The sequence below is a fragment of the Paenibacillus paridis genome (assembly GCF_006345825.1).
GTDB lineage: Bacteria > Bacillota > Bacilli > Paenibacillales > Paenibacillaceae > Pristimantibacillus > Pristimantibacillus paridis.
In genome coordinates this window covers 57672-173014 of sequence record NZ_VCIX01000090.1, presented here as the reverse complement: position 1 = coordinate 173014, position 115343 = coordinate 57672, and the positions used below count along the sequence as shown (strand labels likewise).

Sequence of the window (115343 nt, the reverse complement as noted above, 5' to 3'; positions counted from 1 at the left end):
GTGTTTTCTCAACTCATCTTTCATCGCTTGTATGGTTTCTAAGTCCCGAATTGGATTAACAAATTGCACAGAGAATCCCTCCGAATAATGTTACTTAACTTAAGGTTAACAGATATTAAGTAACATAACAATTAAAAATCACTTTGTTTTATAAAAAAATATAAACGGAAAGTATATCTAAAAATCAAACCCCACATAAAGAACTTTTCAATTGAACATGATACCCAGTCAGATAAGAACCTAATCAACAAGCTGTGGTACTCTTTAATATTCTAGAGTCAATTTGTATCCTCAGGGGAAGCTCACCCATTAAAAGAACTCATAAAACAGCAAAAATCCACTACCTCATGCGGTAGTGGATTGAGATGATGGAGGCGATGGGGATCGTCCCCCTTTATATACAGATTTTTTTCTCAGTACATTATCCATACAAAACCTTCTTCTTAAAGACTCTTTTTTTCCTCCTTTGATAAGCGTTACTGAGCAAGTTCCCCTTATGTATCTAATTATAGCAACAGTTTCAGAATTGCTACTTTTCCTGTCTTTATTAAGCGCATCCATTCCACTTCAATTAATTGGCAGTAATTCTCTAGTAAATGATCATTTTTTATTTCGCTCTATGTTATTCAGATCAGCTTCTTCCAATATTCACGGCTTTGGGCATCCATCTGCTCCGGATCGGACAGCTCGAAGCGACGTCCTTCATTGTCCGTTACTATCCAGCGGCTGTCCGCTACAGGTTGGATATTTTCATGGAGGGTATCCATGACTAATGCTGCCGGGCCATAGTTCGTATCGACCTGCAAATGCCACTCGCTGCCTCTTTTTCTAACGGCCAGAATTTGTGTAATGTTCGGGATCATATAATATCGGTCAAGCTCCTCTCGTACCGCCTGAAAGCTATCTTCCGCGAGATGCTTCACATCCTGTATCATTGCAACTTCATGCCCTTCCGCAGAGCGAACCGAGATGAACCTATCGGGCATTGAATATGGAAAACTGCGAATAAGCGTTACGCGGACAAAACCCTTACCTTCCTGCTCCAAATGCAAACTACCGTCAGAAGCTCGGAACAAACGGATTTTACTCAGCTCCGAATGGCTTAAAAAGAACAACGGGTTCATCTTATACGACCTCCGATGGTATTTTCGCCGTTTGTTTTTGCGATTCTACCAAACGATAATAATGTGTTTGTTTCGCGTAAAGCTCTTCATGCGTCCCCATTTCAACAATGCGGCCTTGGTCGAGGACTACAAGCCTGTCTGCATGGCGTAGAGTGGATAGGCGATGGGCAATCGCGATGGTGGTTCTTCCCCGGATTAAGCGAGTTAAAGCTTCTTGAATTAGCCGCTCTGTCTCCGTATCAACAGATGCCGTCGCTTCGTCTAAGATCAAAATCTCCGGATCCAGCAGAAGCGCTCTCGCAATTGCGATACGCTGTTTCTCCCCGCCCGATAAGCGGTGTCCGCGTTCCCCAACGCGCGTGTCGTAGCCTTCCGGCAGACGACAAATAAAATCGTGTGCATTCGCGGCGTGGGCAGCTGCGATAATGGTCTCCGGTAGACTATCCGGACGGCCGTAGGCTATGTTCTCGGCAATCGTACCGTCGAACAAAAACGTTTCCTGAAGCACGACGCCAATATGCTTCCGTAGACTCTCCTGCCGGATATCTCTCAGGTCGTGTCCGTCAAGCGCAACGCTTCCAGCATTCGGGTCATAAAACCGGCATATCATGTTTATGAGAGTCGTTTTCCCTGCACCGGAGCGGCCAACCAGCCCAATCATTTCACCGGAACGTATGGTGAGGTTAATATCTTTTAGCACCGGTCGTTCTACCTCATACCCGTACCGTACATCATGAAAGCGGATCTCGCCAAAAACGGAAGAAAGCTCCACCGCGTCCTGCTTATCAGGGACATCAACCTTTGCATCGATGATTTCGAGAATCCGTTCAGCCGAGCCAAGCGAGCGGTTAAGCCAGCTTAATAGCTGCCCGGAAGCTTGAACAGGCCCGAAGAACATGAGCAAATAGGTCGTAAAAGCAGTCAATGTTCCAATAGACATGGTGCCAGACATGACCGATCGTCCTCCCAAATACCACACAGCGATACCGAACACAGCCGTCAGTACCGTAAAAATTGGAGAAACGCCAAGCCACAGGTTACCAAAGGAAATCGTACGATTGATCCAATGATCATTCACCTTGTCAAAGCGGTTTTTCTCGGCATTTTCCTGCGCAAAGGCTTTGATGACCCGAATGCCTTGCAGCGCTTCGCCAATTACATTGTTGACATGCAAAGCGGATTGCCATTGCGAATACCAAAGCGAGCTCAACCTCTTCCACAGCCAATAAAATCCGGCAAACAAGAATGGGGTCGGAATCAGAATCATCGCTGCCAACTGCCCATTCAGATGGAATAGCATAAACAGGATGCCTACGGCGAGCAGCATCTGCGTCACTAGATATACCATGCCGTTCGTCAAAAATTCTTTCAATTCATCGGTATCCTCCTGGATGCGGCCGATAAATTGAGAAACCTGGCGGTGATCGAAGAAGCGCATCGAAAGCTTCATTAAAGCGCCAAACATATCCCGGCGGATCGCCCCTACCAGTTTCCCTCCTATTCGAACGCCAAGGTAGCTTCGAACGACATGCATCGCTGCAGATAATACCTGCACAAGGGCCAAACCGCTCGCCAAGGCAAAAAGCATGTTCAAGCTTCCTGACGGTTTGGCCACTTCATCCACAATCATTTTGATTAAATAGGGGGGGATTACTTCAATAAATACCGATAAAACAAGCAGCAGCGCGCTTACCAGCATGGGGCTTCGGTAGGGGGTACAGTACGCCGCCAGCCTGCGCAGCATAGTCCATTTACTGCTTCTGCAGTTTAAGCATCTGCTTGTACCGGGAGAGGCGGGTTTGTGGCATTTTGAGCATCTATTCGATTCCGTGCTTTCTTCTATAGCTTGGAAGGTGTGACCTCCAGCTTCATCCCTTTCCGCCAGCCAGTCCCTAATCGTGGGAACCGCCTGTCGGAAAGACTCGATGTACGGAAGCGAGAATCTCGCAGCTTCTATCTCGCCTTCACCGGTTATAATAAAAAACGATGCTCCGCCGAAAGCCTCGCGAACGGATACATCGATTATCTTTTTCTTATGGAAGGTCATGATGGTTTTCCCGTGCCCGTCCACCATTTCCATAGTCAACTTTTTAAAAACAACCTCATATTGCCAAAATCTTCGTAGGGTGAAATCCACATCCGCCCTTAAACGGAGCCATGAATTGTCCGTATCCTGTCGCTTGACTGCGACGCCGTTAACAGGTTTACCAGCTTCCTGCTTCGCGTTCTCCGTTTTCAATTTAAAATACTCCTTTGTCAATATCACTCTCCGGCAGTTACATGTAATGCTCGTTTCTTTCTGCGCACCATCGAATCACTTTGTGCCATTTCGGTACACGCAAAGCCAGTGCGGCAAGCAGCCTGGATTTCCAGTGATTCGCAGCTTGAAAACGGCTGTTGCGGCGAACGCCTGACCATCGTCCCAGAATGTTTGTGAACGGTACGGGATCATCAGTCTCAAAGCATGTATCTCCCTTGAAGATAAATAATTCCTTTAAGCCGTCCAGCTTTACGGTGTACAGTCGATGTCCAATTAAAGTACCTTGGTCTGTAACAAATAAACAAATATCACCAAGCTTCAATTCTTCCCGTTGCACGGATTGGAATGTGCTTACGCTACCTTCCTTTATTAAAGGATACATGCTAATACCCGCTGAGGGCAGCTCGATCTTTCCGGTACGCTGGATTACTGCTGACATGACTGTTGCCAAATCATGCATGTATGAGCAGTCCGGCCTCAATTAACGTCTCAACAAACGCCTGAATGTCATCAAGGACAACTTCTATCTCAACTCCATAAACAGTATGTACTTTTTCGGCCAACTCAGTGATAGTTGGATATTCAGGAAGAATCGACCATATGAAGCCTCCAAGCTCGTTCACTTTCGTGATGGCGTGGGTATCAATGTTCAGCAGCAGCCACTCGCCATCGAGCTCAGCAGTCTCAATATTTTCCCGTCTCAGCAATGTTTGACCTGCCAGTATCGTCATGATATCACTCCCCAAAAGGTATCGTTTTTCTGAAAATACAGCTCGTAAGCCGGTACGCCTTCTACCGCCTGCTTGCAAAGCGCAATCATTTTTGCCGTTTCCAGCTTGTTATGCTCCCAATAAAAAACTTTATCCAGCAACGAAATCATTGCGTCGCCTTTGCGGATACCTACTCGTTTTACATCCTGCGATTGAATTAGAAAATGAATGCCTGCCAAAGGGCTGCTTGGAAACTCGCAAGCTTCTTCCATTTCGCTTCGAAATGGAGAATCATGGATGGTGATTGAACCATTCGGTTCAAACAACAGGAACGTTGCCTCATCGGAAAGAATGGGACGGGGAACGGAAAGAGCAGCTACCGTCGATTTGCCTGCTCCCGAAGGACCGGCGAACATCCAAGCGCGTTCACCCTCCACCACGCATGACGAATGGATGAGAAGTCCTGCGCACCGATGGATCAGCCAGGCGCTGTAGAGATTAATTAAGGCGTGCTTAAGTGCAAGGTCATCGTGAACAAAAATTTTTGCTTGGCTGTAATTTGGTGTTGTGACCAGCTTATAGTCCGCACGGAGATATACATATTCGCCGCCGTTCTCTTGAATCACAACCGGACCATCGTCAAAAGGCTTACCGTAAAAGTCATAAACCTCTACTTGAATGTCAGGTGCTTCAAGATTTCCTCTTGCTTCAAAGGAACGAAAACGCGCGGACAATTCATCATATAAAAAAGTCGTTTGAATTTGAAAAGCGATCGAACTCCTGCCGACCTGTGTATGCAATGTGTACATCATTATGCACCGCCCGTTCTTCAGAAGTTATTCCTGAGAAGAAAAAGGGAGCAAACACAATCGTTAGCTCCGCTTCCCAGATAAGACCTATCATTATTTTCTAGTTAGCCACCGATATAATGCCTGCAAAACATAGGTTTGAAATTACGTTTTTGGCACCATTCGTAGCCGCCGACTTTATCGCTTGGTCTAGCTGTTCCAAATTCGACAGTATGCTGTGTAAGCACTTTAGGAGCTTCATATTTTTTCATTTCATTCACCTCCTTTTAAGGAATTTATGCCATATTATAGCGGCAGTCAATGATACTTATAAAATTTAGTAAAATAATACTATGAAAAACTATATTTATACCTGCTTTTTAATACATAACATAAGAATATTCGGTTTAATTCTTCTTTTGTTTGGCACGAATGGTTCTTATCCATAATTGAAGTCTTCTTTTATAGATTTTGGCATAAATTTTGCTCATCGGCTCATTCGAATCCGGGACGTCTGATCTATTCACATACTTTAATAGGTCCAAGGCATAATCTCTTGGCGGCAACAGTAAATAACGCAGATGTGCCCACTGTTGTTTAACCGAATCGTAGGCGACAAAGGCAGAAAACAGATGAAAGCCATAAAATCGCCAGTTTCTGATCCCGAATTGGGCATTTCGCATCAGTTCAATATTCCAAAACGGCCAGCGTCTCCGTATGTTCAGCGGCTTGGTTTCATGCAGCTCGGGAAATAAGTCATAGACAATGGTCAGCGCAATTAGTACTTTGGCATAGTTCCCATCGCTCTTTGCCTGAGCAAAGAGCTGGCCGTAGTCTATTTCTGCGCAGCAGCATCTCAGGACATGCACAATATCGATAACATACTTCAGTGATAGCATATTATGGTTATAGCCATGAAGACATAGGTAATAAAAGGTGTCCTTAGCCGAAAGCTCCTTCACCAACTGATAGGGAGAAATCAGTTCTGCATCCATCCAAAAGCTGCTCATGTCCGTATCCGAGACATGCTCGCGCAATATATTCCAATGCAGTTCCACTCCGAGCAGCGGGAAATCCTCATTCGCATAAAATTTATTCAACAGCATATGGAAATGGTCTGCATCGTCTTCGATATACCGGATAAACTCATGGCCCTCCAATAGGGCAACCGCCTTATCCAAATCTTCTAGGCGTACAAGCAAATCGATATCGGATGTTCCCCTGCCCGAAAAATGTCCAAAAAAACGTTCAGACAAACGAATACCCTTCAGCACGATCACTTGAATTCCTGAACGCTCAAACGCGTCGAGAAGCTTGTACATCTCGGAGCGAATCAGCATATTTTGAAACAAGACAGCATCCACGCCAGATTTAAGCCTGCTTCGGTACTCGGAAGGCAAGGCTTCCAATAAACTGCCGCTCTTCAATAAATAATAAACTTGGGGAGCGACTTGAAAAATATCGATATCGTCAATTGCTGCTTTAGCCATCTCCTCAGAATCAAATAACGGATGTTGGCTTTGATAGATCCGGCTTATAAGCGTTACCGCTTTCGAGTGATTCATGAGCCGCTCCCTTCACTTTCGTTATAAAATAGTTTCGAAATTATCATGTCGTTTGTGGGGGTAAGCGCATGAAGCTACTTGTGAAATTTTTCTAATCCTCGAAGACAATCTGCTATCTGGTGCAAAGATAAATCTCCTGTCGTCACCGCGCAGTAATAGCATTTCACCATCTGTTTTTGAATAAAAAATAAGTATTATCAATGTATGATCAATTAAGGCGCAATCGCAGGCTGCTGATGCTTGTCCGGAGAAGGAGATCATCTGGATCATTGAGGAATATTCGCCTACTTTGCAGGATTGGCAGCGTGATATTCTGTCGATGCTGCGGGATGAAATGCTTTACTTCTGGCCGCAAATCGAGACTAAAATCATGTATGAGGGCTGGGCTTCGTATCGCCAAAGTGCTTAGGTTTCGGGGCACAAAAAATAACCGGTCGAGAGTATGTCTCGCCGGCTAATTGTGTTTGTTATTATAGACTGAATAGCGTATTCATAGGCACTTGTAAATCTTTAAAATTCTTAGAACAAACAACCGTGAGATCAGGTTGAGTGACATGATCGGGTGATTGATAAGTATTACCCAATTATTAGCAGTGTTTCACCTATCTCAAAAATTCTGATAGTGAGTTCAATAATGACAAACTAGGATATGAGGAAATTGAAACTTCGGGAAAACTTTCAATAAATGGACAATTCTATCTACTATCGTTTATTGCTCATAATCAGGCATAAAATTCACATTGATATTAATTAAAAAATCACTTTCAACCTTATAAATCTGACCATTATGGTCTATTGGAAGCAAGGCAACAATAGATTGAAAAACTAAACGACATGAAGGCAGCCGATTGATGATGGCTGCCTCCATGTCGTTATTGCACATATCCTTTAGGTTGTGTTAATTATTTTTAAATTGCTCCATCCAATTCTGCATGGCATCAATAACCTTCTCCAACTGGTCATCTTCTCCGATTTGAGGATCACGATCTCCCTTTTGCGGGCCGTAGGATCCGAATTGTCCGTGATTCCCGCCATCGATTGAAACATATTCCGTTAACTCGGGAAGATTGGCTTTTGAACTTTCCCATACCTCAAGATTGAGCACCGCGTCAGAAGTACCTGTAATTTGCAGCGCCGCAAGGTCAGTATCGGCAAGGCTTCCGCTCTCATCGGCATACGAAGCTAAGAAGTAGATGCCTGCCAGTTGATCGCTGTGTTCTGAAGCATATCTAGCCGCAAACGCGCCTCCAAGCGAGTGACCACCGATGACAAAGGATTCGCCCGGATGCTCCTTCACGAAGGAATCGGCTTTGCTTTGCCCGAAAATAGCCAGATTAAGCGGCATTTTTGCAATGTATACACGGTGACCTAACTTAGCAAGCTCGCTTGCAAACGGCGAATAACTGCCCGGCTCAACTAAGCCGCCAGGATAAAAAATAATATTGGGCTGCATGATGCTTCCATCCGCAGGCTCGAATGTATACCCGTCTTTCCCCTCTGTTACGTTTACCTCGCTGTTGCTTTGCAATGCCGACTCCGCTTTAGTGCTTGGTGCGTATGTTTGAGATTTTAGATACAGGAATGATCCGGCGGCAACAAGCGCGATGAGGACGAAGCCCGCGAGCAGGATGCGCAGCCATATACGTTTTCGTTTTGTCTTTGTCACTGAGCAGCTCTCCTTTGAATAACTTTTATTATTTTTCAGTTGTTGTAGGCTTGGAAAGCCTCCATGTCAGATAACTCATGTAGGCAAGCATGCCAAATAGTACAGCAATAGTGGTCATATGGGCTAGTACAACGAACATGTATAATTCCGGACGGTTAAGCGTATACAGCATGCCTACGCCAGTAAGAACTTGGAACAAAATGAGACCAACAGCAAACTGGGCTTGCATCATCAATTCCCGATTGCTCTTGTAATACTTGTAAATCCAATACCACAATATGACAACCAGCAAAACCAGCAGCATACCGGCGATCCGGTGAGTCAATTCAATCGTTATCCCTCCTGCCAATTCCGGCAGCCGACTGCCTGTGCAAAACAATCCGGTACAGGAACCTGCCGAATCGGTATGACTAACAAATGCGCCGGTATAGACTACCAGATACGAATATACGGTCAAGCACCATACAAAATAGCGAAATGCCTTGCTTGTCCTCGGCATTTTCTCGAATTTCGCAAGTCCCCGTGCTTTCTGTTCTTGTCTCGAGCCAAGACTCGTCATTAAAGAGCTTGCTAAAGCGATAAAGGCGAAGCCCAAATGGAGCGCCATCACGGGGGGAGATTGTGAAAATACGACTGCTAATGCCCCCATTGCGCCTTGAATAATGACAAAAACCAGTGTTAATGCTGCAAAAAATTGCAAATCTTTTCGCTGCTTTAAATACACTAAAAAAGTTAGGAGAGTAGCCACGGCCAAAATGCCTGCTGTCGTACTCACCAGCCTATGCGTGTATTCGATGACGGAAGCTAGCGTATGAGCGGGAACAAATTTCCCATGACACATTGGCCATTCCGTGCCGCATCCCAGACCGGACTCTGTTCTGGTGACGATGCCACCTCCAAATGTCGCGAAAAACATAAACAGCGTTGTTGCGTAACTAAGCCATTTCAACCGAGTAATCGTTGCCAATATTTTTCACCTGCCTATTCTTGATGCAACCATAACCATTTTCATCGAGGAGATACTTTGATCTCATTAATTATATTTACCGGTAGGTAAATTATCAAGATGCTTTTGATTAAAATGATGAATTGTCATAAAATATTCATGGAGGTAGTTATGATAAAAAAACACTCGCAACGTGCGCCAGGTAGACCCAAACATGCAAAAGATGATCCTTCCATACGGGAAATGATTATTAAGACTGCATCCAAACGTTTTATGGAGTATGGGTACGAGTCTGTGTCGCTGCTGCAAATCGCCGAAGAATGCCAAGTGTCCAAGCCTGCTATTTATTATCATTTCACTAGCAAACCGGAATTATTTAAAGTGGCAGTTACAACCGTCTTAAATCAAGTCCATAGACATATATCTCGTATTCTACAGGAGGCCGAACACCTCGAAGACGGATTGGTTACAGTAGCCGAAGCGCGGTTAACCAATCCCCATGCCGAAATCGAAACGATGCTGAGAGAAGCCGAGCCCTTTTTAAATGAGGAACAACTAATGGAAATAAGACAATCCGAACATAGCATCTACCAGTTATTAGCGGAACATTTTCAAACGGCAATGGACAACCATGTGCTTAGAGTCAACGATCCTATGCTTCTGGCACAAACCTTCTCCGCGATGATGCTGCTGGGGAATCAAAAAGACACCCTTCTAAAATACGAATCCAATAGGGCATTGGCAAAAGAAGTGGTTGGAATCTTTCTGCGAGGCACATCCAATACGGGTAACAAAAATTGATCGGATCCAATTATGGAGCCTGTATTTGTAATTAGAGCTAGGATGAATGAAATAAAACAGCAGTTCCCTCCATATGAAGGGGCAAAGGGATTTCCATAACTAATTTTGAGGTTATACTGTACGTGTTTACGTCTGCAATAGTTATAACATGTAGAGCTTTTCTTAATCCACCGCGATAATATCAAACGAGCGCCGTAGCCCTTACGGCGCTTTATTAGTTTCAGTCGTTTATGATCCCAACCTATCATTCAGATACTTTGAACCAAATGCTATCAACCGCCAAAAGTACAAAAAAAAATCACATGTCGGACTCACATGTGGTTGTAACGCTAGATATTTTTTTCTTTTCTTTGGGATATTTTCGAACACTTAATTGAGTTTTATCCTCTACTCTCCACCACAGTCCATCATCATAATAAATTTGATTTGCCCAGAATTCGCAAGTTTCATGATAAATCATATCCTCACTACTTGATAAATCTAAACCTTCCCAAAACTGACTGATCCGACCTATCGCCTCATCTTCAGAAATTTGGAACTGCTCGACCATAAGCTGCGCTATCATTAGACTAAATATTTCTGATTCTAAGCTTGTCTTAAAATTAAAATTCCCCTTCGTGACAATCACTCCTTAGATTATTTTAATAACTCCCTTTTTCAACATACCCTTTACTAATTTCATCGGACAATTCCTGATTATGAATACAGCTACCTGATCTACAATCGTTTATAAAATTACTCAATTCAAATAAATCAATAAGATTCCTACCATTGTAATCTGCAGTTTGGTTAAATAAAATTCTTTCGATTTAGTTAGTGCCCCTATTCAATAACTCTGTACTTTCAGAGAAAAATCATCTAATAATTGATAAAACCTATCAAATGCTTCTTCATCATTAAGAGAGAAAGAGATAATAATATCTGCCCAACTATGAGTTGTATATAAATTAAAACGCCTTTGAATATATTCTTGAAATTCAGCAAGAAAAAAACAATTAGGTTCTTTATTTATTTCATTATGATAGGCTATATAACCATTCAGATATGCATGAAGTAGAAGTAAAGATTTTTTCCCTATATACATTCCTGGTCTTTGTCTCATCTGCTGTATTTTTTTATAGAGTATATCCATGTTCTTCCTCCCAATTTGTACTTAATCTAGTTATGGTCCTGTTACCGACAACATGAAAATCGCTTAACCAATTTTGTTCAACTCCCTAAGAGTCATGATATAATTCATGATCCTATATTTATCCTCTTCCATCAGGCAGAACATGCTATAATTCCAAAGAGAGGTGATATCATTGAGTGGTTTCTTAATCGTTGTTATAATTTTCGCGGTGCTATTAGGTGTATTCAAAAAGAAAAAGCGGTAAAATTTCGATGCGCGGTGGTGTCTATACATCACCACAAGTTCCTCAATATTCAATATGTTGTATCGTTTTACTTCGATTTACGCTTTGCAACGTTGAATCTTTCCCTGACGGCAACCCAAACTGCTTGGTTTTGGGGTGAAGCTTAACATATGAAAGATGGAGACAATGTACGCTTACGAGGATATCCTAGAAATTCAAAAATAGGTAAAGTCCAGAAAGTATTATGGTTACTTATTATAATGTATATTTTAGATTAACTAATATTAAGTTAATAAGCCGCTACATGGAATATTGAGACAATATCTCACTAATCTGCCAACGGATCAATGAACGGATTTGGTACATATTCCACTAAAGATACCTTTTCCTTTTCCTTGTTCTTGATCGAAAGATACTCACGCAAGCTCATATCTCCTTGCTCTTTCAAAAACTTAATCAGATGAAAATCAGCTGGATAAGCGAACTCCGTCAATACTTGCAGCGAGATATCATTACTGGTTTTAAGGGCTTTATAATCATCTGTATTGGCTAATGATACTTCGACTATTCTTATGAGACATTCATCAATCATTGCGTCGGCACCTGGTTTCATTCCAAGAATTAAAGAATGTGAAGATGATATTCACATTTACGAAGAAACCGGCGAGTTTCCAAAACGCCTGCCCCGAATGATGCAAAATGCGCTTGATTGTTGATCTGTATGCAAAAAAACTCCGGCTACTAACCTTTACATGAGTTTTTACATTTCAGTACAACCGTTTTGTCATCTGGATTCCTTATTCATCGGCAATCGGTACATATTCTTGTCATCCGACAATGATTTAGCATACCTATAATCGTCTCATTCGAGGTCTCCTTTAACTTCCATGTTAATTCTCTTCATTAAGCTAACGAGCGAGCATGTTTGCTCAATGGTATAATTCTTCTTAAGCAGTTGGGGCATAATACCTCAGAATACAAAACTCTAATACAAGGAGACCATTATGAATCTAGTTATTTTGGACACACAGTTCTCTGTTGTGAAATTGTCACCAACAGAAGCAATCCCTTCCTGGGCGGGAAAAGGAGAATTTTTTTCAATTACACGTACAAATGAAGAACTTTCTATTGTATGTCCTACCTCAAATGTTTCCGATGAACTACTAAAAAATGTTGAACATGATTGGAAATGCATAAAAGTAGTGGGAGTATTAGATTTTGCATTAACAGGTATATTATCTTCTCTGGCCAATCCGTTGGCGGAAAATAATATAAGCATTTTTGCTATGTCAACTTTTAATACTGACTATTTGTTGATTAAAGTTGATTCCACAGGTAAAGCAAAATCAGTATTAGAAAATGCTGGTCATACATTTCTCTAGAGTAGAGGTTACTCAACTAACGTAAGAACGATAACTCAGTCATCTTAAACCAACCGTCTTGAAAAGGCGGTTTTTTCTGTTAATTGATAACAAACAACGAGAAACGAGATTAATGAGAAACTCAATTTATATTACTGCTTATTGAAATCGTTGGTATCTTTTGTTCCATGTATATAACCATTCATATATGCCGATTTCAAAGAAATTTGAAGAACTCGAATGTCACTATCGGTTAAAGTCTCAACCATAAACGTTATAAATTTCATTTCTTTATCAGCACATTCAGCTGCTGCTACTTCCATTTTCATATTTACCCTTCACGCTCCCATGTACGACTTGGTATTCAATATGTTACTTAACTTTATAGCGTCATCACGCGATGGTAAATCCACATCATTCAAATGCAATTAGCCATTGAAAAGTTTCAGTCAGGTATGAATACAACCTAAAAATAAAAAAATAAGGAGCACCCCCCGACAGGTTCTCCTTACGTTGCTTACTTTTGCCCTTTTGCCTACTACATTCTATCAAATCTATTTTTCTAAAAACGAACCGTGATGGAAGACCCGGAAATTTGTTGTAATCTTCTCTAGCATGCGAATGTCTGTAATCACAATATCAGGCTTTACCTTCTGATAATGCTCCCATGCCTCCGTGCCATTTACCACGTCTCCAGCTACATATGTGCCCAGTTTTTGCCAATTGGTAGAATTATTTAAAAGCTGTCACAGACAATTAGAAGTGAAGTATTCCGTTAAGATAGATCATTTGCTCATCTTCAATCAACTACAAAAGAAATCAAAATAAACAATCCAAAATTTCGCTTTATTATATACTAAGCATTAACGGACATATGCTTGGCGCAGAGCGGCTCCTCAATAGGTAGACTCTAGTATCTGCCTGCTTTACGAAAAATCCTTTTCATAACTTTTAGTATCGTTTTATAAAAACCTTGAAAGAAGTCATTTAAATATTTTTGGACCAGGAAACGTACCAGGCTATAGAATAGTGAAATAACGATTATAAATACTGCTAGTTTTAAACCTATTTCAATATATGCCATTTAGATAAAATCCTCCTATTCAATGATTACAGTCACTTAAATTCTATCGAAAAACGGATGCCTTTTGGTTAAAATCAAAAATATTTTTAAAGCAAGCTGTAACGTTTACCGTTATTTTCGGATATATAGCGTGAGGAGGTGAACAGATGCAGGACACCGAGGAATTATACAGGGAATATTCGACCCAAGTATATAAATTCGTCTTTAGTTTTTGCCATAATCATTTATTGGCTGAGGAAATAACCCAAGAAACCTTTTATAGAGCCATAAAGTCCATACATCGATACGATGGTACCTGCAAAGTATACGTGTGGCTTTGCCAAATTGCCAAGCATGTCTGGTACAAGGAGCTGGACAAGCAGAACAAGAGGCAGCACGACAATATAGAAGATACCGCCTTGGTGGACTCTGATTCCACGGAATCACAATTTATTTTAGCTCAGGATAAAATGGATTTGTTCAAAAGGCTTCATTTGCTTGATCCCCATACGAAAGAAGTCATGTATCTGCGCATGACCGGTGAATTCAGCTTTAAGGAAATTGGCGAAATTCTTGGCAAGGATGAGACATGGGCAAGAGTAACCTTTTACAGGGGAAAACAAAAATTAATGAAAGGAAGATCATTATGAAATGCGATATTGTACGGGATTTATTGCCTTCTTATATTGAAAAGCTAACTTCCAATCATAGTAACGAAGAAATCGAAAAGCATCTGCAAACCTGTGAAGAGTGTCACCAGTTTTATAAGGAAATGATTGAAACCACTGGTCTTACCCTACCCGTCGTTGATAACGAAGAAGTGGAGAAACTAAATTACTTAAAGAAGGTTAAGAAAAAGAACACCAAGGCGATTGTAATTTCCATCGCTGCGGTACTCGTATTGGCTGCTTCCATACTTGGGCTCTTTGTCATTGGTTTCCCAGTGTCGTCTAAAGATGTAAACATCGTTTACGAGAAGAACAACGGAATTCTGGAAATAAATTTGACTTTGAAGAAGAAAAGCCAAGATCTGGTGTTCTCGAGTAAAAGTGAATTTATCAAAGATAAGGAAGGCAATGTCATCGGTTACGTAAGTCGCTACACGCCTAGAGGCTTGCTTCATAACCCTTTGGATAACGTAGGAAATGAGGTTATGGTAGGTACTCACTTGAATAACGAGATGGAGAGCCCCAACACCTTTATCATTGAATTTAAAGACAAAACGATGACGTTCGTTAACGGGATTCTGATGGAATAGAGCATTGTAGTGAATCCTACCTAGATAAAAGGGTGTCCCGAAAGCCATATGCTTCCGGGACACCCTCTTAGGTTAACTGCTCTCTTTTAAATTTTCACTTATTGCTCCAGCAATTTATCCAACAAACGAATGATCATCGCAACTGACTCCGCACGGGATGCAGATTCATTCGGTTTGAACGATCCATTGCCTTTGCCGCTTACGATGCCTGCATTTGCGAATGCGTTGATTTGTTCAGAAGCCCAGTTCGTAACTACATCCGAGAAGAGATTGGATGCGCTAGGAACATAGTTCGTCAATCGAGCAAGCATAGCCACAATCTCAGCACGGGAAATAGCTTGATTGGGATGGAAAGTACCATCGCTATAACCTGTGATTATCCCGTTAGCCTGCAATGCTGCAATCGCTTCTGATGCCCAATGCCCTTGTGCATCAGAGAAAGCGGAACTGCTTGAACCCTTTAGACCAAAAGCTTTGGCAAGCATTGTAGCGAACTCAGCGCGAGTGACCTGCTCATTGGGATGGTAAGAGCCGTCACTATAACCCGTTACAATTCCCATCTTAGCAGCGCGTTCCACTACCGAAGCACTCCATGAAGACGCTGGAACATCCTTAAAGCTAACGGCAGGAGCAGATTTCTCTTTTTCCACAATGGCCTTAACTACGTCCATATCTACCTTATCATTGAAGACAGGCTTCGAAAGCGTCGGTGTTGTTGTTGGCGCCGGTGTCACCGTCGCTGTAGGCGTTGGTGTTGGTGTTGGTGATGCTGTCGGCTTCGGTGTTGTCGGTGTTGTCGGCGTTGTCGGCATCGGCGACGTTGTTGGTGTCGGCGACGTTGTTGGTGTCGGTGACGTTGTTGGTGTCGGTGACGGCGTTGCTGTCGGTGTTGGTGTTGGTGTAGGCTCAATTTCGGTAGTTTTCACGACAGTAAACTCATCGATCTTATTTCCTGCACTCGTGCGTGCTTCCACATGGATTCCGTCCTCAGAAATTTCAATAGCGGAATATACCGGCACGTCTTCATCAAAAATATAATTCAAATAATTATACTGAGTACCATCGTAGAATTTCCAGCCCGAAGCACCGCCATCTAGATATACGGTGCCTTCATTTGTAGCCTTATTGGGCTTTCCATTTTGCATTGGATAGGTACGCGCATACACATGGTCATGGCCAACGAGAACCAAATCCACTTTCTTCTCTTCTAAAATTGGCGCAAAATACGTTTGCGTATACTCCACCAGCGTTTCTCGACCATTTTCTGTATGGTAGGCAGGACGGTGGAACATAGCGATCGTCCATTTTTTATCATTTTTATCTAAATCGTCTCTGAGCCATGCTGCTTGCTCAATCATTTGTTCCTCTGTACCCTCTGAGTTTAATACGACAAAATGGGTATCATCGACCTCATAAGAGTAAGCATATTGAAGCTGAGATTCTGGCCCGTTCGTTGGAAAATTTGCTCCCTTGGTGAATACTTCCTTCCCCTCACTCTTCACATCATGATTACCTAATGTTAGAGCAGTTGGAATTTTTGTTGCATAGACCGAAGAGGCTTCCCAGAACTTTTCCCATTCTTCAAATGCGCCGCCAACATCAACCATATCCCCGCCATGCATAACAAACTGTGTGGATGGATGTTGTTTCAATGCACTCGTCATAAGTTCTTGATACGCTTTAATTCCTTGCGATTGATTCGTATGAGAATCGGTAACATACAAGAATGAGGTCGGTGTTGTTTTATCTTGGTCAATTGTCGAATATTCATGCCACTCCGACCAATTGCCCTCATAGCCTACGCGATATTTGTATGCAGTATTTGCTTTCAAGCCTTCGATTAAGGCATTATGAAACCGAATTTCGCCCTTCGTTCCATTTTCCTTCATGCTAAGCACTTGAAGCTCACTCTCAGCTTCATGCTGTTTGACATGATCGATATCAGGGTTAACACCCGTTCCCCACTCGCTAGCTTCAATGTATTGAAGATAAGTAATGGTTTGGTCTGGCTTTGTTTGCCAAGCAGCGCTTAGCTCGGAAGACAGATCTTCTGCCACGTAAGTTTGAACATTTTGAGGTGTATCTGTACCGTACTGCTCTACGACTTCATAATTGACAACCTTACTGTTCTTATCACCGTTGACTGCTTGAACCTGATAGGTTCCAAGTGCCAATGTCGTTAGGTCTGTCGTTAATTGTCCTTTAGCATCTGTTTTACCTAGGCTGCCGTTCAATAGCTGCTTGCTAACGTCTGATTCAGAGATATAACCTGTGGTTTTGCCATCTGCAAAAATAATCTCAAACAATCCGTCCTCAGCTTCTGCTGAAGCATAGTAACGTTCACCCGCCTTTGCAACCATAACTACAGGAGAAGACGTATCGTCATCCTCATATACGTTAGACGTTACGGTATTAACCGTAACTACAGAGCTTTGCTTTAACAATCCAATGAAAACAATATCGGCGCCTTCATAAGGCTTGCCCTCATGGTCTACTACTGTAAAAGTAGAAGGCGTGCCTAAACCGACTCCCGCCATTTCCACCTGGTATGGAAATGCGATTGTATAGTGAATAGGAGCAGCTAATGGCGAGCTAGTCTGAATTCCGCCAGCTGTAAGATTTGTATTGCTCATGGTTACGGATTTGTAATATTCACCGCGCTCTAACGCAGCATGAGGGCTCACTCTGAAGTTAACCGTCACGACCTCCTGTGCTGCTGCCGTTACGTTATGAAGTGCTACCTGAACAACTCCGTGCACATTATCAACCTCTGAGGTTAGAACAACTCCGGTTGCCTGAGTAATGCTTTCAACTTGAAGCGTACTCGCGTCATAATTTAATGCGAATTCAGCCTGGTCTGCATTCAAGTAATCTTTGATACCGACTTTAACAGAATAAATTTCATTACTTACAGCTTCTTTGGCAGCATTCATGTACAAACGTTCTCCGGCATTCACTGTGAAGGCGTATGTTTTTCCTGCCGGATTCCCCGCTTTATCCTTCACTTCAATAGCTAGCTCATGATAACCGCCGTCTACATTTTTTCCAGGATAAGTTAATAAATGCGTTCCTTCAGAATATTGCACATGATCCGTAATATCCGCTCCATCCAAAAGAACCGATAATGAATCCAAATCCAAACCTGATCCGTTATCGTCTAGCTCAACCTTTAATTCGTCAAGCGGAGTGCTCAATACTTCATTTGGGATAGGCGATATAGGTTTAATGGTGGGAACATCTTTATCCTCATCAACCTCTTGATAGATAAAGGTAATATCATCTACCCAAATAGAGCCCTTATTTTTCTTGCTCATATTCGATTGTTTCAATTGGAAAAACAATTCAAGGACAATCGGACCTGGCTTGCCTTGCGGAACAGCCGCCTCGATATATTTCCATCCAGACCAGTCTATGCCCATTTGATTCTGATCATAAAATTCTGCTTGGAATGAAGATCCGCCACCATCTCTGAATTTCGTCGTTAGCAAATGTCCTTCATTGTTCCCGTAAACCCACATGCCTACTTTAGTAGGGTAACCGGTTACTAGAATATTTCCCGTTTTGTACCCTACTTCAATTTGAGAGGGGTTATCTACGATGCCAATCATATCGTAATCAATTCTAGCTGAATATTGTCCATTCCTTACAAGCTTCTTGTTATCTTCCAGATGCAGCGTAGCATTATACATGCGTTTAGGGTTAAATTTTACATCTGAGATTCCATCTTCAAAATCTTCAACGATAGCGGATGGCGTAGAACCATCTACGGCGTAGACATGATTATTGGGACCAAATCCAGTTTGTAACCCTCCACCTAGCAATGACATTATTGACGCGATTACGATTGTTTTACGAAATACTTTTGCTTTCATTATTTTTCCTGCTCCCCGTAGTGAAATTATTATTCTATGATTACTATATCAGCGCATTGTAAAATTAAATCTCTTTAAGTATTAAGAAATTATATTTTATTCATTTAAATTGCAATCGAGTTTATTTCCTGTAATTGGAAATTAAATTATATGAATTAGAGCATTCTATGAGCATACGTGGTTCTTACTTAAGCTAAGAAATGCAAAAAAAACCGTAACCTGTTATGGTTGCGGATTAATTAGTTAGGCATTCCGTTTTACCCCTCGATTTCTTTTGGCCAAAAGGTACGTAAATATGGAACAAGCCCGTTTCTATTTTTCATATAAATGCAATCATTTGAAAATTTGCTTATTCTTATTTGTGTGCTATTCGTTACTTTTGAGAAACAAATAAATATTTTCTCACGTTCAACCTCCTGCTTAGTTCAAGCATATATGATCATGTAGTTCAAAAGCTATTTCAGAGGCCCCTCTACAGGAATAACTATTTTGCTTTTGACAAACACATGGGCGAGATATTTTGAGTTATCCTCTACTTGTACATATCCTGGTGCTAAAGAGAATTTCATTAATTCATTATCTATGATGACCAAAACACTATTCATATCCCTGTATCTCGATTCGCTGCTTAACACTGTAATTTCTTTACTTTGGTAACTAATCAAAAATGTATCCACAAAAAGATTTCCAAATTCTACTGCTGTAACCACTCCTAAAAAAAGTGAAAACAAATACAATCCAATTAAAATTATTTTATTTATTTTTTTCAAAGTAGACTTAATCTCGTACCACGCAATATATTGAAATTCATAAAACAGTATATAGCAGACCAAAAAACTCGTTGTGATTTTGAAACTCAGAATTCTTTGTTCATACATATCGTATTTTAAAATGATGATACTGATCATGATCATAATAATAGTAAAAACGACGGGCAGCGTCCGTTTCATGCTTATTTTTTTCATATGTTCCTCGCTTTAAACGATATTACGCTAGAGGCAAGAGAGCGCAAGCGCGATCATCATTATTATTGAAGTTTGAATCGTATTGTTTCAAATGACCCTCAATAATTATACCTCATTTCCATTTCCTCACTCCTATTAAAATAAAAATAAGCACCGCCCCAAAAGCATGACTAGCATGCTTTTGGGGAACGGTGCTTCAGTGTGCTTTTGGTATCTATTGTACTAATTGCTATTTATTCCGTTGATACCAGCTTGAGAAGTCGAACGATCAAAACAACCGATTCTTCTCTAGAAGCGTTAGCATTTGGAATAAATTCATGCTCTGTTTTGCCATTGATAATACCGGCATTGCCTAAAGCGTTAATTTGATCTTTCGCCCAGCTGCCATTAATATCCTCAAATTTAGCGTTTGTATCTAACTGTGCTAAATCAAGCACTCTAGCCAATAATGCCGCGATTTCAGCTCGTGTAATGACACGATTAGGTTCAAAGCTTCCATCCGCATAACCTGTCATAATCCCCTTCTCTAAAAGGGCTCTAATGGCATTTTCAGCAAAATGGCCCGTTGCATCTGTAACCACTTGAGTTCCTGTAGCTGTAAATCCAAGTGCTTTTACAAGCATTTGAGCAAATTCCCCACGAGTGACTTTCGCCTCACCGCGGAATGTCCCGTTTGCATATCCCTTTACAATTCCAGCACGAGTAGCGAAGTCAATGTCGTCATAACTCCATGAATTCATTTTCACATCTGCAAAGGTTGTTGAACTTGCTAATTCAGCCTTTAGCTTAATTTCAGCAACTGCTTTTTTATCCACTTTGTCATTGTAAATCGGTTTGTTTACAACAGGCGTTGGGGTTGGCGTTAGTGTCGGTCCTGTTGGTGCCGTCGGTGTTGGCACTAGTGGTGCTGCTTCCACTGTCACGGTATAAGTGGTTGCCGTTGTTGCATTCTGCGCAGTAACAATGACCTTGTTGCCTGTCGCTAATGTAGTCGCTATCTCTACTCCGTTCGCCTCATAGACTTCAAAAGTCGCATGGGCTGCTGGGGTGATCGCTGCCTTAAACGCAGCTAACGTAGTTCCATAAGGAATATTCGTTATCGTTTCATTCCCTGTTGCGCCGGTGCTTACTGTGCCGATGGTCGAAGTCAATGTAGACGCCGTGCTTCTTGGCTTGATGTCCGCTAGACCAACGATTAATGCTTGTTCAACAGATGCCATATGATCTAATGTAGCTGCTGTACGGACGGTGATCGTATCTCCTTCTTCTACACCAATGTTATCTACAAAATTGGCACCCGTTGCTACGGCAATGTAATTCCCGTTATTTACTTTGTACTCCATTACATCTGTAACCTCATTCAAACGCGTAGTATCAACGTTAGTTCCTGGTGTCAGTTGCCCCGCTGGAGGACCTGCTTGCACCGCTATGGTGTAGATAGTTTTCGTAATTTCATCCTGCGCTGTAACAATGACCTTGCTACCTGTAGCTAATGTAGCCGCTTGGTCTATCCCGTTGGCCTCATAGACTTCAAACGTCGCATATACTGCTGGGGTGATCGCTGCCTTAAACGCAGCTAACGTTGTTCCGTAAGGAATATTCGTTATCGTTTCATTCCCTGTTGCGCCGGTGCTTACTGTTCCAATCGTCGAGGTCAATATAGATGCTGTGCTTTTCGGATGAATGTCCGCTAGTCCAACCGTTAAAAGCTGTGCAAAAGACTCCATATGATCTAGTGTAGCTGCTGTACGGACGGTGATCGTATCTCCCTCTTCTACACTAATGTTATCCACAAAAGTGGCTCCCATTGCTACGGCAATGTAATTGCCGTTATTGACTTTGTACTCCATTGCATCCGTAACATTACTCAAACGCGTAGTATCCACGTTTGTTCCTGGAGCTAAACTCCCCGCAGGAGGACCCGCTTGAACCGTTAAGGTGTAAGTAGTCACTGTTGTTGCATCCTGCGCTGTCACAATAACCTTGTTGCCTGTTGCTAAAGTAGTAGCTTGGTCTATTCCATTAGCCTCATAAACTTCAAATGTGGCATGAGCTGCTGGTGTGATTGCTGCCTTCAACGCTGCTAACGTTGTTCCATATGGAATTTTCGTTATGGTTTCATTCTCTGTGTCGCCTGTGCTTACTGTTCCAATCGTCGAGGTTAACGTTGACTCTGTGCTTTTTGGCTTGATATCCTCTAAACTAACGATTAATACTTGTTCAACAGATGCCATATGATCTAAAGTAGCTGCTGTACGGACGGTAATCGAATCTTCATCTTGTACGCTTATGTTATCTACAGTAGTAGCCCCCGTTGTAACTGCAACGTAATTCCCGTTATTGACTTTGTACTCCATCACATCCGTAACGCCATTTAAGCTTGTGGTGTCAGCATCTGTTCCTTGTGACAAATAACCTGCTGGAGAACCTTCTTGCATGGTTACTGCGTATGTGGTCTTCATTGTTGGATCCTGTGCTGTAACAATGACCTTATTGCCCGTTGCTAATGATGTTGCCTCATTTATTCCATTCGCCTCATAGACTTTAAAAGTCGCGCCCGCTGCCGGTGTAATTGCATCCTTAAACACAGCTAACGTTGTTTCATACGGAATGTCCTTGATCGTTTCATTCACCGTTCCGCCTGTGCTAACGGTTCCAATCGTCGAGATTAACGTTGACACCGTGCTTTTGGGATGAATGTCTGCTTGACCAACCGTTAATACTTGCGCATCAGTTGCTGGATAACCAGATCCTGCTGCTGTACGGACGGATATTGTATCTCCAACTTGTACGCTAATGTTATCTACAGAAGTAGCACCTGCTGCAACAGCAACGTAACTGCCATGATTAACTTTGTATTCCATCGCATCCGTTACACCGTGTAATTGTGTGGTGTCTACATTGGTTCCTGGCACTAAACTGCCTGTTGTTGGCGCTGCTGCTCTTCCTGTTACTGTGTAGCTTTCAACCATTGCTTCGTTATAAACCGTTCCCTTAACCGCAATAGCTTTAATGGTCATATCATCCGTTACCACGATAGGCGAATGGTAAAGTGTACTGTTCAACGTGGGCTCATCGCCGTTTGTCGTATAATAGATAGCTGCGCCTATCGTCTCGCTGCTAAGCTCTATCTCTGAATTCCACACAACAGAGCCGCCTTCAATATCTGCTGTAGGCGTTTCTGCTAAGAAAACTTGCAGCTCTGGATAGTGGCCTTCTTTTATAAACCACTCATTGTCGAAATCCCAGCCCAAGAATGTAGATTGTGTCTTCATTTCAGCAGTTGACTTCGGAGCTCCCTTTCCGGAATTATCCGTTTGCCCTGAAACCTCGCGATCATAAAAAGTATTAACGTGTACGCTAACATTTTCACCAAAATACGTGCCTCCTGCAAATCCGCCTAGGTTATAGTTACCTGTAACGTTACCTGCAGCATAACTATTTGTGCTTGAACTTTTATATTCAAGTCCGATTACACCACCGACATTACTTGCTGTCGAGGTAACATTAGCAGTTGAATAGCTGTTTAGAATTTTGCCATTATCTTGGTATCCAACTATGCCTCCTGTATAATCGGTTCCTTTAACCTTACCCGTCACATAGCTGTTGGATATCGTTGAAGATGACCTTTGAGTACCTGCAATAGCACCCGTAAAATACGTAGCATTTACTACATCCACATTTACAAACCCAATATTTCTAATAATTGAGCTTGACATTAGTTCTCCAATGAAACCGAGAAAGGTTACATTCCTGTTTATTTTCAATCCCTTAACCACATAACCATCACCATCGAGTGTGCCACTAAATGAATAAATAGGCGCCCAATATTGCCCGCCATTATACCCAGCACCCGCTACCGAGAGGTAATCCGTTAAATCAATATTTCCTCCGAGCTTGAAATGGCTACCCGAATAATTACGAATTCTATTTAACTGATCAGGAGTCGTAATAATGTAAGGATTGCCTATCACTCCGCTTCCTCCACTAAAATCTGACGCCGCAAACACTTGAGAAGGATTCGTCGTAGGACCAAATAATGAAATTATTATTACGAAACACAGTAATCCTATTAGACTAGCCTTTCCCCTTTTCTTATCTGTTCCTGTTCTCTGTACCATACCATTCTTTCACTCCCGCTTAATGATTTTTCAAAGCACTGCCCAAAGACCTAATCATAGGCTTAAGGTTTAAAGAAATATACTAACTAAAGTTAGCATTCCGCAAATAAAGTCGAAAAAGCCGATATTAGCACGCTTTAGGGCGTTAATATTGGCTTTTTCGACTATCTATTCAATACGATTAATCTACGAGTTGAAGTTCTCTTGCTCGCACAATTGCATGCGCACGACGTTTCACCCCTAGCTTTCCATATACTCGAAAAACATAACTTTTTACCGTTCCTTCTGTTAAACCAAATCGATAGGCGATTTCCTTATTGGACAAACCATCCGTCAGCGCGTAAAGAATCTCTGCTTCACGTTTCGTCAGTTGCTCTGGCAATTGCTCTGTCTGTTGCTCTGGCTGTTGCTCCCGTTGCTCGTTAGGAACAGTTTCAAGATTAAGCTCTGCAACACTTACCGTACTTATCTGTCCCTTGGATTCCTCTAGAGATTTTAGGTAGACCATCTGGCTAATCATTAGGCCTAGCATATCCACTACCTCTTCGGTAAACACGCCGGAGATGAGGTTGTTTTCCAAATAAAGAACGGATAGCAACGTTCCGCCTGGTATAAGAATTGGCATACAAAGAACAGATTTCGACTCATTTCGACGAATATAAGGATCTGCGGCGTAGGAGCTGCGCGAAGCATCTGCAAGCACAATCGACTCGCCAGTTTTGATCACATAACGAGCTATAGGCCCTGCGTATACCAAGGACTCTTCAGCATTTGCCACTTCACCTGAGTGATCGATAATAGAAAAACGATCTTCATCACTATTCAGTACATATCCCTTTTCTGCGCCAGAATATCGAAGAGCGGTTTCAAGAAAACGATTTACTACCGTTTGGCTTCCCTCACTACGGGACCAAACAGAAATTTGCTGTAAGAGCGACCTCTCGTCACCGAATAAGGGCATTGTTTTCCGCCCCATTTCATACGCTTCAACATCAATCTTCTCTAGCGTCCTATGTGGTGCCTGCGGTTCAACAGGTTCCGATCGCAGCCCGGGGTATGTCTCTCTCAGCTTCCTGACCTTGGCAACAGCCCCCCACTTTAAATAGGCAGCGCAGGCATCCGCCATAAGCGTATCTGCCCCGATCGCACTACCCGCTTCTCTATAGAAAAACGAAGCCCGCTCTAAAGCGATCCCCTCCATTAATGGTTGGCACTCTAGTCGTGCAACACGAATCGCATCCTCATATCCTTTTGTTGCTGCTAATAGATTCCCATCGATATGCATTAACTCTGCTCTGATGAGCAGATAAGCCGAAGATGCCTGTCCGAAATAGCCGGTCCATTTTTTCATGGCATACAATTGTTTGCTAAGCTTAAGACGAATGCCCCTACGCTCCCCTTTCGACGAATCCCTATACATAGCAGCAAGCGTTAAAGAGTGATAAATATGCTGCTTGCGAACTTGCATCCGTGTTTGCCTAAACGTGTTAAAACGGCCTTTCTCTACCCAGTCAAGCGCGTCGCGATACCGCTTCTCCAAATACGCAATTTCGATTTGGCCCGTACAAATATAATAGACTTCATGATTCAGCGTCTCCTCTGAGCGCACGCTCTGTAAAGGTAAAGCAACTTCATCACTTTCCTTGTCCTCGCCCTGCAGTCTCGTTACATAATCTCTTGCGATCCGGAATATGTTGTGCGTTACCTGATCTACAAGCATCTGAGAGATTTTTTCATAATCTGAAATACGCGCAGACAACGCATATAAATCACCCGTATGGGTTGTCGTGCTTGTCAGCATAGCAATACTCACATAAGTTAAATTGGCGGATTCCATCCCATAACGAATCGATTTTTCAAAATGCTCGACGCCTTCTTCCGGATTTTGTTGAAGCCTAGCAAGTCCCCTGATATAGTTCAGTCGGCATTGCAAGTCTGCGCTTTCAAATGAGGCAGAGAGAAGGATTGCCGTATCGATATAGTATAGCCCGGTATGGAACAAAGATATTTTATTTCTAAGAATGACCAAGCCGTAGCCAGCCAGTAAATAGGCAAATGATTCATTGTTTCCGTGCTTCAGACCATAGCGAATGAATTTTGAAAACAAAACGGCAGTCAATTCCAAGCTCAACGTAAATACTGACGTCGATATAGCCATTACGAGATCAGACAACGCTTTATAATGAGGGTCACGATTTATGGGTAAACGCGCAAGCTCCTTACGTTTGTTATGCAGCGCGATTTGTACCAGCATTAATTCCTTGGCGATCACTGCTTTAGAAGGTTTCAGCGGTAGCTTCCACCCGAATTCCTCAAGCGCCCGCCGCCCAATAGTTACGGCTATATCATCTCTTTTTAAATAACTATTCATGCCAATCCATATCATATAAATACGAGAGCGCTCAACCACATCTGTTGTACGCAGCATTAACCGCTCTAGCAGTTCTTCCGCAACACCCGCGCGGCCGCACATATATTCACACTCGGGCATCTCCAGCATCAACCGATAAGTAAGTGAATGCGTTCCCTTGCCGTCATCTTGAACCAAGCGCATGCCCATATTAAAATAATGCAGAGCAGCCGCAAATGCAGTCGTAGCCTTCGATTTCAACCCTGCCTGAAGATTGTATTCGGCTAGTTCGCTTCTCTCCGCCTCATCCGCTATCTCATGGCTTCCCAAATTCAAATGATAAACCATATCGAAAATCGTTTGTTCCAGCTGATTAGGTGAATAGATCCGCAGCACTCGTCCAATCTTGAGATGCAGGCCCGCTTTCGCTGGTTCAGGAACTAACTTATAAGCTGCCTGCTGTACCTTGTCGTGTAAAAAAGTATAATAACCGTCATCCGTTCCATTAGCGTCATACTCTTGATACAATAAACCTTCTGCCTCGACAGAATGTAATAAGTTTTTTGTATGGCTGACGTGGCAATCGCTTACTAGTGCAATCATAGAAGGACGAAATCGATGTCCGATAGCCGCCGCAATGGCAAGCAACTCCATCATTTCTGCTCCGAGATTCCGAATACGATCATCTATTAAATGAAGGATACCGGGATCTTCAGGCATCTGTGTCACAATAGTTGCTTCCCAAGCCCACATCGATGCTTCCTCATCGAAATAGAGCTTGCGCTCCCTATATTGGCTGTCTAGAAGATGGTGCAAATATAAGGGATTACCACCCGTTCGATGGTAAAGCGACTCCGCAAGCAAACGGACCCTAGCCGTATTTTCGTTTAGAATTTTCGATACAAAATGTCTCACATCGATATAGGATAATAGGGGCAATGCGATATGATGGAAGGATATCGGAGTTTCGTCCACATTCAAGGACAGGGAGTGTTCCATCCAAAATGCTGCAGCAGTATGAGTCTCCCCATCGCTTCTCTCTTCTGACATCGCTTCCTCACGGAAAGCGCCTATTAGGAGCAATCCATGCAGCAGCTTATCCTGCAAAAAGGTACGAAGAAGTTCCACGGTAGCCGAATCCGCCCATTGGAGATCATCTAGAAATAAAACAAGCGGATGTTCTTTGTCTACAAAGGCTTTGATGAAAATAGGAAGCAGGCGGCGGAGTCGTATGGAGGCTTCAGCAGGTGGAAGTGCTTCTACAGAAGGAATTTCACCAAAAAGCGTTTCCGCCTCCGGCAGTAGAGCTGTAATAACGCCAGCTCCTTGCCCTAATTCTTCCGCTAATCTAGACTTCACCAAGTTCAACCTTGCTGGTGCTTCGCTCATGGTTTGTTTAGTTAGCCAACGAAGCGCCTGAAGAATGGGTGACAGTGGGATATCCCGATTCTTCAGTTCACATTTTCCGGCTGCGAACTTACCGCCTATCTTTGTAACAGACACTTCAAATTGCCGGATGAGTGCAGTTTTACCGCTTCCCGCCTGACCGCTAACGATAACGAATGCAGATTCGCCAGAACGAACCTGTTCGTAAGCCTCACGAAGCAGCTCGTCTTCCGCCTCACGCCCAAATAGTGTTCCCGGCAAGCGGAAACGGCTTGCCTCATCTGCATGAGCAATGTCAAAGGATACGATATGACCTTTATCTACTAATGAAGAAATACATCTTTTCAAATCGACTAGCAGCCCATATGCACTCTGATAACGTTCCCCTGGCGACTTCGACAGCAGCTTCATAATAATAGCCCCCAGCGTTTCAGAAAGCTCAGGGCGAAGCTCGATCAAGGGGGTGGGAATAATAGCTAGATGAGCATGTAACCATTCCTCCGTACTATCAGCTTGAAACGGTATTTTCCCTGCAAGCATGTCATAATAGATTATGCCCAGCACATATAAATCGCTGCGCTCATCAGGCGAACGGTTAAGTCTTCCGGTTTGTTCTGGTGAGATATAGACGTAATCCGTTTCACGCTTACTTTCAATCACAGCCAAATGGGTTTCCGAATCAATCCGAATATGAGCAGGATTTAAATCACCTAGGATACTGCCCTGCTTATGTGCCATATGAACCTGTTCCGTAATGGATATAGCTATATGTAAAAAGGCCATAACTTCTATCGGAGTCCCTTTTAGCCATTCTTTTAGCTTAATTCCCTCTTCTTGCGGCAACGTTCCCAATCCTCCATTAACCTTTCAAACTACTAAAAAACGAACAGCGCCATAGTTCATCTTATTCTAACATTAACTTTTAAAGTAAAATATACAAATCTCGACAAGAATATACTCGGTAAAGTATAATGCCAACCAAATAAAATAAAACCTTAAAGGGCATTAAGCCAATCAAGGTTAATGAAGTTTTTGCTCTCTTAAATAATGATACTTGCACGTTTAAAATTAATTAAGTCAGGATCTACTTTCACTAGCATATCCTCGAATTCTTCCCATCCATTTTGCTTTATGAAATTCGCTTCGTTATAAGTTATTGGTATTAGCCACGCCTGAATAATCGATACATCACCAACGCAATTAAATGCATGAAATGAATCCAGAAAATAAGTGCCCCCTATTTCTTCCACTTCTTACAACTCGGATATTCTAATCTTGTGTTTTTGATCATTATTTATTGATTTTTTATATGATTTTCCCAAGTATTTTCTTGTTAGTCTATGCTAGAGTATGATCAATAACCAGACTCTATTTTGTCCAGAATGGGAAGTCACATTCAGTTTTTCTTACAAGTTGAGCATAGTTCACTCCCGTTTGGTTTTGGTATTTGAAGAATTGTTTCTTCGTGTAGAATATGACAACCCCCACCAAATAAGAAACTTTGAAAGGCACGAAGCCAATAAAGGTTCTAGAATTTAACTAATACTATGTATTGTTACTGATACCATCCCATCGCCTTTATTATTTATTAAAGCAACTTCAAAATTAGAAATCCACCTAAGTTCCCCTAAATGCTTAGCATATGCAAATTCGTGCGGAAGTTCTGTTATGACTTTTTCCAAAAGCAATTCCTTTCCATCTTGTTGAATAATAGATATGAAAATATCCATTGTTTCAACAAAGTGATGGCATATTACTTTAGCTTTGAAAATCTTATTGGGGCTTTTTATGGTTTTCTTCCAAATCCATTCATTTATATAGGATGATTCCTCTATTATATTTGACACTGCTCTAAATGGTGTACAATCCCAATTTTCATGTTCACATATTCTTGCTATACCTTTCATCAACAGTTTGAGAGTAATTTTTCTTTTCGTAGTTTCATTTGCTGAATTAAAATATAACAAATCAAATTTAACTTGTACTGTTGCTATCCCAGAATAATTAATAATTCTTTCATCAGCAATGTTTTCTACACATTCCACGAGAATCTTCCTAATTTTTTCTGTCTTAAATTTATTAAACAAGCGTTCAAACATTGCAGTAATACAACGAGTCTCTAGTGTAAAAGAACGTCTCTTTCCAGCCCAATTTAATTCATAATCAGATTTACTTGCGTCATAAAAATCAATATTTCTCTCATCCACCATTACTTTTATCTTTTCATTATTAATAACATAGGGCAAGTCTAACTCGAAATACTTTAAATACATAACCAATCTCACCTTATTTCTCCCACTGCCGTGGTGTTATACAACTATTCTAACGTCAACCTACTATCCCGATCTACAGCGATTGAAAAAGCAAATAGCTTTGGGGTTGCTCATTTTTTATAAAAGGCCTTTACCCCCATTTTACTTTCATATTTTTCATTTCGCATGTGGCTTTTTGCCGCCCTCCGGTGTCTAATGAAATGTAAGGTCAAGAGGAGGTTCTTACCATGTCAGGAGCTCATGACAAACTCCCTGTTTATCCGGATAAACAGGGACAAATCAAAAACTTTGAAATCACCTATAATCAGTATCGCCATCGAATTTGCAAATATCTTTCATTGAAAGTAAATCCGCTGGCTGCGGAAGACTTAACCCAGCAAGTTTTCTTAAAGGCTATCGAAAATATTCATTCCTTTAAAGAAAATGCCAGCGTATTCACTTGGATTTTCAAGATCGCTCAAAATATCGCGAAAAATGAATATCGAAGCGCATCACGAAAAAAAGAACTTGCCTACGATTATACAAGTTACGAATCACAGTCTGTGTCTCTTGATTTTGCGAAATATGTTGAAATCCGTATTGATATTAGCGCAGCATTAAAAAAACTAAATGAGCTCGATCAACAGATCATAGCACTGCGTTTCTTTGTGGACTGCACCTTGTCGGACATTTCCAAGATCGTCGGAATGCGTGAGAGCGCGGTCAAAAACCGCTTGTACCGAGCATTGGAGAAATTACGAAGTGAATTAAAAGAATGGGGTGACATTGCCATTATGTCTATACTGGATAGGATATCCATCGTAAACAAAAGCGACGCCAATGACACGAATGAACGGCTGCAGAAGGTTCAACAAGACTTGTTTAATGAGCTCAAGCAGCATGTAGAGAAGATTTCATTGAAATATAATCACCAGCCCTCCAAAAAAATTATCATCGAAATTTATCGTGATCTACCAACCTTTCATCAGGCTGTCGGAGAACAAAATGCTCCCAACTGGTTCATGGGTACGTTTGAGGACAATATTTTAAAGATTGTGTCCCCTTTGAATCCCGGACCGGAGCATACGTACCAGTCCATCCTTACCTCCACCATCCACCTGTTCACGATGTGGCTCATTACAGACATTAATCCGCTTGCTCCTAAATGGATCCGTCAGGGCATTGGAGGATATGAGTCGAGAGGAATGAGTGAGGAATTCATCAAGCATAGCACTTTAGATATCATTGATCAGCTTGTTATCCCGTCCTTCCATGAGCTCAATAATGATACTTGGGATTTTGAAACGATGAAAGGCTTTCAATTTTCTTATTTAATCGTCGAGTTCGTCATTGAAAAATTTGGCTTGGGTGCCTTAAATCAAGTGATTCGAAATCCCACTAGCTTTAAAGGGATTTTCCAATGCTCTGAGCAAGAGCTGCATGCGCAGTGGGTGGATTATATTAAGAACAAATCCTAAACGTTCCAGCTAAAAAAATGATGCCCCAAAAGCCATTGGCTCATGGGGCATCTTCTAATACCTTCTTAATCGCCTGCCTTGCTTAACGCACGGCTTGAGTCAAATGATAAACCATCTGAGCCGCCTCTGCGCGAGTCGCTTGGCTAAGCGGGGCCAGCGTTGTGTCGCTTGTCCCTTTGATCAGACCAAGTTCAACAATCTCATTCAAGGCTTGGCGTGCCCAGCTATGAATCTGCGGCTCATCGCTAAAGCTGCCTAGTTTATCCGCTTGGGAAGATTCATGCTTCGTCTTCCATTGATATGCGCGGTAGAGCATTACTGCCATTTCCTCGCGAGTAATCGTGCTATGCGGAACAAATGCCTGCTCGCTCATCCCGCGAACAAGACCGGTATGGAAAGCTGCCGCAACCGGTGCATAATACCAGCTATCCGCTGGCACATCCCGGAATGGAAGCTCCGCTCCATTGTCAGTCAAACCAAGTGAACGAACCAGCAGTGCCGCAAATTCCGCACGTGTAATTTGGCGATTCGGTGAATATACCTCGTCGCTTGTGCCCACTACAACATGCTGGGCTGACAGTACCTCTATAGCCCGATGAGCCCAGTGGTTCTTTTGTACGTCCTTGAATGCTTTCGTAAACGAAAGCACGCCATAAGCGCTGAAATGCGCTAGGTCGGCCTGAATCATGCCGCTTGCAGCATCGTAAGTGCCGCCAATAAACGCCAGCTTATTATCTGAAGTCAAGTGGTATATGCCAGTTAGCTCATAATCGGCATTAGCGTCTGCCTTCAGGCTTACTCGTACAGCCTTCGTGAATGGTACGTTTAATGGACGTGCTGTTCCATTCTTCATAACGGCGGTTAACTGGAAATCCACGAGTTTGCCTGCGGATGCCCATTGTCCAGTCCACTGCGAACTGGCCTGCTTCAACCATGCAGACTGATCAGCCTGAGACAACTGGTCAACTTTCCAAGCCAGCTCCTTCAGCTGCTCCAAGCCTACTGATTCGCTTAGCTGCTTCAGCGTTTCATAAGGGATCTCCAGCTTGCTGTTATCCCCAGCTTTTAGCTCAAGACCCGTTTGCGCTGCCAATGCCTTCTGGATATCGGCAATGCCCACGACGCCAACATTCGACTCATTCGCCGGCGGCGTAACTACGCCTCCGTTGCTAGGGTTTTCGGTAACAGGTCCGCCATCGCCAGAAGAAACGGTATACGTCAATCTGCTAAGCTCGAAGCTGCGATCCAGGACAGCCGATGTCAGAACAGCCTCATATGTCCCTGCTGTCATAGCTTGCGGTACAATAAATGTGCCAGTGAAGCCCTGGGCTCCCTTCGTTGATTCCTCCGTTTGATAGCTATAAAGCTTCTCCCCGCTAGTCTTGTTGTAGAAGTCCACCGTAACCGGCAGCTTCAGTACCGGATGTTGATCCTTCACATAGGCGGAGGCTGGAATTTCATTTGCATAAGCTGCAAGCGCATCGGTGCTGAGCAATTCATAGGTCAGCTCCGTTGTTTCCCCAACAGCCTCCACCTTAACCTTGCCGCTCAATACGTCATTGCCCACGCTCGCCGAACGGAAATGAGTGCTATGCTGAGCAAAGGACAGGTCAATCGATTTGGTATAAAATGCGCTGTCATGCGCACCATCGCGCACCTCAGCATAATGCGGAACTCCCGCATTCATCAAATATTTGTGCAGCGTATTGACTGGAAGGTCAAAGCTGTACACATCCAGATTGCCCGAGTCAAAATAAATCGAATAACTCTTCAACGCTTCTACCGGATAATCGGTTACGATTTTTACCGGGAACTGGCCTGTATTCGTCATACTTAGCGCACCCATATGGCTGGCCACACTCGAGAACTGGTCCGGATACTGGAATCCGATTACGAAAGCGCCGAAACCACCCATTGATACTCCTGTCGTGCCTCTGTAACGGGCATCGTCAATCGTGCGATATTGGGTATCGACAAGCGGCACCAAATCCTTGGTCACCATATCCTGCCATTTCACGCCATTCGCTCCGGCGCCGTTAACCCAGAAGCTGGTGCCGCTGGAGTCAGGGATGACAACGATCATATCCTTTATCGAGCCTTGCTGTATGCCTTTGTCCAAAATTTGATCAATCTTGTCAATTTCAAACGACTCGCTGTCGCTATTGAACTGGTGGAGCAAATAAACGGACGGGTAACGTTTGCTTGGCTGATCTAGATAGCTAGGCGGCAAATATACACGGTATTTGACCATCCGGTTAGCGCTCTCGGAGAAAAACTCCGTGACATAGAACAGCTTTTGATCGCCGGTTTCCTTCACTGCGCCATTCTCGTACTTGTAATACTGCGAGACAGCCGCTTGCTTAATCGTTACCGTCTCATCCTGATCGTTTTTGCCTGTAAGCGTCACGTTGGCGGTATATAAATATTTGCCATCAAGCTCAAATACATAAGCCCCTTCAACCTGCGCTTTTACATTGGTGTATCCCTTAACAAGCTGGGTTATTTGATCGATGCGCTGCAGCTTGTCATACCCCTTCTCGAAATAGCCAGCCGACAGCGTATTTCGATACGCCTGCATCTCTTGGCTGCTAATGGCATTCAACTGCTTCACAGCCAGCGCTTTAACGTCGGCAACAACGCTTTCGCTAGGCACTTTAGAAGGAAGCTTATTCACTTTTTGAAGCGCTGCTTTCGTGTAAATGCCAATGGGCCCGGAATACCAGCCGCCGCCGCCGTTCTGGTTGTACAAACGAACCGCGATTGTATTGGTCTCGCCGCGTTTCAGGAGGCCTGAAGGCACGCTGTACGATCTGGAGGCTGCCCAGAATGAGCTTGTATACTCTCCATTATCATTAAAGCCTGTTTTGCCAACTAGCTGTCCATTAATATAGGTTTGGTCAGCGTCATCAATTTTGCCTGCAAGCAAAGTTAAATCCTGATCCGGGAAATCATCCGGGACTGTAAACTCCCTGTAATACCAAGCGGCGCCGTAATAATTATTGAGTCCGCTGTAGCCTCCGAAGCCATCTGTCCACCAGTCCAAGCCTGGCTGTACTGTGCGCCAATCTCCGTTCTGAAGATCAGGAGTCAGGCCATTCACCGAGCTGCTGGGGAAAGTGTCCTTCGTGAAGAACCAATCGCCAAGCAAGTCAATTTGAACATCCTCAGCCGCAGTCCCCATTGGTGTTACCTGAATAAGAGGTTTAGTTCCGAGCGCATAGGTCATCCCTAGCAAACGTGCGCTAAGTGTGACATTATAGCTTTTATCCTGGCCAAGAGCTGTTACCGGAATCGTAAAGCTTCCCGTAAAGCTGCCCTGCGCAGATCCCGTGATCACATCGCCGAGATCAACAGAATCACTATACAGCGCCACTCCGCTTACATCGGTGACCTGGACAAGGGTATTCAAATGAAAATTGCTGCTGGTCGTTTGATTCAGTACATAATTTGCGGCGCTAGCTCGGTCCAGATTGACTGTAAAATCAACCTTCACCGTCTGCTGGCCTACGTTAATGGCCTGCGGGGCTGCCGTGAAGCTTCCTTTCACTAGGCTGCTTCCGAAATTGTTGCTGTGCATCATAAACGAACGATCCAAATAACGCAGATAGTAATCTGCCGTATGGCCGCCTGGCCTCATTTGGTATTCATGAGCGACCTTCGCCCCGCGGAAATAGGCATGGATATCATTGGTAGAACCGTCCGCATACGTACTCGGATCTTCCGTTCCGCCATCCAAATAGTATTTATATGCCTTCTGGTTCGCTGCGCTTATCGCTTTAATCATCTCAAGCGGCTGCAGTCCCTCTACCTTCTTGTCGAGCGCTCCCATGTGGCTGCCAATCGAGCTGAACAGCTCGGGGTGCTTGAGGCCAAGCACAAAAGCGCCATAGCCGCCCATCGAAACACCGCTAATGCCTCGAAATTTTGCCAGCGGAATCGTTCTATAAGTGTCGTCGACATGCGGAATGAGATCGCTTACAAGCATATCCTCCCAAGGAGCGTCTGCCTTGTTAACGAACCAGCTGTCTCCGCTTGTATCCGGCATAACGACGATCATTTTCTGCATCAGCCCTTGGGCCATCCACTCATCCAGCTTCTTGTCTACAGCCGCATCGGCGAACTGCTGGCTTGAGCTGTCCTCTTGGTGCAGCAAATAGACAACCGGGTAACGCTGCTCATTATCCGCATACCCCTCCGGCAAATAAATGCGGTAAGTCATTTCCTTATCCATACTTTCTGATGGATACGATTCTACAATAAAACGGGCATTGGCAACCTCTTCTGCCGCCTTAACGGATAATGCGGGCAATCCTGCCATCATGACTAGGACTGCCAGCATTATGGTGTACACCCGCTTGGCAATCGGCCTGTTCCAACTTTTCAATTGTATTTCCTCCCCTGCTTGGTCTATCTTTCCTCCCAAACTATAGCACTTGCCTAGCAGCAGGTTAATGGAATAAGTGCGGCATTTTGGTATTATCCGCGCTTTATCGGGAAGAGTCCAACCAATAAATTCCATAACAAGAAAAACGATCACCCCTCCCAAAATGCAGGAAAAGTGATCGTCTAAAGAATGGACTTATAGGCTAAGTCCTTAAATCATTCTATTGTCTTCACAAAGCCGCTTCCGCCGTCTCAAACTGGCTATTGTACAATTCGGCATAGAAGCCGTTCTCCGCAAGCAGCTCGTAATGATTGCCGCTCTCGATAATATCGCCGTCCTTCATAACAAGGATAATATCGGCATTCTTAATCGTAGACAACCTGTGCGCGATAACAAAAGATGTTCGTCCCGCCATTAAGCGGTCCATCGCTTCCTGTATGAGAAGCTCCGTTCTCGTATCGACGGAGCTTGTCGCTTCGTCGAGGATGAGCAGCGGGGCGTTCGCAATGAGCGCTCTTGCAATGGTGATCAGTTGTTTCTGGCCTGCAGAAAGGTTCACCTGCTCGTTCAATACCGTGTCGTAGCCATTCGTTAACGTGCGGATAAAATGATCAATGCCGACAGCCTTGCAGACTTCCTTCACGTCGGCATCGGTAACGCCTTGCTTATTAAAGACGATATTTTCTTTGATCGTCCCTTCGAATAGCCACGTATCCTGAAGCACCATACAAAACTGCTCATGCACATTTTCCCGAGGAAGCTCATGGATAGGAACGCCATCGATTGTAATTTCCCCGCCGTTCAGCTCATAGAATCGCATCAACAAATTGACAATCGTCGTTTTCCCCGCACCTGTCGGCCCAACGATGGCGATCTTCTGGCCGGGCAAGGCGCGGGCTGAGAAGTCATTAATAATAAGCTTATTCGGATCATAGCCGAAGGTAACATTGCGGAATTCCACCTGCCCCTTAACATCCTTAAGCACCTTCGATTTATGCTTCTCGTCCTCAAGCTCTTTCTCCTCCAAAAATTCAAAAACGCGCGCGGCTGCGGCTGCAGTCGATTGCAAGCTTGTCGCGGCTTGCGCGATTTGCCCTAGCGGCTGCGTGAACAGGCGGACATAGAGCATGAATGCAACGATAACGCCAAACGAAATTTGGCCATCCATCGCCAATGCCCCGCCGACAATACATACCGCTACATATCCAAAGTTTCCGACAAACATCATGAGCGGCATCGTCAAGCCGGATAAAAATTGCGACTTCCAGGAGCTTTCATATAATTTATCGTTTATTTCATTAAACGTTTCCTTCGCCTTCCGCTCGCCATTATAAACCTTAACGACATCGTAGCCAGAAAATATTTCCTCGACATGGCCATTCATCGCACCAAGGTTTGCCTGCTGGTGAACGAAATGCGTTTGCGATTTTTTGATCATCACCGTCATGAAGCCAAATCCTAAAAAAGTGGAAATGATCGCCGTCAACGTCATCCACACGTTGGTATAGAACATCATGACCAATGAACCGACCAGCATGGTGACGGATGTAACAAGCATCCCGACACTCTGATTCATCGTTTGACCAATCGTATCGATGTCGTTCGTAACACGGCTCAGCACGTCGCCATTGCTCGTGGAATCGAAATACTTTAGCGGAAGCTTGTTAATCTTCTTGGAGATGCGGGTGCGCAAGCTTCTCGACACCTTCTGCGTTACAGTAGCCATAATATAGCCTTGGAAAAACGAGAAGATGACACTTAATCCATATAGGACGGCAAGCAGTATGCCGATGCTGGTGACCGCGTCCATGTCGATTTCGCCCATTAGTCCCTCAGTAATGTAATCCGTCATGTCTTTCAGCTTACCTGGCCCGATAATCGTAAAGATCGTGCCCACGACGGATAGCAGCAAAGCAATGATAATAAGAGGAAGGTACGGCTTGCAATAAGCGACGAGCTTGCCCATTGTTCCTTTGAAATCGATGTTTTGCTTAGTTGCGACCTGTTGTTTAGCCAATTTCAAGCTCCTCCTTCGATAACTGAGAGTTCGCGATCTGACGATATACTTCGCAGGTCTGAAGCAGCTCTTGATGCGTGCCTCTTCCTACAATTTTGCCTTCGTCGAGAACGAGGATGAGATCGGCTTCCTTGATCGTTCCGATGCGCTGCCCCACAATGAGGTTGGTAGCGCCCGCTGTTTCTTGATTCAGCATGGAACGCAGCTGACGGTCAGTCTTATAATCAAGCGCAGAGAAGGAATCGTCGAAAATATAAATATCAGGCTTGCGGTAGATCGCCCTGGCAATGGATAACCTTTGCTTCTGGCCGCCGGACAAGTTCGAGCCTCCTTGCGAGACGCTGCCCTCATATCCGCCTTCCAGCTTCTCAACAAACTCTTGGCCTTTGGCGATCGCTACCGCTTTCTTCACATCGTCCGCCGAGCCTGCCGCTCGGCCATTATCGCCATAGGCAACGTTGGATGTCACGGTTCCGCTGAATAGAACGGTTTTCTGAGGGACGTAACCTAGCTTGTTATGGAGATCCCTCAGCTCGTAATCTTTTACGTTTAACCCTTGGACAAGCACCTCGCCCTCCGACACGTCATAAAATCTCGGAATTAAGTTAAGCAGCGTACTCTTGCCGCTGCCCGTGGAGCCGATGAATGCTACGGTCTCGCCCCTGCGTGCAACAAAGCTGATATCCCTCAGTACATATTCATCCGAATCCGCATACTTAAAGCTGACATTTCGGAATTCAATTTCGCCTGTTTTTGCGGTATTCGTCGATTTGGAACGGCCATCCTTGATGCTTGGTTCTGTATTTAATACTTCCATGACACGCTTGGCTGCGACTGACGCCCGCGGCAGCATGAAGAAAACCATCGACAGCATCATAAAGGCCATAACAATTTGCATCGCATAGGAAGAGAAAATGACCATGTCGCTGAACAAGCCGAGACGAGCCACGGTATCCGCTCCGTTAATCAGATAGGCGCCGATCCAATAAATCGCCAAACTGAGTCCGCTCATGATCAGACTCATGACCGGCATCATCAATGCCATCAATCGGCTTGTGAACAGATTCGCATCGGTCAAATCCCGATTCGCGTGATCGAACTTCGCCTCTTGGCTTGGTCCCGCATTATAAGCTCGAATGACTCGCAGGCCATGCAGCCCTTCTCTCGTAACTCGGTTTAACTGGTCCGTCAGCCCTTGAATCAATCTGAACTTTGGCATAGCGAACAAAATAACGATTGCGATCATGAGAAGAAGCAGCGCAACCGAAACGCCGGATGAAAGCGTCCATTGCCAGCTCTTGCTGGAGATTTTCACAATGGCCCAGCCTGCCAGAATTGGCGCTTTAATCATCACTTGCAGCCCCATCGCCACAATCGTTTGCACTTGCGTAATATCATTCGTGGAACGCGTAATGAGGCTCGCCGTCGAGAATTGGTTCATTTCGGCCATGGAAAATGATTCAACCTTATCGAAGAGCAAGCCCCTAAGCCGCTTAGCCAGCGATGCGGCGCTCTTCGCGACCAAATAGACTACGATAAAGGATGCAATTAAACTTCCGATAGCACACAGCATCATATAGGCGCCTGGCTCCCATACCTCGCTTAAGGAGCTGCCTTCCGTTTGCACCAGCTTGGTGATTTCCGCCAAATAATCAGGAAGCTTGAGGTCTAGCCATACCTGGAACACGATAAATGCGGTACTGATGACGATAAACCAAACATTTTTGGGATTAAAATACTTCAAAATCTTAAGCATTTATCAAACGCTCCTTCGCCATGTTGTTAGCCATAGAACTGTAAGCCTACTAACTATATTACAATATTAAAAGCCGCTAAAACAACTTAGGCGACTGCTACTCCAAATTGCTTTTGATTTTATCCAAGACGTTAAAAAAATTGTCCAGTTCCTCTTGCGATAACCCCTTTTTTAATTCCCGTTCAATCTGGGCATATTTACTAATAATAGCCTCATAGTACTCGTGCGCAGTTGGCGTAAGGATGATTTGCTTTAACCTGGCATCATAGGGAACCGATTGCCTGATAATAAGGTTATTCTTCTCCATTAATTGCAAAATCTTGCTTGCCGTCGAACGCCGGATGGTGAATTTGTTCTCGAAATCGCGTTGAAAAATCTCCTTGTCCTGGTTATCGACAAAGTACTTCAGCACCCATCCATGCATGCCGGTTAATTGATCGCCATATTTTTGATTCATAAATCCGTCCACTTGTCTTTGCAGCATATTTCTTAGCGTTCTAAGTTCTAGCGCAATCGATCGATCTGATTTCATTTCACCTTCCCCTTTTCAGTATTCATTTTCAGGTATTTTCTCATTTTATCACAAAACTTGTTAGTCTACTAACATAATTACGACTATTGAACTAGCACTTTTCCGACTTTTGAATAAAAAAAATAATCTTTGATGTTATACGCCACAAATTCGTAACAACTTGCTCATTGTGCATTATTGCCCATTGGGCAATAATATAGATAAGGAATTATATTTGAAGATACTGCCATTCTATCTAAAAGAGAGGTGAACGCTTAAGCGTTACATGATGAACAAACCAAACCTACGCGATATGAAAAGGGAAGCAACCGGGAATGCGCTTGCCGATGCAGCGTTCGCTCTTGCTATGGAGAAGGGAATGGACGGATTCGTTGTGGAGGATGTCGTGCAGCGCGCCGGATACTCCAGAAGAACGTTTGCTAACCATTACTCTTGCAAAGAGGAAGCGATAGCTTCCTCAGCACTCATCTTCAAAGGCGCCGATGAAATTGCAAATTGGATTGCTGGTCTACATGAAGATATTCCTCCTCTTGAGATTTTGTACCATTTAATGAAGATGCAGCTTACAGCAGAGCATTTTGTGAAATTGCAGCAGCTTGTATCGCTCTCGAAGCAGTACCCATCACTTGAGCCGTACATCCTGAGCGGATTGCACCGTTTGCAAATAACCGCCCAGGAAACGTTAAGCAAATTATCTCATGGACGTTATCCTGAAGGATATATCTACCTTCTTGTCGGAGCTGTTTACGGGGCTGTCCTTCCATTGCTTGACGGCAGCCTAAACGTACTGCTTCCAGGACAAAAAGCAGCAGAAACCCCGGAGACTATTACGCTCGATCAATATTTAGATAAAATGTTTGGTTATTTACGAAACGGTTTCTAGCCCATATCCACAAGTTATTCCCACATACAAAGGAGAATTATGAACGCATGTCAACTTTTCTGTACAGATTAGGCAAATCGGCTTATACCAAACCATGGTATTTCATTGTCAGTTGGATCGCGATTCTCGGAATTGTTCTCACCATTCTAGGGATCAACGGCATCCATGTTACTTCCGATATGAAAATCGAGGGCACGGAATCGCAAAAGGTATTAGATCAACTGACGGCAGAGCTCCCCGAAGCTTCGGGCGGACAAGCCAGCATCGTGTTCACGGCACCAAAGGGCGAGAGTCTGGATACGCCGGAGCGTTTGGCCTCAATTAGCGAAGCTGTTAACGAGGTATATCAACTTGAGTATGTGATTAATCCGATTGAACTCGCCGCACAAGCCGGAGCATCGATGAGCGACGCCGCTGCTGCGCAAGGCAACCAGTCAGCACAAGGCGAAGCAGCTACTGGGTCTACGCAAGAAGCGGCTGGCGAATTGCCGCCTTACGGCCCGATGATGGTGGACGGCATGCCTGTTCCGGGCGTTATGATCGCTTCGGACAGCAGCGTCGCCTTGTTCCAATTTCAATTCACGGTTCAGCAAATGTCCTTGCCCGAGTGGGTCCCAGATTCGGTAATTGATGCAGCTATGACTGTCGAGAAGACCGGAATTACGGCCTTGCCGAGCGACTCGCTATCTACTAAGCCTGCAATTGGCTCGACGGAAGCCATCGGCATTGCCGTCGCCGCCGTTGTGCTCTTCATGACACTCGGTTCAGTTGTTGCTGCAGGCTTGCCGCTTCTGACCGCGCTTATCGGAGTAGGAGTAAGCGTAGGAGGTGCTTTTGCCTTCTCGAACGTGTTCCATATGACCGATCTCACGCCTGTTCTTGCGCTTATGGTCGGGCTAGCCGTCGGTATTGACTACTCCCTGTTTATCGTCAACCGCCAGCGCCGCATGATTCTCGAACAGGGACTTAGCGCTCGGGAAGCCGCGAGCAGAGCTGTGGGTACCGCTGGCAGTGCTGTATTTTTTGCCGGCTTGACCGTTATTATTGCATTATGCGGCATGGTCGTTATCGGTATTGGCTTCTTGTCCGCAATGGCGCTTGTTGCCGCTGTAGCCGTTCTTGCCAATGTGCTGGTCGCGCTGACGCTGCTGCCGGCTTTACTCGGTCTCGTCGGTGAACGCATTTGTTCAGCCAAAGCTCGCACGAAGAGCAGCAGCCAAACCAACAACAATTCAAATGGGTTCGCGCATCGCTGGGTAACGGGAGTCGTAAAAGGCCGCTGGGTTATCGTAGTTGCCGTCATCGTTATTCTCGGAGCAGCTGCGATCCCGGCTGCAAAGATGGAAATGGGCATCCCGTCGGGTGCGACAGCCAACTTTGATACAACAGCAAGACAGAGCTACGACGCGATTTCTAACGGTTTCGGCGAGGGCTTCAACGGTCCGCTGCTCCTAGTCGCCGAGCCCCAAGGCTCCTCAGGCGCCATTACAATGGAGACGCTGGGCGGACTAGTTCAGGAGCTTCAGCAGCATGACAACGTTTCAGTAGTAACGCCTATGGGCGTTAACAAAACCGGTGATATGGCTATTATTAGCCTCATCCCAAAGACAGGGCCAACGGACAAAGAGACGAAAGACTTGGTTCAAGAGCTTCGCGCCAACGACTCCAGCATGGCGCAGTCGCATGACGTTAAGATTGGCGTTACCGGATTTACCGCCATCAATATCGATATGTCGTCAAAGCTGGCTGAGGTGTTCCCGCTATACGTCGTCATTATCGTCATTCTTTCGATCATTATTTTGCTGCTCGTATTCCGTTCGATCATCGTACCCGTCAAAGCGACGGTTGGTTTCCTTCTCAGCATACTTGCCACATTTGGGATAACAACAGCCGTATTCCAATGGGGATGGGTACATGACCTATTCGGCTTCGACACGGGTGGCCCGCTGCTCAGCTTCATGCCGATTATGGTTACCGGCATCCTCTACGGGCTCGCGATGGATTATCAAGTGTTCCTTGTCAGCTCGATGCGCGAGTCTTATGTTCATGGTCATCATGGCAAGGAAAGCGTTATTCACGGCTACGATCAAGCTAGCCGCGTCGTCGTAGCCGCAGCGATTATTATGGTTTCGGTGTTCGCCGGCTTTATCTTTGCTCATGATATTATGATCAAGCAGATTGGCTTTGCGCTGGCGATCGGCATCCTGATTGACGCCTTCTTCGTCCGTATGGCGCTCGTCCCAGCAGTCATGGCCATCTTTGGAGACAAAGCATGGTGGCTGCCAAAATGGTTAGACCGCCTGCTGCCGAACCTGGATGTCGAAGGCGATAAGCTTCTTGCACAGCTGAAGGCACAGGAAGGTGCAGTGGACATCAAGACTAACCCTCGTAAAGCTCACTAATTTAATTTCTCAAAAACTTGGATATTCATAACAAGCAAAGGCCAACCCGATCATCATCTGGTTGGCCTTTGCTTTACTTTTATTCAAGAGGGCATGGTCGCAGCCGATTATCTCACGCTTCTGAACGGCAGCTCCCGATCGCCTCATGGCTCAGCATCGCATCCGCAATCGTCAGAAAGTCCTCCCGTTCAATCTCAAAATGACCGTAACGGAAGGAATAGCCCCAATTTCGCTTCCCGCGCGTGAAGCTAAGCTGTTCCAGCAAATATCTAATCTTAGCTTCCCGACATGGGAGATAGCTAATATTTCTGCGGAACGGCACAAATGATTCAGACATCCGATATTCGTAAACTTGATCATCGATCACTTCCCCGATCGCAGTGAATGCCTGTAGCGGTGACCCTACTGACATATCTGTGCGTGGGGAATAGTATATCAACCAATCGCCTGCGCGCATCTTTCGTAAATGTGCTGACTTGCCGTGACAGAGCTGTGCGAATCCTCCCTGTTCTCCGATCTTCACATGTGATTCGGACACGACTCCAATCCAAAAGCGGCTTTGCTCGCTTATTTCATCCAGCTTCATCCTTTGTTTCCCCCTTTTTGTTTATCCAAAAAACTACGGTGCTTAGCGAACCGATTCTTGCTTTAACTGCTCCATTAGTTTCCGTTTTATCTAACTATACAAAAACGCTACTGACACCATCATGTCAGTAGCGTTTTAACATTTTTTCCGCTTCGTTTCTAATCCTTTGCCGAAAGGCTTCCGGTTCGAGCACCACCACTCCGCCTCCCCAGCCGAGCACCCATTGCAGCAGCTCCTCAGGCTGCCGAACGCGCAAGGTCACCAGCAGCCCTTCCGGATGATCCTCTATGATTTCTGTGTAAAAGTTATTCGACTCCCTTACCTTATCGGCAATGTCAGGTTGAACCGATAGGCGCACAAGAACGTTGCGATCATCTGGTGGCTGGTACTCCTCCAATTGAAAATTTGGCGGCAGCTTAAATGGCTCCTCCAGATCGATTAGCTCTGTCATCCGGGATAGCCGGAAATGGCGGATATCCTGCCGCAAGTCACACCTTGCGATCAGTACCCATGACCCTTGATGGAGCACAAGACCATAAGGAGCAACCGTACGGATACTTTGCCGGTTTCCATCAGCCTCGGCGATTCTTTTGGAATATCGGAATCTTATTTTCCTTTCCTCTAATATCGCGCGACGAACCACTTCCATGAAGGCTTTCTCTTGTATCCGCGTCACGTCTCCAGCGGAAGCAAGCAGACGAAAGCTCTCTCGAATCCGGGAAGCCTCCTTGCACACTGGTTCCGGAAGAATGGCTTCAATTTTCCCCCGTGAAGCTTGAGCCTTCCTGCCATAACGGTCATCAAACCACTGCTCGACAAATTGTGTCCCAATAAGTAAAGCCACCGCTTCTTCCACCGTAAAGCTAACTGGAGGAAGGAAATACCCTTCCATTAAGGAGTACCCTTGCCCTGGCGCCCCGACCACGGGTACGCCTGCTTCGCTCAAAGCCTGAATATCCCTGTAAATGGTTCTCACACTTGTTTCAAAAGCAGCTGCCAGATCCTCTGCTCGCAGCATCTTGTTCCGCTGGAGCTCAAGCACTATGGCTAACATACGATCTGTTTTGTTCATGAAGCAGAACCCTTCCCTGAGCAATTGTTTTATATCAGAATAGCGGTTATCCATCTTTTATGAAAGAGAAAAATAGAGCATGCAGCGTTCAACTTGAGCGACAGGCTAATTTCGAAAATGAACGTTGATATGTTAAACTATGTTGAACAATAAAGCATTTCTAGGCATCTGTCCCTCACGCGAAAGGAGCCCGATTATGTTTCAGCCAGAACGCTACAAAGGATCCCCAGAGCAAAATTATGAGTTAGTCATCCGCCAGCTTGAAGCATTGCTCGCAGGAGAGTCTGACGTGATCGCAAACCTTTCCAATGCTTCAGCGCTGCTGAATCAATTTTTAGACGATGTTAACTGGGTTGGGTTTTACTTGTACAAAAACGAAGAACTTGTGTTAGGGCCGTTTCAAGGCCTCCCGGCTTGCGTCCGTATCCCTCTGCACCGAGGCATATGCGGTAAAGCTGCTACCGAAAGAAAGACGGTCAGAGTGGATCATGTCCATAAATTTCCGGAGCATATTGCTTGCGACTCCGCGTCGCGATCAGAAATCGTTATCCCCATCCTCATGAACGGCGATTTGTTCGGCGTCCTCGATATTGATAGTCCATCGCTAGATCGGTTTGACAAGATTGACCAGCACTACTTGGAGCAATTCGTTAATCAATTAATAACTCACCTGTAACGATAAAGACCGCCTTTTAATAGGGCGGTCTTTATCGTTGGTTGCTGAACTTCATGAAGCTTAAATTCGTCTAAGCACTGTTTCATCTCGCATTCTTAAATCATTCTAAAAACCAACCCAATCAAACATCCAGCTAATCCATAGATTAGGGTTGAAGTGATGCTCCTTCATAATGTCGATCCAAATGATTAATGAGAAAAGAGAGAGCACCACAAAGACGATTACATCCTTGATTGTTTTTTTTCGATGAATAAAAAATACAATAACACCTGCAAAAGCAAGTGAAAAAAGGAGAATAAATCTAATCATGGCGATGCCTCCTTCCCCTTTCGCGTGCGCTGTCGAATCCAAGATAAAACAAGGAGCAGCAAGGGCAAAACGATACCAAACAAACAGGAATACGCGAAAATATATTTTCGGTCCCAGTCAATGTTCTCAACTACGTTATCATTTAACGATATCGCGATACCGGAGATAAGAAGAACAAGCGGAATAGCGATCCACGTTCTCTCCTTCATTTGAAACAGCTGGCGAATGCCCTCCACTGCGCAATAATAGGCAATGCAAAGCTTGAGAAAAATCCAAATCAACCAAACGATAACGATCGTAGATTCCAAATGTTCAATGAATTCCGCGATCCGAAGCTCCTCTACAATGGTATACAGAGGATACAGAAGATGCGAGCTGCGTGCTGCGCCTAGCACACCAATAGTCACAAAAACAATTCCGCTTAATAATAGCGTTGCCGTGGCGAGACCTAGCAGCAAGCTTGACTTGAGTCTTGTTTTGACATACGGGGCAAGCATCATGATGGTTACCGTCTCCAGATAGGGAAAACCGATGACCGGCGCTGAGTCTTTGATCAATTTCATAAACGAGGCCTGAAACATAGGCTCAAATCGTTCCCAGTTCCATTCATTAAGTGCAGAAATATAAATCACAAATAAGACAAGCAGCACAAATGGCGTAAGAAACTCACTCGTTCTTGCTATCGTCTCGACTCCTCTGATGACAGCATAACAAGCAATGACCAAAAACATGATATGAAATACCGATATGGGCGTATTTGGCATGAGAATGGTCTTCATAAAATCACCAAGATTGCGGGTCACCCAGCTTGCCGTTTGTATAAAATACCAAATGTAAACGATCGCGATCAACCCGCCGATCGGCTTGCCTGCAGCAGCTAGAGCGATTTGTACGATACTTAATTCCGGATTTGCATTAGACAATAGCAACCATAAACAAGCAATCACAATGGCAAAAGCACCCGCAACCAATGGAATGATCCATCCGTCTTGTTTGGTTGAGGAAATCACGCTGCCCGGCCGTATAAAAAAGGCAGTTCCTAAGGCATAGTTCACCGTTAACAAATAAAATTGCCATCCACTAATGTGCTCTTTAACCATCGACATCACCTGATTTATAAGGATCTAACGTATTGCCGAAGGTTTGGATGACAAAATGTACAGATACGGCAAGCTCAGTTTGTTCCCATTTCCCCTTGCCCTCCATGGGCTTCTTCCGGGTGCTCCCGCGCTTGCGGCTTATCATCTCCTCAATGCCCATAATATCCCAATGCTTTGCTTTCGTTTTCTCATACAATTGATTGGATCTTTCTACGACCTGTTTGCTGAGCTGAGTTATAATCAGATCTAAGTTATCAGCTGTTAATTTCGTCTCTTGCGTATTGCCATCGATATGGACTTTAGCTTTGATTTGAATGTTGATAACCGGATGACCGGATTTTTGAACTAAATTCTTTTTGACTAAAATATCCTTCAGCCAAAGATCAACATGTCCCTCATTTAAATGGACGATTTGATGAAGCATCTTTATTTCACCGTTCAGCAAGTTGTAAAATGGCATTTCGTAGGCGGATAATTTCCCAATCATAGCCCCCTGTTTAATTAGGGCCCCCCCTCTTAGTATAAAGCTTCCTTCATTAGCGTCCATATGCTCATATCTTTGAGTAGTCGAACTCTCGCGTGAGCCGGAGACGCTAACAAGCGGCAATACGATCAATGTATTGGTATCTAGATTTTCAACCACATCTTTTATTCGCGAGCGGTAGCTCGCTTCTCCGGATTCCATGGACTGATTTTCAATAATGGTACGCACATTATTGCCTGGCAATCTTTCAAGCGTGGTGTAGATTTGCATAAAATCGGATAAGGGTGAATCCGTAACTAGCATATTGATGGTAGATTGCCGATCCCGCTGCTTCTCCATAAAATTCAGCTGATCCACGATTCCTTTTCTCGCTGCTCTTTCCGTTACCACCATCGCTTCGGAATGGTCGAAAAACGGCCGCTTCGGAATGCTGTCGAGCAGCTTTGACGGAACCTCTGTGGCAAGCTTTGAGCTGACGCGGAACGTATAGACAGGCGCATTGATCCCGGAAGTTTTTTGCGCGGCAATTCCCGAAGGATTTACGATGTGGTAATAAAACGTACTTCCCCCCTCTTCCGGATTAATGTCCATTCCGATAAAATTTACGATAGCCATCTGATTAACCTCCACTAAATCCCAGCATGCGGTTAAGCAGAAGCACATAACCAAACTGCAGCATACTTTCATTTTCCACGCCTGCTGATTACCCTTCATGAGAGCCACCCTTCGTGTTCTCGTTTAAAATCTATTTTTCCGTTTCGTCCTGTTCATCCTTGGATACGTCTTAAGCTTGGAACGGGGCACCCGCATCAGTATATCCTTCCAATCCGAGATGACCGTAGGTGCCAATGGGGCGAAAAACGGAATGCCAAAGGATCTTAAGGAAGCGAAATGTACGATCGTAAACAAAGCTCCGCACAATATGCCGAACAAGCCTAAGAAGCTGGCTAGAACCATGTAGGAATACTGCAGGAACCTTTGCGATAAGCCGAAATTATAATTAGGCGCAACGAAGCTCGCAATTGCAGTCACAGCAACGACAATAACCATAGCTGCAGATACTAAGCCTGCCTGAACGGCCGCTTCGCCTAGAACAAGCGCACCGACAATCGATATCGCTTGTCCAGCAATCCGTGGCATGCGTAAGCCAGCCTCCCGCAAAACCTCGAAAATGCCGGCCATTAAAAAAGCTTCCACATAGGATGGAAAAGGCACGCCTTCACGCTGAGCCGCAATGCTCACCAATAGGGAAGGAGGCAGCAGACCTTGCTGGTAGGTCGTAACGGCTATGTAGAGCGCAGGAACAAAAATGGCCAATAAAAAGGAAAAAAACCTAATCCAAAGCATAAAGGTAGCGATGTCCGGTCTTTGGTAATAGTCCTCAGGCGATGAAAAAAACTGAAAAAAAGTAACAGGCCCAATCAGCGCCAGCGGGCTGCAATCCACCAAAACGACAACTCGCCCTTCTAAGAGATGAGATGCCGTAACATCGGGTCTTTCGGATTTCATCATCAAAGGGATCGGAAAGTAGGTTTTGTCCCCAATCAAATCCTCCACATAGGATGTGTCTAATATGCTATCGGTGTCTATCGCCTTAATTCTACTGCGGAACTGTCCAATGACATCATCAGGCGCAAGATCATGCAGATATACAATAACGACCCTTGTTTCCGTTTTTGTGCCAACAATAAATTGTTCAAATCGCAAATCGGTAGTGCGGATTCTTTTGCGCAATAGTCCAATACTCGTGGCCAAATCTTCATTATAAGCCTCATGAGGACCTCGAACGGTCGCTTCCGTCTCGGGCTTATCAATGGAACGGTGATAGGACATAGCTACATCCAGCTGAAGAATCTCGTTGCAATGATCAATGATTAATAAGCATCTTCCATCCAAAAGAGCCTCCAAGCAGGCATGCAGATCTGAAATGCTTGAAGTCGAAGCAATAGGAATTTTGTATCTCAAATACTCAACGGTGTCCATCCCTATTTGCAGCGATCCAATACCTTCCGAAATAAACCTCAGAATGGTATCTTCGATTTTATTTTTGTCCACAAGGGTTTCAATAAACAGGCAATGCCCTTTAATATCAGGGTTATTCGCAAAATGGTGATGAATGAGATCGGGCGGATTGCCTAACGCGGCTACAATGTCCTCTATGGAAAAATCCTCTTGCAGGATTCTCCCTTCCTGGCTCGTTGTATCCTTCCTCATGGTTGCTCCCCCTGACATTCGTTTGTTTCAATTATCCCCATTCCTTGCCAAAGCAATACAAAAAATTTCCATGCTTCGGCTTCCAGCGTATAGACTTATCTCCGCTTTTCTCAGTCTCCTATAAGATAACGATTCTAGCTTTTTAAATTCATACATGGGCAAAAAAAAAAAAAAAAAAGAGACTAGAGCTTCTCTCTCCTCAGTCCCTTATAGATGCTATTTATTTTTCTCTTTCCTATCCTATAATCTATTTTAAAAAAGCAAATTTATTCAATGTTCTTGGAGAGTCAGCCTGAACTAGGCTAACTTCTCAATGACGATAGAAGCACTAATGGTTGGCGTACCCCCGCCAATGTCATTTTGCAACGTCTGTGCACCTGTGTTATCGATGCGATTTAATGTCAAAATACCGCCAGCAGATAATTGGGCCACAACTTGGCCTTGGTAAGGGTTGTTCCCTGCTCCCGAACCGTAATTGCTGCATGGAACCAGCGCTGCAGGCGCTGCACCCGCCGGATCAAAGAACAATCCAAATGCACTATTGCCAGCTGTAGGGAATACTTCCCAGCTAATATTGTAAATACCAGCCGTATTAATCACAATATTGGATGGAGGAGCGAACGAAAGAGCTGTTGCATTGATAAGAGAGTTATTAAACGTTACCGCCCCACCTTGGCCGCCTGGAGCTGGTGCTGCTTCAATGGTTTGCTCTTCGTCGCTGCAGAGGAAAGCAAAATCGGCTATGCCTCCCGCAGGTCCTTGTGCTCCTGTTGCTCCTTGCGGTCCTACTGGACCTTGTGGTCCTGCTACTCCTTGAGCGCCTACTGTTCCTTGAGGCCCTACTGCCCCTTGAGGTCCTGCTACTCCTTGAGGCCCTACTACTCCTTGAAGACCCGTTGGTCCTTGTGCGCCTTGTGGACCCGCAGGCCCTGGCACCGGTGTGACCTTAACAACGGGACGCGGGCAGGTTACCTTTACGATTTTCTTTTTTATAATCACATTTTTCTTTTGATGGTGATCTTTCTTTTTAATACAATCTTTCTTTTTAATACTCTTAGGTTTACATACGACTACCACTTTTTTATGGCATCTTTTCTTATGCTTATTTGCTAAACAATTCAACACAGCACCTCCTTGGGATTTGATTCATCCTACGCTGAGATGCTTATTGTTGAACGGACGTATACCTAGCAACCTAGTAGACTACTAACCATTTAATAAAAAAGAGGTTAATGCGGAGCGGCATTCATATAGAAAAACATTACTCTTTGAAAATCAACACAATCATTTAACAAAAATTTTCATAGAATAATAGATTATGCTTGCAGCTTTTTTTCAGTTTTGGATAAGAAATTGTCCAATGCATCCGCGATATCGATATTCATGCGTTCTGACAAAATAATTAACCACCATACACATTCGCCGAGCTTATGCTCTAATTCGGGCATGGTCTCTCCCTTCATCGTCCAGCGCCCTTGTTGAGACATCGTCAAACGACCAACCAAACCGGCATCCGTAAGAAAAGCCAGAGCATCCTCTTCTACCGTCCATTCTTTTTCGTGATGCTTCCGTTCCAATTGATGGTACAGCTCTCTAATTTGAACGGACCGATCAACCGCTTCATTAAAGCTTATATCTTTCATCGTATACCTCTTCTTTTATCAAAATGTAAAAACAACTTCTCCTCTACGCCTATATCCTTAGCTATAAGATCCAGTAGTATTCTCACTATATAACGCTATACTGGACAGCATCATGTCCTATTATTAAAGTTTGCCATGCCTGTAACAAATTAAACTCATCAATTTGTCGTCATAAACGGATATGAAGTTATCTTAGGCACTTTTCCGAGGTGTTTACGGAGGTGTTTGTAGAGGTTTCTGTAGAGGAATTTGAGGGACTTTCGTATGCTTATCTTACTTAGATGGAATTTCTCCTATTAAAATAACATGATTCGTTGGGTACATGCATTAGATGGAAATAGTCCCGTTAATCAAAGTGTTACAAAAGATTCTCGGACGTTTTTCAGGAAATAGAAGGAATAATTCAAGCTAATCGTCAATAAAAGCTGAAATCCTTTAGAATAGAGGGAGAAATTCCCGCTAATTCATACGGTTGGAGGTAATCAAAATTTGCGTGGTCACGCTAGCTTCTCCGCCAGTTGCTGCTGCGTCATCTGATTTATCCATACAGCAAATATCCCCCGTAACATGAAGCGTTACAGGGGGACTCTACCCGTAGTCAGTGAGTAAAGAGCAGTTCTACGGAATGCTTTCCAGTACATCAGGCCAAGGCAGCATTGGATATAGAAAATTGCCTCTTGCGCATTCGCCTAACGGTCCCGGTTAACGATATAACTCAATAAGTGGGTTAGAAATGTAGTACGGCGCGGCATCGCTTTCAGCGTTTCCATGGCGATGCAATAGTGCTCCCACATGGCTTTGCTTGCGCCTTCCTTCCCGAGGATGGATACAAAGGTAGAGGTATTGTTTGCCGCGTCCTTGCCCACGGGCTTGCCAAGCAAACGCTCATCCCCCTCCAAATCTAGCAAATCATCCTTAATCTGAAAAGCAATGCCTGCATGGTATGCGTAGGTTTTCAAAACGGCGATTTCCTTATCGCCAACCTCGGCTAGTATGGCTGGCATAACCAAAGCAGCCTCAAACGCGATTCCCGTTTTGTAGAAGCAGATCGTATTCAATTGCTCTAATGTCAATGCTAATCCTTTGGAATTCAAATCCATCGCTTGCCCCATACACATATCCTCTGCCTTTTCGGCTGAATATTTTATCAAGGCCAGCACGGTTTTGGCATTGAACGGTTCTAGTGACGCTTGTTCCTGAATTGCCTTCTGTATCAACAATAAGCCCGTTATTTCCGCAGTCGCGCTATTATGCACCTGATGGAGCGTAGGGCGGCCTCTCCTCTTAGCAGCATTATCCTGGGACGGCAAGTCATCGAAAATCAGGGAGGCCGTATGCATATACTCCAAGGATCTCAATAAAGGGACGATCGCCGTGGCTTGCAGTCCGTATTCCTGCACGCCCATGACCCAAGTCAGGATGGGACGCAGACGTTTCCCATCCCCTTCAAGACTGTAATTTGCCGCATCGATCAAGGCCTCTTTCATCGGCGGCATTCCTTCTGTCTTGGCAATCCGCAGCGTATTATTAATTTGCTCACGGGCTGTTTTAATGGTCTCCAAGAAATTTTCTTTCTCTTTTCGTTCTTCTTTAAGAAAAGTGACCAGTTGGTCCCGAAACAGCTTATCCAAGAAATCCACGTCATCGGCTTTTTGAACCAGATATTGAATTAGCCGATTAAACTCTGGTCCTCCGCAAGCAAATATATTCATAATCCCGTCGTATTTTTCAACGCCAAGACGTTCTTTGCAACGCTTTAAACCGTTGATCGCACGATTCAGAATCACCTCGCGAGCCTTGGCATCGGAATGATATACGTGATGGATTAGATAAAAGATAACCGTCCAGTATAGTTCAAAGGGATTAATGAGATCCGGACGCTGCTCGCGGTAAGCGAGATAATAGGTGTACGGAGTAACCGCCCCGTCATTCCTATCGTCAAACATATCCGAAAAATCGTCGGCCAGCTGATTGTATATGCCATAATAGAACGTTCGACTCTCAAAGTCCTCGTCCATAGAAGCATGAAGCACGGAACGCGCGATCAACCTAGATGAGGCAGACTTTAAAATAATTGGAATGTACAACTCTTCGTTTGTGTACCCGGCATAGCTAAGCTCCTTGGCCCGGTCCAATTCCTGCGAATGAAAAAAAACATAAGTCTGCTCGAAAAACAGCTGCTCTGTCTCCAGCCCCTGATAAGACTTAATGTAAACAAAAGCCTCTACAAGCTCAGCGTGAATGAATTGAATCAGGACCTGATTGGATCCCGTCCACTCTCCCAATTCCGGCACCGATCCGGTAAGCAGCGCAGCTCGAATAATCGTTGAATACTGTGATTTCTCTTGTTGGGTTAGAACTCTCGCATCCAGTAGATCATCAATGAACGGATAGGTCAGGCCATAGGAATAACCGAGCCTGATGGCTTCATCAAGCCTTCGGGCACGTTCCGAAGGCAATCGTACATCTGTCATTTCTTCGATCGCATGCAAAACCACGCCAATAATGATCTTAATCAGTTTCCTTTGCGCATGCTCGGCATTCATTTCCTTCGGAAGATGTACCGATACTTCCTTGAGCTTATTGATTACCCATATGACTGCCGTTTCAACGCCTTCCGTCTGCGCCCACCGATACAATCCTGCTAAACTCATAAACTCTGGCTGCTCTTTTCCATTTGCAGTGGATGGGTTTAAACGATGCTTGATGTCCGCAGCCACACGCTGAATCCTTGCTTGCGTATCGGGAGAGTCCATGGCCTTGCCCAGGTCTCTCATGTAGATATAGGAGACGCTTCGGTCCAAATAGTCGTCCAATTTGCCTGTATGGCTCAGCCACTGAATATAACGATGATAGTCCCCAGCAGCGACGCTTTGCTTTCCTCGCGAGAGAAAAGACAGCCATGACCGGCGATGAATATGGTTTCGTTTCCACTCGCGGAAATCCTCGGACAGGGCAGGCACATACCGCTTTTCTTTCATTTGCTCAAATAACGCAGCAAAGTAGCGAGTGGCCTTCTGCTCAGCCAGCCGATAACAGGTATCGGCATGAATTATAAATTCGTCATTCATACGGTATATGACCTCAACTTCTATTGTGGTTTTTGGAATAGATTTTATGGGAGGATGAGGTTTCTCCATTAGCTGTTAAGAATTCATCAGAACCATTTTATATCATAAATACGGGAAAGGGTTTTATCGGTTGCGAATTCATTTTACAAGCACAAGAACCCCGACCTGCTCCGGTCGGGGTTTGTCACGCTCAGTTCCATCCTGTGCGCGATTCCAAACAATTTCATTCCATCATTTATCTAGTACTTACTAAATTATATCAAATTCATATAACCAAATCCGTAAACGGAGCCGAGCGCCATCGCAATCGTCCATAACGCAAGACTGACCGCCATCCATTGAATGACCCGCGTTCTTGATGAACCGAATGTCAACGCCAGCAAAGCGGCGATATCCGTACCGACAATAACGGGAGCAAGCAGCGCAAGTCCGGGAAGGCCATAGCGGTCCCACACTTGCCTGGCCCTGGTCTCTTTCTTCGATGGAGCGGTAATGCCCTTCTTTAGCCTACGTTTCTCTCTCCAGCTAGTGAATTGATTAAAGAAGACACCCAGAAGCAATATCATTAGAAAGTTTCCTGCAAAACCAGTTATAGCTACGGCAACAGGAGACATTCCCGCAACGATGCCGAGCGGCACGACAAGAAAAACATCCAGCCACGGCGCTGCCGCGAGTAAAAATAAGACGATATACTGCCAGATCCCTTCTGATTGCTGAATCCATTCAAACATAATTAATCCCCCGTTCATCATGTCTCTCTTTCGTTTAGCCTTCGTGCCTAATCCAGTCTATCCGAAACGACCATAGAGACCCATGACTCCATTGTATCAGAAACGCCTTAACTGTAATGAAACCTTTTATTAACGCTTCCTTACTTAAATAGCAGGCCGTCCGAAACGAATTAAGCTTCCGTTAAGGCAAGCTGCATTTCATATGCAAAAAACCGGCCGAGCCTAGGGCTCGCCGGTTTTTTGCTTCTTAATCGAAAACCTCTATGAAATGGATAGTTCAACACGCGGTTAGGATAGGATGGAGCCTTCATCGACTACGTGGGTCTGGGTTGCTGTACTCTCACCCGCAGACCGTTTGAGTGTGGTCGCCAGCAGCACCCCTACCGCAGCCAGCACCGCTAGCAATAGATAGGTATTATGAAAGGCATGCGTCATCGCGTCCGGTACCGGAGCCTCGCCTTTACTTACAAAATGGCTTGTGCGGCTGACAAGAAACGTCGTAAGCCCGGCTACCGCGAATGAAGTGACTACCTGCTGAGCCGCGCTGGTTAAGGAAGTGACTCGCCCGACAAGGTCTCTTGGCGCCGTTTGAATCAAATGGGTATTCAATGAGAGCATCGACAAGCCCATTCCCATGCCAAGCAGGACACGCGGCACGAAAAATAACCAAGGGGTATTGCTCGGATCAATGAAAGAGATAAGAAAAGCGCCGATAGCGACAAAGGTTAATCCTAAAATCACTAATGGCCTTGCGCCGATACGGTCGAATAAACGACCTCCGAGCGGCATCATAATTCCGGCGGCAACCGCTTGAGGTAGCGTCCATAAGCCTGCTTCGAATGCGCTCATCCCCATCAATTGCTGCATGAAATACGGTACGGTGAAGATTACGCCAAACATGGCAAATTGCAAAATCCACTGCACCAGAATGCCTCGGGTAAACTGAGCCGAGCGGAACACCCGAAGCTCCAGCAATGGCTCATTTTTGCGAGTGAGCTCAACGATAATAAACAAGATCAGGGCAACAACGCCAATGGCAATTCCGATGATCGTTTTGGCAGAAGTCCAACTGGTGCCTCCTTCGCTAAGCCCATAGGAGAGGCCTCCAAACGCAAGCGGCGCCAGCATAATTCCCCAAAAATCCAAGGAAGCGGAAACCTTCTTCGCAAAATTCGGCAGCACAATCAAGCACATTACGACGCCGATAATGCCAATGGGAACATTAATCAGAAAAATCCATTGCCAGCTCACATAGTCAACCAAATAACCGGATACGATCGGTCCTAGCGCAGGGGCGAGCAACACGGGCACGCCCATGAAGCCCATAATCATGCCTACTTTTTCTGGAGGGCTGAGCCGGTACGTCATGGCAAAGGCAATGGGCATCACCATGCCGCCGCCTAGCCCTTGCAGCACTCTGAAGAAAATAAGCTGCTCCGCCGTCGTAGCAAAGGCACACAAAATCGAGCCCACGGTGAACAAAATAATCGAAATGATAAACACGCGTTTCGCTCCAACCCGGTCTGACATCCATCCAGCCAAGGGAATAACTGCCGCCTGAGCAAGAGCATAGGCGGTAATCGTCCACTGGACAACGCTTAGCGAGCTGTTGAAGTCGGCTGTAAGCACAGGAATGGCTACATTTACGGCCGTGGTATCTAAAATAACCATGAACAATCCGATAATAATGGCAATCAACGGGGCAACAAGCGCACGTAAAGAGGTCGTCGGATTGGCCTCAGTTAATCCTGTATTTGTACTCATAGCTGGCTCCTTCAAATTCATTTTTTGCTTTCCTGAAATGAAGATAGCATAATAATTAAACGAAGTAAACTAAAAAGATTAAAAAAGTTTACTTTGTATAGTTTGGTTTAATTAAATCTTAAATTGCGTTATACTAAATCATGCAGGCAGGAGGCGTAGCTGTATGATGGATTGTGAAACGGACCAGATGTCAGAGAAAAGAAAATCAACCAAAACGAAACTTATACTTAAAATACTACCGTTTGTTCAAAAACATGGCTTCAGCGCGATTAAAATGGACGATGCGGCCAAATATATGGATATCAGCAAGGCAACCATGTATAAATACTTTTCATCCAAAGATGACATTATAGAATGTTTAGTTGAGAAATGCGTAAACTATACCGAATCGCTTATGTTCGAGGTAGATCCATATAACCTAATACCCGCCAACGAAACGCTCCCGTCCCATGAGGCTTTGAAGCTTTACGGCGAGTCGTTTGCGAAAGTATTCAAGCAATCGTTCAAAATGGCCTTTTATTTGAGCGACATTCTCCTGCAAGACCTAAACACCGCTTATCCCGATTTATCGGCAGCGCTGTCTCAGGCGGTAGAGCGTTGTCAGATGAGGCTAGTCGCCTATATGAACAGAGGGATGGAGCTTGGCGTATTCCACCAAATGAATTCTGAGATCATCCTGATCCAGATGGATGTCGTATTAAGAAGGCTATTAGATCCCAAATTGCTATTGCAGCATAATATGACTTTGAAGCAAGCGCTGCTGGATTTCTATCAAGCAATGAGGCTCCAGCTGTTTGAAGAAAAATGGCTGCACGAAGAGCAAAATTTAATTGAACCCTTTATAGGTGAAATGATTATTAAAAAGCTTTCTTACGAATAGTATATCCTCTTAGAAAACAAAGAACGCAATGGCTTCTGCATAAGCAGAAAGCATTGCGTTCTTTGTTTAAAGCTATTTGATTGATTTATAATATTCGGCAAATACATCCGCAAAAGCTTCTGCGGTTTGAAGGTTTTCTTGCAGCGTATTGTTGATGCCTCCGAATTCGAGCAGCAAGCTTCCATTAGAGACGGATTGGTTGTATTCGGCGTTCCCTTGATGGGCGCTTTTGGTCAGAACGCCTCTCGATATGCCTGGATACTTCTTATTCAGCAGCTCATTCAAAGCATCGGCAAACTTTTTGTTTTCCTTGTACGTAGGATTGGCGTCGCCAATCACGAACATAATTCGCGCATACGTTTTCCCGTTTATGGTAACCGTTGTTTTGCTGCGCGGAACATCCGCATCGCGGTGGATATCGAAGAAATAAGACAAGGAAGCATGGGATTTCATCGCTTTATCGACCGCTTTGCGCGATTCGTTATAAGCTTGCGTATAGCTTAATTTCTGCTCATTCAGCCTTGCGGTAAAGTCCGTTTCCTCCACCATCGTGGGGATTCCCTTCTTCTGAAGGCTTTGCGCAAGCTGCTTGCCGACCAGCGTAATGTTTACCTTCGGATCATCCACCGAAGAGCCCTTTGAGCTGCTGGATACATTTTTCCAAGACTCGCGATTATGCGTATGGTAAATGTATACCTTGCTTCCGCTTTGGCTGGCGACCCCTGTATTTACGACCCAATTCGCAACGTAAGCGGTTCCTCCGCTTGGCAGTGATACTTGATACCAGTCACCTTTAATGGAAACGACCGGAAACGATTCGCCTGCCCTCGCTTTGGTAACAATCTCATAATCCAGCCCTGGTCCTTTGCGCAAATTAGTGGTGTCCACAATGTTTACGATGACTTCCTTATCCTGATTGCTGCCGGGCGGTTTGCCGCTGTCCGGCTTTTGGCCATTATTCGTTGAGGTTTGGCCACCGCTCGCTCCAACCGTTTCCACAACCCAATTCGCAACATAGGCCGTTCCGCCCCCGGAGAGAGTGACTTGATACCAGTCCCCTTTGGAGCTGACTATGGGGAAGGAATCCCCTGCCTTCGCCCTGGCGACAATATCATAATCCAGCCCCGGCCCTTTGCGTAAATTCGTAATATCTACAATATTGGCAACAGCTGATTTGCTTTGTGCGTATGGTTGAGCCCCTGCTTTACTGGCAGTCAGGTTCTGGATTGAGGCATATGCAGCATCTGCGCCTCCGGATAATAAGGCCAATGCGACGGTTCCACCGATTAGTTGATTTCGTAATCTCAAAGCTGACTTTCCTCCATTTCAGAAACTTGTTCTACGAAATTTCGACAGCAATGGAGGAAAATCCTTCAAAAAGGGAATGAAACATGCGAAATTGAGAGTAAAGTCTCAGTATCGGGAAAGAAGAAATACTTTCCTGCTTGAACATTTTTCTTTACCCATTAGACCCAATTTGTCACTTACCCTTTCACTGAGCCAGCCGCAATCCCTTCAACGATGCGGTTGCTGAGAAACAGAAACGTAATCAAGATCGGGAGAATGCTGATCATGAGAGTGGCTCCGATTGCTCCCCAATCCGTTGTATATTGACCAATAAAATTTTGCACGCCGACAGTCAATGTTTTATAAGCATCGGAGCTGATAAACGTGTTTACGAAAATAAATTCATTCCAGTTGTAAATCATGTTAATGATCGCCGTTGTAGCAAGCACGGAGCTTGTCATCGGGAACACAATCTGGAAGAACATACGGTTAACCGAGCAGCCGTCAATAATCGCAGCTTCCTCAACCTCGCGCGGCAGCGCATAGTAGAACCCGAGCAAAATCATGATCGTTATCGGCATATTGAAAGCGACATAAGCTAAAATCAGCGACAAAGGATGATCCGTCAGCCCCACTTTATTGAACAGGCTGAACAGCGGGATTAACGTGGAATGAACCGGAATCATCATGGCTACCATAAATAAGCCGAGCACCAGCGAGCTGCCCTTCCATTTCATTCTAGTGACGGCATAAGTGACTAGACTGCCCAATATCACGGTTATAGCGGTTGCCGCAACGGTAATCCATACACTGTTAAAAAAATAAACATCGATGTTCCCGGCACTCCAAACTTTCTCGTAGTTTTCCCATCGAGGGTTCATCGGCAGCGACAAGGGAGGGAGATTAAATACCTCCTGATTGTTTTTAAGAGAGAAAAACAAAAGCCAGACAAGAGGAAAAAGCTGCAGCGCCGCGACCACTATCAAAACGGCATACAATAAACCGTAACCTAGCTTGGAGCTGATCCCCAGTCTTGCTTCCGACAGATCATTCCGAATTTTCACATTTCCAGTAACCATGAAGTGTTCCTCCTTACGAGTATTGGATCGTATCCTTTGAGGCCGTTAATTTGCGAATGACCCAAGTGACAGCCAGACAAATAACCAGCAGGAAAAAGCCGATTGCGCTGCCATATCCAAAATCGTAGGCTCGAAACGCTTCATGATACATATACGACGCCATAACTTCACTTGCCCCATTAGGACCGCCATCTGTCATAACGAAGATTAAATCAAAATATTTTAATGAGCCCACAACAGCCAGTACAATCGTGACTTTAATGACTTCCATCACAAGCGGCAGCTTGATCTTCCAAGCAATCTGAAGGGCATTCGCCCCGTCAATCTTGGCCGCTTCCTCGAGTGACGCCGGGATGTTCTTCAGGGCCGCATAATAAATCAAAATATAAAAACCCGCATACTGCCACAAAATCGGAATAAACAAAGCAAATAATACTAGAGATGACTCCGCGAGCCATGCGGGAGGGTTGGCAAAACCAAGTGATTCCAGCACGCTGTTTAGCACGCCGTTAGTTGGGTGATAGATTTTGAGCCAAAGCTGAGCAATCGCTACCGATGATAGAAGCATAGGAATGAGATAGATTTTGCGAAATAGATTAGCTCCTTTAATCCGCGCGGCTAACACCATTGCAACGATAAGGTAGAGCACGAGGCTTATTCCCGAGAAAACGGCAAGCAGCAGAGAATGCCATGCGCTGTTCCAAAAAGTTGTATCCTTAAACAAAGCGAGATAGTTATCCAGCCCAACGAAAGTCATCGCACCAATGCCGTTCCATTCATTCAAGCCGTAATAGGCGGTCAGTACAATCGGTATATAAACAATCGCTAATATCAATAACAGAGACGGCAGCACGTATAAAGCAATGATTTTTTTGTTCGAAAGCACTTTGTCCAAATGGGCCGACTCCTTCCTTCATAATGAATGGGCGGAAGACCTATGCGGGCATTGCCCGCATCTATGTCCTCCACCGTTCAAGCTCATGAGCAATTACTTTCCTTCGGAAACGGCTTTATCATGCTCCTCCGAGAATTTCTCAGGCGTCGCTGCCTTTCCAAACAGAGCTTGAATCATATTCAGGTGAGTTTCGGCTGCACTGGCTTGCATTTGAACATCTGCAAATAAGGTAATGCTGCTTGCTTGATTCATTTCATTAAACAAATCGATATAAAGCTGCGGCAGCTCCATGCTCGATGTATCCACTTTAGTCGCTGGAATTACACCCGCCCCAGTTACCGCTTGCTCTCCCCACTGGGTGACAAAGTATTCGACGAATGCTTTCGCTTCCGCTTTTACCGCGGAATTTTCGGCTACGAATAGCCCAACGCCTGGACCGCCAACCCAGCTGTTAATGTCTCCTTTTCCGCCCTCAACTGTCGGGAATTTAAAGAAGCCAACGCTGTCTCGAAATTCTTTCGGGATATCTTCATTGGTCGTGAAGTTCGGCAGCTCCCAGGTGCCCATCATATACATCGCGGCTTTGCCGTTCAAAAACTCCGACTTCGCTTCTTCATTGGACAATCCATTGAAACCCTTCACGAATGCATTGCTGTCTACCAGCGTCTGCACTTCAGTTGCTGCTTTCAGCAATCCTTCGTCCATAAAGGAGCCATCGCCGTTAATCGCACCGGATAACGTCTGCTGCCCTGCAATCCGGTCAGCTAAATACATATACCAGAGCGAGCCCGTCCAACGGTCCTTGTTGCCAAGCGCAATCGGCGCGATTCCATTCTCGGACAAAGTTTTTGCAACAGCTTTTAATTGCTCGTAGGTTTGCGGGATTTCAAGGTTGTATTTCTCAAAAAGGGCTTTGTTATAGTAAACAGGAGCGATGTTGAATTCGAGTGGAAGCGCATACGTTTTACCGTCAATCGCATAGGCCTCTGTCGTACCGGATACGAACTTGCCGTTCAATTCGCCGCTAAGCAAGTCATCTACAGGTGTAAACAGCTTTCCTTCCACGTACGGCTGCAAAAATCCGGCGGCCCACGTGACTCCCACATCCGGCAGCTTATTGGATGCCGAAAGCACCTTCAGCTTGTTTTTATATTGCTCATTATCGAGCACCTCTTGCTTAATTGTCACATTCGGATGCTCAGCCTGATAGGCTTTTATAATTTGGTTCACGATTTTGTTCTGCCCTGCAGACACGCCCTCTGGCCATAAATGCATAAAGTTAACGGTAACCTTTTCTCCGCTTACGCCTGCGTTTTCTTTACTGCCGCTGTTGCCTTCATTGTTGTTTTTACCACAGCCAGCTGCTACCAGAACCAGACAGATCGCCAATAAGAGCATTAATCCTTTTTTGTTGAACACGTTTACATCCCCTTTGATTCTAATGTAAGCGTACTGAAACCGCTTTAATTAGATTGTAGCAACATCGTTCGCAAGTCGTAAGGACATAAGCATTGGGAGTAATACCATAATTATTGGATGCTTTTTTCTGAATCAGAGACGTTTTGACGATATTGTCCCGGACTAGTGCCTTCTATGGAACGGAACACTTTGACAAAATATTTGGCTGTCTGGTAGCCCACCTGCTCTGAAATTTCCGCGATGGAATCTCTCGTATTAACCAGCAATTCCTTAGCCCGCTGCACTCGCCTGCGGCTCAAATAGTCGCTGAAGGTGAGGCCCGTCTGTTCTTTAAACAAAACGCTGAAGTAGCTCGCATTCATATGCAATAGATCCGCAACCGCACGCATGGAGACCTGCTCGCTCAGATGGTCATCAATGTGGCGGAGCGCTTCACGCACCTGGACGCTGTACTGCTTCTCCTCTTGCACCGTCTCAAGAAGTTTGGGGTCAAAGAGCTTCTCCATTCTGACCAGCCGGCTTATCTCTTCTTCCCTTTTCAACGCCAGCTCGACTGCTTGCACTAATTTTTCCTTGACCAGCGGCTTAAGCAAATAAGAGACGACCCCAAGCTGGAGCGCTTTCTGCGCATAGTCGAATTCAGGATGCCCGGAAATGACAATCACAACCGGGGGCGGTGACATAGCGCTTAACCGTTCGACCAGCTCCAGTCCTCCTACCTCAGGCATTCTAATATCGGTTACGAGCAGATGAGCTTCATTTTGCTGCAACCAAGCTAACGCTTCCACTCCGCTGGATGCCATTTCGATCCGATGCCGGCCGTAGGACCATGCCTCCAGCGTTTTGCGAATCCCCTGCCTTGTTCTAGGTTCATCATCCACGATTAAGATGGTCTTCATTGCCGCCATTCCCTTCAAGTCTATTCGGTATTTCAAAGGTAACGAAAGTTCCGCGACCTAGCTCGCTTTGAATATTCAGCCCGCTTCCTGCCGCATGATAATAAAGCCTCAATCTGCGCTCCACATTCGACACGCCAACGCCCGTACCTTTGGAGCCGCCCACGTAACCTTCTTTCATGAAGGCTTGGAGCGCCTCGACTGCGTCGGCATCCATGCCTGGTCCATCGTCGATAATCATCACTCTTGTAAATCCTGCCCGGCTTGATGGCTCGGCGCGCAGGACAACCTTCCCCGGCCCGACCCGCTGCTCAATGCCATGCAATATGGCGTTTTCAACGAGCGGTTGAATTAATAATTTGGGCACCGGTACAGCCCTGCACGCCTCCGTAGCTTCTATTTGCCATGACAGCCTGTCCACCATCCGCATCTCCATGATTTTCAAATAACGTTCCGCATGATCCAATTCATCCCCGATCGTAACCCACTCATCATCCTCGGTCCGGTTGATCACATAACGGAACAAGCCTGACATGGCGACTACGATTTGGGCCAGCTCCTCTTCTCCTTTATCATCAAGCTCCCAATAAAACGCTTCCAAGGTGTTAAACAGAAAGTGAGGATTAATTTGGGCTTGCAGCGCTTTAAGCTCCGTTCGGCTCTGTATGATTTCCTTCTGGTAGACAACCTCGATTAGCTCATTCAAGGAATCGACCATTTGGTTGTACGTATTGTTAAGCTCATTGATTTCCATGGTCGAGGAGGTATTGGGGTTCGCTTTCAACGTGCCAAATCGAGCACCGCGCATCGCTTTGATCAAATTTAATATCGGTCTAGTAATCATCGTCGACAAAATAAAGGTCAATACCAGAAACAGCAAGCCACCGACCGCGCCGGAAACTAAAATAGCAGTACGCAGCACTGAAATTCCCGCCGTTGCATAATTGACTGGCGTCAATATCGTCAGCTTCCACCCGGTTTCCTTCGATTGCTGCTCTATTGCAATATACGATTCATTGCCGACCGTAATGGCTTCTCCGGCATGGTCAAGAAAATTTTCCTCGCTAGCATCCATCGTTAAATCAGAAAAAATTTCTTGGCCCGCTCCATCATAAAGAGCCATATGCTCCCGCGTTTCATTGTTATTTTCCGCCATGGCATCGGTTAGCTCAAAATAACTTTTCTCAATATGCACGACCAAATAGCCTGCATGGATGAACGAACGGTCTACTAACCGAATATGGCGAATCGCGATGACAACGTTTGCATCCTGCGGGTCAAAGCCAAGCCAAACCAATCGTCCTTTGCCGCTATCGGCTTGGTCAATCCAATCCTTCGGCACCCGGCTTTCCAGACTGATATCATCTAACGGAAACAGCCTTTTATAATCGCTGCTGTACATTTCAAGCGCCCGAATCCCTGTGACATACGCCTCATATTTACGTGCTTCTTGCTGCAGCGACTGGCGCTCCTCAAAGCGAATCGGCTTGCCATCAATTTCCTGCGTCAATAATCGCTGGATAGACGCGTTCGTAGCCACCTGCGCGGTCAGCGTATCGATTTGTCCCAGGAGCACATCAAGCTTGCCCATCGCTTGAACGGCGGTCTGTTGAATATGCTTCTCTGCGCTGTTCCGCAGGAGCACGGATACCTGGCCATACGTAAAGTAGCCGACCGATGCCAGCACAATAACCATAACAAGCATAAACCCAATTAATATCTGGTTGCGCAGCGTATTCAACTGCCCTAGCTTCTTCAAGAGCTACAATCCTTTCTATCGTTCCTTTATCGAAACTACTATACACAATAGTCAGGAATAAAAGAAAGCCTAATTTAAACGTGGTTGATGGAATGAGGGTCGTTAGAGTGCTTCCATCCGATTTTGGACCATAGCTGTAGTTTGTGCTCATGATTAACTGGAATTTCTCACGATAAACTAGCGGAATAAGCTGAAGATATGAAATAAAGGGATTTCCTCCCGTTAATTCAACTGTTTTCTGCCATTCGATGCGTATGATCTGGGATTAGAGGGGGAAATTCCTTCTAAATGCCTGAAAATCTCAAAACAAGCTAATATAGCAGGAGGAATTCCTTTTAAAACCAATGTAGAAAGAGCATAAACAAACGGAAAGAGATACTACCTATCATGCCATTGCAGCCGTTAGTTCTTCACATTCATCCTTTATGCGCATTGTGGTTATAGGGTAACATTCCTAAATCCCAGTTTGTCAAGCATCAGCCTTAACGATTACGCAAATACGGTTAGCGATTGAAATTGGAAAGGAGTCATACGAAATAGCCTCTTCAATGCTTCCTATTTGCTTCATGAGGTGAAACCAAAAAAGGATGAGCTCCTGTATACAGAGCTCATCCTTTTTCTATTGGCTATTCATCGGAATTTATCGTTTTGCAACATAACAGCTCAAGATGCTGATTCAGAATCCGTTCCACCTCGGCTACGGTAAGCCTTCCCGGCTGCATAAGCTGGTGGATCGCCAGCCCGTCGACCAGCGCGTACAGCTTCTCGCTTTCCAGCCGCGCGTCTATTTTTGGCTCGGCCAGCTTGTGCTCAATTAGCGTTCCAATTACGAATTGCGAGGCTTTGAACAAGCCGTCCTGCATTTCTTCGCTCAGTCTCTTAAGCTCCGGATAAATTAATGCCTTGGCGTTAAAGGAAAACCATACCTCCATTTCCATCATTCTCTCATTATCCACTGGCAGAAATAACAGCAGCAGGCGCTTCATGTCGTGCAATACCGGCCCCTCCGGCACAAACGCCGCTACGCGCTTCTCAATACGGTGCACGAACAAATTCATACAAAAGGCAAATAACTCGGCCTGCGAAGAAAAGTAATGGCGCATGGAGCCGACCGATAAGCCGGCCTCTTCCGCAATATTTCGCACGGTTGCATGCTCTAGTCCCGACCTTCCAATTACCCGCATGGCTGCTTCGGCGACAAGCTTTCTTTGTTTTTCGTGGTCTACGATTTTTGGCATGGCTCTATTATACCCGCTTCTCTTTTTATAGTACACCGTGCTATAATGATTTTTATTAATACAGTGTATTAAAAAAGAGATGGAGATTGACCATCACGAGAGGAAGTTGACCCCTATGCGCAAGATTGCTAATTCCCCCGAAAGAGCCAAGAGGAGCGTCTGGAAACGAATGCTGCTGTTTGGGCTAAGCGCCATTATTTTGTTGATCGGATCAGGCTTTATTTACGAATGGCTTGCTTCAAAGCAAGCCATTAAGCACTATCCGGCACCTGGCGAAATGGTTGATATTGGCGGGTACAAGCTGCACATCAATAAAATAGGCAGCGGAGCTCCCACCATTTTGCTGGAAGCCGGCAGCGGTGAAACAAGCTTATCATGGCGCGATATTCCCGCGCAGCTCGCAGAACACGCGACAGTCGTCAGCTATGACCGCGCTGGTTATGCATGGAGCGAGGAAGCGGACGAAGAACGAACAGGAGCGAACATTGTCAAGGAGCTGCACAGCGCGCTAGAGAAGGAAGCTATAGCGGGTCCGTACCTTGTCGTCGGCCATTCCCTGGGCGGCATGTATGCTAGGCTGTTCACCCAAACGTATCCCCAGGAGGTATCCGGGCTGGTGCTAATCGACGCAAGGCCTGAAAACGATGAGCGCGATACCAAACCGATTCTGGAGCAGGAAAACTTCAGTGGAAATCCGCCAGCCTCAGCGCTCAAGCTGCTAAAAAACTCAGGTCTGTTCCGGTTATTCGAGGATTTCTTGCTTGAAGGGCTTGTTGAGGAGCAGGATCGCGGGCAGTTCATAAATGTAATCGCCAAACCCAGTTATTTTGATGCCAAGGAAAAAGAAGGCGTGCTTGCCTACACGACGGAGGACGCCATCCGCGGACAGCATTTGGGGGCACTGCCGGTACGAATTATTGCGCGGGGGCTGCCGCAGAACTATGCACAGGCCGGCCTCTCGGCGGATAGCGGAAGAAAGCTAGAAGCGATTTGGCAAGCGGGCCAGCGCGGCATGCTGGACATCTCCACTGACAGCGAGCTTATTATCGCAGAAAATAGCGGTCATATGGTCATTCACGACCAGCCTGAGCTTGTCGTCGAGACGATTTTGAATTTGTTCAAGCAAAAACGCCTTCAGCGTACTTTAGACGCTGAAGTAGCTTTGACGGTGAAATATAAGCCTTATATAAACTAACAAACTTATAAATTCTTATATTTCAAGGTGAAACGGCTGTCGCCGGCCTTTGGCGGCGCAGCGCGTTTCATTCCGAGAAATGTAGAGAAGGGATAGCCAAAAGATATCCTTTCCTATATTTCAAGCAAACGCATAGCTAGGGGCGGGGAATCAGGAGCTGCCTGATTCCCCGCCCTATAGGATTACAGCAGAGAAGCGATGCCACTCTTCCCTGCATCCACTGCGCTTTCGATTTCGCTCAAGGTCGGCATGCCTGCTTGCGCGCCGAATCGCCCTACCGATATCGAGGCTGCCGTTACAGCTAGGCGAAGAGACTTTAAGGCATCCCACCCAGAAGCCAAGCCAAAGCCAAAAGCCGCGTTCAAGCAGTCTCCTGCTCCGGTCGTGTCTACCACCTCGACGGGCGGAGCCTGCACGGTATGCAATTGCCCGTTTAGCATCATGGCTGCCCCCTGCTTGCCTCGCGTCAACACAACCTTCTGGCCATACGTCTTCTCCCAGGCCGCTAGTGCAGCGATCCAAGCATCCTCTCCAGCCGCTTCCGCATACTCCGCCAGCTGAGCAAACTCCGTTTCATTCGGGGTTATATAATCGGCTAGCTGTAATATAGCGGTTGGCAGCTGCTGCGCAGGCGCCGGATTAAGAACCGTCGTCACCCCCGCTTCCCGCGCCAGCTGCAGCGCCTCCTTCACAGCATTCAGCGGAATCTCCAGCTGTACCAGAAGCAGGTCCGCCTGCTCTATTACAGATCGGTGCTGCCTCACCCGCTCCGAGGTCAGCTCGGCATTTGCCCCAGGCACAATAATGATTGAATTATCGTCTAACGTCCGGGTGATTGCGGCGATGCCTGTCGCCTTATTGTCCAGTATGGCAACGGCATCGGTGTTTGCGCCGCTTTGGCTCATTTCGCGAAGAATACGCTGCCCGAAGGCATCGTTTCCGACAGCTCCAATCATCTGCACATCCGCTCCAAGCCTAGCGCAGCCAATCGCTTGATTAGCCCCCTTCCCCCCGGCAACATAATGAATGGAGCTTCCGGAAATTGTCTCTCCTATTCGAGGCATTCGCTCTGCGCTCACGACCAAATCCATATTCAGGCTGCCGACAATGGCGATACGCGGCGACCTTCTCCGTCTTATCTGCTCCATCAGTGACGGGCACTTTCCTGAATTTTACGGAACAGATCCCGGAAGACGTCATCCCGCCGGATAAAATGGACGCAGCGGATAAAATGGCGGTTCGTATCCACGCTCCAACGGAAATCATCGGATAAGCGCGGACTGTGAACCAGCGTGCTCCAGCACCATTCAGGGTTGTTCAGCCAAGCGATAACCGCGATATCCCAAATGACTCTCGAATAGCCAAAATGGTCGGAGGAGCAATTCTCGTACGTCTCATACAGATAGTCGCCGATCTCGCCTTGCCCCTTCACATAATCCCGAAGCTCGGAGAGCGAGGTTTGCAGATGTGTGGCTACGCCAACACACGGCATTAAGATGAGCGGCACGCCGCTATCGAACATCAGACGCGAGGCATGAATGTCCTGCTGCAAATTAAATTCCCTTGTATCGGGCCAGTGCAGCGCATTGCCCCCAAGCCATACGACGACAATCCGTTCGATAATGGCCGGTTCTAGGAGCAGGGCAGCCGCGACATTCGTAATGGCTGCAATACCGACCACATACAGCGGATCGGATGGATCGCTCGCCATCGCACGCTTCACCAAATCCCGTGCCGCTTCGCTGTCAACAGGCTCATCGGCAGCGGGCTGAAAGGAGGTCGCACCGCGAAATACCGGTACATCCTCTCTTCCCAATATGCGCCTGATCTTCAGAATCTCTTGGTAGCTTTTCTCCATGCCATCGGCTGGGCCGGTAGACAGCTCATTAAAAAATGGCGCCGCATAAAAGGCTTCCACAATCAGGTTGTCTGCGGACAGCAGCGCATACGTGACGGCGAATTGATCATCGATTTCGTTAAAGGTGTCCGTATCCAGCACCATTCTGCTTTGTCTACCGGGATGCGCCAGGCGCTTAACCATCTCTTCGGGAGAAATTACCGGGAATGTTGTCATGTATAACCCTCCTAAATCTCATCATTATTCTGTTATTTATCCGTAAGCAACTTCATCATACCAAGGCAGATCCTTCGATAATGCCGCCCTGCGATAAAATGCCTCGGCTTGTTTCTCATCCAAACCGTTCATCAGTGCCAAAGCAAATGCTCCGGCCAGTGCCTCCGCATGCTCGTGCTCACCAAACGTAATGACCCGATTAGCCGCCATATTTACGCTGCTCTCCGGTAAGATGAGAATGTCCGCTTGCGAACCCGCTATGGCATATTTATTCAGGTCGGGCTTCATGTAGACGAGCACAGTTGTCGCGCCGGCTTCCTTGGCATAGCTTAACGCCTTTCTCAGTAACGGCTCCGGCAGGTTTGTTTCCATAAACAACGAATCTCCAGGCATCAGCCGGTGATATAAACGCTGTAGCCTGCGTTCCGTTATCGGGCCTTGTTCCCATGCTTCGCAAAGAAATACATGATTATGGGCAAGCTTGCTTACCAGCGCTTGGTCAGCGATGCCGATATAATTAGCATCCGCCTTCATCCTTGCCGCAGCTATCGCGATTCCCGGCGATTGAAGCACATAGGTTCTAGACATGGCCGTTCCTCCTCATGACTGTTCCTCTACTTGAATCTCCGTATAATAGATTCTATACGTCCATAAAAAACCTTGATCCATGAGTTCGGAGACCGTGACAGCCACTTGAGGCACTCTGCCCTGCGGCTGCCAGCCGAACGCGTCTTTGATTAGACCTGCGTTATGATTGCGGGGAAAACCCGTATCTCCTTGATCGATGTTGTACAGGACCTGCCAGCCGCCTTCATTCCGCTCAAAGTTTTGTCTAGAAATTACACAAACCTGAGAATAGGAGGAGATAAAGCCAGGAACGCGCTCGCGGTCGAAGGGCGTACCTTCCCTCGTCAAATAGTACAGATCCTGCTGCCGGTCCCACATGAGCGACGGGTTAAATACGGCTACCGCACCTTCCTTATCCTTGTTCGTTATCCCTCCCTCATGCATCGCTACTTCCTCCGTTATGATTGGATGGTCCGCATCCGAGAGGTCAAAGTCTCGCCAAAAAGTTCTCGTTCCGATCAGGCGCCTCTCGTACTCATGTACGGATTGCGTATACAGCATGCGGAATTTCCCTTTGCCATCCAGCGATATTACGCAAGGCTGCCCCGCACCCCAATGAAATACCTCTTCATAGTTCACGATGGGGTTGCCATCATATTTGACATAAGGCCCTTGGATCTCCTTGGCAAAAGCGATCCCGATTTGGTTATGGTAGCTGTAATGGATATCGCAGCCTAAGAAAACCATCATCCATGGATAGGTTTCACCTTGATACCGAAATTCCCCTTGGATGACATCGGGATCGCATACATGGATGTTATCCCATCCCAGCCGAGAAGGCTCAAGCACGCGGAACTTGTCCCCAAATTGCCACGTACCGTCCACAAGCTTGCCTTTTCGCGCATAAATGTCATCAATAACAAGGCCTGGCCACGTATTGGCACAAAAGAAAATGTACATCGTTTCTTCATCGGTACACACGGGCGAAGGGCAGTAATTATAGATGCCCTCCTCCTCGTCAAACATTTGATAAACCCCAGCTTTAGGCATCGATTTCCCTCCAATGTTCCATTTGAGTTATCCTTTAAGCGACCCGACCATAAAGCCCGTAACGAAATATCGCTGCAAAAAAGGATAGACGCATAAAATCGGTACGGTGCTCACCATGATAGCTGCCATCCGAATCGTTTGTACGCTGATCTTGCGCTGTACCTGCGGAGGGATATATTGGCTGTTCGATATGACGTCCGCTTCCCGGATCATTTTCATCAACAAAAGCTGCAGCGGCATTAAATCCCTTTTGGTCGTAAAGATCATCGCATCAAAGAACGAGTTCCAATGATACACCGCATTCCACAGCCCGACAGTGGCCAGCACGGGCACAGAAAGCGGAATAAACATAGACAGAAAAATGCGAAACTCATTGGCCCCGTCAACGGTTGCCGACTCATGCAGCTCCTCCGGAATCTCTCGGAAAAACGAGTTGAAAATAATCATGTTAAACACAGAAAACATAGACGGAATAATATACACCCAAAAGGAGTTAATCAGCGCTAGGTTTTTTAATACAAGAAAGTAAGGAATGAGTCCCCCGCCAAAAAACAAGGTGATCAGATGGAGCCAATAATAAGGGCTGCGCCAAATTAAATTTTTCCGTGACATGGCATAGGACACCATCGCGGTAAACAGGATGCTCGTTAAGGTGCCGATGACGGTGCGAAGGATGCTGACCTTAAGCCCCACGTACAACCTCTCGTCCTGCAGCACAACGCCGTAGTTAGCAAGGCTGAATTCCCGCGGAAACAAAAATACCCCGCCCCGCATATAGTCGCTTCCTTCGTTAAAAGATCCAATAAGCACAAAATAAATCGGATAGATGGTAATGACGCAAAAGAGTGCCAGAAAGGTGTAATTCAACACAATAAACCAGTCGAACCGTTTGGTAACCATTTGTTCCCCTCCTAAAAAATACCGCGGCCGGCAATGCGTTTGCTAAGAAGATGCCCGGCCACCAGCAGCACCAGCGCTACCAGGGACTTGAACAGCCCTACCGCTGTCGTATAGGAATAACGCATCTGGGTGATCCCCATTTTGTACACAAAGGTATCGATAACTTCGCTGCGTTCCAGATTCAACGGATTTTGGAATACCCAAATATGATCGAAGGACGAATTAAGTAGATTGCTGACGGACAGCAGGAAAAAAACGATGATCGTTCCCGATATGGATGGAAGCGTAATATGCCAAATCCGTCTAAACCTTCCCGCTCCGTCAATCGTTGCTGCCTCGTACAAAGTGGGATCTATAGACGTAATTGCTGCCAAATAGATGATCGAGCCCCAGCCCAACCCCTTAATAATAGAGGTGATGATGATTAACCCCCAGAAGGCCGTTGCCTCCCCCAGTATCGCGACTGGCTCGTCAATGAAACCAAGCTTCATTAGAATCGGAACGACAACGCCAGACTCTACGGACAGCATGTTAATGACGATGCCGCCAAAGACAATCCAGGAAATAAAATGCGGAAAATAGGTGATTGATTGCACGAATTTTTTGTAGCGCTTGTGGACGATCTCGCTAATCAAAATGGCAAAAATAATTGGTGCCGGAAAATTGATTAACAGCTGCAGCAAATTCAGTCCAATCGTATTAAACAAAATATCTCTAAATTGATAATCGTTAATAAATTCCTTAAAATAAGAGAATCCCACCCATGGTGCCTCCACTACGCTCTTCATGAGATTGACCGAGTAATCCGCTTTCTTAAACGCTATGACAATGCCGAACATCGGCAAATAATTAAAGATCAGTATAAAAACGATGCCGCAAAGCGCCATGAACTGGATTTGCCACTGCTTCCATAAACGTCTGGGCAAACTGGGCTGCGGTCGAAGCTTGGTCAAAGCGGTTTCTTGCTGCATGAGAAGTGCCTCCTCCTGTCCCCATTAGCGCCCGTGCGCCTAAATCCGGCAGACGCACAGGCCTATGTTATCGGTTGTTATTTGTATAGCGGCCAGGAGTGCTTGATACCGAGTGCTTCTTTTGCATTTTGGAACAGCTCATTCGTGTATGCATCATATTCGGACCTGCCCATTTCATCGAGCTTCGCAAGCGTATCCTCATATATGCTGCGTGCCTTCTCCTCCGATTCAGCCATGATAATCCGCGGCAGCTCTCTGCCCCAAAATAAGGAGAGCCGGTTGCCCGTTTCCAGCATCTTGTCGCGGCCTGGATGATCCGGGATCGGTTTGCCGCCGGAAGCGCTCGTATCGTAGCTGTATGGAATTAACGGTTTCTTCATGTTCGACTCGGCCAGGTAGCTGTCCACTGGTTTATCCGGCTGCGGGAACAAATCTCTTACCGAATACCAGTCCATCAGCAGGTTGAAGCCCATTCCCCATTTTTTCTCCGACCCGTCTCCCTTGGCGAGTGTCTCCGTATACTCCTCCGTCCATGCAATCGTGCCATCCGCATTATATGTATACGTTTCGCCCTCCCAGCCAAAATGGACGATATGCTGGCCTTCCTTGCTGTTCAAAAACTGCATGAGCTTAATAATCCGTTCATGCGCCTTGGATTCCTTGCCCACCATCGTAACGAGCCAGCCGAAGCCGCGGATATCCGTCAGAACCGGATCCTCGCCTGCATAATTCCGCAAAGCAAATGCTTCAAATTGCGCGGCATCGTCATTGTTATACAGCGTACGCATGGAATCGGTAAAATCCTGTGGCGAAGTCAAGCTAGAAAACACTCTGCCGCTCGCGATTTTCTCATTAATTTGGTCCCGCTTATCTGTAAAATTATCTTTGGAAATGAGTCCTCTGTTATAAGCATCATTTAAGAAACGCAGCGTATCCCAATACTTTGCATCATACCTGCGGTTATTGTAGGTTCCGTCTTCCTTCTCATATGGAATCGCAAAATTTTCGACCAGCCAGTCGAGCGAGCTATTCCCGTTTGAAGTAAACTCATAGAGCTGAAGCGGAATGACCGGCTTGCCGTCATACGTTTTCACTTCATTTTTCACTCGTTCCAATACATCCAGAAACTTATCTGCTGTAGAAATATCCGGACGCCCCAGCTGCTCGTAAATATCGCTTCTTAGCGTAAAGGCGCTGTTCGATTCAAGCTGCTCGCCGGGCTTTAACGCATAGCTGGAATAAGCAAAGTTAGGCAAGACGTACGTATTGCCGTCCGATTCCTTATACCAATTGAAAATATCCTCATATGGCTTAAAGTCTGGGGCATATTTCTCGATCAGCTCGTTTAAAGAGATCAAATAGCCGCCCTTCGCTAGGCTTGTTTTGTAATCCATCCAAGACTCCACCGTGATGATATCCGGAATTTGCCCGGTAGCGATCATGGCTGACATTTGCTCCGAGCCATCTCCGGCCGGCGTAATGAAATTAATATTAAGACCGAATTTGTCGCGAATCAGCTGCGAGAATTTATCCTTGCCATAATCGCCGCTATATTTCCACCAGGACAAATTCACGTACCAATCGATATCCAATACTTCCTGTGCTGGCGGATTCGTTCCGTTCGTGTTTCCTTCTTGTTGTTCCTCGTTGCGATCGTTTCCGGTGCAAGCCGGCAAAACCGTCATGGCCGCGAATAGGAATAGAAGCATGGTCAACATCCATTTCTTGCTTCTCATTGCGTAACCCCCTAATATGCTCATTGCTGTTTTTGATTGGCTAGGCCTATAACCGTAGCTCCATTGTATGGGGAAACCCAATGAGCCATCTACTTTGATATTGTTACCTGATGGACTATCTTTCGTTTACCTGCAGCTGTTCGCGGTACTCCTGCGGGGTCATCTGGGTAGCCTTCTTGAAGAAGCGGTAAAAATAATGCTCGGACAAAAAACCGACCGCTTTGGAGACATCGCCGATTCGGTACTGCGGCTCCGCAAGCAGCTCCTTGGCTCTTGCCAGCTTCAACTCGTTAATCGTCTCTGATAATGCCTTTCCTGCCTTCTGCTTGTACAATCGCGACAAATAGGAAGGATTATGGCCAATGGCAAAGGCCATCGTCTTCAGGGATAAATCGCCGCCTAAATGGCTACTCAGGTAAGCATGAATGCTTTGCACGACGCGATTTTCCTCATGTTCTTCCGCAGGCAGGCACTGCTCCAAGATGTATCTTGCCAATCGCTGCAGCTGCTCCATCTGCCAATCCCAGTTGCTCGCTAAGCCGGTTTCAAGGCTGGCTTGCAGCTCCGAAATCCACACCGGCATTTCTGCAAGGTTAAGCTTCTCCAAATAGGCAAGCAGCAAAGCATAGATTGAGCTGGATATTTGCAAACAGACGATCGTATGCCGACCATGGAAAGCCTGCTCTCCAATATGAAGCAAGAGCTCCAATACCCGATGAAACTCCTCTTTGTTTTTGTGCTCCAGACAATAGGCTAAATGCTCATAATGCTTAAAGATCTCTAAGCGATCCGGAAAGCTTCTGCTCTCCCCCGCTTGATCCGAACGCTGCCGCTCATCCAGTACAAGCTGCTGCTTCTTAATCGAAGAGGTCATGTTATTTTTCAATTGGTCGAGATGCTCGCCTAGCTGCGGCCATTCAAACGGATGGCCGCCAATGGCAAATGACATCGACAGATTAAGCAAATCCCGGCAAGAGGATTGAATGCATTCAAAGGTGCCATAGACAAAATGGGACGTCATATTCATCGTGCTGGCAATTTGCGTATGATCGATCCAAGGCTCGGCTTTGGATTGCATCAGCCATATGATTTTCGAACGGTCGTAAATAAAGGAGTAATGAATCATCGATAGCGATAAATATTCATTGGCAATGTTTTGAACCGCGTAGAGCAGCAAGGAGCGATCGTACTGCGAATAAGGCTGCTCCCATTCATCCACTTTAGCGATTACCGCGAACAGTTGCTTCTCTGGCAGCAATGGGATCTGCAGCTCGTCAAGCTGCTGAGGCAAAGATTTATAGGCCACTTTATCGCCAAGGAGCAAACTTTCAAAAAACTCCCTTTGCAGTGCCCCAAGCGCCTGCTTCACTTGTTTTTTTGCATCTTCCAGTAGGGTTTTGGCTTCCTGTTCTCCTTGAACAAGCTTAATCGCCGCATAAACCGCCGCTACAATGACCTCATCCTCTTCCGTCTTCAAAATATAATTAACGGAGCCCTGCCGAATGGCCTCCTGCGCATAATTAAAATCGTCGTAGCCCGATAGAAAAATAACCTTGCAATACGGCCATCGGGCAACCATAATTTTTTGCAATTCCAATCCGTTCATGCCTGGCATCCGTATATCGGTAATTACAATATCCATTTGGGTCGTCATGAGCACATTCAAGGCTTCCGCCGCTGAATAAGCGCCTGCGACCTCGATTTCCGGGTGCCGGGCTGGATTAAACAGCTCCACCAAGCCATTCACGACATATTCTTCGTTGTCTACAATCAATAACCGGTACATGTTCGGCTTCCTCCTTAAGTTAGCTGGAATGAATCGGCAATCGCAGCATGACATGCAGCCCGCCGTCCTTGCTCCGACCAATCGTCAATCCATAGGCTTGTCCAAACTTCAACTGGACTCTCCGATGGATATTCAAAATGCCTGTGGTCTCAATGTCTCTGCCCTGGGACAATAACAGCTGCTGCAAGCTCTCAACCGTCGCTTCTGTCAAGCCGATGCCATTATCCTCGATGTGAATGAGCAGCTCTTCCTCCGCCAGCTCAAACCAAATGTGCAAAATTCCCTGCTCGTGATGATCCTCTAGCCCGTATTCAAAAGCGTTTTCTACGATGGGCTGCAAAATCAGCCTCGGTACGATAAGCTGTTCTGCTGCTGCCGGAAGCAGATCGATTTGAACGGCCAGCTTGCTTCCGAAGCGCAGGCTCTGAATGCCAATGTAAGCTTCAATATGCGACATTTCTTCTTTGAGCAGAGCCTCATCTTCCTTGTTGCGCGTAATAAACCGGAAAAATTGGCCTAAGTATTTGGTCAGCCGCTTGGCGTTTTCGATATCATCAAGCTGGATGATCCGATTCAGCAGAAAAAAGATGTTATACAGGAAATGCGGGTTAATTTGAGCCTGCAGCTGCTTTAATTCGGCCCGGTTCAGCCTCAGCTCATGCTCATATACGTCATTGATCAATCCTTCCAATCTGCCGGACATTTTATTGAACTGCTGATATAAATAGTTGAATTCATCCTTGCGGTCCGATTCGAGCAGCGTATTGAACACCCCCTTCTCCAATCGCCGGAAAGCTCCTGTCAGCCGAATCATCGGCTTATGAATGAGACTGTAAATCCAGGTGGAGAAGAAAATAATAACCAATAGCGATGTCGCCGCCAAAATGAAATAAATCCTTTTGTACCATTTGATAGGGCCCAGAAAGCTATTCTCCGGTACGTAAGCGACAAGCGTTGCACCCAGCAAGGAGGATGATTCATAAGCAAAAACGTAAGCGCTGCCATCAATCATAAACCTTCCGATTCCGCTGGCGTCTTCCTCCGCTTTGCCCAGCTGCAGCAGCCTAAGCAGCTCCTCATTATTCATCCCCTCCTGGGGCAGCGAGCCAAGCAGCCATTTGCCCTCCCGGTCAACAATTAACGCTTCGCCGCCATTATAGGTCGCAACTTCCCGCAAGGAGCGTTCCATGTTTGTTTTGGACAAAATGATCTCCAGCCATATTTTCGGAGTACCCTCCTGCATCTCTTTCTTGGGATAATGCTCGCCCATGATGAGCTCGCCTTGATTGGAGGCGATGTGCTTCCGCGAAAGGTAAAGCCCCTGAAGCTCCTCGATATCTGCTTCCTCTACCTGCTGCTCAATGAGATCATTATGGATCGTCGTCTCCAAGTCCGTTAGCATCAGCTTGATCTTATGGACAAATAAGCTGGAATCCTTAAACTGCTGCAGTCTTCGCTCAATATCCTGTTTGGCATAGATAATATCGCTGTCCGAATAAATGGTGTGGTACCTCATTAAATTTTGCACGGAGCTGTCCAGAATGTATTTCTGCTTCATCCGGATCAATCTTTCCATTTCCAGCTCGAATGTATTTAAATAAAAATGGGCATTCGATTTCAGCGAATTCGTGATCTCGCCTGAAATCGCCGCTTCACCTGAACGGTTAATAAGCGCGCTAACAATAAAGACGGGGGTGATCGCTATCAAAAAAACAAGAATCAGCTTCTGGAACAGATTGATGCCTGTGGTCGGGATTTTTTTGAAAAATCGTAATCTCATCGCTGCCAACTCGCTTCCCTTTGCCCTATCGATTAAGGTCTCCTTTACTTATTCTGTAGCACGAACGCTACTCCTCTGTCTTCTGTTTACCTCTTCCTTCCCTGGCAAGTAAACAAAAGACAGTCAAGATATCGAAGTAGCGAACTATTTGATGAAATAGCTATGATTAAACAGACCCAAGCTAGGGTCACAGTACACATTCGTCAGGGGGAAAATAGTATGGGGAAGCTTAAAGCATTTGGTTTGCTGGTTCTTGTTCTTATTTTCGCAGTTTTGCCGCTTCAGACCGCTAAGGCAGCCGTCTTGTGGAACTCGCCAACGTTAGCGGAGGTTTACAATCCCGCCGGCAATACCTACGCTTATGCGCCGACGGTTATCCGCGACGGCAGCACGGAGCATATGTGGAGCTGCCATAATGCGCAAGCTGGTGTCGTCAAGGACCATATTTTTTATACCAAAATCGTAAACGGCAGCGTGATTGAATCCAAATCCGTGCTTGAGGCAGGGCCAGAAGGCGCTTGGGACAGCTACCATGTTTGCGATCCCGCTATCGTCGCTGGCCAATTTCTTTATTCAGGGGTGACGTACGATTACGCGTTGTTTTATTTGGGGAATGATGTGAATGCCAGCTACCACAACCAGATTGGCGTCGCTTTCTCGAACGACTTATCCGGCGAATGGGTGAAATATCCCTCGCCTATTATCGAATACCCCAACGATGGCTATTGGGGAGTCGGGCAGCCTTCCGCTACCAGCATTGACGGCCAAGGCGGGCTATTGCTGTTTTATACGAAAGGCGATCCAAGCGCCACGGGAGGCTACCGCGTCCAATTAAACCTAAGCGACATGAGCGCGCCTGTGATTGGCACCTCGCTGCAATTGACGAATAGCGGATTAACCGACAGCAACGGCAATCCGGACTGGCTTAACAACTTTGACATGGTTTATGATCCGACGCGGGATCGCTTCTTCGCCGTACGGGATCAGCGCCCTTTCCCGAGCGATAATCCAGCTTATATCAGTGCCAGCCTGCAGGTCGTTAGCATCGAGGGAAGCTTTGTTTGGGGCGGCGGCGGATCATGGAAGGTCGAAGGAGCGCTAGGCAGCGCCATTTCCGGAAAGCCGCGCAACCATAATGCGGCACTCCTCCGAACGCCGTATGGCACGCTTCCTAATCCCGCAAAAACGGAGGTTTATTTTACGGTTAGCTTGGCGGGCTCGGCATTAAGCACGATTCCTGAATATACGTATGACATCTGGCGGGTAGAAGGCGAATTAACGGATGGGGACAGCCTATTGGAGAAACCGCTAACCGCGTTCAGCAGCAAGCTGTTTTCGGTTGATCGCTTGACTCACAACTTGAATACGAATGTATTCGAGATCCATGGCAGCTCCAAGAAGAAAATAAATCAAGCCTGGGTAGGCTATCAAATGTTTGACACGAGGGGTTACTTGATTGAGGCCGGGACCGCTTACCCGAATGCCATTAACGAAGAAGGAAAATTCACGATCCCCATTCTAAAGCCTGCCGGTATCGACAGCCAAACTATTAGGCTTGAGGTCTACTTCCTGTCTGCCAAAGGACAAAAGCTTAGCTCCAAATCAGCCAATGTATCCTTTTCCTTCTCTACTTGATAAAACAAGATTAGCCCACACAACGAGACAGCCCTCTTCGGAGGGCTCCTCCCGCTCCCACTAATTATGCAGTGTTTTGATTTCCTTTATCTGCTTATACAGCTGGATCGTTGCATCTGCCGGCCGAATTCGAAGCTCTGCCAATCTTTCCACGAGCAAAAAATATACCCTTTGTACCTGTGCGTGATTGCCTAGCTTTACATATGCTTGCATAAGCAGGCGGTATAAAGGCTCTTCGCACGGGGATAGCTGTATCGCGCGCTCAGCCGTTTCGATTGCTTTATAGTAGTCTCCCTTTTCGATGTAAAGGTTAACTAGCCAAACAAACCACTGCATCGCCATTTTCTCCATTTGTATGCTTTCTTGAACGGCCCAGGGATAATCCTCATCCTGCAAAAAATTAAACCGATACAGCTCCATCAATTGCTCCAGTTCTTCTAGCGGAGCTTCCTCCTCGTTTTTCCATCGTTTTAAACCCCTTTTAAACTGCTCAACATCCACCTCGACTTGACCTGCGTCCAACATGTATTTTTCATTCTCGTAGTTCAGTACGCGGCTAACGCCAAGCTCCTTGAAATGTTTGCGAAGCAAACTAACGCACGTATGAAAATAAACCTTGGCATTCTGATAAGGGTCATCGGGCCACAGCTTATCCAGAATCCGGTCGCGATGAACCGGAACAAAACCTTGCAGCGCCAAGAAAGCAAGCAGCTCTTTTTCTTTGGTCGTCCTCCACTTCAGGCTCGCACCGCTCTCGGTAAAAACCTGTAAGGTTCCGAGCATCCGAATATTTAGCTTGACTGGCAGCTGTTCGTCATCGCCATCGCTTAGTGGCCTGCTTCCTTCTAATCGCTTACTCAATCGATCGATCGTAATCCCGAGACGGTTCATCTCCAAGGGCTTGAGTAAATAATCCATAGCGGCATGCTCAAATGCTTTGACCGCATACTGATTATAAGCGGTAACAAAAACGATCTCGGCGTTAGGATATTTCATGCGGATCCGGTCCGCAAGCTCGATTCCATTCATTTCAGGCATATCAATGTCTAGAAACCACACATCCGGCAGCATATGGCCAAATGCAGCTATCGCATCAAAAGCGTTGCTTGACCTTCCGATGACCTGGACCTTGCCCGTTTTGACAAGGAACAGCTCTAGTATGTTTAACGCATGCTCCTCATCATCCACGATAAACGCTTTAATCATGCGGCTCCCCCCTTTACTGCTTTTAATCATTTAAATACGAGATCGGCAGCCAAATGGTCACCTTCGTTCCAATGCCAAGTTCACTTTCCACCACCGGCGATTTTCCGGTAAGATGCTCCACGCGCCTTCTGATATTTCGAAAGCCAACTCCTTGCTCTGGCGAATCAGGCCCAAGCATCGCCAGTACCTGACCTTTGGCCATCCCCACTCCGTCATCGGCAACCTCGACCTTTACCAAACCGTTTTCCTGTTGAATCGATAAGCGCACCGTGCCGCCTTTCACCTTTTTGGATACGCCATGCCTGATCGCATTTTCCACGAGCGGCTCAATCGTCAGAGGAATAATGCGTATGCCGTTCAGACTCTCATCCACATCAAACTCGATGCTTAACCGGCTCCCAAACCGTTCACGCTCGATTTCCACATAAGCATTGATCAGTTCCATCTCATTGCTGAGCAGAACCGTATCCTCCGTATTATCCTGATGAAAAATAATTCTAAGATACCGGCTGAAAATGCTAAGGAGCTCGCCGGCCCGAGGCCCGTCTGTGTAACAAAGCGACATAATTGTGCTGAGCGTATTATATAAAAAGTGAGGCTTGATTTGGGATCGCAAAAAAGCCATTTCGCTCCGCGCGGCATCCTGTACCAGCTGCTTCATGGAAAGCAGCGTATGGATTCGAACCCAAATTTCTCCTGAATCAAATGGTCGCGTAATAAAATCGCTGCCGCCCGCAGCTATTCCCGCTTCAATATCCGCAGGCGTATTTCGGGTACCAATCAATAAAATGGGCAGTTCAGCATGGTTAAAACGGCGGCGAATTTGCCTGCACAGCTCATAACCGTTCGAATTCGGCAGCAGCGCATCCACGATAACCAAATCAGGGCGTTCAGTCACAATCCGCGAGTAAACTTCTCCGTTGTCCCCAGCACTGATCGTTTGATAACCTTCCATCGCAAGCATGCCGTACAAATGCTCCACATCAACCAAATTCGCCGAGGCGATCATAATGGTGGATTCCGCATTACTTCCGGGTCGAACCGCAGTTCTCAGACGCCGCCGGCGAGAAGCCTCCGCGTTCGGAATAGGCAGAGATACAGACCGCCCACTCTGCTCTGCTTCAGCATGCTGCAACAGGAGCGTGACCGAATCCGCTGCATCATCTATGACCATTTGTCCGCCCATCAGCTTAATCAATTCCATCGCCATAGACATTCCCATTGCAAAGCCCTTATGAGTCTCTTCCTCCCATGGTGCTTGCCGCGCCTCGTCTATCGCCTTAAGTTCGGCTGTCTTTTGCCGAAAAATAACTCGAACGCCTTCCTTGTCCCCTATGCTCTCAATGGACACAAGCTTGCCGCTCTGATTTTTTAATAAATGATGAATAACTTGAATAAGCACCTGCAAAAGTCGGTTCTCATCGGCCCATACAAACCTGGCATCGGGATTGATTTGATGAATAAAGCTTGTGTTTTTCCCTCTTGCCAAAAAATCAAAAACCTCGATCACAACCGAGATGCTCATCGCTAGATCAACCGTCCGGCTTTCGACCTTTAGACTGCCTTCCTTCATATGGGCAGCATCAATAATATCTTTAACCATATTAGACATCCGGTAGGCGATATTTCGTATCCGGTTGAGCTTCTCTTCTGCCTCCGTTAGCCGCAAACTTAGGGGCAATGCAGCCAGCAGCGAGTCGGACATATTGATAATGCCGTTCAGAGGCGTATTCAGCTCATGCGAAGTAACGAGCAAAAACTCGTCTTTCATACGGTCTGCGATTTGCAGCCGCTCTGTCAGTTTTCTCATCGAACGGTAGACGCCTATGTATTGGTAAGCCAGAAAAAACGAGATAAATAACAGCAGCATCAGACTGGTCAAATTCGTTAAGGTAGGGGGAATGAGATGCATATTGCTCAAAATAACGACAGTGCTTCCCATCAAACATAACCACACGGTTGCCAGCAGGATTTGAAATTGGCGCGTATCGAGCGAGCCAAACCGCTTTTTCAAATAGAAATGGAATAGAACAACCGTAAGCGTCGCGCAGACGAGATAAACGTAGCCATATAAAGCTTCTTGAACATGAGAATAGATAGAAAAAGGCAGAAATAGAATAGCGGTACAGTATGCCGATAGAACCCAAACCGATAATAACAAAAACTTGCGCAGCCACATTACGGAGGCCAGCCTCCATGAAATAAAAAACAACAGGGCCGGGCCCATATATACCGAAATGTATTTGATTTTGAATGCTAACTCAAAGGGAATATCGGGGAAAAGCATCAGAAACAGCCGTTCCCCATTCGTAATGACACTTATGCTAAAACAGAATGAAAACGCTGAAAGCAAGAGCATCAAGGGGTTGCGGTCAAACCGAAAGGACAAGAATAGAAACAATAACCCAAAGAGCAGCAGCATCATGACGCACATTAATTCAAATCCCGCGCGCAATTGACTGCGAATCTCCAAGTCCTTCCCCATCCCTAACTCAACGGACTCAAATATTCCCCCACTGCGAAAATCATAATTGGCTACCTGCAGCAAAATTTCCACCTCGCTGCTTAAAGGGCGAAAATAAGCAGTGTAAGGAACATTGCGCGGCTCATAGTCCGCTTTAGAAATACCGGTCTTCCCCGATGAACCCAGAAGCTGGCCATCCACATAAAGCTTGTCCGCAAAGCGAACATAAGGCTTGCCTATCGCCAGCGTCTGGTTGGTTGGAACATTGCGGAGCAGCAGACGGTAAGTGCCGTATCCTTGTCCCCGCATCTTTTCATCGCTTCCGCCATGCCAGCCATCCCAATTGCCAGGCACCTGAATAGTAGGCAGCGCCGCAGCCTCGTGCTTCGTTTTCTCCGGCGTCAATAATTGGTTGGGAAAGAAGGACCATTCCCCATCAAGCGGAAAGATACGGTTCGCTTCCCAATCCCAGCCTGCCAAATCCAGCACGCCATTCTCGATGGCAGGAGCCTCCCTGTGCTGCCCGATCTGCCAAGCAATAAACAAAGCTCCCGCCAGCGTAATCAGCAGCAACCCCGTTGCAAATGGGTCCTTCCCTAGCTTCCATAGCCTTACTAGCTTCAATGGTTTCAATATTATCATTAGCTTCACTGGGGAAATTCCCCTCTCCGATCGTGCTCATGTGCACTTCATGATAAATTGAAACGGAATAACTTACAAGCCTATCTGGCGTTGTTCAGTAATTGTTAAGCGGCCGTCGTTATCGTGAGGCGCAAAGCGGTAGGCGTATCATCCAATGAGGCTGTTTGGTTATGATTTTTTAGCGGTGTGCAGAAAAAAACACATGGCTTCATTACATCCATGTGTTGATTTTCGTTATGATTCCCCTTGAGATGATTTAGATGGATTTTCTCCTGTTAATCTGAAGAATTTCAGCATTTATTGGCATTTAGAAGGAAATCTTCCTGCTAATTCGATGAGTTCTGCCAATATTCTAGCAAAATGATTATATTAATGGGACAAATTCCCGTTATTTCACAACAAAATCAAATGCGCCTATTTTAACGGTAGGAAATCCATCTAATTTGTTTCGAAACGTAAACCCTTTATAATCATCATGAAATGCTTGGTTCCTAGCTTTATTTTTTCCTGTTCTCCAGCATGTAAAAAAACACGAAGCTTATGATTGCAAGGATAATGACCAGTATGACTATCGTATCCTTTGAAATCACTAAACCTGTTTTATAAAAAATATAAGCGAGGATTAAAACAACATTCACCACGAACAGAGAATAAATTAATGTTGTTTTTTTAAAACCTGAAAACATGGCCAGCCTTAAAACAACAACTAAATTGACGAGAATCATACATAAAATCAATTGCCAAATGTCCTCTAGAATAACTGCCATAATAATCACCTATCCATTCGTTCCCCTAAAATTATATCCATATACATGTAATAATCAGGTTCGGATTTCAATATTTCCATTACGATAGCGCTCGTCCACATACACATCCATCTTTTTTATTTTGTATACAAACCAAGTATGATGTAGCTCATTGCCTAGAACCGTTTTAACAAAATGAGTCCTGTTATAAGGAAACTCCTTAGACCGAACGAACGTCATTTTTTCTATTTTTCGTCCATTCGAAATCATTAGGTTGTTATTCTCATAATCGAAATTGTTAATCACAATCCCGTGATCGGTCAAATTGTTGCTGTCTTTGTTTGAAACGCTAAACCACCAGTCGCCGGATAGATTTTCAGTTGATTCCATTGCCATCACTTCTTCCAATAAAATCTTACCGTTGTTTGTCACATGGAGATATGCTAATAGGCCAGCTAACGCAATTACGCAGAAGGATATTATGTACATCATTATTGTGAATTTTAATTCCCTCATCGTTTATTCCCTCCTGACCAGAAACTAGCAGTAGATTTAGCCAGCAACTTGATTCTCTAATTTTACCATATATATTTTCAATTCAACGATCTTTTCCCCTTAACTATTACTGGATAATCCATCCTCAGTTTGAGCAACATATTTCCATATAAGGAGGGGATATTTTGCATACAGTCTGGAAAGGCGCAGTGAGCTTCGGATTGGTTCATGTCCCGGTCAAAATGTACACGGCCACCGAGGACAGGGATGTTCATTTTCGGAGCTTGCATAAGGATTGCGGGATGCCGATCTCTTACGCAAAAACATGCAGGCACTGCAATAAAGAAATTGGCCAGGACGAGATCGTGAAGGGCTTTGAATACGAGAAGGATAAATTCGTAATCGTGAAGGAGGAAGAACTCGACATGATCAAGGATGAATCTGCCAAAACGATCAAAATCCTCGATTTTGTTGATCTTCAGGAGATCGATCCATTATATTTTCAGAAGCCTTATTACCTCTCCCCTGATATGGGAGGCGCTGGCGCCTACAGTCTGCTTCTTGAGGCCATTAGGCAAACGGGTAAAATAGGCATCGCCAAAATATCGATCCGCAGCAAAAGCAGTCTCGCCGCGATTAGAGTAGTGGACAACTGCTTATGCCTGGAAACCATGCATTATCCGGATGAAATCCGCTCGTTAAGCCAGATTCCTAACCTGCCCGCGTCAACTTTAGTCAATGAGAAAGAGCTTGTGATGGCGAAAACGTTAATCGAGCAGCTTAGCGAAAGCTTTGTTCCGGAAAAATATACCGACGACTACCGCGTTGCTTTGCTCGACCTCATCGAACAAAAAATTGCCGGGGAAAGCATCGATATGGTATCGGCTCCCCATGCGGAAGGTCGCTCCAATGTCATTGATCTCATGGCTGCTTTGCAAGCGAGCCTCGATGCAACGACAAAGCCGCCTGCTGCTCCAAAGCGCAAACGGAGCACGGGCAAAACGAAGGATAACGTCTCATGATAGCGACAGGGCTCCCTAAAGTGCCGATGGCCCCTATCACTTCCCCGGACATCCCCATTGGGCCGGAATGGGGCTACCAAATCAAGTGGGACGGCGTTCGCACTCCTGTGCGTTTTGATGGCAGCGGCGGTGTACATATTTTTTCCAAGCGGATGGAGCCCCGGAACGATACGTTTCCTGAAATCGTGGAACTCCTTAAACCTGTACAAATAGGAAGCTCGCTCATCGATGGGGAAATTGCATACTTTGACGGGACAAGGCCGAAGTTCGAACGTGCCCGGCTCGGCGTGCAAAAGAGAAAATTCGATGAATCTCTCATTTACATTATGTTCGATCTACTCTATGACGATGGAGAAGATATTCGTTCACTCCCCTTCAAGGAACGTTATGCTCGGCTAGCCGCAAAATTCCCGGAGAAGCAGCCGCGTTTATTTGTTACCGATCTGTTTTATGACGGGCCCGCCTTGTGGGATTGGGTGAACGAGAGGGAATGGGAAGGCATTATATCCAAGCGGCTGGACAGCCCCTATACGGAGGGGAAGAAACACCAGGACTGGTTCAAAAAAAGAAAAGAGGTCCGCCTTGTTGCTGATGTCGTTGGCGTAAAAATGAAGTCCGGGCAAGTTTCCAGTCTCGTGCTCCGCTACGACAACCGGTATATCGGTCATGTTGCCGGTCTGGACAACGCCTCCAAAACCGTGCTCCAGCAGTTCATACAGGAGCATCCCGGAGAATGTCCGTTTTCTGTGCTAACGCCCGGAATGAAGAAGGCTGATGTCGCATGGCTAAGCGTGCCGTTCCCCTGCCGGGTATCCGCTCTTGAATTTACCGATTCCGGTCTGCTCCGGCAGCCTAAACTGCTCGGATTTGGCCAAAATTGAGTAACGGTGGAGGTTTACGATGAAAGAAGGCGACAAAGTAAGGCTTCGAGGAAATCCAAGGCCCCTCAAAGCAGGCATCGTGCGTAGAGTTTCAAGCAGAAATGTGGAAGTAACCTGGAGAATGGGCAGCGGCTGGAACCATACGATTGAGCATGACATTAGTGAACTGGAAGATATTTGATCCTGATTGATTAATCGTTAGCGGATTCAAAAATAGTTATGTGCTTTTATCAAAAGACAAAGCAATTCGGAATATCTTCTTCGCTTACAATAGGAACAAAGAAGGCTAGCCCGCAGCAAACGGGCTAGCCTTCTTCCTATCTACCGTATATGCCTCCAGCCGCCATAAGCGGTAATATCCTCAGCATCCGCTTCCGCGTAGCCCTCGCATATAAAGCCGGAAACCTCTGACCCATCCGCCAGCTCCACTTTGCCGATTCCGAGCGGTGCCGGAATAAGCGCTGCGAAGGCGCCGAAAGAAGCGATAGGCATTTCCCATACTTCCAGCTCGATCGAGCGGCCGCCGTCCTGTTTCTTCAGCAAGCCAGGCTTAGCCGGCACGGTTGGCAGCTTCACCAATTGATACTTCGCCGCAGTATGCATCTCACGTACGAAACGGCTGCCAAACGCCAGCATCTGCTTCTCGAGCGGATACCCTCTCATATGCAAACCGCAAACGGCGACCATCATTTTATCGCTTGTTGCTGCTTCCTTCTGCGGCAGCTCCGCTCCTAGAAACAAGGCAGCGGCCCCCTGCACCAAATGCTCGTTTTCCGAAAGCGCGAATAAAGTAATGCCAAACGGCATTTCCGGCGCGGCATCCCCCGCAGGGATTGCCACTGCGCACAGATCGAGCAAATTGCAATGATTCGTATAACGTCCCATATCCGAATTCGTGGCAATCGGATCGCTCGCCACCTGCGCCCTTGTCCACGTTCCTCCGCAGGTCGGCATAACAAGAACTGCTCCTTGCATAAGCTCATCGCTGTTCATGCGCAGCTCCTGCAGCTGATGCATCGCTTTAAATACGGAAGCCGCATCATGCTTGCCGGATGCGCCCGAGCGCAGGATCTGCTCGGTTACAGGGAAAGTAACGCCCGGATGCTCCTCCACAAACGCCCCTACGCTCGCCCAACGTTCGGCAACCCACGGACCATCGTATAGGAGAGCAGCCGCTTGCGCAAACAATTCATAATCGATGTATTCAATTGGGATCGGCAGCGCTTTGATTCTCTCCACTGCGTTATCCCATGCTTTGCTGTATTCGGCAGCGAGCGGCCCGTAGAAGCCCAGCGGCTTCAACGGCAAATAGAGCTTATTCGGAAGCTTCGCTTGCAAGCGGGGAATGCTGCGTGACCACGGATCGGATTGCTCATGCCCACGTGCTTGATCATCGACTGTCCACGCATCCTCTGCATTGTGGGCAAAAACAGTCACGCAATCGAGGCTCGCGCAAGCGGGTACGACGCCCTTGGTTGGCCAAGCTCCTAAGCTCGGCTTATAGCCGACAAGCCGATTAAGCGCGGCCGGGACCCGCCCGGAGCCAGCGGTATCGGTGCCCAGCGCAAAAGCCGCATGGCCCCGCGCCACCGCGACGGCAGATCCTGAGCTGGAGCCTCCGCTAATCCAATCGCCTTGCAGCGCGTTATGCGTCTCGCCATAAGGGCTTCTTGTTCCAACAAGCCCAGTAGCAAACTGGTCCAGGTTGGTTTTGCCAACTGGAATGGCGCCGGCAGCAAGCAAGCGCTCGACAACAGCTGCATTCTCAGCAGGCAGATAGGCATATTCGGTACAACCTGCCGTTGTAGGCGTACCCGCCAAATCAATATTGTCTTTAATGGCAAATGGCACGCCCCATAGCGGCAAAGATGCATCCATCGTTTGTAGCCGATCCAAGTAAGGCTTAATCCACTCCATCGCCGGTGGCGTAATCCAAATATTCAGCGCCTCGTCTTCGCGAGCGCGATGAATGATTTCTTCGATGACCTGTTCAGGCGTAAGCCTGTTGCTCCCATAATTCTCGCGCAGCCACGCAACCGTAAGCTCGCGCGGAATATTCAGCCTACTCATGCGCTTCTCCTCCTTTGCCTTCCAGCCCGTTATGCCGGTCGCATCTCATTCAGCTTAACCGCTAGATGCAGCTGCAATATATCATCGCCATTATCGAGGCTGATGCCGAGTAGCTCGCACACCCGCTCCACCCGGTAAGCGACCGTATTATAATGAGTGAACAGCTCCGCTGACGTCTTTTTCACATTTCGGTTATGCTTAAAATAAATCTTCAGCGTCTCGAATAATTGCGAGTTATGCTTCGCATCGTACGCGATCAAAGGAATAATGTAATGATTGCGGTAGTCCTTAACCTCCTCCGTGTCCGGAAGATGGTAAAGCAGCTGGAATACACCCAGCTTCTTGTAATCGACATATGGCTCGCGGTAATCGCAAATCGTGCTAATATAATGAATTTTTTTGGCATCGCTATAGCTCTCGTACACCCTGTCCGCTTTATCGACCCGGTTGCCGATACAAAGAGAATAGCTCTCTGCTGCAAAAACCGCCTTCAAATCTGCAGCGATCCTTTCGATTGCCGCATTCCGTTGACCCTGCATCGCTTCTGGGAAAAGAACGATCAGCTCGCCTTCCAGTATCGTTGCCTGCAGATCCTCGCTTAATGATTTTGTTCTCAGCCGTTTGATGGCTTGCTGCATTTGCTTAATGCTTGGTTTCCCGTTCAGAAAACGTACCAGCGCGACATAGCGCGGCCGCTCGTCCCCGAGCGGGCACCCGCATGCCTCCGCTCTTAGCTTCAGATCCTCTATCGTGACGATTCGGCCCGTCACCCAATCCTGCACGAACTGATCGACGTATTTGAGCTCCACTTCACGCCTCGCATTGGCATTGATCATTTCAAGCCCCACCAATACGCCAACGCGGTCGATCGTCAGCCGATCGACAACGGAATGCTCTTGGTTCCATTCCAGAAGAATGAGCAGGCATTTATCATACTGCTTGTCATTAACCGCTGACACATACACGCGGATACGGCGCTCACCGAGCGTAATGAAGCTCACACCCAAATTGGTCTCTTCCCGCAAATGCGCCCACAGCATTGCATTATCTGCCTGCTCCAACAGCTCAGCCTGGGGCGAGAGAAACAGATGATCGGAATCATCAAGCAAAACGATCGGGTTATTCAATATGCCATCCAGCGTCTGCAAAAATTCCTCTATTCCTTTACCGTACAATAGCTGCTGGGATAGCTTCTGGAAGCGGCTTTGCAGCAGCGACAGCTCCCTTGCCTCCTGCACCAGCACACGCTCCATAATATCCCGGACGACATCCGAGAATACGGTCGCGGACGGCAGCTCGAAGATCGGAAAATCGAGCTGATCGGCCAGCTCCAGCGCACGGGCAGGAATTTTATCAATGAAGCGTTTGGTCTTTATGCCGAGGGCCGAAACCCCCTTCTCTACTAATTGAGGAATAATATCCGATATGGCGTCCGGCTGGTCCCGGAACGGGAAGCCGCTCGTAATGAGAAACTCCCCCGGCCTTACCCAGTCGATAACATCCGGCACTTCCATCACGTTGACGCGGTTAATGATTCGCTGCATGCCATTTGCGCCAGCCAAGACGACAGCTTCCTTAAAGTCGGGGATCAGCAAAACATCGCTGCACGTGAATCCTGCCTTATTGTTATCTGCCATCGCATATCCCGCCTGTCTATTTCAATTTGGTGGAATACACATCTTCCACAAGCGTCGTGTTAAAAAACGAGTTGACCGGCGTATCCTCCCCTACCGGCAAGAAGATGCTAATCTGCTCCGTCGGCTGATCGTCGTCATTCGCAACCGAATGCACAACGCCTGCCGGCACGTGGAACGTATCGCCTGCTTTGTAACTTTGCCATTCGCCATTGCAGAGCAGCTTTACCTTGCCAACCGTAATGTAGATAATTTCGGCAACGTCATGGTAATGCGGCAATACCTGCCCGCCAACGCCGATTTTCTCCCATAGAACGGAGCTGGTCTGAAAACCCATTTGATCCGCCTGCGCCGCGGATACAATCTCGCGGTGATACAAATGAATATGGTCCGGCATTAGCCCCCATGGCATATTTTCTCCGATTAATACCTCTGTTTTTTTCGCTGTAATCATGATGGCATTCCTCCATTAATCGCTATTGTATAGTTGTATGATTTATTCTGCTTATTCGCTGCGTTTAAAGATGACGGCTACCGGCCCGCCGCCCGAAGGTCCTTGATGCTCTGCCCCGCCCGATACGTAAATCATCGGATCGCCGCATACGGAAGCGAGTACGCCGCCGACGACCGCGCGGGCATGCCTCGTATGATTGATATCCGAATCATCCAGCATCGTGTGGCGGCTGCCTCTGACATAGCCCGTTGGATCGGCCTCCGCCTTAGCCAGCACCTGTACCATTTCGCAATCTAGGTGCGCATCCAGCAATCGCCTCAGAGAAGCCGCGTCAATCGCATCCTTCATGACGTCATGCGCTATGAAATAAGGACCTTCCGCATAGGCGGAGTTGCCGAAGACAATTACTTCGCAGTACGAAAGCTCGCTGCCTGCGGAGGTTGAAGCGACGTTGCTGAACAGCTCCCAGGTCCCGCAAATATCCGTTTCCTGCAGCGTCTCCCGATCAACCTCTCCGAGGGCGACCGCTGCGCCGAGCGCCGATGCGCCCCGCGAGTAGCCCATCGACTTGTACGTATCTTCCGTCACAGTGCTTTGGGATCTGCCATAAGCATCTTGAACCTGCTCCGCCGTTAGCAGCGGACACTTGATCTGGACAAAATGGACGTCTGCCGCAGACGCGATGCCGGCTTCTTCAATCGCATGTTTTACCGCAGACGCCACCTCATCCACTTGAGCAAGTCGGCCAAGCTCCTCCGGCAGGAAATCGGCTGTTCTCGCAACGCCAATCGCAAGCGATTTGCGCTCCTTCTTCGCCGTATCCTTGCTAAATGCTCCCTTGCGGCTTATCACCGTGAAGTGAGGACTTAAGATGCCCTCGGTACCACCCGACATGACGTAGGAAATTGGGGAAGCTGTCTCTTTTTGATAATTCGCAAAAAAGTTTTTCAGAGCCATCACCGCATAGCCTCGCGTAAAATCGTTCACGCAGCCGTTGCCCTCGGTTTTGCCAAGTACGGCGATCACATCCTGCGGAGCAATCTTTCCTTGCTCAATATATTTTTCTAGCGCAGCCACATCATTTGGCGACCGGCTAGGAACGCGTATCACAGAGCAATTCATCATAGGTCATCCGTCCTTTGCCAGAAAATAATTTTTCTCTCCAGCTGGCTAATTCCCCAGAAGAGAACGAGACCGCATAAGGCCGAAGCGATAATAGCGGAGAACATCACCGGCGTATCCATATGGTAAGAAGATACCAACACGACGTAGCCGAGTCCTTTATTCGCGCCTACGAATTCACCAACGATCGCACCGACAATCGCTAGCGAAGTCGAAATTTTTAACGCGGAGAACACGTAGGGCAAGCTCGTTGGCAGCCGCAGCTTCCAGAAAATCTCTGCTTTTGTGCCTTTATAAGTGGAGAAGAGCTCCCACGCTTCATGCTCAATCGCTTTCAGGCCTTTCACGCTGTTAACGAGAATCGGGAAGAAACAAATGAGCATCGAGGCTACTACTTTAGAGGAGTAGCCCGTCCCCATCCAAACGACCAGAAGCGGCGCGAGAGCGACAAGCGGCGTTGTTTTCAGCGCAATCGCCAGCGGGAATACGCCCTTCTCGATTGGTTTCGAATGAACAAATATAATAGCGGTAATAAGTCCGAGAATATTAGCGAATACGAAGCCCGTTAAGGCTTCCAGCAGCGTAACCAGCATATGCGACCACAGCGAGCTGTCAATGACAGCTACAATATCCGTAGGTGAGGGGAGCAGATAGATCGGTATGTCCAGCAGGCGTACCGCAAGCTCCCAAATGATGAGAAAACCAATGGCAAATCCGACAGGGTACAAGGCGTCTGTTATTTTTGTTTTCATAGATGTTTGACCCGCTTTCTTAATTCCTTGACCGTCTGATGGAAGGCCGGAAGCTCCTCCATGCCTACCTCTCTTGGCGACGGCAGCGGAACCGGAATAATATCATCCACGCCTGCCGGTCTTGGCGACATCATGATGACGCGATTGGACATGAGCACAGATTCTTGAATGGAGTGGGTAACCATCACCACCGTGCTGAGGCTCGTTTCAGGACTCTCCCATAGGCGCAGCAGCTCGAAGTTCAGCTTCTCTCGTGTAAATTCATCCAATGCGCCAAATGGTTCATCCATGAGCAGTACCGTTGGATCAGCAGCCAGCGCCCGGGCGATTGCGATTCTTTGCTGCATTCCCCCACTGAGCTGGTGCGGAAAATGATTCATAAAGTCCTGCAGCCCAACTAGCCGCAGCGCCCCCTCCGCTTTCTCCTTCGCTTCCTTCTTGGTAAATTTCTTCTCTCCGATCGTGAGCGGCAGGGCGATGTTTTGAATCGCCGTCAACCACGGCATCAAGACCGGCTTTTGGAACACCATGCCAAGAGAGAGATCCTTCGACGGATAGATAATCTCCCCTCCCGCATTCGGCTGGAGCAGATCAAGCATTAAGCGCAAAAGCGTTGATTTGCCGCAGCCGCTCGGACCAAGAATCGAGACAAACTCATTTTTGTAAATATCAAGTGACACATTATTCAGCACCTGCACATCGCCAAAGGATAGGGAACAATTTTTTAATGTAACCGCGATTTCGCTCTTGGAAGAAATGGTAGTGTCTTGATTCTGCAGCCTTGAAGCTTCTTTCCCCAGATCACTGGCCGTTGTTAGCATAAAATCACACCCTATTCGATAAATTCGTTCGAAAATACATCGTCAAGATTTTGTTCCTTCTTCAGAAAATCCAATTCAATCAAGTTTTTTTGCAGTACATCCCAAGCTTCGGTATCCATTTTGCCAAGGGGCAGATTTTCCGGCTCAAGCAATGGAATGCTTGCCTTCATCATGCTGACCTCGTGGTCAAGCGCCAGCTTATCGCCGTATTTCAATCCAAATTCAGCCGCTTCCTCCGGATTCTCGATCGCATAGCTCCAGCCTTTCATGGAAGCTTGAACGAAACTTTTCACCATTTCCGGATCACGTTTGATAATGTCCTCCGTCGTAAACAATGTATCTGCATAAAAATTAATATCGTAATCGCTTGGTTGAATGATGTTCACTTCATTGCCTAGCTCCTGCACAGCAAGCACTTCGTTGATAACATAACCAGGCCATGCTTTCACTTGGCCGCTGAGCAGCGGACTCAGGTCATATTTAGCCGGCATCTCTTCCACCTTCGAGCCGTCTATGCCTGCATTTTTCACCATTGCACGGTAAGTTAGCTCTTCATTGCCGCCAAGCTTGACGCCAATCTTCTCGCCAACCAGGTCTTCCATCTTCGTAATGCCGGAATCCTTCAAACTAAACAACACGAAAGGCGTTTTCCGGTAAATGGCCGAAAGTGCTGTCACCGGAACTCCTTTTTCCCTTGCCATCAAGATTTGATCCGCGCCCGTTACCCCGAAATGCTCGGTTCCCGAAGCAATCATTTGTACGGATGGGAAGTCTGCGCCGCCCGGTCTGATTTCAACATCCAAGCCCGCTTCCTTGTAAAAGCCTTTCTCTACCGCTGTATAAAATCCGGCAAACTGGGCTTGATGAACCCATTTCAATCGCAAGACGACTTTCTTCAGCTCGCCCGTTTCTCCACCTGCTGTTTCCGAATTGGATTTGCTATTAGATCCGCAAGCCGATAAGACAAGTAAAAGGGCTGACATGACGATAATCATTGATTTTCTGGATAATTTCCACATATGGTTTCCTCCGATGTTGTTGGTTTGTCTATTTCTATATCTATTTTTCGCTTGCTTAATAATGGGCGATTGCTTTCATGACTTCCGCCGAACTACTTACGCTTCCGAACACGCCGCCTTGCATTTTGACCATATTGAGCGCCGCATGATGGTTTTCAGGGTCGGTTGCACCCGTGCAATCCTCAAGGATCAGGCATTCATACCCTCTGTCATTCGCTTCCCGCATCGTTGTATGCACGCACACGTCCGTTGTTATTCCCGTCAAAATCAAGTGGGTAATGCCTTTGTTTTTCAAGATCAAATCCAGATCCGTTGCATAAAAACTGCCCTTCCCCGGTTTGTCTATAATGGCTTCTCCTTCGATGGGGGCAAGCTCCTCAATGATTTGCCAGCCTGGCTCTCCCCTGACCAAGATACGTCCGGCAGGTCCCGCGGAGCCTATCTCTGCCCCAATCTGCTTGCTGCGCCATCGCTTATTTGCTGGCAGGTCGGACAGATCCGGCTTATGGCCCTCTCTCGTGTGAATGACATGAAATCCGTCAATTTGCCGCACGCGATGCAAAAGCTCCTTAATCGGTTGGATGGGCCTAGCCGTTAACGACAGGTCATAGCCCATCTGTTCTACATATCCGCCTTTGCCGCAAAAATCAATTTGCATATCAATAATAACTAAAGCGGTTTTCATAGGATCAATGGCTCCGTCATAGGGCCAACTGTAAGGCGTTGCTGTAATTTGCATCCTTCATTCCCCCTCCAAGCTCTTCGGCATGATCGATCGTAAACCGATTCATTGATGTTATATTTACTAACTCTTTTAAATATCTTCTCTTCTTGTGTCATATTATATTACAAAAAAACCACTCTGTCTTTGTGTTATTTACAAAAAAGCATGGACTCATTTTGTTAAAATCACAGTAATAAGTGATTTATGTTATGTTATTTAACACAAATACGGAGATAGCGTATAATTTCATCCGTCGCCGCTTCCTAGCCTCCTAGACTTTTCTATATTTCAAAAAGCCGGATTACCCTATGGGATAATCCGGCTCAAAGATTTGCCTATCAAGCTTAAAGCTTCCAATCCCTATGAAAATAGTTCTCTACGTATTCCTATGATATAATGCAACCATTACGTTGTAGGGTTTCCATAATATACAGGTTATCCCTTCAAATCTCATGATGAGACAAGGAGAGTGAATGTATGAGTTCATCTACGATTAATTTAATTACGGGCGCGAATGCCCCACTCGGCGAGGCGGCTACGGTGAAAGTTACCGTTTCGTGCAAGCATTCGCCGGCAGAGCTTGACGTGAGCTGCTTTATGGTAGGATCTGACGGCAAAGTATCCTCGGATGATTATTTTGTTTTCTATAATCAACCTGCAGATCCCGGACGCATCGTACAATTTGTTCCAAAGGATAAACTGAACAGCGAATTTATCATTAATCTTTCGGCCTTGCAATCATCCCCCATTCAAAAATGCGTTTTTGCGATTACCCTTGATGGGCCGGGAACGTTCGCCGATGTAGCGGGTTGCCGGATCACTGCTGCAACCCCGATGAACGAAATCATCTATGAAATAACCGAAGGCAATGCGGAAACCTCGCTTGTGCTGGCCGAGCTGTACCGCCATTCAAGCGGCTTCAAGCTTCGGGCGGTTGGCCGAGGCTTCCATGGCGGTTTAAAACCTCTTGCGGAAGCTCATGGCGTCAATGTCGCAGAAGAAGAAAGCAGCAGCCCTGCACCTGCAGCCCCAACCGTTCAGGCTGAACAGGCACGCCGGCATGCTTCCTCCGCTATGGATACCTCGCGCTCCCAGGCTGCAAGCACTGCCGCAGGCGCTCCCCCTGCCAAGCTGAATTTAAATAAAATTGATTTATTAAAGCAAAAGGTGACTATTTCGCTGCGCAAAAAAAATATTGAGCAAGAAAAAGCGCGGGTCGCGGTCATTTTTGACGCTTCCGGCTCTATGTATGGACTCTATCAAAAAGGCGTCGTACAGCGTGCCTTCGAGCGGGTACTCGCAGTAGCTGCCAGCATGGATGACGACGGCATGATGGACGTGTGGTTTTTTGCTTCCAAGTGCCAGCGCATGAAGAGCGTCAACGAAAACGAATTTGAGAATTACGTCCAAAACACCTATGCGAATCCCCGCTTATTTGGAGGGCTTGGCGCAGGAAACAACGAGCCTCTGGTTATCGCTGATATCATTAAGAAATATACGAAGGAAGAGCCTTCCGGCATGCCGACCTACGTTGTCTTCTTTAGCGATGGCGGCATTTATGAGACCAAAAAAATATCCAAGCTGCTCATCGACAGCTCCGACAAAAATATATTCTGGCAATTTGTTGGTCTTGGCAATGCCGATTTTGGAGTATTGCGCAAGCTAGATGATTTAAGAGGCCGTGTCCTCGACAATGCCGATTTCTTCGCGCTGGATGATTTGGACAGAGTTAGCGACGAGGATCTGTATGATCGATTGTTCGACGAGTACCCGCAGTGGCTGAAAGATGCGCGGGCCAAAGGGATCGTCCGTACTTAATCGGGAACATAGCCAAAAGAAAGCCATGATTAAGGTCATTGTTGACCTTCAATCATGGCTTTTGTTTGGAAGGATCTATTTTTCGATAAAATATCCGATCAATATCCTCATACGAATTAGCCTCAGCAGAAATATATGCTTCGTCCGGGTTCGCCTGCACACCTCGGAAGGCAGATACATAATAAAGATTGGACGGAAGCTTTACCGACGCTCGATATTTGGCATTCCGATCATAAACAAAGCTCTCTATTCTTTGCTTGATGCCGCTCGCTTGCCCAACCGTTTTGTAATGGGGATAGACCACTTTCCTTTTCTCCTTGAACCGCCCCATTAACAAAGTTGGGCCATACGCTTCTCCGCTCCAATGCAGACTGGATTTCTGCTTCAAATTGCTGCGGATTTCATTAGGCGCAGGCGAACTCCAATAGATATCATATTGCTCTTTGGTCGCTTTTTCATACGGATTCTCTGCCTCAAGCGGGTTCATTGGATACCAAGGCGATGTTGCCACCAATTGCGCAGTCGTTGGCCCTACGGGATGATAAGAACGGGTTTCGATTTCCATATGCAGGACCCCCTGCTTCTCAGGCAAATCAAGCATTACCAGTTGATCCCGCTGCTCGGCGATTAGCGGAGTCTGATCCAGTCTAGCTGAACGGATTTGAAAATCGTTTAATAGCGCCATTTGGATTCGGTTAGACGTCGAAACAATATTCATATCCACCGTATAGCGAAGGTCATGATTGCTTCTGCCATGACGAATATGAAGGACATACTTGGAGATCGTATAATCGCTCTGGACCTCATCCGTACCGTCTGGCAGGCGAAAAACGGCAAGCTGCGGTTCATCTTTTCCTTCTATGTAAGGAACAAACGGAGAGACCAGCGGTATTGTCATCGCTATAATTAGCAAAACTGCTGCAGCACCGTTTATTTGCAAGCTGCGCCTATAGCTCGCCATTATATATAGAGAAATTAGAATAAGAAACATAAACATCCGCTGCGCGTAATAGCCGTTGTTTACCTCTATGCCCTCCAGCAGCTGCGACGAAAAAACTTCACGGATATTGGGGTCCCCATTCACCAACCATCCGGCAACCTTTTTCGGAATGAGACCCTGAATTGAATTGTAAGGCGTAGTCAAGAACCAGACGGCTATGATCAAGCAATAGCCATAATAACACGGAAGCCAGCTATAAATGACATAACCCAAAATGGCGGAGTAGAAGAAAGGAATACACCAGCATAATAACGTATAGATGAAAGTAACCTTCAAGCCTTCCAACGAAATGTTGCGATATGCGAACCCAATATAACCAAGAACGGCGGCATACAAGACTAGATGTACGAGAAAAGCGAGCCCTAGCCAACCAGCCAGCCTTCTCCAAATATCCGTAGTGTCCATGGCGGATGAACGCCCGCCCGCACCATATAGGGCAAACAGCAGAGAGACCAACATAATAGAATAAACCAGCCCAGGAAATAACTTCGCTTCTGACAAATGCAATGCCGGAAATATAAGAACTGCCATACCTGCAAGCACAAAAATAGAAAGCCATAACAGCTTTCCGGTCAGCGGCTTGAAAGGTATAGCTAATTTTTTTTGCATAATATCCCTGCTTTTTATATGACTTGGTTGGACGAGCAGCTGAAGAAACTGAAATCAGAATTTCAGGTGAATACGCCTGTCCAACGTTTGCAGCGCAGATAAGCTATTGCCTATTCATTATATAGAGCTGAGTTCAATTATTCACCCTAGATTCCTTAGGGCATTCCTTTGATTTTTTTGGGGTATGAACACCGGAAACCATCTTGTCGCTTCATTATCAAAAATAATCTAGAATCACTCTGCTGCTTTAAGTTCCCCACCTTTCCACTGGAACGCACCGTACGCTTAATTCTCCTTCGCCCTTTCTCCATCGCACATCTAGTACGATCGGCTTCTCTCGGTACGCCTAATTCGCTTTCGTCCGCCAGTTTGCTCAATTTTGCTCGTTACGCCTAATTTGCCTTCGACCACCTAGTCTGCTCAGATTCACTTGATAAGCCTGATTCACCTTCATCCACCTAGTTCGCACGGTTTCACTCAGCAAGCCTAATTCGCTTTCGTCCACCTAGTTCGCACGGTTTTCCTTTTGCTTATCGCTACTCTCCAGTTAATTTAACTGGAATTTATCCCTCTAATCTTCAGAAATTCCGCTTATTTTGGGATTTACATGGAATTTCTCCTGCTAATGCCAAGGAATCAGGCGGAATTCAATAATAACAGCTCGATTAACGGGACAAATTCCCTCTATTTTCTATTCCAATCAAATAAGGCTATTTTAACAGGAGAAATTCCATCTAATCTCCGTTTCAATTCACACACGAGAAGATCAACTCAGGACTCTCGAAACCTGCTACTTGAATCGTAAAGGGCAGTGCAATCCAAAGCACCGCCTATCATATATTCAACAGAAAATATGTCCTAAAAAGCAAAGAACCTTCATCAACACCATTCGGCGAGGTAGAAGGTTCTTTTACGGTAATTGTTTATGCGACGTATTATCTACTTTCAATAGACACTAATTTGTCAGAGTACAGGTTAGTTTTCGCATTAAGACTGTCATTTCGTTTGTGTTTGTGTTTGTGTTTGTGTTTGTGTTTGTGTTTGTGTTTGTGTTTGTGTTTGTGTTTGTGCTTGTGCTTGCGTTTGTAGTTGTGATGAAACTGTAATCGCAACGATTAGCCGCCTATTCAGCTTCGCATTTGTGTAGCGGCCCGAGCTGAGTGCTCTAACAAGCCCATCCTGTACTACAACTACCTGCACCTAAAAAGTGCCAGTTAACATAATCGAAGCCGACGAAGCGCAAATCATCGTACATTGGCCGCTGTATCCGCAATCGTTTCATAAGAACGGACCTAAGCTATCTGCTATCCTAAGGATCGATCACTCTGCGCGTGATCCGTACAGCTCGAAACGCAGCACCTCGCCCTTCACCGTATCTAGCGTGATCATCTCGCCGGAGAAGCAGCGTTCTCCGCCAATTCCGCTGCATTTCACCTCTTTGCCCGGCCAAGGGTTGTACAAGCTCAGCTTCGCGCCCGCTTCGCTCGAGATTTCCAACCACTCAACTTCTCCTGCTGAGGCTGCTGCGCTGACCAGAAAACTACCGACGGCCCGCAGCGTCGTGAACTCCGACCGCTCTTCCAATGACCAATTCGGAAAGAGGCGGATAACTCCGTTATAGCTCTGCATCAGGCATTCGTTAATAACCGCCGGCAGCGCGAAGTTTTCGAACCAGATGCCCATTGGGGCCATATAATCAAATGCGGTTGTGTCCGAGTAGCGCCCGCCCGCTTCCAGCAGCTTATCTGTACACGTGCCGTTTGGCAGCATGCAATAAGAAATCTGTCGCTTGAAGCGCTCCAAATCCAGCTTTCCGAGCCTTGCTCCTGCCAAATGGTAGAAAACAAGCTCATTGCCTCCTTCATTTCGATGGTTGAGATAGGAATTCACAGCCACCTCGTACTCCTCCGGGGATGAATGCAGCCCATGCTCTTCTCCCGGGAACACCGTCGTAACGCCATTGGGCACGTTATAGATAACCTCCGCATCTTCGCCTGGAACGGAGACAAACACTTTGCCTCGCCCCGACTCAGCCGTCGGATAGTCCGGGAATCTGGCTAGCACCTCGTTCACCTCGGCAAGCAGCTCCGCTTCCGATCCCGTACAACCAAGGTCTTCGCAAGCTTTCCCGAATGCATGAAACAAAAATTTCGTCAGCGTCAGATCGACAAGGCAATCGCTGTTTTTCTTGAAGCCAGGCGTCAGCTCGTAGAGCTCCGGCACGACTGTCGGGAAAATATGATAGCGGTCATCCCCCCATTGCTCGCCATGGGCCTCCGGGCGTTTCATGTAATCCACCATGAACAACACTGCTTCCTTCATTGGTGTAAAAGCGCGATCCGCAAGGAACGTTTTGTCCATCGTATACAAGTAATGCCACCAAAGGCTCTGAACGGTCCATGGCGTTTCGCAAATTTCCCATCCCCAATGCGGCACAGGATAGGGCATGACATTCATCTCGACCGGATAGGCGGAATGCGGGTAGTAAGCGCCTCTTAGCCCGTAATATTCCTTCGCCCATTTCCGGCTGATCGGGAGAACATGATCCACCATATTCACATAAGCCAAATGCTTGTCAACGTGATTGCTTGAGAACGCTACCCAAAAAGGCTGCTGCGTATTATAGTTCATATGGTAATCGCCGTGCCATTCGGAGCCAATCTTGCCATAGCTCCAGTTCGCAAAGATACCGGGACAGGTCGCTTCCGCCTTCACCGAGCAGTGGAAGAAATATAAATTACGATACCAGATTTGTTCTAAAAATTCATCCGACAGCGCAACGCCTGACCGTGACCAATAGTCGCTCCAATTTTGACAGGAGCCATTAAAGGCCGAAGCGAAAGCAGGCTTATCCAGATATTCGCAGAGGGGCATTTCCTTCGGTACCTCTGCATCGCTTCCTTCATTTAATTCAACGCATATCACAAAGTCTGAAGGCAGCTCCAGCTTTGCCGACAGCAAGCTTCCGTTCTCCGTAAAGACGGACGAAGCCGGCACGCTTGCAGTCAAGCGAAAAGCACGGTCCTTGGCGTGACCAGCTTTCATTCCTTCCTCCTCGCAGGAGAAAGGAAGCGTTTGCCGAAAGGATAGCCGTTTTGCATGGGGATCGACTTCGCACTTAAGCAGGGGCAGCTCCTCCGGCGTGTTCGGATCCGGAATCAGCTTGATTCGATTAAAGAGCGACTCCACCGGTGCCTGCAAATCATTTTCCTTCATTGTTATCCATAACCGGTCCGCTTGCTGGTCGACAAAGATTTGAACGACGGCACTCCCCTGCTCCAGTTGAAAATAAACCTCGCACAGGCCATTCTCCATCTGAAGCGAGTGGCCGAGCACCTCAGCTTTGCGACGGTCAAAGCCTAGCAGCAGAGAGCCGCAGGGCATTGGCCGCGGATAAGGAAAATCATAATTTTCACTCGTCATGGCCACGTATTCACGGTACCAGGCTTCGTCGCTCAGCGAAGCATAGTGCTCCGGCACCTCCTTCAGCTTGGCAAACAGCTGCTCGAAGGTCCCGATTTGATCCTGATGGTTTTCCGCTATACGAATATCCCACACATTGTTATGCCCAAAATGAATAACGACAGCATCGGGACGTGTGGTCACGACCGCCCCAAGCCCTCCATTGCCAAGCAAGGCCCCTTCAAAAAAAGCCGGAGCCGGACGATCATAAGTTATCGAATGCTTCCGCACTCTCTCCAATGTATTCACTCTTCTGCCTCCACTGTAGTCAAAATAATGCACACCCTAATGATTGCGCTTTCTACAGCTTTGATCATAGCCAAAAGCAGCGCTCATTGAATAGGGACATCTTCGTCCATTAACGTACACATCCGTCTTTTCGGGCGGACAAATGCGCATTTTCAATCCCACCGGGCTGAATTTTTCCATAAAAGAGAAAAAACCGACTCCAAAGGAAGTCGGTTTACTCGTTCTGCTTGCTATTGCGGTTGATTCACAAGCTCTTCATTTAATCGCTCTGCAAGCTCAAGCAGCGCGAGCGGCTCGGCAATCGTGTAATCCGGGCGTTCGCTCTCATCAGCCGGATCATGCGGGTACCTAGGCGTCCAGCTCAGGAACACGCTCGTCATGCCAAGCGCATTAGCCCCTTTCACATCACGGCTTAAATTGTTGCCAACCATGGCAACGCGGCCAAACTCCGCTTCCGGAAGCTCAATCGCGCCTGCCGCAGCTTTAAACATCCGGGCACTCGGTTTTAATGCCTTAATATTTTCCGAGTAGATCATAGCGGTAAAATAATCATAAATTCCTAGCTGGATAAACATATTTTTAAAGGACTGCGCTTCTCCGTCAGCAACCAGAACAAGCGTGTAGCCGCTCTCGTACAAGCTCTTAAGCATCTGATCGGCGCCTGGAATAACGTTAGCGCGAATAACGATGCCGGACTCATCCCTGACCTCCGTCGATTCATCGATAATCGTATCGCCACTATCCAAAAACAATATCAGTTTTTTCTCACTCATGCAGCTGCCTCCCCCATTTCTAATCAACCGTTTCCTGCGTTCATTTCCCCTTATTCACAATTCGGAATACCTGACCTTCACGGGTTGCGAAGCGTACGATGTTCGCTTCAGAGCTGCTATGGCTAACGGAATTACCTTCCGTAGAAGTGATTTCCCATGAAGCTTCTGTCCGTAACGAGCAGTCCTTTCCAAGAAGCGAGCGAATTTCAGCTTCCAATAGACGCCCCTGTTCCCAGCGAATGCTGATTTCGAAACCGTCCCGTGCCCGCAGCCCTCTAATCTCGCCCGATTGCCATGCGGCAGGCAATGCTGGAAGCAGCTCCACGTACGACTGGTGCGATTGCAGCAGCATTTCAGCGATTCCCGCCGTCGCAGCAAAGTTCCCATCGATTTGGAACGGCGGATGGGCCCCGAATAAATTCCCATACACGCCGCCATGATCATAAAGTTCCGCTTCCGTTTCCTTTACAAGTCGAAGCGATTGATCAATCAGCCGCAAAGCATGGTCTCCATCACGGAACCTTGCCCATAGCCCAACCTTCCAGCCTAAGCTCCAGCCGGTTCCGTCATCGCCGCGCCGAAGCAGCGACTGCTTCGCCGCTTCAAACAGCTCAGGCGTCTCTTCCGCCGTCAACTGCCTGCCTGGGTAAATGCCGAACAAATGCGACACATGGCGATGATGCTGGTCTTCGTCCTCAAAATCCTGCGACCACTCCTGAAGCTGCCCATGGCTGCCAATTTGCAATGGAAGCAGACGAGCTCTGGCCGCTGCCAACTCCGACCGAAATGGCTCATCGATGTCTAGATATTCCGATGCTTCTATGCAATTCGAGAATAAATCCCAGATTAAAGCAAGGTCCATCGTCGTCGCTTCGCTAACGCCAAAGCATCCGTCCTTAGTCCGGAATTTATGCTCCGGAGAGGTGGATGGTGAGGTAATTAAGCGTCCCTGTCCATCATCAATCAGCCAATCGAGACAAAACATTGCTGCCCCCTTCATAATTGGATAGGCTTGATTGCGCAAGTACTCTTCGTCCTTGCCGAACGCAAAATGCTCCCACAAATGCTGGGTTAACCAAACCCCACCCATTGGCCAATACGCCCAAACCGCATCGCCGTCTCCATAATCGCCAACCGGCGCGGTTTGCGCCCAAACATCCGCGTTATGGTGAGCTACCCAGCCTCTTGCCCCATAATTCGTGCTGGCTGTTTCCGAGCCATTCGCAGCAAGCTCTCCGATAAACGCAAGCAGCGGCTGATGGCACTCAGCCAAATTACAGGTTTCTGCAGGCCAATAATTCATTTGCGCATTAATATTCAGCGTCCAGTTGCTGCTCCAAGGAGGCCTGGTCGATTCATTCCAAATCCCCTGCAAATTTGCCGGTTTCGTGCCGCCGCGCGAGCTGGCAATCATCAGGTACCGCCCATAATGAAAGAGCAGCTCAATCAATCCCGGGTCCTTCGCGCCATATTCCGTAATCCGGTTATCCGTTGACATATCCGCGGGCGCTAGTGCCTCACCGATCCGTAAGGAAACACGGTTGAAAAGCTCATGATAATCGGCAAGATGCGAGGCTTTAAGCTGTTCGTATGATTTCTGCAAGCCTAGCTCCAGCGTGGAAACCGCTGCCGCAGCTGCTTCCTTGCCCTGACTGCCGGGAAGCCGATTATAGCCAGCAAAGCTCGTTGCCGCGCTAAAATAGAGAGAAACCCGCGTTCCGCCATAGACATGAAGCCCGTCTCCATCCGCTACGACAATGCCGTCCTCAGACCTGGCGGCAAGCATACCCTCGAAGACCATCGCCTCCGAAGCAGAACCGCTGCCGTATACAATCGGATTCTTATCCTTGAAATAGCTGGGCGCGACATGCTCTGGCGCTTGTCCTTTTAGCCTATAGCGCTGCCCATCCGACTCCGTACTGTAACGGAGCGGGCTGTCCATTCGCGCATGGAAAGTCAGTGCGCCAGGCTCGCTAGCTTCAAGATGCAGCACGATTAGCTGATCCGGATGGGATGCGAACAATTCTCTTTTGTAGGTAACCCCGCCGATCTCGTATTCTACGCCTGACAAGCCATTTTCCAAATCCAGCGTCCGATGATAGCTCTCGTATTTATTGCCATGCTCGAAAGCTAAGTGAAGATCGCCGAAAGGAAGATAGGATTGCGTATACGGACCCATCATTTTTTTCGTTTCCTGATCGGCCTCCGCATAACGCCCTTCCTTGATCAGCTTGCGGACGCGCGGCAGCGCCTCCTTGGCCCCTGGATTGTTCCAATCCTTCGGGTAGCCCGACCATAACGTATCCTCGTTAAGCGCGATCCGTTCTTTCTCTACCCCGCCAAAGATCATCGCGCCGAGTCGCCCGTTGCCGATAGGAAGAGCCTCTGTCCAGACGGATGCAGGTTTCTTATATTGCAGCTTCATGCTCGCACCTCTCTTTTTATCATCCCGTATTCCTTTATTAACTCCATTATGAAGTGAAGCGCTTAATCCTGCAAGCGAAATGCGTAAAATTAAACCGGTTTATTTCAGGTTGGATTTTAAGTTCAACTCGAAGCGGAATTTCGCATCCTCACCATACCACATCGGGAAGTTGGTTCCCCAGATGTTGTTATGCAAGTTGAAATGCCAGCCTTGATCAAGCGACACAAACGTATTATCGAATTGCAGAAGCCTTTTTTGACCTGGTGCAACAAGCGCTGCGTCTTTCGTTTCAATGACTGCAGAGCCATCCGCTCCGCTATAGGATACTCCTTGTCCGACTGCATGAAGATTTCGGTTGCCATCATAAACGACGCTAAGCGGGGAAACATCGGCACCCAGCTTGTCCATGGTCCATAGGTTGGCATTATCCACCTTCAGGGTGCAGCCAAACCAGCTGGCTTCGGGAAGGCGATTCGCATCCTTGCCAAACCATTGCAAGCTAACCGCGATCGTACCGCTCGTATGATGAACCGTGTATTCCACTTCAAGCGTCTTCGGAGCGCCATACGTCTCATGTGCCAGAGCAGGCATGCGAAGCTTAAGCAAATAACGATCCTCGGAGGCGCCTTTTTTGACAAAACGCCCGGTAACCACGGGACTAAAGAGCTGGTGGCTCGGAAGCGGCCTAACGAATTCAAAGCCCGGCTTGCTGAAATCCGCATCGGACCATGGATGCGTGACGGGCAGGCCTTCCATATACGTTCTGAAGTATTCGCCGTAATTGTCCGTTCCGAATGTCTCATAAGCATAAGTACCGAAAGCGTGGCTTTCATCGACCCAGAGCTTTCCATTCTCATCCTTCAGGAAAGTAAGTGCGCCATTCTCGCCGAATGCCAGCTCGTACCCGCCGCTGCGGAAGCGCTCCAGTGGCTCGAAGGTTTCGTAGCCGCTTACATTAGCCGGAACTGGAATCAGTTGCTCAAATGCTTCCAAAGCCTCGGCTTGCTTGTCTGCCTCAAGGCCGGAAATCGCTTGATCCGTATAGGCTCTTTGTTCAGCCCATGATTGCTCAATCAATGAATACGTACGCTTGCTCTGTTCTCCTTCGAACAGGCTGCTCGAGTGCTTGTCGAATTCATCCATGGCAAAAGCGCCGATATAAGCAAATTTGGCTGGCATATCGTTCACGTCGACTTCGTCACGCAGACGCGCGGCTTGGAAATCCGGTTTGGCGTAATGGCGGAAATCTGGCAGCCACTTCTTCACGTCAAGGCCCCACGTATGCTCGGCAACAAGCAGCATCGCTTCGCTCATGTCCTTGTATTCCTTGCTTTCTTCCGTCATGCGGCCTTGTTTGACCCATTCGGTTCTTAGACGGCCAAGCTCACGCAGCTTTGCCAGCTTCATCGGATCTGTCCCGGCGCCATGAATCCAGGTATCGCCAATTTCTTCCCGCACGATCGGCAAACGGTCGCGCACCTCAAGCAGCTTAGCTACGAACGCATCCATCGTGGAAGCCATAATTTGCGCATTCGGGTACTGCTGCTGAATCGCGTCGAACTGATGGCGGATATCCTCCACGCTTGGCGGTCCGCAATTATCGCCGGTATGGGCAAATACAAGAACGTCATGCAAGCCTTCAATTTCAAGCACCTCGCCGTAATTGCCGGCATAGTTCACGATAAGCTCCGAGCCGTCTTCCGCTTGCCAGCGAAATAGACGAGGCACGCTTGGACGCTTCGATGCTGGATTAACGCCGATATGCATATATTGAATCCCGTATTGCTGCATAATCGGAATCATGCCCAGCGTATGGCCAGGAACATCCGTCATTTTCGAAGCGATCGTTTGCTTGCCGTATTCCTTATCAAGCTCTTGGCTGATCGACAAGCCAAAACGAAACAGCTCGGCATCCATCACTTCCGTGTGGGTCGTAAACGGCAGGCCGTGCCAAGCGATGTGCCCGCTCTTGATCGCCTTCTCCATCCGCGCCTTCTGCTCTTTCGTTGCATGATTCAAATAATGGCGAATCAACCATGAGCCCGTCGTCCAGATAAAGCGTTCCCGGCCGCCCTCCGCCTCCAGCTTCTCAGCCAGCTCAATCGCTTTCGGAATATACTCCTCGCGGTATTGCTTAGCCACATGCTGGGCCAAATGGGTAAAGCCGATGTCCAAATGGGTCTTAAACACGACATGTACTCTCTCGATGCTTGTCATTCTCTTATCCAGTCCTCCATCATGTCAGGTTTCTCTGATCAATGAATGGGCCGTGAGCGAAATAGCGGTACACGCCTCAAAGCGAACAACGTCCTGAAGCGCGTGAAACTCGTTTTGACCGCCCACAGCTACAATTTCATTGTTCATAAAGCCTATATTACACGTACTTTTAGCAGAAAGCACTATTGCATTTTCAGTTTCGAATTTATTATTTTCAATGATGATGTTGTTATGCACCGGATGCTCCGCGCTAACCTGCCTATTTTCCGGGGCAATAAAGATGATCGGATGCTGCTCGTTTCCGCATTTTATAAACGTATTGTCATGAATCAAAACCTGCTGCACGGGGCCGGATTCATACCAGCTCTCGGCATCAGCTGCGATGAAGACCGCACTCATCGTCATTTTCTCGAACCGGTTATGCGCAATCTCCACTTTGCGCCGGGTCGTTGCCAAAACCCCTCGTGTCGGCACTCGTTCAAACGAATTTCCGGTGATTTCCATTTCGGGGGTCCAGGTCACGTTTTCAATGACATCTTCGTGCTCGATGCCCTCCGGTACCGAATGCTCCAGCGTAAGCAGCATCTCTCGCGGATTCACAAGCTCGGCAGAAATCACTTTACTGCTATGATAGGCCATCAACGATTTGCCCCTGACGAATTCAATCTCATCTCCTGCAAAAAAAGCCTCGAAGCCATAGGTTTGATGATGCATAAACCTCACCTTTACCTGATTGGGGGCAGGCTGCTCCACAATGCGCAAATAAGTGCCGTGAACGTTAATCGGATCATCATGCCCGCCGCTGAACCGGCTGTCATTTACTTTAATAAGCCCGCGGCAGCCTGAGACATGGATAAAATCAGCAAATGCCGTAACCGTGCGTCCCGTTTCCTTGCGCGGCGTCATATCCATGCGTTCAAACGTGAGGTTCTCGCTGAACTGGCATACGATTCCGAGGCCGTGCATAAAATGCATGCCCACATTCGTAAAACGAACCTCACTGCTTCTGTTAACGAAAGCGCCAACCTGGTCCCTGATTCCGTCGCGAGCCTGCAAAATATTGCCGACCGCTTGATCCGGCGAATGATTCAAATGAACCTTCAGCCGCCCGGGCTCCAGCTCCTCCACTTTCACCGCGTTCTCCAATACATTATCAATCCGCCAAGTGCGGTTTTCCTTCAGGTCCAGCTCCTGCATGGGGCCTACTAGAAAACGCCAATGATCGCCGATCCAAGCTAACTTATTTTCTTTGATCTCATAGCGATAGGACGGATGCACGGCAAGCACGAGATTATTCGATCCCGCTTCTGCGACAGTCATCTCTACGACGGTCGGCTGCTCGTAATCCACATGGACGTTGCGGATTTCAATGTCCGCGCATTCATCTACCAGAAACATCGTTTGCTTCCCATGGAAAATGAATAAGGAACCTTTTCCGTCAAGCGTAAATTGCCGCAGTCCCTTTAAGAATAGTCCGATCGTTTTCGTCACATCCGGATTTTCCACTTCACTGGTCGTGTTTGAAATATAATAAGGCTTTCTCGTCGCGTGTGCGGGAAAAAAATCATACCTCCCTGAAGCGCACTCCAGCACGACGGGGCCCTGAATTTGGGCAGCCGCCTCAATTGCCCGCTGCATGGCAGGCATGGCATCCTCCCCCGAGTCAGGCCTGCCGCCATAATCACCAAGCTTTAGAACGGCAGGGTTCTCACCGTTTTCCGATTGCCGCATTGTCATCCTTCTTCTCCTCCCTTTTCTTCAGAAACATAGGAAATGCCCTGCCGCTTCCGACAGAACATTTCCTCTGTTATGTTTCTTATTTTTGTTTGGCCATTTCTGCCGTTACTTCCGTAATCGCTTGCTGCAGCCCTTTGCTGTCATAGCCTTTTACCGTAGCTCTCCAGGTTTTGACCGGGTCATCCTTGCCTAGGATCATCTTCGTGAAATCATCGTCGAAGTTGATCGAAGACAGTTTGTCCTTCGCAGGCGTAGTCATTGTGAAAAATTCGAAAGCGGTTGGCATTGGCTTAGCATTGTCCATTTGCCATTTTATTTCATCTTGAATGAACTGTATAGATGCATCTCCGTGAGCCGCGCGATTGGATTCGCTATCTTCGATTGCGCTAGCATTTCTCCAAGCAGCCAATTGCGAGATAATATCCATCGAAGGATATTGTTTTTTCAAATCAATGAATTGGCCGTTCTCTTCTTTCGCGCGGGTAATGACGTACTTGTCGCCATCCTTCGTGTAATCCTTGCCTTCAATGCCGTAATCGAACAATTCTTTTCCTTTGTCAGACAGCAGCCAGTCATACATTCTCAAAATACGGTCAAGCTTCTTGTCATCCACGTCTACGTTAATCATAGTTTCTGACCACCATGGGCTGTTGACTTGACGGTATACCGTACCGTCCGCACCTGGCCATAGGTGTAAAATTTTCACATGATCAAAGAAGTTAAGCCCAGGATTGTTTTTCTCCCATTCCGATTTGATGCCTGTGGCTCCCAAAATGCCGTCCGTTTTGAATGCAAACGCACCCGCTTTGTTTTGGTAGAACTTCTGATTGCCTTCGCCGGCTTTGGCAACCGCGAAATCCGGATCAAGCGTGTGGTCTTTGTACATCTGGCGGGCTTGAACGACTACCTCGTCCATTTTCTTCGAAGCATAGAACGGAATCCATTTGCCGTCCTCTTCTACCCAGCCCTGATTCCCCATTTGCGGGAAGGTAGGGACAAATACGGATTTGAAGTAGCCAAGCGTGTTCATGACAATGCCTGTCGTATCATTTTTGTTGTTGCCATCCGGATCCTTCTCTACAAACGCTTTCAGCATGGCGTTGAATTCGTCGAAGTTTTTCGGATCTTCAATGCCGAGCTTCTCCATCCAATCCTTACGGACAAAGATCGCACGGTCAACCGCCCATACCGCTTCCGCTCGCTCAAGCGGGAAGGTCATGCGTGGAATCGCATACAGCTTTCCGTCGCGCCGGATGCCGTCTACACCCTTAGCCTTGGCGACCTGCTCCAAATTGGGATAAGCGCTGAGGTCATCGGGAAGCGCATGGATCAGCTCTTGGTTGACCCATTCATTATACGTGGCCGGGCTGTCATTCGTAATGCTGTTGGTAATAATATCAGGAAGCTGGCCGGCAGCAGCCCATACCTGGGCCTTCTGCTTATAGTTGTCCCAGCCGATATCCATCGGCTTTAGGGTGACGTTAAATTCCTTCTCCACTTGCTGCAATATTTCATCCTTCTGCTGGAAGCCTACGCCAATTCCCCACCAGGAAATAGAGATATCCATATGGTCCTTGTACGGATTGTCTGACACCTCAGCCGTTGGCGATGCCGTGTTATTGCTGGCTTCAGGCGCATTGTTAGCGGATCCGCAGCCGGATAAAGCTGAGATGAATAATGCGCTTAATAACGTCAATGAGACAACTTTGTTTGTTTTCTTCATTTTTCCGTTCCCCCTGTACATTTATATAATAAAAGCATGAAGCTTCTACTACCCTTTGATCGAGCCAATCATAACGCCCTTCGTAAAATATTTTTGCAGGAAGGGATACAAGCATACGATCGGCAAAGCGCTAACGACCAGAACCGCCATTTTGAGCATTTCCGGCTGAAGAGCCGAGCTCGACGAGACGACCGAGCTTACGCTAATGCTGGTCAGCAGCTGTTGATAGTTAGTAAGCAGCTCCCTAAGCAGCGCTTGCAATGGCAGCAAATTAACGTCCGTCATGAACAATACGCCGAACCACCATTCATTCCAGCGGTCTACCGCATAAAACAAAGCGATCGTCGCAATCATCGGCTTCGAGATGGGCAAAATAACCTTGTACAAGATTTGAATCTCGTTCGCGCCATCGATTTTCGCCGATTCCTCAAGCGCTACCGGCAGCGTGCGGAAGAAAGCGATACAGATCATCATATAAAAAGTATTCACGGCGACCGGCAGAATCATAACGAGCAAATTGTTAATCAAGCCATAGTTCTTCATGGTCAGATAGAAAGGAATAAGCCCGCCGTTGAAAAACATCGTGAACAAAATGCCTGACATCACCGCTTTGCGCCCTGGGAAGCCGCTTTTTGAAAGCACATAAGCACCCGTAAGCGTAACTAGCATATTAATTAGCGTTCCGACAACCGTCACAAAGATCGTGACGAGAAAAGCATTGAGGAAACGCGGCTCATGCAAAATGTAGCTGTAAGCCGAAAAATCAAAAGCCGTAGGAATCAAATATACGATTTGCTTCGAGATAGCTACCGAATCACTGAATGACATCAAAACCACGTTATAGAAAGGAAAAATCGTGCAAATGGTAAGCAGAATCAAGATCGTATGGATGATCACATCCGGCATGCTAATTTTTTTGCGTCGTTTCACCGTTTGTGCTGCCATTATACCAATCCCTCCCCGCCAAGCCGCTTCACCATAAAGTTCGCGGAGTACAGTAAGATAAAGTTCAAGACGGCTTTAAACAAGCCAACCGCTGTCGTGACTCCAAAGCTCAACCCATCTCCGAAGGCAGAACGGTACAGATACGTATCAATGATATCGCCTGTTTCATATACGCCTGGATTGTAGAGGTTGAACACCTGCTCAAACCCGCCGTTCATCGCATTGCCTACAGCCAGAATCATGAGTATCGCCGCCGTTCCCCGAATGGAAGGCCACGTAACAGCCATCAGCTGCTGGAACCGGTTGGCTCCATCAATGCGAGCCGCTTCGTACAGCTCGGGATTGATGCCTGCAATCGCTGCCAAATAAATAATCGCGCTCCAGCCAATTTCCTTCCACATGCTGGATAGGAACAAAATCGGACGGAACAAGCCCGGATCGGTCATAAACGTCTGCTTGTCAAAGCCAAAGGAGGCGATAATTTGATTGAGAACGCCGGATTCGCTTAAAAAGTTGAACATAATTCCGCTTATGATCACCCACGAGATAAAATGCGGGAAGGTATATACGGTCTGATAAAACTTTTTGAATTTCTCTTTCGTAACCTCATTGATTAGCAATGCCAGAATGATCGCTGTCGGAAATTCAAAAATGATCCGTCCGCAGCTGATAATAATCGTGTTCGTAAACGCTTGCCAAAAATCGCTTTGGTTCACGAGCTCCCGAAAGTTTGCCAAGCCTACCCACGGACTACTCAGTATTCCTTCCCTGATGTGATACTCCTTAAATGCGAGGAGCACTCCATACATGGGAACGTATTGAAACAATACATAAAAGAGCAACGTAGGGAGGAGCAAAATATACAAGAAGCGATGTTTGTACATTTCCTTCCCTAATAAATTCATGTTTGTAAAACCTCCTTGTAAGCGTTGTCACCTTCTTGCTCTATTATCGCTCGCCAGCCAAGGAGCGTACATGGACGCAATCTATTCGTTCTTTCTGCAAATTCAACCCTCTCCACAAAAAAAGAAAACCTTCATGGAAAGTTTTCTTTAAATAATCCATAGCGATGATATAAATCGTCCATATTTTAAAAAGAATGCGGTTTCTCGCGATATTGTGTAGGTGTTTTTCCCATCATTTTTTTGAACATCCGCGTAAAATAAAAATAGTCATGATAGCCGATTTTTTCGGCAATCTCTTGAATCGTGCCTGCTCCGCTCTCCAGCAGCTCGCAGGCATAAGCAATCCGCAGCTTGGCGATATGGGCGGTAAAGGTTTCCCCAACCTCTTTTTTGAACAATTGGCTAATATAGCTGGGATTCATGAAAAATTGCTCCGATAGGTCTTGCAAGGATATATCCTTGCGAAAATTCAACGCCACGTAGTTAAGAATGGAATTTACGGTCGGATTTTTGGTTTCGACGGATGAGCCCGCTGCGCTGCTTACAGATTTGGTGATCAGCGACTTCAGCTCGCCCAGCATGCTAGGCAGATCTTTAAAGGATTTTACTAGCTGCTCATAGCTGTACAGCATGCTCTCCGTCTCTCCCAGCTCAAATAAGAAAGAAACCGTCATATTATAAACCTTGAGCGCATGCTTTATCGTTAACGTCCCCTCATGAAACAAGGCTACGATCTTGTCTATGGCTTGCTGCGCCGCAACCAAATCCCGTTCCTGAATGGCTGCGCTGACCTGCAAAAGCCATTCGTTAAGCTCAGGGCTGCTAGTGGATGGATCTGCCATGCCCACACATGCAGCCTCACCGTTTATAAAAAACTGATGGGCAAGCACATCCGCTGCTTCAATGGCTTGCTTAATTTCATTTAAATCGTTGAACGGGCTGCTAATCCCAAGTCCCTGTATCGTCCCCGGCCTATTCCGCTCCCAACCTAGCCTAATGGCATCCGCAAGACGGGCATTCATCAGATAGGCTGTTTTGGAAGAGCCGACCTTCATGCGGGATACTCCAAGCGATTGCGCCGGCAGCTCTTCCGGTCCAACCGAAACAACAGCAACCAACGAATCTCCGTCACGCTCCAGCACACCGTCTTTTTTCAGCTTATCGCTAATGAGCTCGTTCTTAGGGCCCGGTTCATCAATCAGATGAAGCAGCGAGCGCTCGAAGGAGCCTTTCGACAAATTCAATTGTTTGTTTAATTTAGCCAGAACGCTGGATATCTCCACTTCATCGAAAGGCTTCAAGCAGTAAGCAAACGCCCCTTGGCTAATCGCTTTCT

The 115343-nt window shown here is 46.5% G+C and carries 85 protein-coding genes and 1 pseudogene (2 of these 86 cut by a window edge); 16 read left to right on the top strand and 70 right to left on the bottom strand.

Translation table 11 applies throughout. The features are described from left to right. The 8 genes from FJQ58_RS20065 to FJQ58_RS20035 all read right to left on the bottom strand — a co-directional run. Nucleotides 1-69 carry the 5' end (the start) of a tyrosine-type recombinase/integrase gene (locus FJQ58_RS20065; RefSeq protein ID WP_139996549.1) on the bottom strand. Its footprint begins 495 nt before the window's first position, so 69 of the gene's 564 nt are visible here — the first part of the coding sequence; its start codon is at nt 67-69; its stop codon lies beyond the left edge, outside the window. A 557-nt stretch (nt 70-626) separates the two neighbouring features. Further along, nucleotides 627-1124: a DUF1854 domain-containing protein gene (locus tag FJQ58_RS20060; protein WP_139996548.1), complete on the bottom strand. Its 498-nt coding sequence runs from the start codon at nt 1122-1124 to the stop codon at nt 627-629. Between the two features lies 1 nt (nt 1125). Further along, nucleotides 1126-3363 carry an ABC transporter ATP-binding protein gene (locus FJQ58_RS20055; RefSeq protein WP_238404199.1) on the bottom strand — a complete coding sequence of 746 codons (2238 nt, stop codon included), beginning with the start codon at nt 3361-3363 and terminating at the stop codon, nt 1126-1128. Nucleotides 3364-3400: 37 nt separating this feature from the next. Beyond that, on the bottom strand, nt 3401-3844 hold the full coding sequence (locus FJQ58_RS20050; protein ID WP_139996547.1) for a S24/S26 family peptidase: 444 nt from the start codon (nt 3842-3844) through the stop codon (nt 3401-3403). Then, nucleotides 3837-4115, bottom strand: a complete 279-nt coding sequence (locus FJQ58_RS20045; protein WP_139996546.1) for a PqqD family protein — start codon at nt 4113-4115, stop codon at nt 3837-3839. The genes FJQ58_RS20050 and FJQ58_RS20045 overlap by 8 nt, the downstream gene beginning before the upstream one ends. After that, complete coding sequence (locus FJQ58_RS20040; protein WP_238404198.1) at nt 4112-4906, bottom strand: hypothetical protein; 795 nt, start codon at nt 4904-4906, stop codon at nt 4112-4114. Before FJQ58_RS20040 ends, FJQ58_RS20045 begins: the two co-directional genes overlap by 4 nt. Before the next feature lie 101 nt (nt 4907-5007). After that, nucleotides 5008-5154 carry a hypothetical protein gene (locus FJQ58_RS32400; protein WP_157265932.1) on the bottom strand — a complete coding sequence of 49 codons (147 nt, stop codon included), beginning with the start codon at nt 5152-5154 and terminating at the stop codon, nt 5008-5010. Nucleotides 5155-5289: 135 nt separating this feature from the next. Next, entirely contained in the window at nt 5290-6447 is a 1158-nt protein-coding gene (locus FJQ58_RS20035) for a nucleotidyltransferase domain-containing protein (protein WP_139996544.1), read from the bottom strand. 211 nt (nt 6448-6658) lie between these two features. Here FJQ58_RS20035 and FJQ58_RS20030 point away from each other — a divergent pair. Next, nucleotides 6659-6841 (top strand): annotated as a pseudogene (locus FJQ58_RS20030) (SpoVR family protein); the annotation flags it as partial. 504 nt (nt 6842-7345) lie between these two features. Here FJQ58_RS20030 and FJQ58_RS20025 read toward each other — a convergent pair. Beyond that, nucleotides 7346-8113 carry an alpha/beta fold hydrolase gene (locus tag FJQ58_RS20025; protein WP_139996543.1) on the bottom strand — a complete coding sequence of 256 codons (768 nt, stop codon included), beginning with the start codon at nt 8111-8113 and terminating at the stop codon, nt 7346-7348. Between the two features lie 28 nt (nt 8114-8141). Continuing rightward, nucleotides 8142-9080, bottom strand: coding sequence for a COX15/CtaA family protein (locus tag FJQ58_RS20020; RefSeq protein WP_238404196.1), 939 nt, complete (start codon nt 9078-9080; stop codon nt 8142-8144). Nucleotides 9081-9230: 150 nt separating this feature from the next. Between FJQ58_RS20020 and FJQ58_RS20015 the strand changes: the two genes are divergently transcribed. Then, complete coding sequence (locus tag FJQ58_RS20015; RefSeq protein ID WP_139996542.1) at nt 9231-9860, top strand: TetR/AcrR family transcriptional regulator; 630 nt, start codon at nt 9231-9233, stop codon at nt 9858-9860. Between the two features lie 826 nt (nt 9861-10686). Here FJQ58_RS20015 and FJQ58_RS20010 read toward each other — a convergent pair. Beyond that, complete coding sequence (locus FJQ58_RS20010) at nt 10687-10992, bottom strand: hypothetical protein (RefSeq protein ID WP_139996541.1); 306 nt, start codon at nt 10990-10992, stop codon at nt 10687-10689. Between the two features lie 551 nt (nt 10993-11543). Then, a complete protein-coding gene (locus FJQ58_RS20005) occupies nt 11544-11807 on the bottom strand; it encodes a hypothetical protein (protein WP_139996540.1) in 264 nt (87 codons plus the stop codon). Nucleotides 11808-12219: 412 nt separating this feature from the next. On the opposite strand from FJQ58_RS20005, the gene FJQ58_RS20000 reads away from it, so the two are divergent. Next, on the top strand, nt 12220-12597 hold the full coding sequence (locus FJQ58_RS20000; RefSeq protein WP_139996539.1) for an ACT domain-containing protein: 378 nt from the start codon (nt 12220-12222) through the stop codon (nt 12595-12597). A gap of 131 nt (nt 12598-12728) precedes the next feature. On the opposite strand, the gene FJQ58_RS32395 is transcribed toward FJQ58_RS20000, so the two are convergent. After that, nucleotides 12729-12905: a hypothetical protein gene (locus FJQ58_RS32395; RefSeq protein WP_162341630.1), complete on the bottom strand. Its 177-nt coding sequence runs from the start codon at nt 12903-12905 to the stop codon at nt 12729-12731. 901 nt (nt 12906-13806) lie between these two features. On the opposite strand from FJQ58_RS32395, the gene FJQ58_RS19995 reads away from it, so the two are divergent. Together FJQ58_RS19995 and FJQ58_RS19990 are read left to right on the top strand one after the other, a co-directional pair. Then, nucleotides 13807-14289 carry an RNA polymerase sigma factor gene (locus FJQ58_RS19995; protein ID WP_139996538.1) on the top strand — a complete coding sequence of 161 codons (483 nt, stop codon included), beginning with the start codon at nt 13807-13809 and terminating at the stop codon, nt 14287-14289. Beyond that, on the top strand, nt 14286-14897 hold the full coding sequence (locus tag FJQ58_RS19990; protein WP_162341628.1) for a zf-HC2 domain-containing protein: 612 nt from the start codon (nt 14286-14288) through the stop codon (nt 14895-14897). The genes FJQ58_RS19995 and FJQ58_RS19990 overlap by 4 nt, the downstream gene beginning before the upstream one ends. A 98-nt stretch (nt 14898-14995) precedes the next feature. Here FJQ58_RS19990 and FJQ58_RS19985 read toward each other — a convergent pair whose 3' ends face one another. The 5 genes from FJQ58_RS19985 to FJQ58_RS19960 all read right to left on the bottom strand — a co-directional run bounded on the left by FJQ58_RS19985 (nt 14996) and on the right by FJQ58_RS19960 (nt 29876). After that, nucleotides 14996-18769 carry an S-layer homology domain-containing protein gene (locus tag FJQ58_RS19985; protein WP_139996536.1) on the bottom strand — a complete coding sequence of 1258 codons (3774 nt, stop codon included), beginning with the start codon at nt 18767-18769 and terminating at the stop codon, nt 14996-14998. A 455-nt stretch (nt 18770-19224) separates the two neighbouring features. Next, nucleotides 19225-19539, bottom strand: coding sequence for a hypothetical protein (locus tag FJQ58_RS19980; protein WP_139996535.1), 315 nt, complete (start codon nt 19537-19539; stop codon nt 19225-19227). Nucleotides 19540-19967: 428 nt separating this feature from the next. Beyond that, entirely contained in the window at nt 19968-23855 is a 3888-nt protein-coding gene (locus tag FJQ58_RS19975) for an S-layer homology domain-containing protein (RefSeq protein WP_139996534.1), read from the bottom strand. A 181-nt stretch (nt 23856-24036) separates the two neighbouring features. Further along, nucleotides 24037-28434, bottom strand: coding sequence for a helix-turn-helix transcriptional regulator (locus FJQ58_RS19970; protein ID WP_139996533.1), 4398 nt, complete (start codon nt 28432-28434; stop codon nt 24037-24039). Between the two features lie 692 nt (nt 28435-29126). After that, the gene (locus tag FJQ58_RS19960) at nt 29127-29876 is read right to left on the bottom strand and encodes a hypothetical protein (RefSeq protein ID WP_139996531.1); all 750 of its coding nucleotides are present in this window, start codon (nt 29874-29876) and stop codon (nt 29127-29129) included. Between the two features lie 215 nt (nt 29877-30091). Here FJQ58_RS19960 and FJQ58_RS19955 point away from each other — a divergent pair, with 215 nt between their 5' ends. Further along, nucleotides 30092-31321, top strand: a complete 1230-nt coding sequence (locus FJQ58_RS19955; RefSeq protein WP_139996530.1) for an RNA polymerase sigma factor — start codon at nt 30092-30094, stop codon at nt 31319-31321. An 82-nt stretch (nt 31322-31403) separates the two neighbouring features. Here the strand turns inward: FJQ58_RS19955 and FJQ58_RS19950 are convergent, their stop codons facing one another. The 4 genes from FJQ58_RS19950 to FJQ58_RS19935 form a co-directional block, all read right to left on the bottom strand. Next, a complete protein-coding gene (locus tag FJQ58_RS19950; RefSeq protein WP_162341626.1) occupies nt 31404-35705 on the bottom strand; it encodes an alpha/beta hydrolase-fold protein in 4302 nt (1433 codons plus the stop codon). Nucleotides 35706-35934: 229 nt separating this feature from the next. Next, nucleotides 35935-37671 (bottom strand): ABC transporter ATP-binding protein, encoded by a 1737-nt coding sequence (locus FJQ58_RS19945; RefSeq protein WP_139996571.1) that lies wholly within the window; start codon nt 37669-37671, stop codon nt 35935-35937. A gap of 43 nt (nt 37672-37714) precedes the next feature. Beyond that, entirely contained in the window at nt 37715-39478 is a 1764-nt protein-coding gene (locus FJQ58_RS19940) for an ABC transporter ATP-binding protein (protein ID WP_139996528.1), read from the bottom strand. A 97-nt stretch (nt 39479-39575) separates the two neighbouring features. Further along, nucleotides 39576-40010, bottom strand: a complete 435-nt coding sequence (locus FJQ58_RS19935) for a MarR family winged helix-turn-helix transcriptional regulator (protein WP_139996527.1) — start codon at nt 40008-40010, stop codon at nt 39576-39578. A gap of 268 nt (nt 40011-40278) precedes the next feature. Between FJQ58_RS19935 and FJQ58_RS19930 the strand changes: the two genes are divergently transcribed. Continuing rightward, nucleotides 40279-40893 carry a TetR/AcrR family transcriptional regulator gene (locus FJQ58_RS19930; protein ID WP_139996526.1) on the top strand — a complete coding sequence of 205 codons (615 nt, stop codon included), beginning with the start codon at nt 40279-40281 and terminating at the stop codon, nt 40891-40893. Nucleotides 40894-40940: 47 nt separating this feature from the next. Beyond that, nucleotides 40941-43295 (top strand): MMPL family transporter, encoded by a 2355-nt coding sequence (locus FJQ58_RS19925; RefSeq protein WP_139996525.1) that lies wholly within the window; start codon nt 40941-40943, stop codon nt 43293-43295. Between the two features lie 112 nt (nt 43296-43407). Here FJQ58_RS19925 and FJQ58_RS19920 read toward each other — a convergent pair whose 3' ends face one another. Both FJQ58_RS19920 and FJQ58_RS19915 read right to left on the bottom strand, forming a co-directional pair. Then, the gene (locus FJQ58_RS19920) at nt 43408-43881 is read right to left on the bottom strand and encodes an EVE domain-containing protein (RefSeq protein WP_139996524.1); all 474 of its coding nucleotides are present in this window, start codon (nt 43879-43881) and stop codon (nt 43408-43410) included. A 124-nt stretch (nt 43882-44005) separates the two neighbouring features. Continuing rightward, nucleotides 44006-44953, bottom strand: coding sequence for a helix-turn-helix transcriptional regulator (locus FJQ58_RS19915; protein ID WP_139996523.1), 948 nt, complete (start codon nt 44951-44953; stop codon nt 44006-44008). Nucleotides 44954-45149: 196 nt separating this feature from the next. On the opposite strand from FJQ58_RS19915, the gene FJQ58_RS19910 reads away from it, so the two are divergent. Beyond that, nucleotides 45150-45629: a GAF domain-containing protein gene (locus FJQ58_RS19910; protein WP_139996522.1), complete on the top strand. Its 480-nt coding sequence runs from the start codon at nt 45150-45152 to the stop codon at nt 45627-45629. A gap of 105 nt (nt 45630-45734) precedes the next feature. On the opposite strand, the gene FJQ58_RS19905 is transcribed toward FJQ58_RS19910, so the two are convergent. The 9 genes from FJQ58_RS19905 to FJQ58_RS19865 all read right to left on the bottom strand — a co-directional run bounded on the left by FJQ58_RS19905 (nt 45735) and on the right by FJQ58_RS19865 (nt 56945). Further along, entirely contained in the window at nt 45735-45938 is a 204-nt protein-coding gene (locus FJQ58_RS19905; protein WP_139996521.1) for a hypothetical protein, read from the bottom strand. After that, nucleotides 45935-47038 (bottom strand): GerAB/ArcD/ProY family transporter, encoded by a 1104-nt coding sequence (locus FJQ58_RS19900; protein WP_139996520.1) that lies wholly within the window; start codon nt 47036-47038, stop codon nt 45935-45937. The genes FJQ58_RS19905 and FJQ58_RS19900 overlap by 4 nt, the downstream gene beginning before the upstream one ends. After that, a complete protein-coding gene (locus FJQ58_RS19895) occupies nt 47031-48209 on the bottom strand; it encodes a Ger(x)C family spore germination protein (RefSeq protein ID WP_274382335.1) in 1179 nt (392 codons plus the stop codon). Before FJQ58_RS19895 ends, FJQ58_RS19900 begins: the two co-directional genes overlap by 8 nt. Nucleotides 48210-48260: 51 nt before the next feature. Then, the gene (locus FJQ58_RS19890) at nt 48261-49736 is read right to left on the bottom strand and encodes a spore germination protein (RefSeq protein ID WP_139996518.1); all 1476 of its coding nucleotides are present in this window, start codon (nt 49734-49736) and stop codon (nt 48261-48263) included. A gap of 297 nt (nt 49737-50033) precedes the next feature. Further along, nucleotides 50034-50735 (bottom strand): collagen-like protein, encoded by a 702-nt coding sequence (locus tag FJQ58_RS19885; protein WP_238404205.1) that lies wholly within the window; start codon nt 50733-50735, stop codon nt 50034-50036. A 317-nt stretch (nt 50736-51052) separates the two neighbouring features. Continuing rightward, nucleotides 51053-51379, bottom strand: a complete 327-nt coding sequence (locus FJQ58_RS33015) for a nucleoside triphosphate pyrophosphohydrolase family protein (RefSeq protein ID WP_139996516.1) — start codon at nt 51377-51379, stop codon at nt 51053-51055. Nucleotides 51380-52068: 689 nt separating this feature from the next. Beyond that, nucleotides 52069-54450 (bottom strand): polyprenyl synthetase family protein, encoded by a 2382-nt coding sequence (locus tag FJQ58_RS19875; RefSeq protein ID WP_202915294.1) that lies wholly within the window; start codon nt 54448-54450, stop codon nt 52069-52071. A 254-nt stretch (nt 54451-54704) separates the two neighbouring features. Further along, a complete protein-coding gene (locus FJQ58_RS19870) occupies nt 54705-55181 on the bottom strand; it encodes a small multi-drug export protein (RefSeq protein WP_139996515.1) in 477 nt (158 codons plus the stop codon). 288 nt (nt 55182-55469) lie between these two features. Then, entirely contained in the window at nt 55470-56945 is a 1476-nt protein-coding gene (locus FJQ58_RS19865) for a DHA2 family efflux MFS transporter permease subunit (protein ID WP_139996514.1), read from the bottom strand. Nucleotides 56946-57108: 163 nt separating this feature from the next. On the opposite strand from FJQ58_RS19865, the gene FJQ58_RS19860 reads away from it, so the two are divergent. Then, entirely contained in the window at nt 57109-57825 is a 717-nt protein-coding gene (locus FJQ58_RS19860; RefSeq protein ID WP_139996513.1) for a TetR/AcrR family transcriptional regulator, read from the top strand. Between the two features lie 72 nt (nt 57826-57897). On the opposite strand, the gene spoIIP is transcribed toward FJQ58_RS19860, so the two are convergent. From spoIIP to FJQ58_RS19825, 7 genes are all read right to left on the bottom strand, one after another. Then, nucleotides 57898-59133, bottom strand: coding sequence for a stage II sporulation protein P (spoIIP, locus tag FJQ58_RS19855; protein ID WP_139996512.1), 1236 nt, complete (start codon nt 59131-59133; stop codon nt 57898-57900). 176 nt (nt 59134-59309) lie between these two features. Then, the gene (locus FJQ58_RS19850) at nt 59310-60191 is read right to left on the bottom strand and encodes a carbohydrate ABC transporter permease (RefSeq protein ID WP_139996511.1); all 882 of its coding nucleotides are present in this window, start codon (nt 60189-60191) and stop codon (nt 59310-59312) included. 13 nt (nt 60192-60204) lie between these two features. Next, nucleotides 60205-61086: a carbohydrate ABC transporter permease gene (locus FJQ58_RS19845; protein ID WP_139996510.1), complete on the bottom strand. Its 882-nt coding sequence runs from the start codon at nt 61084-61086 to the stop codon at nt 60205-60207. A gap of 93 nt (nt 61087-61179) precedes the next feature. After that, nucleotides 61180-62505 carry an ABC transporter substrate-binding protein gene (locus tag FJQ58_RS19840; RefSeq protein WP_139996509.1) on the bottom strand — a complete coding sequence of 442 codons (1326 nt, stop codon included), beginning with the start codon at nt 62503-62505 and terminating at the stop codon, nt 61180-61182. A gap of 110 nt (nt 62506-62615) precedes the next feature. Continuing rightward, on the bottom strand, nt 62616-63404 hold the full coding sequence (locus FJQ58_RS19835; protein WP_139996508.1) for a response regulator transcription factor: 789 nt from the start codon (nt 63402-63404) through the stop codon (nt 62616-62618). After that, nucleotides 63379-65160 (bottom strand): cache domain-containing sensor histidine kinase, encoded by a 1782-nt coding sequence (locus FJQ58_RS19830; RefSeq protein ID WP_139996507.1) that lies wholly within the window; start codon nt 65158-65160, stop codon nt 63379-63381. Before FJQ58_RS19830 ends, FJQ58_RS19835 begins: the two co-directional genes overlap by 26 nt. A 626-nt stretch (nt 65161-65786) precedes the next feature. Beyond that, nucleotides 65787-66398, bottom strand: a complete 612-nt coding sequence (locus FJQ58_RS19825; RefSeq protein ID WP_139996506.1) for a TetR/AcrR family transcriptional regulator — start codon at nt 66396-66398, stop codon at nt 65787-65789. Between the two features lie 115 nt (nt 66399-66513). Here FJQ58_RS19825 and FJQ58_RS19820 point away from each other — a divergent pair, with 115 nt between their 5' ends. Further along, nucleotides 66514-67593, top strand: coding sequence for an alpha/beta fold hydrolase (locus FJQ58_RS19820; RefSeq protein WP_139996505.1), 1080 nt, complete (start codon nt 66514-66516; stop codon nt 67591-67593). 182 nt (nt 67594-67775) lie between these two features. Here the strand turns inward: FJQ58_RS19820 and rbsK are convergent, their stop codons facing one another. The 9 genes from rbsK to FJQ58_RS19775 form a co-directional block, all read right to left on the bottom strand. Then, nucleotides 67776-68741 carry a ribokinase gene (gene rbsK, locus FJQ58_RS19815; protein ID WP_139996504.1) on the bottom strand — a complete coding sequence of 322 codons (966 nt, stop codon included), beginning with the start codon at nt 68739-68741 and terminating at the stop codon, nt 67776-67778. Further along, nucleotides 68741-69667 carry a nucleoside hydrolase gene (locus FJQ58_RS19810; RefSeq protein WP_139996503.1) on the bottom strand — a complete coding sequence of 309 codons (927 nt, stop codon included), beginning with the start codon at nt 69665-69667 and terminating at the stop codon, nt 68741-68743. Before FJQ58_RS19810 ends, rbsK begins: the two co-directional genes overlap by 1 nt. A 36-nt stretch (nt 69668-69703) precedes the next feature. Next, nucleotides 69704-70255: a hypothetical protein gene (locus FJQ58_RS19805; RefSeq protein WP_139996502.1), complete on the bottom strand. Its 552-nt coding sequence runs from the start codon at nt 70253-70255 to the stop codon at nt 69704-69706. 12 nt (nt 70256-70267) lie between these two features. Further along, complete coding sequence (locus tag FJQ58_RS19800; protein WP_139996501.1) at nt 70268-71284, bottom strand: glycoside hydrolase family protein; 1017 nt, start codon at nt 71282-71284, stop codon at nt 70268-70270. A 27-nt stretch (nt 71285-71311) separates the two neighbouring features. Then, the gene (locus tag FJQ58_RS19795; RefSeq protein ID WP_139996500.1) at nt 71312-72184 is read right to left on the bottom strand and encodes a carbohydrate ABC transporter permease; all 873 of its coding nucleotides are present in this window, start codon (nt 72182-72184) and stop codon (nt 71312-71314) included. Nucleotides 72185-72195: 11 nt separating this feature from the next. Continuing rightward, on the bottom strand, nt 72196-73155 hold the full coding sequence (locus FJQ58_RS19790; RefSeq protein ID WP_139996499.1) for an ABC transporter permease: 960 nt from the start codon (nt 73153-73155) through the stop codon (nt 72196-72198). 77 nt (nt 73156-73232) lie between these two features. After that, on the bottom strand, nt 73233-74891 hold the full coding sequence (locus tag FJQ58_RS19785) for a type 2 periplasmic-binding domain-containing protein (protein ID WP_162341624.1): 1659 nt from the start codon (nt 74889-74891) through the stop codon (nt 73233-73235). 115 nt (nt 74892-75006) lie between these two features. Next, nucleotides 75007-76677: a response regulator gene (locus FJQ58_RS19780; protein WP_162341622.1), complete on the bottom strand. Its 1671-nt coding sequence runs from the start codon at nt 76675-76677 to the stop codon at nt 75007-75009. Nucleotides 76678-76696: 19 nt separating this feature from the next. After that, nucleotides 76697-78457, bottom strand: coding sequence for a sensor histidine kinase (locus FJQ58_RS19775; protein ID WP_139996496.1), 1761 nt, complete (start codon nt 78455-78457; stop codon nt 76697-76699). Between the two features lie 219 nt (nt 78458-78676). Here FJQ58_RS19775 and FJQ58_RS19770 point away from each other — a divergent pair, with 219 nt between their 5' ends. Next, nucleotides 78677-80092: a glycoside hydrolase family protein gene (locus FJQ58_RS19770; protein ID WP_139996495.1), complete on the top strand. Its 1416-nt coding sequence runs from the start codon at nt 78677-78679 to the stop codon at nt 80090-80092. A gap of 60 nt (nt 80093-80152) precedes the next feature. Here FJQ58_RS19770 and FJQ58_RS19765 read toward each other — a convergent pair whose 3' ends face one another. The 3 genes from FJQ58_RS19765 to FJQ58_RS19755 form a co-directional block, all read right to left on the bottom strand. Continuing rightward, complete coding sequence (locus FJQ58_RS19765; RefSeq protein WP_162341619.1) at nt 80153-81298, bottom strand: response regulator; 1146 nt, start codon at nt 81296-81298, stop codon at nt 80153-80155. 22 nt (nt 81299-81320) lie between these two features. Further along, the gene (locus tag FJQ58_RS19760; protein ID WP_238404203.1) at nt 81321-84404 is read right to left on the bottom strand and encodes a histidine kinase; all 3084 of its coding nucleotides are present in this window, start codon (nt 84402-84404) and stop codon (nt 81321-81323) included. Between the two features lie 821 nt (nt 84405-85225). Beyond that, nucleotides 85226-85666 (bottom strand): hypothetical protein, encoded by a 441-nt coding sequence (locus tag FJQ58_RS19755; protein ID WP_139996492.1) that lies wholly within the window; start codon nt 85664-85666, stop codon nt 85226-85228. 164 nt (nt 85667-85830) lie between these two features. On the opposite strand from FJQ58_RS19755, the gene ku reads away from it, so the two are divergent. The 3 genes from ku to FJQ58_RS32390 are packed head-to-tail and all read left to right on the top strand — an operon-like array spanning nt 85831 to nt 87729. Then, nucleotides 85831-86667 (top strand): non-homologous end joining protein Ku, encoded by an 837-nt coding sequence (gene ku, locus FJQ58_RS19750; protein ID WP_139996491.1) that lies wholly within the window; start codon nt 85831-85833, stop codon nt 86665-86667. After that, nucleotides 86664-87548: an ATP-dependent DNA ligase gene (locus FJQ58_RS19745; protein WP_139996490.1), complete on the top strand. Its 885-nt coding sequence runs from the start codon at nt 86664-86666 to the stop codon at nt 87546-87548. Before ku ends, FJQ58_RS19745 begins: the two co-directional genes overlap by 4 nt. Before the next feature lie 19 nt (nt 87549-87567). Beyond that, nucleotides 87568-87729 carry a hypothetical protein gene (locus tag FJQ58_RS32390; protein WP_162341617.1) on the top strand — a complete coding sequence of 54 codons (162 nt, stop codon included), beginning with the start codon at nt 87568-87570 and terminating at the stop codon, nt 87727-87729. Nucleotides 87730-87869: 140 nt separating this feature from the next. Here the strand turns inward: FJQ58_RS32390 and atzF are convergent, their stop codons facing one another. From atzF to biuH, 8 genes are read right to left on the bottom strand one after another with little or no spacing between them, the layout of a single operon-like run. Beyond that, nucleotides 87870-89618 carry an allophanate hydrolase gene (atzF, locus tag FJQ58_RS19740; protein WP_139996489.1) on the bottom strand — a complete coding sequence of 583 codons (1749 nt, stop codon included), beginning with the start codon at nt 89616-89618 and terminating at the stop codon, nt 87870-87872. A gap of 29 nt (nt 89619-89647) precedes the next feature. Next, nucleotides 89648-91255 carry a PucR family transcriptional regulator gene (locus tag FJQ58_RS19735; protein WP_238404194.1) on the bottom strand — a complete coding sequence of 536 codons (1608 nt, stop codon included), beginning with the start codon at nt 91253-91255 and terminating at the stop codon, nt 89648-89650. Nucleotides 91256-91271: 16 nt separating this feature from the next. After that, nucleotides 91272-91706, bottom strand: coding sequence for a cupin domain-containing protein (locus FJQ58_RS19730; RefSeq protein WP_139996488.1), 435 nt, complete (start codon nt 91704-91706; stop codon nt 91272-91274). 51 nt (nt 91707-91757) lie between these two features. Beyond that, nucleotides 91758-92831 carry a cyanuric acid amidohydrolase gene (gene atzD, locus FJQ58_RS19725; RefSeq protein WP_139996487.1) on the bottom strand — a complete coding sequence of 358 codons (1074 nt, stop codon included), beginning with the start codon at nt 92829-92831 and terminating at the stop codon, nt 91758-91760. Beyond that, nucleotides 92828-93580, bottom strand: coding sequence for an ABC transporter permease (locus tag FJQ58_RS19720; RefSeq protein WP_139996486.1), 753 nt, complete (start codon nt 93578-93580; stop codon nt 92828-92830). Before FJQ58_RS19720 ends, atzD begins: the two co-directional genes overlap by 4 nt. Beyond that, the gene (locus FJQ58_RS19715) at nt 93577-94401 is read right to left on the bottom strand and encodes an ABC transporter ATP-binding protein (protein WP_139996485.1); all 825 of its coding nucleotides are present in this window, start codon (nt 94399-94401) and stop codon (nt 93577-93579) included. The genes FJQ58_RS19720 and FJQ58_RS19715 overlap by 4 nt, the downstream gene beginning before the upstream one ends. An 11-nt stretch (nt 94402-94412) precedes the next feature. Beyond that, the gene (locus FJQ58_RS19710) at nt 94413-95420 is read right to left on the bottom strand and encodes an ABC transporter substrate-binding protein (RefSeq protein WP_139996484.1); all 1008 of its coding nucleotides are present in this window, start codon (nt 95418-95420) and stop codon (nt 94413-94415) included. Nucleotides 95421-95475: 55 nt separating this feature from the next. Beyond that, nucleotides 95476-96159, bottom strand: coding sequence for a biuret amidohydrolase (gene biuH, locus FJQ58_RS19705; protein ID WP_139996483.1), 684 nt, complete (start codon nt 96157-96159; stop codon nt 95476-95478). Nucleotides 96160-96621: 462 nt separating this feature from the next. On the opposite strand from biuH, the gene FJQ58_RS19700 reads away from it, so the two are divergent. Next, nucleotides 96622-97962, top strand: coding sequence for a vWA domain-containing protein (locus FJQ58_RS19700; RefSeq protein ID WP_139996482.1), 1341 nt, complete (start codon nt 96622-96624; stop codon nt 97960-97962). 52 nt (nt 97963-98014) lie between these two features. Here FJQ58_RS19700 and FJQ58_RS19695 read toward each other — a convergent pair whose 3' ends face one another. The 10 genes from FJQ58_RS19695 to FJQ58_RS19650 form a co-directional block, all read right to left on the bottom strand. Then, entirely contained in the window at nt 98015-99571 is a 1557-nt protein-coding gene (locus tag FJQ58_RS19695) for a tripartite tricarboxylate transporter TctB family protein (RefSeq protein WP_139996481.1), read from the bottom strand. A gap of 1320 nt (nt 99572-100891) precedes the next feature. After that, entirely contained in the window at nt 100892-103282 is a 2391-nt protein-coding gene (locus tag FJQ58_RS19690) for a glycosyl hydrolase family 95 catalytic domain-containing protein (protein ID WP_162341615.1), read from the bottom strand. A gap of 230 nt (nt 103283-103512) precedes the next feature. Beyond that, complete coding sequence (locus FJQ58_RS19685) at nt 103513-104055, bottom strand: HAD family hydrolase (protein WP_139996479.1); 543 nt, start codon at nt 104053-104055, stop codon at nt 103513-103515. Nucleotides 104056-104095: 40 nt separating this feature from the next. Then, on the bottom strand, nt 104096-106480 hold the full coding sequence (locus FJQ58_RS19680) for a glycoside hydrolase family 95 protein (protein WP_139996478.1): 2385 nt from the start codon (nt 106478-106480) through the stop codon (nt 104096-104098). A gap of 99 nt (nt 106481-106579) precedes the next feature. Further along, nucleotides 106580-108697 carry a DUF5054 domain-containing protein gene (locus FJQ58_RS19675; RefSeq protein ID WP_139996477.1) on the bottom strand — a complete coding sequence of 706 codons (2118 nt, stop codon included), beginning with the start codon at nt 108695-108697 and terminating at the stop codon, nt 106580-106582. A gap of 24 nt (nt 108698-108721) precedes the next feature. Further along, the gene (locus FJQ58_RS19670) at nt 108722-110434 is read right to left on the bottom strand and encodes an alpha-1,3-galactosidase-related protein (RefSeq protein ID WP_139996476.1); all 1713 of its coding nucleotides are present in this window, start codon (nt 110432-110434) and stop codon (nt 108722-108724) included. Between the two features lie 79 nt (nt 110435-110513). Continuing rightward, nucleotides 110514-112157 (bottom strand): type 2 periplasmic-binding domain-containing protein, encoded by a 1644-nt coding sequence (locus FJQ58_RS19665; RefSeq protein WP_162341613.1) that lies wholly within the window; start codon nt 112155-112157, stop codon nt 110514-110516. Between the two features lie 48 nt (nt 112158-112205). Continuing rightward, nucleotides 112206-113102: a carbohydrate ABC transporter permease gene (locus tag FJQ58_RS19660; RefSeq protein ID WP_139996474.1), complete on the bottom strand. Its 897-nt coding sequence runs from the start codon at nt 113100-113102 to the stop codon at nt 112206-112208. After that, on the bottom strand, nt 113102-114007 hold the full coding sequence (locus tag FJQ58_RS19655; RefSeq protein ID WP_139996473.1) for an ABC transporter permease: 906 nt from the start codon (nt 114005-114007) through the stop codon (nt 113102-113104). The genes FJQ58_RS19660 and FJQ58_RS19655 overlap by 1 nt, the downstream gene beginning before the upstream one ends. Before the next feature lie 185 nt (nt 114008-114192). After that, nucleotides 114193-115343, bottom strand: partial view of a response regulator transcription factor gene (locus tag FJQ58_RS19650; protein ID WP_139996472.1) — the 3' portion only. 274 nt of this gene lie beyond the right edge of the window; only the last 1151 of its 1425 coding nucleotides appear in the window; its start codon lies beyond the right edge, outside the window — the gene reads right to left on this strand; it ends in the stop codon at nt 114193-114195.

Excerpts from the sequence above, each read along its gene's own strand:
- FJQ58_RS20060 (WP_139996548.1), bottom strand. The coding sequence starts at position 1,124 with ATGAACCCGTTGTTCTTTTTAAGCCATTCGGAGCTGAGTAAAATCCGT.
- FJQ58_RS20050 (WP_139996547.1), bottom strand. The coding sequence starts at position 3,844 with ATGCATGATTTGGCAACAGTCATGTCAGCAGTAATCCAGCGTACCGGA.
- FJQ58_RS20045 (WP_139996546.1), bottom strand. The coding sequence starts at position 4,115 with ATGACGATACTGGCAGGTCAAACATTGCTGAGACGGGAAAATATTGAG.
- FJQ58_RS20040 (WP_238404198.1), bottom strand. The coding sequence starts at position 4,906 with ATGATGTACACATTGCATACACAGGTCGGCAGGAGTTCGATCGCTTTT.
- FJQ58_RS32400 (WP_157265932.1), bottom strand. The coding sequence starts at position 5,154 with ATGAAAAAATATGAAGCTCCTAAAGTGCTTACACAGCATACTGTCGAA.
- FJQ58_RS20035 (WP_139996544.1), bottom strand. The coding sequence starts at position 6,447 with ATGAATCACTCGAAAGCGGTAACGCTTATAAGCCGGATCTATCAAAGC.
- FJQ58_RS20015 (WP_139996542.1), top strand. The coding sequence starts at position 9,231 with ATGATAAAAAAACACTCGCAACGTGCGCCAGGTAGACCCAAACATGCA.
- FJQ58_RS20010 (WP_139996541.1), bottom strand. The coding sequence starts at position 10,992 with ATGGATATACTCTATAAAAAAATACAGCAGATGAGACAAAGACCAGGA.
- FJQ58_RS20005 (WP_139996540.1), bottom strand. The coding sequence starts at position 11,807 with ATGATTGATGAATGTCTCATAAGAATAGTCGAAGTATCATTAGCCAAT.
- FJQ58_RS20000 (WP_139996539.1), top strand. The coding sequence starts at position 12,220 with ATGAATCTAGTTATTTTGGACACACAGTTCTCTGTTGTGAAATTGTCA.
- FJQ58_RS32395 (WP_162341630.1), bottom strand. The coding sequence starts at position 12,905 with ATGAAAATGGAAGTAGCAGCAGCTGAATGTGCTGATAAAGAAATGAAA.
- FJQ58_RS19995 (WP_139996538.1), top strand. The coding sequence starts at position 13,807 with ATGCAGGACACCGAGGAATTATACAGGGAATATTCGACCCAAGTATAT.
- FJQ58_RS19990 (WP_162341628.1), top strand. The coding sequence starts at position 14,286 with ATGAAATGCGATATTGTACGGGATTTATTGCCTTCTTATATTGAAAAG.
- FJQ58_RS19985 (WP_139996536.1), bottom strand. The coding sequence starts at position 18,769 with ATGAAAGCAAAAGTATTTCGTAAAACAATCGTAATCGCGTCAATAATG.
- FJQ58_RS19975 (WP_139996534.1), bottom strand. The coding sequence starts at position 23,855 with ATGGTACAGAGAACAGGAACAGATAAGAAAAGGGGAAAGGCTAGTCTA.
- FJQ58_RS19955 (WP_139996530.1), top strand. The coding sequence starts at position 30,092 with ATGTCAGGAGCTCATGACAAACTCCCTGTTTATCCGGATAAACAGGGA.
- FJQ58_RS19945 (WP_139996571.1), bottom strand. The coding sequence starts at position 37,671 with ATGGGCAAGCTCGTCGCTTATTGCAAGCCGTACCTTCCTCTTATTATC.
- FJQ58_RS19940 (WP_139996528.1), bottom strand. The coding sequence starts at position 39,478 with ATGCTTAAGATTTTGAAGTATTTTAATCCCAAAAATGTTTGGTTTATC.
- FJQ58_RS19935 (WP_139996527.1), bottom strand. The coding sequence starts at position 40,010 with ATGAAATCAGATCGATCGATTGCGCTAGAACTTAGAACGCTAAGAAAT.
- FJQ58_RS19930 (WP_139996526.1), top strand. The coding sequence starts at position 40,279 with ATGAACAAACCAAACCTACGCGATATGAAAAGGGAAGCAACCGGGAAT.
- FJQ58_RS19925 (WP_139996525.1), top strand. The coding sequence starts at position 40,941 with ATGTCAACTTTTCTGTACAGATTAGGCAAATCGGCTTATACCAAACCA.
- FJQ58_RS19920 (WP_139996524.1), bottom strand. The coding sequence starts at position 43,881 with ATGAAGCTGGATGAAATAAGCGAGCAAAGCCGCTTTTGGATTGGAGTC.
- FJQ58_RS19915 (WP_139996523.1), bottom strand. The coding sequence starts at position 44,953 with ATGAACAAAACAGATCGTATGTTAGCCATAGTGCTTGAGCTCCAGCGG.
- FJQ58_RS19910 (WP_139996522.1), top strand. The coding sequence starts at position 45,150 with ATGTTTCAGCCAGAACGCTACAAAGGATCCCCAGAGCAAAATTATGAG.
- FJQ58_RS19905 (WP_139996521.1), bottom strand. The coding sequence starts at position 45,938 with ATGATTAGATTTATTCTCCTTTTTTCACTTGCTTTTGCAGGTGTTATT.
- FJQ58_RS19900 (WP_139996520.1), bottom strand. The coding sequence starts at position 47,038 with ATGGTTAAAGAGCACATTAGTGGATGGCAATTTTATTTGTTAACGGTG.
- FJQ58_RS19895 (WP_274382335.1), bottom strand. The coding sequence starts at position 48,209 with ATGAAAGTATGCTGCAGTTTGGTTATGTGCTTCTGCTTAACCGCATGC.
- FJQ58_RS19890 (WP_139996518.1), bottom strand. The coding sequence starts at position 49,736 with ATGAGGAAGGATACAACGAGCCAGGAAGGGAGAATCCTGCAAGAGGAT.
- FJQ58_RS33015 (WP_139996516.1), bottom strand. The coding sequence starts at position 51,379 with ATGAAAGATATAAGCTTTAATGAAGCGGTTGATCGGTCCGTTCAAATT.
- FJQ58_RS19875 (WP_202915294.1), bottom strand. The coding sequence starts at position 54,450 with ATGAATGACGAATTTATAATTCATGCCGATACCTGTTATCGGCTGGCT.
- FJQ58_RS19870 (WP_139996515.1), bottom strand. The coding sequence starts at position 55,181 with ATGTTTGAATGGATTCAGCAATCAGAAGGGATCTGGCAGTATATCGTC.
- FJQ58_RS19865 (WP_139996514.1), bottom strand. The coding sequence starts at position 56,945 with ATGAGTACAAATACAGGATTAACTGAGGCCAATCCGACGACCTCTTTA.
- FJQ58_RS19860 (WP_139996513.1), top strand. The coding sequence starts at position 57,109 with ATGATGGATTGTGAAACGGACCAGATGTCAGAGAAAAGAAAATCAACC.
- FJQ58_RS19850 (WP_139996511.1), bottom strand. The coding sequence starts at position 60,191 with ATGGTTACTGGAAATGTGAAAATTCGGAATGATCTGTCGGAAGCAAGA.
- FJQ58_RS19835 (WP_139996508.1), bottom strand. The coding sequence starts at position 63,404 with ATGAAGACCATCTTAATCGTGGATGATGAACCTAGAACAAGGCAGGGG.
- FJQ58_RS19825 (WP_139996506.1), bottom strand. The coding sequence starts at position 66,398 with ATGCCAAAAATCGTAGACCACGAAAAACAAAGAAAGCTTGTCGCCGAA.
- FJQ58_RS19820 (WP_139996505.1), top strand. The coding sequence starts at position 66,514 with ATGCGCAAGATTGCTAATTCCCCCGAAAGAGCCAAGAGGAGCGTCTGG.
- rbsK (WP_139996504.1), bottom strand. The coding sequence starts at position 68,741 with ATGGAGCAGATAAGACGGAGAAGGTCGCCGCGTATCGCCATTGTCGGC.
- FJQ58_RS19810 (WP_139996503.1), bottom strand. The coding sequence starts at position 69,667 with ATGACAACATTCCCGGTAATTTCTCCCGAAGAGATGGTTAAGCGCCTG.
- FJQ58_RS19805 (WP_139996502.1), bottom strand. The coding sequence starts at position 70,255 with ATGTCTAGAACCTATGTGCTTCAATCGCCGGGAATCGCGATAGCTGCG.
- FJQ58_RS19800 (WP_139996501.1), bottom strand. The coding sequence starts at position 71,284 with ATGCCTAAAGCTGGGGTTTATCAAATGTTTGACGAGGAGGAGGGCATC.
- FJQ58_RS19795 (WP_139996500.1), bottom strand. The coding sequence starts at position 72,184 with ATGGTTACCAAACGGTTCGACTGGTTTATTGTGTTGAATTACACCTTT.
- FJQ58_RS19790 (WP_139996499.1), bottom strand. The coding sequence starts at position 73,155 with ATGCAGCAAGAAACCGCTTTGACCAAGCTTCGACCGCAGCCCAGTTTG.
- FJQ58_RS19785 (WP_162341624.1), bottom strand. The coding sequence starts at position 74,891 with ATGAGAAGCAAGAAATGGATGTTGACCATGCTTCTATTCCTATTCGCG.
- FJQ58_RS19780 (WP_162341622.1), bottom strand. The coding sequence starts at position 76,677 with ATGTACCGGTTATTGATTGTAGACAACGAAGAATATGTCGTGAATGGC.
- FJQ58_RS19775 (WP_139996496.1), bottom strand. The coding sequence starts at position 78,457 with ATGAGATTACGATTTTTCAAAAAAATCCCGACCACAGGCATCAATCTG.
- FJQ58_RS19770 (WP_139996495.1), top strand. The coding sequence starts at position 78,677 with ATGGGGAAGCTTAAAGCATTTGGTTTGCTGGTTCTTGTTCTTATTTTC.
- FJQ58_RS19765 (WP_162341619.1), bottom strand. The coding sequence starts at position 81,298 with ATGATTAAAGCGTTTATCGTGGATGATGAGGAGCATGCGTTAAACATA.
- FJQ58_RS19760 (WP_238404203.1), bottom strand. The coding sequence starts at position 84,404 with ATGATAATATTGAAACCATTGAAGCTAGTAAGGCTATGGAAGCTAGGG.
- FJQ58_RS19755 (WP_139996492.1), bottom strand. The coding sequence starts at position 85,666 with ATGAGGGAATTAAAATTCACAATAATGATGTACATAATATCCTTCTGC.
- FJQ58_RS19745 (WP_139996490.1), top strand. The coding sequence starts at position 86,664 with ATGATAGCGACAGGGCTCCCTAAAGTGCCGATGGCCCCTATCACTTCC.
- FJQ58_RS32390 (WP_162341617.1), top strand. The coding sequence starts at position 87,568 with ATGAAAGAAGGCGACAAAGTAAGGCTTCGAGGAAATCCAAGGCCCCTC.
- atzF (WP_139996489.1), bottom strand. The coding sequence starts at position 89,618 with ATGAGTAGGCTGAATATTCCGCGCGAGCTTACGGTTGCGTGGCTGCGC.
- FJQ58_RS19735 (WP_238404194.1), bottom strand. The coding sequence starts at position 91,255 with ATGGCAGATAACAATAAGGCAGGATTCACGTGCAGCGATGTTTTGCTG.
- FJQ58_RS19730 (WP_139996488.1), bottom strand. The coding sequence starts at position 91,706 with ATGATTACAGCGAAAAAAACAGAGGTATTAATCGGAGAAAATATGCCA.
- atzD (WP_139996487.1), bottom strand. The coding sequence starts at position 92,831 with ATGATGAATTGCTCTGTGATACGCGTTCCTAGCCGGTCGCCAAATGAT.
- FJQ58_RS19720 (WP_139996486.1), bottom strand. The coding sequence starts at position 93,580 with ATGAAAACAAAAATAACAGACGCCTTGTACCCTGTCGGATTTGCCATT.
- FJQ58_RS19715 (WP_139996485.1), bottom strand. The coding sequence starts at position 94,401 with ATGCTAACAACGGCCAGTGATCTGGGGAAAGAAGCTTCAAGGCTGCAG.
- FJQ58_RS19710 (WP_139996484.1), bottom strand. The coding sequence starts at position 95,420 with ATGTGGAAATTATCCAGAAAATCAATGATTATCGTCATGTCAGCCCTT.
- biuH (WP_139996483.1), bottom strand. The coding sequence starts at position 96,159 with ATGCAAATTACAGCAACGCCTTACAGTTGGCCCTATGACGGAGCCATT.
- FJQ58_RS19700 (WP_139996482.1), top strand. The coding sequence starts at position 96,622 with ATGAGTTCATCTACGATTAATTTAATTACGGGCGCGAATGCCCCACTC.
- FJQ58_RS19695 (WP_139996481.1), bottom strand. The coding sequence starts at position 99,571 with ATGCAAAAAAAATTAGCTATACCTTTCAAGCCGCTGACCGGAAAGCTG.
- FJQ58_RS19685 (WP_139996479.1), bottom strand. The coding sequence starts at position 104,055 with ATGAGTGAGAAAAAACTGATATTGTTTTTGGATAGTGGCGATACGATT.
- FJQ58_RS19680 (WP_139996478.1), bottom strand. The coding sequence starts at position 106,480 with ATGAAGCTGCAATATAAGAAACCTGCATCCGTCTGGACAGAGGCTCTT.
- FJQ58_RS19675 (WP_139996477.1), bottom strand. The coding sequence starts at position 108,697 with ATGACAAGCATCGAGAGAGTACATGTCGTGTTTAAGACCCATTTGGAC.
- FJQ58_RS19670 (WP_139996476.1), bottom strand. The coding sequence starts at position 110,434 with ATGACAATGCGGCAATCGGAAAACGGTGAGAACCCTGCCGTTCTAAAG.
- FJQ58_RS19665 (WP_162341613.1), bottom strand. The coding sequence starts at position 112,157 with ATGAAGAAAACAAACAAAGTTGTCTCATTGACGTTATTAAGCGCATTA.
- FJQ58_RS19660 (WP_139996474.1), bottom strand. The coding sequence starts at position 113,102 with ATGGCAGCACAAACGGTGAAACGACGCAAAAAAATTAGCATGCCGGAT.
- FJQ58_RS19655 (WP_139996473.1), bottom strand. The coding sequence starts at position 114,007 with ATGAATTTATTAGGGAAGGAAATGTACAAACATCGCTTCTTGTATATT.